This window comes from Pseudomonas inefficax, from assembly GCF_900277125.1.
Classification (GTDB): Bacteria; Pseudomonadota; Gammaproteobacteria; order Pseudomonadales; family Pseudomonadaceae; genus Aquipseudomonas; species Aquipseudomonas inefficax.
Genome location: NZ_OPYN01000123.1, coordinates 56,975 through 157,128, shown reverse-complemented (window position 1 = coordinate 157,128; position 100,154 = coordinate 56,975). Strand labels below are relative to the sequence as shown.

Here is a 100,154-nt window from a genome sequence, read left to right as displayed (position 1 = left end):
ACAGCGTGGTGGTGGTCGAGCATGACATGCGAGTGGTGGCGCAGAGCGACTGGGTGATCGACATCGGGCCTGGGGCCGGGGATGCCGGGGGGCAGGTGGTGGTCAGCGGCACGCCGCAGGTGGTGGCCGGGTGTGCTGAAAGCCGCACTGCGCAGTTTTTGGCCAAGGCCTTGTAGCGCCTGCTCCGGCCCCTTCGCAGCACAAGGCTGCTCCTACCGGTATAGCACCAGTACCTGTAGGAGCAGCCTTGTGCTGCGAANGGGCCGGTGCAGGCTGTAGACTGTCTTTTTGCAATGGCCGCTGAAGTACAGTCTGCCCCATGGACAAATACGCCCCACGCCAGTGGCTCCCCCACGAAAAACCCAGCCTGCCGGGCTCCCCCTCCACGCCCCTGCACACGCCCGCCAAACGCCTGGCCTACGGCGTGGTCGGGCTGCTGGTGGCCATCACCGGTGGCCTGGGCAACGCGCTGGTCACCGCCAACCTTGTGTTCCTGCAAGGTGCGCTGGGCGCAACCACGGCGGAAATGGCCTGGCTGCCGGCCGCCTACGTAATGACCAATGTGTCCATCAACCTGCTGCTGGTGAAGTTCCGCCAGCAGTTCGGCCTGCGCGCGTTCACCGAGGTGTTCCTGGTGCTCTATGCCCTGGTCACCTTCGCCCACCTGCTGGTCAACGACCTCAACTCGGCCATCGCCGTACGCGCGGCCCACGGCATGGTCGGCGCCGCGCTCAGCTCGCTGGGGCTGTACTACATGATCCAGGCGTTCCCGGCGCAATGGCGGTTGAAGGCGATGGTGCTGGGCCTGGGCGCCTCGCAGCTGGCGTTGCCGCTGGCGCGGATATTTTCCGAAGACCTGCTGCAGATCGCCGAATGGCGCGGCCTGTACCTGTTCGAGCTGGGCCTGGCGCTTGCCGCTCTGGGCTGCGTGCTGATGCTCAAGCTGCCCCCCGGTGACCGCTTCAAGACCTTCGAGCCGCTGGACTTCCTCACCTTCTCGCTGATGGCCAGCGGCACCGCGCTGCTTTGCGCCGTGCTGTCACTGGGGCGTATCGACTGGTGGCTGGAGGCGCCCTGGATCGGCATGGCCCTGGCGGCCTCGATCGCGCTGATCTTCAGCGGCCTGGCCATCGAGCACAACCGCCAGAACCCGTTGCTGATGACCCGCTGGCTGGGTAGCGGCGCGATCATTCGCCTGGCCCTGTGCGTGGTGCTGATCCGCATGGTCACCTCGGAGCAGTCCACCGGGGCGGTCGGCTTCCTGCAGGCGCTGAACCTGGGCAGCGAACAGATGCGCACGCTGTACGCGGTCATGCTGCTGGGCGCGGTGGCCGGCCTGGCCAGCAGTGCCCTCACCATCAACCCCAACCATCTGGTGATCCCGCTGTTGATCTCGCTGCTGGCCATGGCCACAGGCGCCTTCATGGACAGCAGTTCGAGCAACCTCACCCGCCCGGCGCAGATGTACCTCAGCCAGTTCCTGCTGGCGTTCGGCAGCACCTTCTTCCTCGGCCCGTCCATGGCCCTTGGCATCAGCCATGTGCGCGCCAACCCGCGCAACCTGGTGAGTTTCTCGGTGCTGTTCGGCATCTGCAACAACCTCGGCGGCCTGATTGGCGCGGCGCTGCTGGGCACCTTCCAGACCTGGCGGGAAAAATTCCACTCCAGCCACCTGATGGACCGCCTCAGCTACCTGGAACCGTTGGTCACGGCCCGCGTGCAAAGTGGCGGTGCCGGCTACGGCGGCATCATTGCCGACCCAGCCCTGCGCAGCGAAGCCGGCATGCGCCTGCTGGCCAGTGCCGCCACCCGCGAGGCGAATATCATGGCCTACAACGATGTGTTCGTGCTGATCGGCAGCATCGCTATCCTGACCATGGTCTGGATCTGCATCCGTAGCACCTGGCTCTGGCACACCAAGCGCCGGGCCGTTTCCCCTGAATCCAACCCCGGCGCGCCCACCCGATGACCGACGACACCCGCACCACGACCACCACTGCCATCGCCGAAACCCCGGAAGGCGCCACGCCGCCCAGCGAGCCGACCAGCCCGGTGCGCTCGCGGCGGGTGCGTATCCTGTCTTCGATCAGCTTTGCCTGCGTAGCCCTGGCCGGCATCCTGCTGGTGCTGTATGCCTGGCGCCTGCCGCCATTCGGCAGTGCCATCGAAAGCACCGAGAACGCTCTGGTGCGTGGCCAGGTGACCATCATCGGGCCGCAGCTGAGCGGCTATATCGTCGATGTGCCGGTGCATGACTTCCAGTTCGTCAAGGCCGGCGACCTGCTGGTGCAACTGGACGACCGCATCTACAAGCAACGTCTGGCCCAGGCCATCGCCCAGCTGCAGCAACAACAGGCGGCCCTGGCCAACAACCTGCAACAGCGTAAAAGTGCCGAAGCCACCATTGCCCAGCGCCAGGCCGCCATTGGCGATGCCACTGCCCAGGCAGCCAAGGCCAGGGCCGACCTCAGCCGCAACCAGGCGCTAGTCAGCGATGGCTCGGTGTCGCGCCGCGACCTGGACCTGGCCCGAGCCAGCGAAGCCGCAGCGGTCGCCAGCCTGGCCCAGGCCAAGGCGGCGCTGGAAATCGCCCGCCAGGACCGCGAAACCGTAGTGGTCAACCGGGCCGCGCTGGAGGCCTCGGTGGAAAACGCCAAGGCCGCCGTGGAGCTGGCCCGCATCGACCTCGACAACACCCGCGTCACCGCCCCGCGCGACGGCCAGCTGGGGCAGATCGGCACGCGCCTTGGGGCCTATGTCAATTCTGGTGCGCAGTTGATGGCGCTGGTGCCCGACACCCTGTGGGTGATCGCCAACATGAAAGAAACCCAGATGGCGAATGTGCGCATTGGCCAACCGACAAGTTTCACCGTGGATGCGCTGAACCACCTGAAGCTGCATGGGCACGTGCAGCAGATCTCGCCGGCCACCGGCTCGGAGTTCGCCTTGCTGCAGGCGGACAATGCGACTGGCAACTTCGTCAAGATTGCCCAGCGCATACCGGTGCGGATCACCGTGGATGCCGGGCAGCCAGAGGCCAAGCACTTGCGGCCGGGGATGTCGGTGGTGGTCAGTATTGATACGCGCAGCCAGGATTGATGTTGATGCCACTGGCCTCTTCGCGGGTAAACCCGCTCCCACAGGTTCAGCACAGGTCTTGAAAACTGTGCATGCCTGTGGGAGCGGGTTCACCCGCGAAGAGGCCAACGAAGCACATGCAGAGATGCCGTCGTGCCATGATTGCGCCGCTCTAGCCCGTAGGTTCTAATCGCGCACGACCCGTTTGCCTATGCCACTCAAGGAAGTGTCACCATGTACAGGAAGATCGTGCCGCTGGCGCTGTTGGCAACCCTGGCCGGTTGCTCGAACAGCGAGGACATCAGCGAGGCCAGTTTCCAGAAGGCCGCCCAGGCCTACCTCGATACCCAGTACCCGCACTGCTTCGTCATCAGTTCATTCCCTACCAGAACCCAGGACTTCGACCTCCATGGCACCAACAAGGCGTTGCATGCCCTGGCCCAGGTAGGTGTGGTCAGCGAAAAGGAGATCTCGCGTACCGAAGTGCCCGCCCGCCTGTGGCAAGCGGCACGCACGGACATCTATTACGCCTATGACCTCACCGACGAAGGCCGAAAGTATTACAAGGCAGATAACGGGCTGTGCTTCGGCAAGGCTCAGGTCACCGCGATCGAGCAGTTCAGTGAGCCGAGCGAGGTGACCGGGCAGAAGATTTCGAATGTCACCTATGCCTACAGGATCACCGGGTTGCCGGCTTGGGCTGGGGATGACGGGGTCAAGGCCAGCATTGCCGAACTGGGCAAGGCGGTGGCCAGCAATGACACGCCGCTCAAGGAAACCCGGGCGATGGTGCTGACCAGCCAAGGGTGGCGGTTGCAGGAGAAATAGCCGTTTGCTGTACCGGCCTCTTCGCGGGCTCGCCCGCTCCCACAGGTGCACCACTGGTTTTGAGAGCTGCGCTGTACCTGTGGGAGCGGGCATGCCCGCGAAGAGGCCGGTACAAGCGGCTTACATCCACCAGGCCAGCACCACCGGCAACCAGGCAAACGACAGCACCGTGGANCACATCACCAGGTTCGCCACTTGCTCCGGCTCGCGGTTGGCGCGCACCGCCATCAGGTAGTTGAACACCGCCACCGGCATCGCCGACTGCACCACCAGCACCGCACGCTCCAGGCTGGCCATGCCCAGCGCCTCCCCCACCGCCCAGCCCACGGCAGCACCCAGGCCAATGCGCAAACCGCCCAGCAGCATGCCGCTGCCCACATGGCGCAGGCGAATGCTGGCCAGCGACACGCCCAGTGTCAGCAACATCAGCGGGATGGTCATGCCGCCCAGCAGGTCTGCCGTATTGGCCAGCCAGCGCGGCAACTCGAAATCGAAAAAGATGATCGGCATGGCGCCGGCCAGGCTGATCACGATGGGGTTGCGCAGCAGTGCCTTGAACGAAGCCGCAGTACCGGAAATGGCCATGCCAAGGGTGAACTGCACGATCGACAGGGTCAGGAAGAACGCCACCGCCAGGGCCAGGCCGTGCTCACCAAAGGCATACAGGCTGATCGGCAAGCCCATGTTGCCGGTGTTGGGGAACATGAACGCCGGCAGCAGCACACGCCAGTGCAGGCCCGAGGCGCGGCACACCAGCAAGCCGGCCAGGGCCATGCCCAGGGTGCACAGCAGGCAAGCCATGGCCATGCTGGTGAAGGCATTCGGGTCCAGCTCGGTGCGGCTGAGCGTGGACAGCACCAGCGACGGGGTGCCGACGGTCATCACCACCCGGGCGATGAATTCGGTGGGGTAGTCCAGGCCCTTGCGGGCCCAGGCATAGCCGATGCCAGCGACGATGAAAACCGGGGCCAAGACGGCGAACAGCGAAGCGAACATGGTGGCCTTCCTTGGAGGTGGGCCCCGCATTATGCCGCAGACTTCGGGATTGCCGGGGGCTGCTTTGCAGCCCAATCGCCGGCAAGCCAGCTCCCATAGGGGCCAGCGCTACTTCAGGCTTGGCACGTTACCTGTGGGAGCTGGCTTGCCGGCGATTGGGCCGCATAGCGGCCCCTTGGATGTCTGCCACAGACGCATTCGTGCCGCCCACAGACTGCGGCGTCTCGTCGCACACCCAGGCCCCTTGGGCAAAACCGCGCAAGCCCGTAGAATCGCGCTTCCTTTTCGCCCGTCGCCTTGAACGGTGGCAACCGGCAGCGTCGCATCCAGCCCAGGCACATCGTGCAGCCCCTCGGCCCCGTTCGGGTCGAGCCGGCGTGCGCGTCCGAAAAGGCGCTCATTCCGCTCATCCAACTAGAGGTACATATGTCTCCGCGTTTGCTGGCCATGGCGCTGGCGCCCCTGCTCGGGCTGTTCATCATTGCCTTGGGCAACGGCTTCATGTCTTCCCTTACCACGCTGCGCCTGGGCGCTGCCGGCGAGTCGGCCACCACCATCGGTGTGGTCTCCTCGACCTACTTCATCGGCCTGACCCTGGGTGCCATCTTCAACGACCGGTTGATCCTGCGCATCGGCCATATCCGCGCCTACACCAGCTTCGCCTCGCTGATCGCCGTGACCATCCTGCTGCAAGGCCTGTTCTACGACGTCACCTGGTGGTCGCTGCTGCGCCTGATCAACGGCTGGGCGGCGGTGGGCGTGTTCCTGGTGATCGAAAGCTGGCTGTTGCTAGCCGGTGACGCCAAGATCCGCGGCCGCCTGCTGGCGCTGTACATGATCGCCTTCTATGGCGCCGGGGTCATCGCCCAGGCCGGCCTTGGCGAAATCACCCACATGGGTGACACCGCACCGTTCATGCTGGCCGGCGTGCTCGCCGCCCTGTCGGTGCTGCCCATCGTGATCCTGCCACGGGTGTCACCGCTGCTGGATCAGGTCGAACCGCTCAAGCCGCGCCAGTTGCTGGGCGTGGCGCCGTCGGGCCTGGTTGGCTGCTTCGGATCAGGTGTGGCCATTGCCGGCATCTATGCCCTGCTGCCGCTGTACCTGCAGCGCATCGGTCTGGATGTGGGCGAGGTCGGCAACATGATGGCCTGGGTGATTCTGGGGGCCATGCTGCTGCAATATCCGGTCGGGCGCTGGTCCGACCGCAAGGACCGCCAGGATGTGCTGATCGCCCTGGCCGCGCTGTGCGTGCTGCTGTCGCTGGTCACGGTATTCCTGCCGTCGGACTCGATCCTGCTGCCGGCGATGCTGTTCCTGCTGGGGGGTGGCGTGTTCACCCTGTACCCGGTGGCGGTCAGCCATGCGGCCGACCGGGCGCCATCGGATGCACTGGTGCCAATGATCCAGGGCCTGCTGCTGATCAACTCGCTGGGTTCGGCCATGGCGCCGGTGGCGATTTCGCCGATGATGACCGAGTTTGGCGAGGCCGGGTTGTTCTGGGCCTTTGCCGTGGTCAATCTGGCCATGGTGTGCTTCTTCATGTGGCGCCGTGGCAAGCGCCCGGCGGCAGAGCACCCAGCGCCGTTCACCGCTTCNACCACCTTCTCGCCGACCGGTGCCGAGCTGCGGGTGACCGAAGACCTGATGCATGCGGCGCAGGAGCACCCACCGCTGGAGCCTGTAGAGGCTGCTGCGCCAGCGCAGGCGCAGCGTTCAGAATCGCATTGACTCCGGGGGCTGCCTTGCAGCCCTTTCCGACCGGTCCGGCGCCCCGGCAAGGCCGCTCCCACAGGAGCCCCATCAGCTAAAGGAATGCACCAACCTGTGGGAGCGGGCGCGCCCGCGAACACCGGCGTAGCCGGTGCCATGCACCGTGTTGGATTCTTCGCGGGTAAACCCGCTCCCACAGAGTCTCCCGTCAGCTGAAGGAATGCGCCATACCTGTGGGAGCGGGCGCGCCCGCGAACACCGGCGTAGCCGGTGCCATGCACCGTGTTGGATTCTTCGCGGGTAAACCCGCTCCCACAGAGTCTCCCATCAGCTGAAGGAATGCACCAACCTGTGGGAGCGGGCGCGCCCGCGAACACCGGCGCAGCCGGTGCCATCCACCGCGTTGCCTGCTTCGCGGGCATGCCCACTCCCACAGAGACCCCCACCGGCTGAAGGAATGCGCCATACCTGTGGGAGCGGGCGCGCCCGCGAACACCGGCGCAGCCGGTGCCATCCACCGCGTTGCCTGCTTCGCGGGCATGCCCGCTCCCACAGAGTCCCCCGTCAGCTGAAGGAATGCGCCGTACCTGTGGGAGCGGCTTTAGCCGCGAACACCGGCGTAGCCGGTGCCATCCACCGCGTCGCCTGCTTCGCGGGCATGCCCGCTCCCACAGGGACCCCGCAGGCTTGTGAACCTGGCGTCAGCCATTCACCAGGTTGGCCGGGCGCTCGCCGGCCAGCGCACTGAGCAGGTTGTCCACCGCACAGCGCGCCATGGCCTGGCGGGTTTCTTCGGTCGCAGAGCCGATATGCGGGGTCGCCACCACGTTGTCCAGTTGCAACAACGGCGACTGCGCCGACAACGGCTCCTGCGCGAATACATCCAAGCCGGCGCCGCGTATGCGTCGGGCACGCAAAGCTTCGATCAGCGCCGGCTCATCCACCACGCGCCCGCGGGAAATGTTCACCAGGATTGCCTGTGGTTTCATCAGCGCCAGCTCCCGCGCGCCGATCAGGCCTTCGGTGCTGGCACTGAGCGGCACGGTCAGGCAAACGAAATCTGCCTGCTGCAACAGCTCGTCCAGGCTGCATTGACGCGCAGCATGGCGCGCCTCCACCTCAGGCTTGGCACGCTGGCTGTGATACAGCACACGCATGCCGAAGCCAGCCGCGGCGCGCCGGGCCAGGGCCTCGCCGATGCGGCCCATGCCGACGATGCCCAGTGTCTTGCCGTGCACATCGCTGCCGAAATGCGCCGGGCCAAGGTTGGCCTGCCAGTGGCCGTCTCGCACCCAGTTCGCCAGTTCCACAACCCGCCTGGCGGTAGCCAGGATCAAGGCAAAGCCGGTATCGGCGGTGGTTTCGGTCAGCACATCCGGCGTGTTGGTCAACATCACGCCCCGCCGGCTGAGTTCGGCGATGTCNTAGTTGTCCACCCCGACCGAAACGCTGGACACCACTTCAAGCTGTGGCGCCAGGTCGAGCAGGCTGGCGTCCAGGCGCAGGCTGGCTCCCAGCAGCCCGTGCGCACCGGGCAAAGCATCGCGCAGGCGCGCCAGGCCATCGGGCCCGGAGGTATCCACCCAGGTCACCTCGACGCGNTCTTGCAGGCGCGCCATCAAGTCGTCGGACAGGCGTTTGTACAGCACGATTCGCTTCTTCATTGCGCAGGTTCCTAATGGTTCATGGCCAGACGCGAGTTGCCGCGCTTGGCCCGGCCAGATGTCTGGGAAGTATTGAGTGCGGCGGTAAGCGCCACTGCAGTCAGCAACGCACCACACATGAACAGGTAGGAGGCACCGGGCCCGCCCGTGACGCCATTGAGGTAGCCCACCAGCCATGAGCCACCGAACGAGCCCAGCGCACCCATGCTGTTGATCAGCGCCATGGCACCGCCCGCGACGTTGGCCGGCAGGATCTCGGGCACGATCGCGAAGAACGGGCCATAGGGTGCGTACATGCAGGCGCCGGCAACCACCAGCAACGCGTACGACAGCCAGAAGTGCTCGCTGCCCAGGGCGTAGGAGCCATAGAACGCGACGGCGGCGATCAACAGTGGCGGCCAGACGAAGCGCTTGCGCTTCTGCAGCCGGTCAGACGCCCACGACACACCGACCATGCCCAGCACCGCCGCCAGGTAAGGGACCGACGACAGCCAGCCGGCCTGCACGATATCGAGGTTGGCCGCCTGCTTGAGAATCGACGGCAACCACAGCACGAAGCCATACACACCAATGCTCCAGCAGAAGTACTGCAGCGAAAGGATGATCACCTGCGGCGAACGGAACGCCTCGCGGTAGTTCTTCACCGGCTTTATGCCTTGCTGCTCGGCAGCCAGCGCCTGCTCCAGGGCGGCTTTTTCCTGCTCGCTCAACCAGTTCACCTGGGCCGGGCGGTCATCCACCAGGCGCCACCAGAAGAACGCCCAGATGACGGCGGGCAGGCCTTCGATGATGAACATCCAGCGCCAGTCGTAATGCTTGACGAGATAGCCCGACACCACCGACATCCACAGGATGGTCACCGGGTTGCCGAGGATCAGGAAGGTATTGGCGCGCGAACGTTCGGCGCGGGTGAACCAGTGGCACAGGTACACCAGCATGGCCGGCATCACCGCCGCCTCCACCACCCCGAGCAGGAAGCGGATGCCGATCAGCATGTAGACGTTGCTGACCACGCCGGTAAGCGTGGCAAGGCCACCCCAGAGGATCAGGCAGACAAAGATCAGCTTCTTCACGCTGCGCTTTTCGGCGTAGATGGCGCCGGGCACCTGGAAGAAGAAGTAACCAAGAAAGAACAGTGCCCCCAGCAGCGAAGACAGTGCGGGGGTGATATGCAGGTCTTCAGCCATGCCGGAAGCGGCGGCGAACCCGTAGTTGGCGCGGTCCAGGTACGCCAGGCTATAGGTGAAGAACACGATCGGGATGATGTACCACCAGCGGCGAGGTGCCAGGCTTTGGCTTTGCATGGTTCGTTTCTCCTGAGCTTGTTGTTTTTGTTGCAACAGGTGTTTCGGGTCAAGTGATCACGCGCTTCTGCGCAGGTCGTGGGCTTGCAGCTCATGGCGCAGCGGAAGCCCTTCCATGTCGCCACGCGACTGCACGGCGCGGCTGCCGCACCAGTTGCCACGCGCCACTGCCTCGGCTACCGGGTGGCCCTCCAGCAGCGCACTGAGCACACCGACGGCAAAGGCATCGCCTGCGCCAACGGTGTCTACCACCCGGCTGACCGGTACTGGTGCCACCTGGCCCTCGCCCTTGGCGCTGCGGAAGTAGGCACCGGCGTCGCCCAGCTTGATCACCACCAGTTCCACCCCTTGGTCGAGGTAGAACGCGGCGATGTCTGCCGGGGTGTGCTGGCCGGTCAGCAGGCGGCCCTCTTCCAGGCCAGGCAGAACCCAGTCGGCCTTGGCCGCCAGGGCATTGACTTCGCGCACCATGCTGCTTTGGTCAGGCCACAGCGAGGGGCGCAGGTTGGGGTCGAACGAGATGCTGCGCCCGGCGGCACGCATGGCATCCATCAACGCATGGGAGAGCGCCCGGCAGCCCTCCGACAGCGCCGGCGGGATGCCGGTGGCGTGCAAATGGCGGGCTTGCACAAAGCCCGGGCGCAGCAGCGCCGGCGACAGCTGGCTGGCTGCCGAACCACGGCGGAAGTACTCCACCGCCGGGTCGCTGCCGTCATCGCAGCGGGCCTTGAGCTGGAAGCCGGTGGGGTAGCTGGCATCCACCTCGACACCGGAGCAGTCCAGGCCTTCGCGGCGCAGGCTGTCGAGCACGAAACGGCCCAGCGAATCGTCGCCCACCCGGCTCAGCCAGCGGACCTTGAAGCCCAGCCGCGCCAGGCCGATGGCCACGTTGCTGTCGGCGCCGGCAATGCGCTTGCCGAACTGGCCGACACTGGCCAGGTCGCCGGCCTGCTCGGCGACGAACATGGCCATGGTCTCGCCGAAACACAACACGTCATGCTCATGCATGGCTCAGCTCCTCACTCGATACGCCCTGCCCCAGCGCCGCCAGGTCGCGCACCTGGTCGCGGGTCAGCGCCAGCAGATCGTCGCTCACCAACGGGTACTCGACAGCACGCGCCACGCCGGGGGTGAACTCGGCCATCAGCTCAGCCCATTCCTGCAGGTCCGCGGTCGCTGGCGGGATGGCGACCAGGCGGCCATCGGGCCGGCGCTGCACTGCCTTGCAATGCACATAGCGCACCCAGCGGCCAAGCTGGCGTGCGGCGTGCCGGGCAGGCTCGCCCTGCCACTGCCAGTTACCGATGTCGAAGGTCATGCCCAGGGTCAGCCCGAGCTCGTCGGCGCGCTGGAAAAACTGCTGCAGGGGTTCAATTCGCCCACCTTGGGTGGTCTGGTCGTTCTCCACCAGCAACAACGGCCCGTGCACCGGCAACAGCGTCGCCAAGGCCGCGACGTCACAGCCTGCGTGGTAGTGGCCCAGGGAAACCTTGAGCGCTACCGCGCCAAGGGCTCGGGCGGTTTGCAGTTTGTGCGCCAATTGCGGGTCAGGCACGCCCTGTACGGTCCACAGTTCGAGGGGCGTGGAATACAGGCACTCCAGGCCCTGTGCGGCAATGGCGGCAGCCAGCGCTGCAGTGTCCGGTGCCTGGGTGAACAGCTCTTCGCGCAGTTCAACACGGGTGACGCCGGCGGCAGCCAGCAGGCCAAGGAAGTGCTCCTGGCCACGCTGCCGGACAAAGTCGGCGCCGTAGCTGGAGAGACTGATGGAAACGGGGTTCGAGTGCATTGTTATTGTCCTTGTGAAACCGGTTTCATTTTTGCTGATAACAGGCAGGCAGGGAGGTGCCTGCCTGTGATTACTGTGGCTGGGTTGAACCTCGGATGATCAGCTCGGCCTTGAAGTCGATGCGCCGGGCCGCCCCGCTGTCGCCGCGCAGGCGGCCAAGCAGGCTCTCGAATGCTGCCACGCCGATTCGCTCGGTGGGCTGGGCCAGTGCAGTGATGCCACTGCCGACCAAGGGGTACCAGTCGAGGTCGTCGAGGGCGATCAGCCCGACGTCCGCGAACAGATTGCACCCTGTCTGGTGCAGGGCCCGGCTGACGGCCAGGGTGGCGACACCGTTGAAGGTGAAGATGGCCTGCGGGCCATGACCCCTGCCGGCGAGGAACGAAGCCAGCTGGTCATCCAGCCCGGGGCCGATTTCCAGCACCTGCTGGCGCATGCCATGGCGACGGCTGACCGACGTGCCGAACGCCTGTACCCGCTCCAGGCGCGAGCTGGTGCCATCAAGCGGCTCGGTGACCGCCATGATGTCGCGGTAGCCTTGCGCCTGCAGGTGGTCCAGGGCCTGCTCGACCGCGTCGGCATTGTCCAGGCCCACCAGGTCGACATTCAGTTCGGGCAACTGGCGGTCGACCAGCACCATGGGAATGTCGCGCTGCAGGTGGAGCAATTCGCCGGGGTGATGGCCAAGCGTGTTCACGATCAGCCCTTCGACGTTGTAGGACTGCAGGGCCACCAGGTGGTGACGCTCCTGCTCGTCGTCGCGGTTGGTGTTGCACACCACCAGGCTGTAGCCGTGCTGGCGGCAGGCAGTTTCCACGCCATGCATCACGGCCACTGAATAGGGGTTGAGGATATCGGCCACCAGCATGCCGATCAGGCGCGTCTGGCCGCGCTTCAGGCCACGGGCCATCTGGTTGGGGCGGTAACCGAGGCGCTCGATGACCTCTTCCAGGCGCTTGGCGGTGGCTTCGGCGAGCAACTGGCGATCACCCCCGATGTAACGGGAGACGGTGGCCTTGGAAACGCCAGCGACACGCGCTACTTCGCTGATGGTGACCCGTTCGCGGGCATGGGCAGGCGCGTCGGTCATGGGCTGTCCTTATGATTGTTGTGATAGCGATGAAACCGGTTTCAATACAGCAAAATCGCAAGGGTTCGTCAACATGCCGTTGGTCGGGAGTACGAAATTCATGCGTAGTAAATGCGATAAGAATACGCTTTAACTAGCTGATACATATAGACAAGTAAACGCGAAACCCTGTGGGAGCGGGTTCACCGGCGAATGCGATGGTGAATGTGCCGACGCATTCGCGGGTAAACCCGCTCCCACATTGGATTGGGGGTGCAGCCAGAGGGATGGAGTTAACGGAGGGCTTTCACATCACCGGCGGTGACGGCATCCCTTGGTTACCCCAACTGGTGTGAATGAAGTTCACCACCTCGGCAACCTCCTGATAAGAATACGTTTTAACTAACTGATAAATATAGAAAGTAAACGCGAAACACTGTGGGAGCGGGTTCACCCGCGAATGCGATGTTGAATGTGCCGACGCATTCGCGGGTAAACCCGCTCCCACAGTGGATTGGGGGTGCAGACAGAGGGATGCAGTTAACGGAGGGATTTCACGTCACTGGCAGTAACGGCGCTGCCCTGATTACCCCAACTGGTGCGAATGAAGTTCACCACCTCGGCAACCTCCTGGTCACTCAGGCGCCAGCCGAACGCCGGCATGGTGAAGTTCGACGGCGCTGTGTGCGTCGCCGGCACCGTGCCCCCCGCCAACACCACATGGATCAGCGATGTGGCATCCGCCGTCTGCACCACCGGATTGCCGGCCAGGGCCGGGAACACGCGGGTATAGCCCTGGCCATCGGTACGGTGGCAGGCTGCGCAGTTGTCGATGTACACCGCCGCCCCGGGTTTGCTGTCGTCGCCCTTCCACAGGGCATCCGCCACCTGTTTGTCGTACACGTGCGGCCGGTCGTCAGGGTTGCTTGGCGGCAGCGTCTTCAAATAGCGGGCGATAGCAGTCAGGTCGGCATCGCTCAGGTGTTGCATGCTGTGCTCGACCACGTCGCTCATGCCACCGAACACGGCGCTGCGGTCGCTACGGCCAGTCTTGAGAAACTGCACCAACTGCTCTTCGCTCCAGCTACCCAGGCCGTCCTTGTGGTCGCCACGCAGATTCTTGGCAATCCAGCCTTCCAGCGGTGCACTGCCAGCCAGGAACTGCTCGCCATCCTGTGGGCTCAGTGCCTTTTCCTGCATGGTCAGCGCCCGCGGCGTATGGCACGCACCACAGTGCCCCAGGCCCTCGACTAGGTAGGCACCGCGGTTGACCACCGGGTCGGCCGCTGCGGATGCCTGCCAGGGCTTGGCCTCAGGCGCGAACAAGCCGCGCCAGATCGCCAGCGGCCAGCGCATGCTCAGTGGCCAGGGGATGTCGCTGGCCTTGTTCGGCTGCTCGACCGGTTCCACGCCCTTCATGAAGTAGGCATACAGCGCCTGCATGTCCTGCTCGCTGACGCGCGCATAGGACGGGTATGGCATGGCGGGATACAGGGTGCTGCCGTCCTTGCCGATGCCCTTGCGCACCGCCTGGTCGAAGTCTTCGAAGCTGTACTGGCCGATGCCACTGGCCGCCGGGGTGATGTTGGTTGAGTACACCGTGCCGATCGGTGTTTCCATCGGCAGCCCACCGGCGAACGGCTTGCCGCCTTTGGCGGTATGGCAGGCGACGCAGTCGCCGGCGCGGGCCAGGTACTCGCCCTGGTGCACCTGCGCATCGTCATTCGGTGCTGCCTGGGCAGCCACGCTGGCACCCAGCAGGGTTGCGATCAACATTGTCTTCATGCGCATCGCTCCTCAAGCCTGAACCAGCGGACCAGGGTTTTTCAGGTACTGCTCGCGGATGGCGCGGGCCGACCAGTAGGTCAGCGCAGCCACCAGCCCGGTCGGGTTGTAACCCAGCCCCTGAGGGAACGCCGAAGCCCCCGGAACGAACACGTTGTGCACGTCCCAGCTTTGCAGGTAGCGGTTCAACGCACTGGTTTTCGGGTCGGTGCCCATGATCGCGCCGCCGTTCAGATGGGTGGTCTGGTAGCTGGCGGTGTTGAAGTGGTCCTTGACCTTCTTGCCCAGCACGGCAATGGCCTTGGGGTTCATCGCCTGGGCGATCTTGCTGAGCTTGTCGACCATGAACTGGTTCATCCTGATGTCGTTTTCCTGCCAGTCGAAGGTCATGCGCAGCAGCGGCTGGCCGTAGGCGTCGCGGTAGGTCGGGTCGAGGTCCAGGTAGTTGCCGCGGTAGGACTGGTGAGCGCCGTGGGCGTCCATAGACACTTGGTGGGTGTAGTAGTCGGCGGTGGCCTTCTTCCAGGCGCTGCCCCAGGCCGGTGTGCCCGGCGGGGTCGCGCCACCGGCAATCGGCCGCGTGCCGGCCTGGTTCACCCACATCGGCGAACCGCCGACGAAACCGTGGGGGCCATGGTCGAAGTTGTCGGCGTTGAAGTCATCGATGGCAATACCGTTGCCACCGGCGCCGATGAAGTTGTTGGTGTAGGTGTCCTTGTCGAAGAACGCCTTGACCGTGCCCATGTTCTGGTAGGCGAAGTTACGCCCCACCACGCCTTCGTTCTTGATGGGGTCGTAGGGTTTGCCGATGCCGGACAGCAGCATCAGGCGCACGTTGTTGAACTGGAACGCCGCCAGGATCACCAGGTCCGCCGGCTGCTCCACTTCCCGCCCCTGGGCGTCGATGTAGGTCACCCCGGTGGCCTTGCGCTTGCTGTCATCCAGGTTCACCCGCAGCACATGGGCGTTGGGCCGCAATTCGAAGTTCGGCACCTGGCGCAGCGCCGGCAGGATGTTCACGTTGGGCGAGGCCTTGGAGTACATGTAGCACACGTAGCCACTGCAGAAGCCGCAGAAGTTGCACGGCCCCATCTGCGCCCCGTAGGGGTTGGTGTACGCGTCGGAGGTGTTGGCCGACGGCAAGTTGTAGGGCTTGTAGCCCAGGCTGGCCGCCGCCTTTTCGAACAGCCTGGCCGACACGACGTTTTTCTGCGAAGGCAGCGGGAACGGGCTGGAGCGGTCTGGTGCATAGGGGTTGCCGCCCTTCCCTTCGCCAACGAGCTGGCCGTTGACGGTCCACGCCTGGCCAGAGGTACCGAATACCTTTTCGGCGAAGTCGAAATGCGGTTCCAGTTCTTCGTAGCTGACCCCGAAGTCCTGGATAGTCATGTCTTCAGGGATGAACTTGCGCCCGTAGCGTTCTTCGTAGTGGCTGCGCATGCGCAGCTCCATCGGGTCCACCCGGAAGTGCACGCCAGACCAGTGCAGGCCTGCGCCACCTACACCTTTGCCCGGCAGGAAGGCACCGAGCTGGCGATTGGGCAGTGCCACATCGTTCATGCCATGGCGGATGGTGACGGTTTCCTTCGACACATCGACGAACAGCTTCTTGCGCACGCTGTAGGTCAGCTCGTCGATCACCTGCGGGTAGCTGCCTTCCGGGTAGGTGTCCTGCATCGGCCCCCGCTCCAGGGCCACTACCTGCAGCCCGGCTTCGGTCAGTTCCTTGGCCATGATCGCCCCGGCCCAGCCAAAACCCACGATTACCGCGTCCACTTTCTTCATCACGGTCGCCATGCCTCAGGCCCTCTCGCCACGGATCGAAACAGCCGGGAACGGGTAAGGCTCGTTGCGCTCGACCCAGTCCATGAAATCGGCGCGGGCGCCGGGGAAGCCGATCTGGGTCCAGCCGACCATGCCTTTGTTGCCGCCGTGGATTGGGTCGCAGAAGAACCCTTCACGGGTGTTCTGCACCAGCAAGCTGAAGAACACCTTGGCCGGCACGGTGTCGAAAACCAGCTCTCCAGACTCGACCTTGCTGAGAACGTGGTCCCGGGTAGCGCTATCTTGCGCAGCAAAAACTTGCCCGGAATTGGCCTTGCACCAGCCGTCCACGGCGGCGATGCCCAGGCGGTAGATCTGTTGCGGGCTGAGTTGCAGTTGGTAACCCAGTTCGGGCGCGGCGTCGGCCTTGAACGGGCCTTGCATGTACCACTGCGCGCCAGTTGCGTAGGGGGTGTTCATCTGCCGGTCGATGAATTCGGCAGCGCCGGCTTCAAGTGCGCCAGGGCCAAGCTCGTCGGCCGGGATGATGCGCGAGACGGCTGCCTGCACGAAAGCCCACTCCTCGGCAGTGAAGAATGTCGGCTGGTAGTTGCCCGCTGGTGGCGTTGCCGGCACTTTGGGTTCGTGTTGCGGGGCCGCAAGCAGCTGACCGGCGCCCACGCCAAACCCCGTGCTGGCCACGGTGACCACAGGGATCAAGGTCAAGGTCTTGCGCAGAAAGTCCCTGCGCGGGTTGTCTGGGGCATGCTCAGGCATTGCGAATCCTCATCGGCTGTGTGCGGCCTTGAAAAGCGCCATCTGGTTTTCAATATGGGGGGTGGTCTTGATGGGCCATCAAGAAAACAGCCGGATAATCTAGCGTGTTCAGAAATGTTTTGAAACCGGTTTCATGTCTGAACTGCAAGGGTGGCCGGCCGTTGTGCCCGGCCTGTGGCCTTGGCTGGCTACATGGGCATCCCCAAGCAAGGCCGCGCCCCAGGGCTGCGCTCACAGAAGTGCGATGATTGGGTAGCTACGACCCTCCCCAGTCCCCAACCTTGGGGCACGGCGCCCAACGGCGAATACCTGCCAAAGCCTTCGCAATAGAATTGGATCCCTTGCCCTGCAAGGGCTACAGCATGTTTTTCCCTGGTTTGGCACGCCTATTGCCGATCTCCTGCCAGACGCCCCAAGTCCATGGGCCCGTTTGCAGGAGGAAATGACTCATGCACCGACCGATTCCCCACCCGCTGGCAGTGGCGATTTTCGCCGGCATGCTCCAGCTCCCGGCGCAGGCTGCCTTGAACGCTGTCGACCCTGGCGCCTATGTTCCCGCCAACGGCGGGTTCCCCGCCTGGTACCAGGACAGCCATGGTCGTACCCTCGACCTGTGCCTGACCAAGGCCGTCAGCTCGCGGGTGCCTGGCGCGCCCGGCGCACCTTCGTACATGTGCACGCTGCTGCCCACCCCCGGCGTGTTCGACGATACCCAACCCATCGTCTTCCCTACCAACTTCCCTGACGAGGCGTTCTGGTTCACCGCCGATGCCGCCATCGTCGACGCCACCCGCGGCATCGACCTCACCTACGTCAGCGCGATCGAAGCGGCCTTTGCCGCTGAAGAACCGGTCGAAGGCGACCAGGTCAGCTTCGCCCGGGTGCGTATCCGGGTCGATGTACCAACCGCCGGCACCTACGTGGTCACTCACCCATACGGCGTTGAAGTGTTCGATGTGCCTGCAGGCGGGCGCCGGGCGATCAACATGACCCGCGACATTGGCATTGCCGGCGCTGGCGACTTCACTGGCGCCCTGAAAGGCGATGTCGGGCCATTCCTGCGCAGCGTCAACGGCCCCTACACCGAAGGCAGCGAGCGCTTCATCGGCGACCCGAACCTGGAAGAACGGGTGACCGGCAGCCCGTTCAATACCAACTACGTACGCATCGAAGGCCCCGGTGGCATCGACCTGCGCACCGAGCTGTTCGCGGTCTCGGGCAAGCTATCCGAAGTGGCCCTGCCAACCCCGCTGATGCCGCAACGCAGTACCTACTCGCGGCATACCGAGAACGGCGACCTGCACGCGCAGCAGGACATCTTCGCGATGGCCCCACCGCCACCAGCCAGCGTCACCCTGACCAGCCAGACACCCAACCTGAACCTCACCGAAGCCAACGGTACCGGTGCCTGGTACGCCCAGTCGGTGCTCGACCCGGCCGCCGGGTCGATCCTGACGCTGACCGCCGACAACAGCGTGGCGATACCCACCAGCAGCCTGACCACCGCCAACGTGCCGTTGACCGACCTGGTCACCATCACCCAGGCCCAGTACCGCCTGTCCACCGGCGAGCTGACCCTGGTGGCCAGCACCAGCGACGAGACCACGCCGCCAGTGCTCACCGCACATACCGGCAACGGCGCGCTGATCGGCAACCTGAGCGGCACTGGCGCCGTGAAGACGCTGAGCACCAGCCTGTCGCCCATCCCGCCGGCCAAGGTGCAGGTCACCAGTACCAACGGCGGTAGCGACACCGAAGACGTGGTGCTGGTGCCATGAACAGACAAAGGCTCAGCCTTCAAGGAGGCAGCATGAACACTTGGTCGCGCCGTGCGCTGTTGGCCGCCGGTTTCTCCCTTACCGTTACCAGCGCCGCGTTTGCCGCGCTGTCCGATGTCGACCCGGGGCCCTACACCTTCGCCACCGGTGGCTATCCGATGTGGTACAAGGACAGCCTCGACCAGTCCCTGGAGCTGTGCCAGTCCCGTGCCACCAGTACACGTGCGCCGGGCGCACCAGGGGCACCAGCCTACATGTGTACCTTGCTGCCCGAGCCCGGCATCTATGACGATGCCCTGCCGCTGGTGTTCCCGGACAACTGGCCGCCCGAGATGTTCTGGTTCCTGGCTGAAACCGACATCCCACAGGTGGGCAACAGTGGCTATGAGCTGGAGGTCTATGTAGCCGGGGTGGAGGCAGCTTTCGCCGCCGAAAACCCGGTCGATGGTGACCAGCAAAGCTTCGCCCGGATCCGTATCCGTGCTTCGGTCCCAAGCACCGGTACCTACACCATCACCCACCCTTACGGGGTGGAGACGGTCAACGTCACTACGCCAGGCCGACGGGCAATCAACATCACACGCGACATCGGCATCGGCGCACCGGGCAACTTCCGCGGCGCGCTGGCGGGGGCGATCGGCCCCTGGCTGAGAGGTGTTGGTGGGCCTTATACCGCGGTCAACCCCGATACCGGCACCATCGAAACCTACATCGGCGACCCCAATATCACCGAAGCGGTGACCGGCAGCCCCTTCAACACCAACTTCGTGCGCATCCAAGGCCCCGCTGGCACCATCCAGACCAACACCTTCACCGTTTCCGGCAAGGTACTGGACCAACGTGCCCAGACCCCGGTCAGCCTGGAACGCGCCACCTACTCGCGCAACGCCACCGGCACCCGTACCGAGGTGTTCGCCAAGGCGCCCAGCGCAGCCAGCTTGTGCATGCGCAATGGCATCGCCCTGGTCGGCACCCCGCCTTCGCCGTGCCAGTACACCCTCACCGCCGACAACAACGGGCTGTTCTTCCACCAGCAGCTCAGCCAGGAAGCACCGCCTGCGGTGGTGGTGGTCACCGCCAGCGACAACGCCGGCGGAACTCAGCCGACCGCGCTGTCGAGCAAGCTCACCGACGTGGTCAAGGTCAGCACCGCACGCTACGACTGGGCCAACAAGCGCCTGCTGATCGAGGCCAGTTCCAGTGACGAGGTAGCGATCCCCGACCTGCTCGCCCAGGGCTATGGTCGCCTGTCCAAGGCGGGTACGCTGCAGAGCCTGACCGTCAACGACGTGCCGCAGCCACCGGCCACCATCACGGTCAAATCGGCACGTGGCGGCAGCGATGTCGAACCGGTGGTCGTGGTCGGCAACGCGCCGGTCGAGGCGGCCAACCAGCCACCGCTGGCCCAGGCCGATATCGGCAGCACCAGCGTCGGCATCCCGATCACCCTCAACCTGCTGCAGAACGACAGCGACCCGGATGGCAACGTGCCGCTGACCATCAGCGACCTGACCCAGCCCGGTACCGGTCTTGGCGGCGTGGTGATGAACGGCACCACATCGGTCACCTACACCCCGCCAGCCGGGGCCACGCAACCCGTGGTGGCCACCTTCAGTTACCGGGCGGTGGACGCCAAGGGCCTGAAGTCGGAACCGGCCACGGTCACCGTCAACGTGGCACCTAACCGGGCCCCAACCGCCAACCCGGAAACCGTTGCCACCCTGGGCGTGCCATTGACCATCAACGTGCTGGCCAACGACACCGATCCGGAAGGCAACCTGCCGCTGACTGTCCCCGCTGCCTCGCTCACCCAGCCAGCTGCCGGCCGGGGCACCGTCAGCACCGACGGCACCACGGTGACTTACACCCCACCGGCCACGGTGACCTCGGCCTTCACCACCACCTTCACCTACCAGGCTCGTGACTCGCTGGGGGCCCTGTCCAACTCCGGCACGGTCACCGTCAACGTGTCGCCACGGCCTGCCGCCGAAACCTTCGCGGTCACGGCTGCCACGGTCACGGCACGCTCCAACAACCGTTACAACTGGGACCTCAGCGGCACCTCGTCGGTCACCACCGGCAACACCATCACCGTGCGGGTAACCACCACTACCGGCGTGCAGACCCTTGGCACTGCCACGGTAGCGCTGACCGGCCGCTGGCGACTGGCGGTGAGCAATAGCACCACGATCATCCCGACTGCGGCACCGACGGCGACGATCACCAGCAGCCAGGGCACCACACGCACCGTCAACGTAACCGTGCAGTAAAGGCCGGAGGTTGCAATGAAACGCCTGTATTCCCTGCTGCTCGGCCTGGCCCTGGTGGGCCAGGCCTGCTGGGCCGAGGACCTGCTGGACAATGCCGACCTCGCGCCCGGCAACGACCTCGGCGAACCGGTGATCATCCGCCTGCTGCCGGCGGGCGCCGGCCAGGCTGCGGTGGTCGAGCAGCAAGGCGCGGGCAACCGCGCCGCCCTCGACCAGAACGGCCAGGCCCTGCTGGGCCGCATCGTCCAGGCCGGTGGCGCGCAAGAAGCGTACATCTTGCAGGAAGGTAGTGACCTGATGGCCATCATCAGCCAACAGGGAAATGGCAACACCGCGTCAATCCGCCAGACCGGCAGCAGCAACAGCGCGGCCATCGAGCAGATCGGCAACGACAACAGCGCCAGCATCGTGCAGGCGGGCACAGGCCTCACCAGCTCCGTGACCCAGGCCGGCAATGGCCAGCACGTTCAGATCACCCAATACCGATAGACCTGGAGGCACCCCCATGTACAAGCTCGCTCCGTTAAGTGCCGCCATCGTCCTGGCCCTTGCAGGTCAGGCCATGGCTGCTGACAGCACCTCGTCGCAGACCCAGGACGGCAAGGAAAACATCGCCGAGGTCAGCCAGTCCCTGGCGCCATTCGCCTCGGCCACACAGACCCAGACCGGCAAGGGCAACAACCACCTTGCGGTGCAATCGGAGAGCACCAGCGATATCCAGCAGAGCGCCAACGGCCAGTACAACGCAGGCTACGCCGACCAACTGTTCGAGAACGGCAGCCAGATCACCCAGCACGCCGGCGGCAGCTACAACGATGCCTTCGCCAGCCAGTCGCTGGGCCTGGGCAACCAAGCGCTGCAAACCCAGCAAGGCGCCGAAAACGCCTCGACCGTGTGGCAGGACAGCCAGGAAGGCAGCAAGGCCACCACCTGGCAATCCGGCCAGCGCAACGAAGCCTTCATCGAGCAGACCTTTGGTGGCAGCAACAACCGCAGCAGCATCAACCAGGTCGGCCAGGACAACTACGCCGCCGCCGAGCACCTGAACTACGTCGATGGCGATATCCAGGTCTACCAGGAGGGCAAGGGTAACTGGGCGTATGGCGACCAGCGCGACGGCACTGGCGGCACCATCGGCATTGGCCAGTACGGTGGCGGCAACTCGGTGGAAGTGTGGCAGGACAACCAGACCGCCAGCCAGGCATCGGTGACCCAGTCCGGCCAGCTGAACGAAGGCTATATCGACCAGAGCTTCGGCACCAACAACACGGTCAGCCTGTCGCAACAGGGCACGGCCAACGCCAGCTGGTCGGACCAGTTCGAAACCAACAACTCGACCACCACCATCACCCAGACCGGTAGCAACAACCTGCATTTCACCTACCAGAACGGTGAAAACCTCAACCTGACCATCAACACCAAGGGCAACGGCAACAGCGTCACCGCCAGCAACTGGAAAGGCGCCAAGATGGGCGGCCAGTTCGGTACCAACCAGAACGCCACCATCAACCAGAACGGCAACGGCAATGGCGTCAACCTGACCCAGAACGGTGACAACCAGCTGGCCACGCTGACCCAGAAAGGCACCGGCAACCAGATGGAGACCAAGCAGGCCGACATGAACAACGAGCTGTACTTCGAGCAGAACGGCACTGACAACATCCTGATTGCCGACCAGCGTGGCACCGAAAACTATGCCTATGGCAACAGCCAGGGCAACGGCAACGTCATCAACCTGGACCAGTCCGGCTACAGCAACCAGAGCTACACCAACCAGCTGTACGGCGGCGGCAACGAAGCCAACATCAAGCAGGTTGACAGCTACAACATCGCCTACGTGACCCAGGGAGGCCAGGGCAACAAGGCGTATGTCGACCAGAGCGGTGTCACCCAGACCGCAACCATTACCCAGCTGGGCAGCGCGAACGTGGCCACTGTGACCCAGCAATAGATCGCTCCCCCCTTGAACCGCGGTGCTCCTCTCCCTGGTGCCGCGGTTCCTTTTTATTCCTGTCAGAACGGCGTTTTCTTGCCGACCTGTTCGCGGGCACGCCCGCTCCCACAGGTATTCCACCGCCATCAAAGCCTGCGCCAACCCTGTGGGAGCGGGCATGCCCGCGAATAGGCCAAACCTGCCAAGCGCATTACAATGGTGCCCATCCAAGCCGATACCCAATTCCATGATCCAGTCCGACCTCGACCTGTTCGGCCCCCAGCCGCAACGCCTGGCCAGCCACACCGTGCTGCTGCCCGGTTTCGCCCTGGCCGAGATCGAGGCCCTGCTCGATGCCCTGCGCCCGGTGCTGCGTGCTGCGCCGTTCCGGCACATGCATACCCCGGGTGGCCTGCGCATGGCGGTAGGGCTGACCAACTGCGGCACGCTGGGTTGGGTCAGTGATGAACACGGCTACCGCTACAGCCCCTGCGACCCGCTCAGCGGCAAACCCTGGCCCGCCCTGCCCCCGGTGTTGCTCCAGCTGGCCGCCCGCGCCGCTGCCATGGCCGGGTTCGACGGTTTCGTGCCGGATGCCTGCCTGGTCAACCACTACCTGCCGGGCACCCGCCTGAGCCTGCACCAGGACCGTGACGAGCACGACTTCGGCCAGCCGATCGTGTCGGTTTCGCTGGGCTTGCCGGCGGTGTTCCTGTTCGGTGGGTTGCAGCGCGCCGACAAGACCCAGCGCATCCCGCTGAACCATGGCGATGTGCTGGTCTGGGGCGGCGAAGACCGCTTGCGCTTTCACGGCGTGCTCCCGATCAAGCCTGGCGTGCATCCGCGCCTGGGTGAACGGCGGATCAACCTGACCTTGCGCAAGGCCGGTGGCTGAACCGGACCAACGGCCGGTCACCCGGCGCAAAAAAAGATGAACGCGCATGAAACGCGTTGAACATCTTGGCCAGGCAAGCTTCAAACGATAAGCCACGCCTTCTTCAGCCTGGAGCTCGCCATGCCCTGCCAGCCCTGTTTCCTGACCCCTCACAGCGGAGCCGCGCGCCGATGAAAATGCCCTGCCGCGCGCCCAATGCCTCAGTACAACTCGATTACGTACGCGATACCCTGTTCGGCCCGGTGGCACAAAGCGTGGAGTGCCAGTGCCAGCTCGCGGCCCTCAACCTGCAAGGCCGCCCAGGCCTGCGCCTGCACATTTGCCCGCCGCTGCCCGACAAGGTTGACCGTGCCCACAGCGTGGCCTTCGTCTGGGACGGGCGCAGCTACCACGGTGTGGTCCGCGACCAAGGCAAATGCGGTGATGGCGGCCTGAATCTGCTGCTGGAACTGCTGTAAGACGATCAACGGCGATCAACTCGGCTGAACCCGCACGGCGCGGCATGCCTCCATAGCAAAAGGGCCCACACCTGCCGGAAAACGGAGAACGCCAATGAACAGCCCGTTGCTCAAGCTCTTCACTCACCCCGCCGACGCCTGGCTGGAAATTCGCCGGGCCGAGGAAGACCACCCGCAGCAATATCTGCCGCGCCTGCTGGCCTTGGCCTTGATCCCCGCGGTGTGCCTGTTCGTCGGCACCACCACCTTTGGCTGGAGCCTGGCGGCCGAGGAACGCGTACGCCTGAGCATGGCCAGCGCAGCGCAGCTGGCGGGCCTGCTGTATGCCACAACGGTCGTCGGGGTGATGTTGATGGGCATGATGATCCGCTGGATGTCGCGCGGTTTCGATGCACAGCCCAGCCTCAACCAGTGCATCGGTTTTGCCGCCTACTGCGCCACGCCATGGTTCTTTGCCGGGGTGGTCGGCCTGCTGCCGATCCGCTGGCTGGCGCTGGCGGCCCTGCTGGCAGCCTCGGCGTATGCCAGCGTGTTGCTGTATGGCGGGTTGCAGACTTTCCTGAGACTGAAGAAGGAACAGGCCATGCTGTTCGCAACCTGCGTGTGGGGAGTGGGGTTACTGCTGCTGGTGACCATCCTGGTGGCGATGATCCTGTTCTGGTTCAACGGCCTGATGCCGGAATATGTGCGCCCGGCCAGCCTGGGCTGACCGGGGCGCGGCAGACGCCTCAGGCGATCGCCTTTAGTGGCGCCGGGTGGCTGTCACGCAGCGCATGCAGCTGCCCCACCAGGTTGACCAGGTCGCGGCAACTATTGAGGCTTTGCAGGGGGACCCCGCTCAAGGTCACGCCCTCATCGAGACTCTGGCCCTGACCCAGGCGGATGGTCAGGTTGGCGCCGTCCGTGCAGCTGACTTCACAACGGTCGGGCAGGCAGGCCTGCTCGATCATCTGCCGCATTTCTAGCATCGAAACTCCTATCAACGACATGGTACGACCCTCTCTTTGGGATGGCCTGTTGTGTGAGTACGCCTTTGTCGGGCGAGGCGCCAATTGATATTGCGCATGCCGGGGCAGGCATCCATGCGCCTGGGCAATGAGCATGCAGCGAATCCTCTAGCACCTTAGTGGAAGATTGCCTTGGCAGGCCGCGCGTTCGAACGCACTGGCAGACTTAGCGACGAGCGGTCCCGGCAGGCCCCAGCGATGCCCAAAGATGCTGCGCCGCATAGGCCCGCCACGGTCGCCAGGCCAGGGCGCGTTGCGCCAGTTGGGCGTCGTCGCCTTCCAGCAGGCGCAGCGCCTTGATCAGCGCCACATCGCCCAGCGGCAAGGCGTCGGCCGCGCCGGCCTGGCGCAACGCCAGGTAATGCGCGCTCCACGGGCCGATACCTTTGAGCTGGCACAGGTTGCGCAGCAGTTCATCCAGCACTTGCCCGCGGCGGAGCAACCCCGGCTCGGCGAGCAATGCATTGGCCAGCGTACCCAGTGTGGCGGCGCGCGCCCGCGGCATGCCCATGCCAACGAACTGCGCAGCTGCCAATACCGGTAACGCCGGGAACACGTGGCTCAGGCCCGGTGCGGGCAAACGCAAGGGCACGCCATGGCGTTGCACCAGGCGGCCGGCCAGGGTCATGGCCCCGGCCACACTCACCTGCTGGCCCAGCACTGTGCGCATGGCCTGCTCGCAAGCGTCCCAGCCTTGCGGCACGCGCAGGCCGGGGCGTTCCTGTAGCAGGCGGGCCATCAGCGGATCGCGGGACAGTTCGGCAGTGATGCGCGCGGGGTCGGCATCGAGGTCGAAGAACCGCCTCAGCCTTGCGATCAGGCCGGGCAGCGCGCGGGCCGGGACGCCTTCGAGGCAGACCCGCAGGTACTGGTTGCCCGAAGGGCTAGCGTGCAAGACGCCGTGGCGGCCAGCAGTTACCAGGGTACGGTGGTAGGTGCCGTCGAGGCAGGTCTCGATGCCGGGGATGCAGCGGGCAGCGAGGAAGGCCATGGTCGAAGGCCAGTGGTAAGGGGCATGGTAGCGTAGCCACAGGATGTGGCGGCCGGGGGTGGGCAATGATCGGCGCACGGCGTGCAGGGCTGTAAGCTTGGGCATGGCCGCATCATGCCAGCAAATGTAATGCCTGTACCGGCCCTATCGCCGGCAAGCCATTCAAGCAACCAGGATCAATGCGCCGCTCCGTCCTGCGTATCCTGCATCTGCCCGAACCGCCCGGCATGGAAGTCGTCGAACGACTCGGCAATTTCTGCCTGGCTGTTCATCACGAACGGGCCATAACCCACGATCGGCTCGTCGATCGGTTCACCGCTGAGCAGCAGCAGGCTGGCGCCTTCCAGCGCTTCGACGGCAACATCCTCACCGGCGCGGTCAAGCAGAACCAGGCTGGATGGGCCGGCGTCGCGTTCGCCGTTGATCCGCACGTTGCCGCGCAAAACCACCAGCGCCGCATTGCGCCCGGCGGCAACCGGCAACTGCAAGGCTGCACCGGCATTCAGGCGCAGGTCCCAGACATCCATGGCGGTAAAAGTCCGCGCCGGCCCCGTATGCCCACGATAGTCACCTGCAATCACTCGCAGGCTGCCGCGCTCGCCATCCAGCGCCACCACCGGGATGTCCTCGGCCAGCAGCGTCTGGTAGCCAGCCGCTGCGCGCTTGTCCCGGGCCGGCAGGTTGACCCACAGCTGCACCATCTCCAAGGTACCGCCAGTGCGGGCGAAGCCTGGGGAATGGAACTCTTCATGGATGATGCCATTGGCAGCAGTCATCCACTGCACGTCACCTGGGCCGATCAAGCCGCCAGCGCCGGTGGAGTCACGGTGCTCCAGTTCGCCCTGGTAAACGATGGTCACGGTTTCGAAACCGCGGTGCGGATGCTGGCCAACGCCACGCCGCGCACTGGTGGGGGTGAAGTCGTGAGGGCCGGCATAGTCCAGCAGCAGGAACGGGCTGATCTTGCTGGCCAGGTTGTCGTAGGTAAACAGGCTGCGCACCGGAAACCCATCACCTACCCAGTGGGCGTGAGGGCTGCGGTGAATACCCAGAATCGTTTTCATGAGAAGGCTCCTCTCTTGGTTGAGATAACCTTATCAATGATGCCAATCAGGCGGTAGCAGGCTTGTTTGGCATTCATCGTTCCACTCATGGAACAGTCAGCCTTGCAAGAAACCGAGCACCTGTTCGGCAGCCATGACCGGGTCTTCCTGCATGAAACAATGCCCGCCGGCGACCTGCCTGCCGCTGACATGAGGGTTGAGCGCCGCCAGGCGGTTCACCGAATGGGGCACGAAGGGGTAAGTGTGCTCGCCATAAAGCACCCGCGTGGGCGTGCGGATCGCCGCCAGGCTCGCCCACATGCGTTTGGGAAACGAACTGAAGATTTCCACTTCGCGGCTGGGCCGGCACTTGAGCACCACCGCTTCGCCACAGTCGCCGATGGCATGCTCTACGTAGGCCCGCAACGCCTCATCGGTCCAGCCCTTGAAGATACCCCGCCCATGCAGCGAGGCCAGGGCTGCCTCGCGGTCGGGCCAGTGGCTGCGACGGGTGGCAGCCTTGCGCGCCAGCGCATGACGCTGGTGCAGGCCGACCAGGGCCGCCACGCCCATCACACCCAGCATGCGCCGGCTGAACAGTACCGGGTCAAGCAGCACGGCACGCGTGAACAGTTGCGGTTCACTGGCCAGGATCAGGCCGGTGAGCACGCCACCGAAGCTGTGCCCGACGGCAAAGCGCGGCACGTCGCCATACTCGCCTCGCCCGGCTGCGAAAGCGTCCACTGCCAGCGCAGCGGTCCGGTTCCAGCCACGAAACACGCCGCCATGGTCGCTGTCACCATGGCCCTGGACGTCACTGAGCCACAGGTCGAAATATTCGCCCAGACGCATCAGCAATGGCTGGTAGGCCAGGCAGCAGAAGCCGTTGCCGTGCAGAAAATGCAGCAGCGGCTTGCCACTGGCCGGGGTGCGCCAGCCCCGCAGGGTGAAGCCTTCGGCGCATTCGTGGGACCAGGGGATCAACTGCATCGGCTTACTGTACTCGCGGGGTCAGGAAAATGCCGATTCTACAAACAGCAGCGGGTACAGTGAAATCACCAGCAACAGGGCCATCAGGACATTGAACAGCATCAGCCAGCGCGGGTTCTGCAACAGGTTGCGCAGGGCACTGCCAAACATCACCCACACCCCGACGCTCGGCAGGTTGACCAGGGCGAACAAGGCGGCAATGACAATGACGTTGGTCACATAGCCTTGCGCCGGCGTGTAGGTGGTGATTGCCCCCACTGCCATCACCCAGGCCTTGGGGTTGACCCACTGGAATGCCGCCGCGCCCCAGAAGCCCAGCGGTTTGCGGGCACTGGACGAAGCAGTGCCGACCGGCCCGGAGGTGGCGATTTTCCAGGCCAGGTACAGCAGGTAGGCGGCGCCGGTGTAGCGCAATACCGTGTACAGCATCGGCCAGGCCTTGAACACCTCCCCCAGGCCCAAGCCAACGGCCAGCACCATGACCATGAAACCGACGCTGATACCCATGGCATGGGGAATGGAGCGGCGCACGCCGAAGTTGACACCCGAGGCCAACAGCATGGTGTTGTTGGGGCCAGGAGTGATGGAAGACACGAAGGCGAACAGCACGAAGGCGGTCAGCAGGTCGGCAGAGGCAAGCATGGCAGGCATTCCACTTTCGTTATGGGTGCTGTCACACTAACGGAGTCCCCTCCTCTACAACCGGTACAGTTTTACTAAATTGTGTAGATACACCTCGCTGTACCGCTACCCCCAGACCAAGGAAGCCGTCACCATGAGCCTCACCATTCGCCCTGCCGTTCGCAACGATGCCGAGCAGATCCTGGCCTTCATCACCGAACTGGCCGAGTACGAACGCGCCCGCCACGAGGTAATCGCCAGCGTTGCCGATATCGAGCACAGCCTTTTCGGCGAGGGCAGCACCGTGCACAGCCTGATTTGCGAACGCGATGGCCAGGCAATCGGCTTTGCCGTGTATTTCTACAGCTACTCGACCTGGCTAGGCCGCAACGGTATCTACCTGGAAGACCTGTACATCACTCCTGAGCAACGCGGCGACGGCGCCGGCCGGCAGTTGCTGCAGCACATTGCCCGCGAGGCGGTGGCGAACAAGTGTGGTCGGCTGGAATGGAGCGTGCTGGACTGGAACGAGCCGGCGATCGGCTTTTACCAGAAGCTGGGTGCCGAGCCGCAGGATGAGTGGGTGCGTTACCGGCTGGATGGGGACAAGCTGGCGGCGTTTGCCCGGGGCTGACCGGGAGAGCTTTGCGTCCGCTTCACAATCCCTGTGGGAGCGGCCTTGTGTCGCGAAAGGGCTGCAAAGCAGCCCCAGCAATTTCAACTGTCGCGCATCAATCCTGGGGCCGCTTTGCGGCCCTTTCGCGACACAAGGCCGCTCCCACAAGTACAGCGACAACCTCGAGAGCAACGCTGTACCTGTGTAGGCTTTAGCCGCGAACACCGGCACCCGAGGCGCCGGCAAACTCGATTCTGGCAATTGACGGCAGCCCCGCCCCATGCTCTCCTTATGCCTCACGTTCAGGTGCCCCCAATGGGGGTGAAACGGGAAACCGGTGCGTCGCAGGCCCTCCAGCTGGGCCGGACAAGGCCGGTGCTGCCCCCGCAACGGTAAGCGAGCGAAGCGTCTGTACCACTGTGCCCGATCACCCGGCATGGGAAGGTGACGCCTTCCAGGAGCCTGGCTCCTCCTCGCAAGCCCGGAGACCGGCCTGGCGTTCATGAACACCCCGCGGTGGGCGGGCGCTGTTGCATTCCCCTGGGCTGCCACGCTCGGGGCTGCCGCGCTTGCCCGTTGCCCACAAAAAGCAGAGGAACGCGTCATGCCCGTCACCAGCGCCAAGCAACACAGCATTACTACCCCCGTTACCCTCAGCCAGCGTGTCGTCATCGCCGTCGGCGCCAGCCTGCTGGGCTTGTGCCTGGTGTACTTCGCTGGCTTCTCGCACATCGAGGCCGTGCACAATGCCGCCCACGACACCCGCCACAGCGCCGCCTTCCCCTGCCACTGAGTACGCCCGATGATCACACGCATTGCCCGTACCGCGGGCTTCAGCGGGTTGCTGGCGGCCTTGCTGCTGACCTTGCTGCAAAGCTTCTGGGTCGCCCCGCTGATTCTCGAGGCAGAAACCTACGAATCCGCAGCCCCGGTCGGCCAGCACGAGCATGCCGGCGAAGTGGCAGCCCATGAACACAGCCCCGAAGCCTGGTCGCCGGAAGATGGCTGGCAGCGGGTGCTATCCACCACCGGCGGCAACCTTGTAGTCGCGGTCGGCTTCGCCCTGATCCTCACCGCCCTGTACAGCCTGCGCGAACCCAAGCGTGCCGGCACCGGTGCACTGTGGGGCCTGGCCGGCTTCGCTGTGTTCTGCCTGGCCCCGACCCTGGGCCTGCCGCCGGAACTGCCAGGTACTGCCGCCGCCGACCTGGGGCAACGCCAGGCGTGGTGGGTCGGCACCGCCAGCGCCACCGCGCTGGGCCTCGCCCTGCTGGTGTTCGCCCGCCACTGGTTGCTCAAGGCGCTGGGCGCCGTGCTGCTGGTCATTCCCCATGTGATCGGTGCGCCGCAACCCGAGGTGCACGAAAGCCTGGCCCCCGCAGCGTTGGAAACCCAGTTCAAAGTGGCCTCCTGGCTGACCAACGCTGCCTTCTGGCTGGCCCTGGGCCTGCTCAGCGCCTGGCTGTTCCGGCGCTCCAGCCAGGCCTGATGCCTGCCTTTTACGCTGGCTTCGGCTGCCGCCGAGGTTGCCCGGCGGATACGCTGGAAACATTGCTACGCCAGGCCCTGGCCAACCAGGGCCTGGCGTTGGCCGACCTGCAAGGCATCGCCAGCATCAGCCTGAAGGCCGACGAACCCGGTTTGCAGCAATTGGCTGAGCGCCTCGACCTGCCCTTGGTACTGTACGATACCGCGCAGTTGCAACCTTACGAACCCCAGCTCAGCCACCGCTCCGCCACGGCCCATGCTCACAGCGGCTGCTGGGGTGTGGCAGAGAGTGCGGCACTGGCCCTGGCCTGCCAGCGGGCTGGCACTGCCAGGTTGCTGCTGAAACGCCAGGTACTGGGCCCGGCTACCCTCGCCCTGGCCTGTTGAACGCTTCCTCCCCCCTCTTTCTCGCAAGGACTTTCCATGACGGTCTACTTCATCGGCGCCGGCCCCGGCGACCCGGAACTGATCACGGTCAAGGGCCAACGGCTGATCCGCCAGTGCCCGGTGATCATCTATGCCGGTTCGCTGGTGCCGGCCGCCGTGCTCGAGGGGCACCAGGCCGAGACCGTGATCAACAGCGCCGAACTGCACCTGGAACAGATCATTGCCGCCATGCGCAGCGCGCATGAACGAGGCCAGGATGTGGCCCGGGTACACAGTGGCGACCCCAGCCTGTACGGCGCCATCGGCGAGCAGATCCGCCACCTGCAGGCGCTGGGCATCGATTACCAGATCATCCCCGGGGTCACCGCCACGGCGGCCAGCGCCGCCCTGCTCGGCTGCGAACTGACCCTGCCCCAGGTAGCGCAGACCGTCATCCTCACCCGCTACGGCGACAGTTCGCCGATGCCGCCCGGCGAGCAACTGGGCGAGCTGGCGCGCCACGGCAGCACCCTGGCGATTCACCTGGGGGTCAAGCACCTGTCGCGAATCGTCGAAGAGCTGTTGCCGCACTATGGCGCGCACTGCCCGGTGGCGGTGGTGCATCGCGCCACCTGGCCAGACCAGGACTGGGTGCGCGGTACCCTCGGCGATATCGTCGAACGCGTCGCGGCCAAGGACTTCCGGCGCACGGCGCTAATCCTGGTGGGCCATGTGCTGGGCGACACACCGTTTGCCGAGTCGGCGTTGTACCGCGCCGGGCACGCCCACCTGTATCGCCCTGGCGACTGAGCATTGCCAGGTTCGCTGCGGGCGTAGCAGACTCCGGTTTCCCGCCTGCAAACAGGAGTCACGCCCATGCTGGACCTACGCCCAAACTGCGAGTGCTGCGATACCGACCTGCCGGGCGACAGCCCCGATGCGCTGATCTGCTCCTTTGAATGCACTTTTTGCCGCACTTGTGCCGAAACCCGTTTCCACGGCCGCTGCCCGAACTGCACCGGCCAGCTGGTAGCACGCCCGACACGGGTCGGCCAGGCGTTGGCCAACAACCCCGCCTCGACCCAGCGCGTGAACAAATCGCACTCCGCCTGCGCATAAGCTAATTCACAAAACAGACATTGTCGCTTTGCCAGGGCGATGTCTTCCCGTTTTTTGTAGGATTTTTCAACAATAAGCACAGAGACTTTCAACACTTATATACTCGGCATTACCAAATTCCGGGAATGGTCGTATCTTGCAGCGCTTCCGATAACCCCACTTGCAGACGTATTCCTGAGTGATCCAGGAAGCGGACCACATCCTGACAGGAGTTTCTTCATGACTACCGTGCTGATCGTCGATGACCATCCAATCGTGCGACTTTCCTTGAAAATGTTGCTCGAAAACGAGCGCTTCGAGGTCGTCGGCCAACTCGGCAATGGCAGCGAGGTGGCTCAGGTGGCCCGTGAGCTGCGACCGGATGTGGTGATTCTCGACATCGGCCTGCCCGGCCTGGATGGCATGGAAGTGATCAAGCGCCTGCAATGCCTGGAGTCGCCCCCCAAGATCATGGTGTTGACCGGCCAGGCCTCCGACCTGTACGTGCGGCGCTGCCTGGATGCCGGTATCGGCGGTTTCGTCACCAAGGGAGAAGACCTCGACGCGGTGGTGTTTGCCATGAAGGCCCTGGTCAAGGGCTACTCGACCTTCCCGCAGATGTCGGTCAACAGCAACTCGCTGGGAAGCGAGCAAGATCGCCTGGGCAACCTGTCCAACCGGGAAATGGAAGTACTGCGGCGCCTGGCGCGCGGCGAGAACAACAAGAATATCGGCATCTGCATGAACCTCAGCGCCAAGACCATCAGCACCTACCGGGGCCGCATCATGGAAAAGCTCAAGACCGAATCGCTGGTTGAAATGGTCGACCTGGCCAAGCGCAACAACGTCTAGTGGCGATGAAGCGCCTGCTGGCAAGCGCCCTCCTGGCCATCGGCCTGGCCAATTCCTGCGCGTTGGCCGATAGCGAACCCCGCCAACTGCTCGCCCGCTCGGTCAGTGCGGCCGCACCGCTGACGCTATCCAACGAAGACCGGCAATGGCTACAGCGGCGCCAACACTTGGTGCTGGGCAGTTCGCGCCCGGACTACCCTCCGTTGGAAATCAATGTCAGCCAGCGCGACTACGAAGGCCTCAGCGCCGATTACGCGGGCATCATTGCCGAACAGCTAGGCATCAGCATCGAAGTGCGACGTTTCGACAGCCGCCACGAAGCCATCGCTGCGCTACGCGACGGCCATATCGACCTGCTCGGCAGCTCCAATGCCTTCGAGGCGGCGGATGCCCAGCTCAGCCTCAGTGCGAGCTACGCCGACGATCTGCCGGTCATCGTCACCCGCGAGGGGCGCAGCTTGAAGAACACCCCCGACCTCGCCGGCCTGCGCCTGGCCATGGTCGATCATTACCTGCCGGCCAGCAGCGTGCGCAGCCTGTACCCGAAGGCGCAATTGAGCCTGTATCGCTCGACCCTGGCCGGGCTGGCTGCCGTCGAACTGGGCGAGGCAGACGCCTACCTGGGCGACGCCATCAGTACCGACTTCGCGATTGGCAAGAGTTACCAGGGCACACTGAAGATCGACCACTTCTGTCAGGTTGCCCCCGGCACGTTCGCCTTTGCCATGGCCAGCGACAACCCGCGCCTGCAACAGTTGGTCGACAAGGCGCTGGCGCGTATCAGCGAAAGCGAACGCCTGAATATCCTGCGCCGCTGGAGCAGTGGCAACACCAGCCTGCTGCTGCAGCGCCACCTCACCGCGCTGACCGCCGAAGAAGAAGCCTGGATCGCCGCCAACCCCAGCGTCAGCGTGCTGGTCAACACTTCACTGGCACCGCTTACCTTCAACGACACCCAGCACCGTCCCAGCGGCATCACCCTCGAGTTGCTCAAGCAGATCTCGTTGCGCACCGGGCTGCATTTCAAGCCGGTCGAAAGCCCGTCGGCGCAAGCAATGATCGAGCGCCTGGCGCGTGGCGATGCGCAGATGATCGGCGCATTGGGCTATAGCGCGGACCGTTCGAAAAAAATGCGCTATACCCGCCCTTACCTGGTCAGCCCACGGGTGCTGGTCACCCGGGGCGACAATGCATCACCGGCGCAAGCCATGCAGCTGGATGGCCAGCGCATCGCCGTGGTGCGCGGCTCGCCGCAACGGGCCGTGCTGCAACAACGCTACCCGCAGGCCAAAATGGTCGAAGTGGACAACCCGCTCGGCCTGATGGAAGCCGTGGCCAACGGTGCCGCCGACGTCGCCCTGAGCAGCCACATCAATGCCGCCTACTACATCAGCCATGTGTTCAAGGACCGCCTGCGCATTGCCAGCGTGCTCGACGACGACCCGGCCATCGCCGCCTTCGCCGTGGCCGCGGACCAGCCGCAGTTGCAGGCAATCCTCGACAAGGCGCTGCTGAGCATCCCACCCGAAGAGCTGGACCAGTTGATCAACCGCTGGCGCACCACCACCCTGGTCAGTGACAGCCCCTGGCGCGACTACCGTACCCTGGCCTTGCAGGTACTGGTGCTGTCGGCCTTGTTGCTGGCCGGGGTGGTGTTCTGGAACAGCTACCTGCGCAAGCTGATCAACCAGCGCACCGAAGCCCAGCATGCCCTGCAAGCGCAGCTGGCGCTTAGCCGCGGCCTGCTCGAGCAGTTGCGCCAGGCCAAGGACGACGCCGAACAGGCCAGCCAGACCAAAAGCACCTTCCTGGCCACCATGAGCCATGAAATCCGAACCCCGATGAATGCCGTGATCGGCCTGCTGGAATTGGCCCTGGAAGACAGCCGCAGCGGCCGCTGCGACACCCAGACCTTGCAGACCGCCCACGATTCGGCGATCGGCCTGCTTGAGCTGATTGGCGACATTCTCGACATTTCCCGTATCGAATCCGGGCACATCACCCTGCAGCCCGTGCCCACCAACCTGGTCGAACTGCTACGCGCCACCGTGCGTGTGTTCGAAGGCAACGCACGGGCCAAAGGCCTGCACTTGCACAGCGAGCTGCCAACTTCGCCGGTCTGGGTGCTGGCTGATCCGCTGCGGCTCAAGCAGGTCTTGTCCAACCTGATCAGCAACGCCATCAAGTTCACCGAGCGCGGTGAAGTCCAGGCCAGCCTGCTGCTGCCCTCGCCCAGCGACACTGGCAACCTGGCAGTGGAACTGACTGTGCGAGACACCGGCATCGGCATCAGCCCTGCCGACCAGGCGCGGCTGTTCAACGCCTTCGTCCAGGCCGACGGCCCCCGGGCACGCCAGGGCGCCGGCCTGGGCCTGGTCATCAGCCGCACCCTCGCCGAATTGATGGGCGGTACCTTGAGCTTGCAGAGCGTCGAAGGGGTTGGCACCAAGGTGCAGGTAAGCCTGCAACTGCCCGCCTGCTCAACACCGGAACAGGCCGAACAGCACGACCCGGTGCTGGAGAACAGCAGCGGCCCGCTGAACATACTGGTAGTCGACGACTACCCCGCCAACCTGCTGCTACTGGAGCGGCAACTGCATAGCCTGGGGCATCGGGTTACGCTGGCAGAGAACGGGGAAATCGCACTGGCACGCTGGCAGGCCGCGCGCTTCGACCTGGTGATCACCGACTGCAGCATGCCGGTCATGGACGGCCACGAACTGACCCGCCGCATCCGCAGCCTGGAGGGCGAACGCGGCCTGGCGGCATGCCACATTCTCGGCGTCACCGCCAACGCCCAGGCCGAGGAGCGTGCCCGCTGCCTGGCCAGTGGCATGGACGAATGCCTGTTCAAACCGATTGGCCTGCGTACGCTCAAGACCCACCTTCCCCACGCTAACCCCCGGCAACAGCCGCCAGCGCGGCGCGCCAGCGGGTTCAACCTGGGCGAGTTGCGCCACCTGACCCAGGACGATGAACAACTGACTCGACATTTGCTGGAACAGTTGTCCCAAAGCGTCAGCGAAGACCTGGAGACCTTGCGTGCATTGGCGGCAGACGCCCCGGACGAGGCGGTGCGTGCCCTGGCTCACCGGATCAAGGGCGGTGCGAAGATGCTCAAGGTACGCACACTGGTCAAAGATTGCGAAGCCATCGAACAGGCCCACGAGCAAGGCCTGCCGACGGTTGACCTGCGCCTGCAATTGCAGGCCAGCCTGGAGACCCTGCTGGACGAGTTGGGCGATGCGCTCAATGCAATTGCAGCGTCGAACTGATCTGGCTGATGGCGTTTACCACGTGCCGTGAACCCTGCTGAATTTCCATGATCACCGTGCCAGCCTCGTTGGCCAGCGCCACACCATGGCCGGTACGCTTCAGGCTCGACTGCATGCTGGCCACGGCCAGCAGCGACAGGTCGTGGTTCTGTCGCACCACATCGACGATCTCCAGGGTGGCCTTGCTGGTTCGCGCCGCCAGGTTGCGCACCTCGTCGGCCACAACGGCAAAACCGCGCCCGTGCTCGCCAGCGCGGGCCGCCTCGATGGCCGCGTTCAAAGCCAGCAGGTTGGTCTGATCGGCTATGCCACGGATGGTCAGCACGATCTGCCCAATCACATCCGACTGCTTGCTCACCGCATCGATGCTGCGTGCCGCGTCGTTGAGCTCATGGGAAATCTGCTCGATCACCTGTACCGCCTGCTGTACCACCTCGGTGCCCTTGCGCGCGCAGGCATCGGTCTGCACCGAACTGGCATGGGCGGCATCGGCAGCGCTTTGCTGGGTGCTGACCTGGCGGGTGATGTCGCTGGCGAACTTCACTACCTTGTACAAGCGGCCCTTGCTGTCGAAGATCGGGTTGTAGGAAGCCTCCAGATAGACCGTCCGGCCATGTTTGTCGACGCGCTCGAAACGGTGTGAATGGTATTCGCCACGGTTGAGCGAAGCCCAGAATTCGCGGTAGTCGGCTGATTCGCGCTCATGCGCCAGGCAGAACAGCCCGTGATGACGGCCGACCACCTCGTCCAGGCGATAGCCCATGGTGTCGAGGAAGTTCTGGTTGGCCTTGATCACCCGGCCTTGCGGGGTGAATTCGATCACCGCCATGGAGCGGCTGATGGCCTTGAGCAGGCTTTCGCTCTCGTGCTCCTCCATCACCCGCTGGCTGATGTCGGATGCCACCTTGATAACACTGGTGACCTGGCGCTGTTCGTCCATTACCGGCATGTAGCTGGCTTCCAGCCAGACCTCGCGGCCGGCCTTGTCGATGCGCTCGAAGGTACCGCTGATGGCTTTGCCCTGCCCCAGTTCATGCCACAGTTGCTGGTATTCGGCGCTTTTCGCGTAGCCCGGGTCGCAGAACAGCCGATGGTGCTTGCCGCGCAACTCCTCGGCGCTGTAGCCCATGGCCTGGCAGAAGCGCTCATTGGCATCGAGGATCGTGCCGTCGGGGGTGAACTCGATCATTGCCATGGAGCGGCTGATCGCCGCCAGCTTGGCCTGCAAGCTGGCCAAGGCCTGATGACTGCGCTGGATTTCGACCAGATCGGACTTGCGGTGGAAATCGAACATGACGCCCGGCTCCTGTATGCGCGGTGTCCTGAGCATAGATCGCCTGGCGTAAGTCGTGGTTTGTGTGGCGCCTGTTAGATCGAGCGCCGCCCGCGCGGCGCTCGGCCTCGAAACCACCGCACCCGCTCAAGACAAACTCAGGAACTCTCCCGCACCATCAACTCGAAGCCCAGGTCCTGCTGCGCATTCGGTACCCGCTTGCCATCGAGCAACGCCAGCAGCGCCTGCGCGGCACCGCGCCCTACGGCGGCCCGAGGCGTGCGAATCGAGGTCAGCCGCGGCACCATGTGCGCCGAAGCCGGAAGGTCGTTGAAACCGACCATCGCCACCTGCCGAGGCACCTCCACCCCTTGGCGGAGTGCCTGCAGCACCGCGCCCTGGGCCAGGTCGTCGTTGCAGAAGAAGATACCGTCCACATCCGGCGCCTGCTGCAACAGCTGGCTGAACAACGCGCTGCCCAAGGCAATCGAAGAAGGCTCCGGCGCCAGCACTTCCAGCTCGGCCGCCTGCAAGCCGGCTTCGGCCAACGCCTGGCGGAACCCTTCGGCACGCTGCATCACCCGAGGGTCGAGCTGGGCGGCAATGAACGCCAGGCGCTTGCGCCCCCGCTCGATCAGGTGGCGGGCCGCGGCGCGCCCGGCCTGCTGCTGCGAGAAGCCGACCGACAACGCCCCGGCCTCGCCATTCAGTTCCATCATGTGCACACAGGGTACGCCACTGGCCGCCAGCATCTGCCGCGATGCCTCGCTGCGCTCGAAACCGGTCAACAGCATGCCGCAGGGCTGGTAGGCCAGGTAATTGCGGATGAGGTTCTCTTCTTCGGCAAGATCGTAGTGATAGTTGCCAATCAGCACCTCGAGCCCGCGTGGGCGCATGACCTCATGAATGGCTTCCAGGGTATCGATGAACAACTGGTTGGACAGCGACGGGATCAATACCACCACCGACTGGCTGCGCGCCGACGCCAGGGCGCGAGCTGCCGGGTTGGCCACATAGCCGAGGCTGGCCGCGGCAGCAACGACCTTTTCCACCAGCGCCGGCGCAACCGTGCTGACCCCGCGCAAGGCGCGCGAGGCGGTAATCGGGGAAACCCCGGAAAGCCTGGCGACTTCTGCCAGGGTGGGACGACCTGTGGTACGGGAGCCGGTGCGAGACATGAATGTTGTAATTTTACTACTTGCAAGGAAAGGGAACGGCCACTAAGGTAGCGCTGTCTCAGGACGCAGGCAATGTAATCTTTGGTAGCAGCCACCGCGCGCTCGCCGCCAAGCGTCCATACTGCGTAAGGACAAGATCAATAACACAGGGGAGGAAGCTGTTCGTCGACGACGAGACAGCGCTATCTCCCCCGCAGGAGGTACTGATGAATTCTCCCCTGTCCGCCATCGTGGTGATGGGCGTGGCCGGATGCGGCAAAAGCTGCATCGGCGCTGCCATCGCCGCCCGAAGCGGCGGTCGCCTGATCGAAGGCGACGCTTTCCACCCTGCCGAAAACATCCGCAAGATGAGCGCTGGCATCCCCCTGGACGACAGCGACCGTGCCGGCTGGCTGGTGCGTCTTGGTGAGGAGCTGCAAGCCACGACCCAGGCCGGGGAGCGTCCAATCCTGACCTGTTCGGCCCTCAAGCGCCGCTATCGCGACTCCCTGCGCGGTGCCATGCCCGGGCTGGTGTTCGTATTCCTCGAGCTGTCACCCGCCGAGGCGGAAAAACGCGTGCTGGCCCGCCCCGGGCATTTCATGCCGGCGAGCCTCATCGACAGCCAGTTCGCTGCCCTGGAGCCGCCACACGGCGAACCCCTGACTATCGCGCTTGACGCCACCAAGCCCATCGAAGCGCTTGCTGATGAGGTGGACCGCTGGCTAAAGGGCCGCGGTGAGCCGGGCCTGGCACAAACCGCCTGACCCCGGCGGCTTTCCCGGCTCACCCAAGACAGCGCTACCCTGCCCCGCAAGCGCAAGCAAAGTTGCAAAAAAGCTACGCCAAAACAACGATAAGACCGAGGCCTTCAAACCATGTTCGGACTGGCTACTGATACCTTCCTGCTGCTCGACGCGCTGGTTACCATCGTCGGGCTGATCCTGCTGATCACCCATTTCAAAGTCCACCCCTTCGTCGCCCTGACCATCGCGGCCGGCTTCCTTGGCCTGACCTCCGGCATGCCGGTGGCCAAGGTCATGAAGTCGTTCCAGGACGGTTTCGGCGGCGTTCTGGGCTTCGTCGGCATCGTGCTCGCCCTGGGCACCATGCTTGGCAAGCTGATGGCCGACTCCGGAGGGGCCGACCAGATCGCGCAAACGCTCATTCGAGCCTTCGGCAAGAAGAACGTGCACTGGGCGATGATGTTCGCCGCCTTCCTGGTCGGTATCCCGCTGTTCTTCGAGATCGGCTTCGTGCTGCTGATTCCGCTGGTGTTCATCGTCGCCCGGCGCTCGGGCGTGTCGCTGATCAAGATCGGCATTCCGCTGCTGGCCGGCCTGTCGGTGGTGCACGGCCTGGTGCCCCCGCACCCGGGCCCGCTGCTGGCGATCGGCATCTTCCATGCCGACATCGGCAAGACCATTTTCTATGGCCTGATCGTGGCGCTGCCTACCGCCATCATCGCCGGTCCGCTGTTCGGTAATTTCATTTCCCGCTACATCCCGGGCAACCCGTCCCAGGAGCTGATGGACCAGATCGCCAAGGAGTCCGACCAGGGCAATTTGCCGAGCTTCACCATCACCCTGGTCACCGTGCTGCTGCCGGTGGTGCTGATGCTGCTGAAAACCTTCGCCGACGTGGTACTGCCGGCCGAGCATATCGTGCGCCAGTGGATGGACCTGATCGGCCACCCCATCACCGCCTTGCTCGCTGCCCTGCTGCTGGCCTTCTACACCTTTGGCTCGGCCCGTGGCTTCAACCGCCAGCAGATCATGAAGATGCTCGACCAGAGCCTGGCACCAACTGCGGCGATCGTGCTGATCGTGGGTGCAGGTGGCGGCTTCAAGCAGATGCTGGTAGACACCGGTGTGGGCAACGTGATCGGGCAGATGGCCGTGCAAGCGGAGATTTCGCCCATCATGCTGGCCTGGCTGGTCGCCGCGGTAATCCGCATCGCCACCGGCTCCGCCACGGTTGCCACCATCACCGGCGCGGGCATCGTGGCACCGGTGATCGACCTGGTGCCGGGGGTCAACCGTGAACTGCTGGTACTGGCCACCGGCGCCGGTTCGTTGATCCTGTCCCATGTCAACGACGCCGGCTTCTGGCTGGTGAAGCAGTACTTCAACATGACCGTGGCGGAAACGTTCAAGACCTGGAGCATGATGGAGACCATCCTGTCGATCGTCGGCATCATCTTCATCATGTTGCTGTCGCTGGTGGTGTAACCGTTGATCGGGGTAATGGCACCTTGAAGCTTCGGGCAGGGCCGAAGGGAAGTATCAGCCCTGCCCGAAGCAAAGGAGTCTGCCATGCCCCGTTCAAGCATCCTGCTGATTGCCCTGCTCGCCGCGCCATTTGCCATGGCTGCCGGCACCGGCCCCACCTACCCCGACGACCCGCACAACCCGGCGCCCAAGCCGGGCGCGGACAGTACCCTCAACCCGATCGAAAAGCCCATGCCGCGGGACACCGACCCGCGCATACAAGGCAACGACCCGGACAGCCCGCCAGCTGAACAGAATGACAACCGGGATTTGCCGGGGATGGATGGCAGTGGTTCGGAAGGTACCGGGCGGCAGGGGGCAGCCGATAATCAGCGTTGATCAACGATCCTGAATGTTTCGCGGACCTGTGGATACAACTGTCTTGCTCAAACTCCAAAAGTTGCCGCAATCCCTGTGGGAGCGGCCCTGTGTCGCGAAAGGGCTGCAAAGCAGCCCCAGCAATTCCAACTGTTGCGCATCAATCTCGGGGCCGCGTTGCGGCCCTTTCGCGACACAAGGCCGCTCCCACAGGGATCGCGCCAGCCTTTAGAAATTGAGTAAGACAGTTGCTCCCACAGGGGCCTGTACGGCCCCTTTACCTGATGCTACCACTGGCGCTTGTCCGGCCGGGTCAGCCCCAGCTTCTCGATCCGGTAGCGCAGCATGTCCCGCGACAGCCCGAGCATGCGCGCCGACTTGGTCACGTTCCAGTCCGTGCGATCCAGGGTCTTGCATACCAGGTCGCGCTCCATGTCCGGCAGGCTGGTGCCGGGCTCGGGTTCGTGCCGGGGCATTTCGAACACTGCAGGCGCCGCCTGCTGCACAAGCGGCTCGTCGATCAGGGTCATGCACAGATTGAGCTGGTGCGCCTGCACCACCTCGTTCGGTGCCAGCAGCACGGTCTGCTCCAGCATGTTGCGCAGTTCGCGCACATTGCCTGGCCAGCTGTAACCGAGCATCAGGTTTTCCGCCTCGGCGGAAAAGCGCAGGTTCGGCTTGCCGTAACGCCGGCCATGATGAGCCAGGAAATGCCGCGCCAACAGCAGCACGTCCTGCCCGCGGGCATACAGGCGCGGTACCTTCAAGGCAATGATGCGCAAGCGGAAGAACAGGTCGCGGCGGAACTTGCCCTGCTGCACCATCTGCTCCAGGTTGCAGTTGGTAGCACTGATCACCCGCAGGTCGACCTTGCGCTCCTTTACCGCGCCGATCCGGCGGATACTGCGGTCCTCCAGCAACTTGAGCAGCTTGGCCTGCAGCACCAGGTCCATCTCGCCAATCTCGTCGAGGAACAAGGTGCCGCCATCGGCAGCCTCCACCAGGCCCACCCGGCGCTCCTTGGCATCGGTAAAGGCACCTTTCTCGTGGCCGAACAGCTCGGCCTCCAGCAGGTTGGCCGGGATCGAGGCGCAGTTGAATTCGATGAACGGCCCCTTGCTACGCGAACCATCGAAATGCAGGGCGCGGGCGACCAGCTCCTTGCCGGTACCGGTCTCGCCTTCGATCAGCACCGGTGGTAGGTCGTCACTGGCCATGCGCCGCTCGGCATCCAGCACCTGGCGCAGGGTGTGCTTGAGCGTGAGCATGGTCGGTGATTCGCCGATCAACGCCTGCAACCCGGACTTCTGCGCCTCGCGCTCCTGGTAGAACGACAACGTGCGCTCCATGCGTTCGGCAGCCAGTGCCTTGTCCAGGGTCAGCTTGAGCTCGGCCAGCACCACCGGTTTGGTCAGGTAATGGAAGGCGCCTTCCTTCATTGCCTGCACGGCATCTTCCACATTGCCGTAGCCGGTCATCATGATCACTTTCAGGTCCGGCACCTGCGCCACCAAGGTACGCAGCAGGTCATGCCCGCTCATGCCCGGCAGCGAGTTGTCGGTCAGCACCGCATCGGGCTGGCCCCGCTTGATCTGCTCCAGCGCCAGCTCCGCACTGTGGCACACGGTGACCTCGAAGCCCTTGAGGCCAAGGTAGGTGCGAATGTTGTCGGCGAGAATTTCATCATCCTCGACTACCAGGATGCTGTGCTCCATGGTCCCCTCCCGCTGCGATATTGAATGTGAGGCTGACGCGGGTTCCTTCCTCTTCGCGGCTGCTCAGGCTGACCGAGCCGCCAAAACGCTCCATGATGCGTTTCACCAGGGCAAGGCCTACGCCGAGGCCGCCCTGCTTGGTGGTGTAGAACGGCTTGAACACCATCCGTTCCTGTTGTTGGCTCATGCCCTTGCCGGTATCGCTGAGGACGAACTCGGCACGCTGCCCATCCTGCACATTGACCTGGGCGCGCAGCATGCCGCCTTCGGGCATGGCTTCCAGGGCATTGGAGAACAGGGTATTGAGAATCTGCGTGAGCTGTAGGGGCTGGCTGGCCACCCATTGTGACCCGGGGCCTTCGTAGCAAAAGCGTACACCGTTGCGTTCGATCTGCTGGGCGAAGGCCAGATGGGTGTCCTCGATGGCGGTCACCAAGTCCACGGCCTCGGCTTCGTCACTGCTCGGGCGCAGCGACACCAGCAGGTCACGCACCCAGCGCGACATGCGGTCGACCTGGCTGATGATGTCGGTGATGTTCTTCTGCGCTGCGGGGTTGGCGATTTCCTGGGCCAGTTCGGCGCTGGAGCGAATGTTCGCCAGCGGGTTGCGCAAGCTATGCGCCACCGCCGAAGACATCTCGCCCAGGGCCACATAGGTTTCACTGGCCACCAGCCGGTCCTGCTGCAGGTGCAGCAGCTGCGCCGCGCGGCGCACGATCCAGAACAGGCCGAAGTAGACCAGCGCCCCGCCTACCAGGGTCGATGCCCAGATCAACACATAGCCGCGCTGGATGCGCCGAACCAGATCCTGCGGTTCCTTGTAGATTTCCACCATGGCCAGCACCTGCTCGCCCTGGCTGTCGAACAGCGGGATGTAGTTCTCGATGAACAGGTAGCGCGGTTCACGCTGGAACTTCTGCTCTTCGCGGTCATCCTCGGCCTGGTGGTAGCTGGCCGACACTGCCTTGCGCGAGCGGAAGGCGCGGTCGAGGTCGCCATCGGCCTCGATGCGCTTGCCGATCAGCTCCGGGTTGGTCGACCAGACAATGGTTCGGTCACGTGCATAGACGTTGGCCAGCAAGGTGTCGGGCAGGTGGTCGACATGGTCGAGGAACTCGACCCGGGTCGATTCAGCCAGCTCCGGGGTGAACTGCAAGTGCTGCTGGTCCAGCCGCGGGTCAAGCAACTCGCCCATGGTGGTGCCCGGTGGCAATTGGGAATGGCGCACTTCGGCCTGGGCCATGGCCTGGATGAACTGGGCGGTGAGCATGGCATCGCGCTCGACGCTGTCGCGCACCACGAAACGCGTCGACACATAACCCAGCCCGCCCGCCACCGAGGCGATGATCAGCAGGCTGATAACCGAAAACCAGCGCAGCAGATTGAATTCGCGCAATGGCACCGCCGCACCGCTGGCGCTGGTACTGGCCTTGTCGGGAACCTCATTATCCAGCATCTGCATTGCGTGCTTCCCGCGCAGGACGTCCGTTCAGAAATGCCTCGAGGCGACGAACAGTAGCCAATTGATAGCACTCCACCCGTGCAGCCGCAGCTGCCATTGGTCGTGTGTTGCGCTCCATCTGCCACACTGCAAGAACCCTACCAGCCAGTTTGACTATCTAAATAATCGTTATAAATCATGGCTTTACTGAACTTTTCTAAATCGGTATGGAGGTTAATTCCCCATAGTTGGGGATTTTCACCCAAAAAAGACAAAATCCTTTATAAACAAAATCTTATACAAGCTTTCTTATGTCAAATAGCATCATTTGACCAGCCGGAAACTCAGCGAAACCCTGGTGCCATGGCCTTCACTGCTACTAAGCCGCACGCCGCCACCGAAGCGTTCCATGATGCGTTTCACCAACACCAGGCCCACACCCAGCCCACCCTGCTTGGTGGTGAAGAAAGGCCGGAAGGCCATGCGCTGCTGCTCTTCGTTCATGCCTTTGCCGTTGTCGGACAGGCGCAGGGTCAGGTTACGCCGGTCGTGACGCACCACCTCGACACGCAACCGCCCCCCGTGCTCCATCGACTCCAGGGCGTTGGCGATCAGGCTGCTGAAAATCTGCCGCAGTAACACCGGGTGCCCCAGCACCTGAACCGCCGGTACAGGTTGCAGGTCCAGGCTCACTCCACCGCGCGCCAGCGGCACCGCGTAGGTCTGCAGGCTTTCCTGCAATGCCAGCGGCAAATCCACCGCCACTGCCTCATCGTTGAGCGGGCGCAACGACTGCAACATCTGCCGGATCCACTGCGACATGCGGTCGACCTGGCTGATGATATCGTTGACATTGCGCTGCGCCGGGCCATCGTCGAATGCCTGGGCCAGCTCGGCACTGGAACGGATGCTGGCCAGTGGGTTGCGCAGGCTGTGGGCCACCGCCGAAGACACCTCACCCAATGCCACGTAGGTTTCATTGCTGATCAGTCGCTTCTGCTGCACCGACAGCAGGCGCGCGGCGCGGTGCATGATGCCGTACAGGCCGACATAGACCAGCCCGGCGCCGACGGTGATCGCCAGCCAGATCAGGATCAGGCCATGCTCGATGCGCACGATCAGGTCATGGGGCTCCTTGTAGATCTCGACCATCGCCGTGACCTGCTCGCCATCGGCATCGAACAGTGGAATGTAGTTCTCGATGAACAACTGCTCGGGTGGGATGACGAACTTCTGTTCGGCGCGGGCCTGCTCGAAGTTGTGGTAGCTGGCCGAGACTCGCATCTTGTACTCGAAGGCCTGCTCCAGGTCGTCATCACCTTCGATCAGCTTGCCGACCAGTGCGGGGTTGCTGGACCAGATCACCGTACGGTCCGGGGCATAGATGTTGGCCAGCAGCATGTCGGGCAGGTGGGCGATGTGGTCGAGAAACTCGCCACGCGCCCTGCGCCGGGCGTCCGGGTCGACGTCGAGCAGGTTGGCGCGGTCGACGCGCGGGTCAAGCAGTTCACCCATGGTGCGCACATTGGGGATCGACACATGGCGCACTTCGGCATCGGCGATGGAGGTTATGAATTGTGCGGTGAGCAAGGCATCGCGTTCGATGCTTTCGTCGATGATGAAACGGCTGGAAATCAACCCCAGCCCTACCGCTACCGAGAGGATGATGGCCAGGCTGACCCAGGCGTACCAGCGCAGCAGGTTGAACGGCTTGCGTGGGGTGGCCAGTTCGTTACCGGCGGGTACGTCAATAGCGTCGGAACGAGGGGCGATGTCCATGACGGACTCCACAACTGGGCACCTTCAGAAGGTTATAGCCCAGAGTTGGGGAAACCATTGGGTCGGCTTGGTGGCATCCGCCGAAGGGTATGGTTTCTGTCATTGCGGTGAATGTACCTGCCTTGCAAAAATCCAAATGCCCCCACGATCCCTGTGGGAGCGGGTTTACCCGCGAACACCGGCGCAGCCGGTGCCATCCACCGCGTCGCATTCTTCGCGGGTAAACCCGCTCCCACAGCGACCGCGCCAGCATTTAAAGGCAGTTATAAAGGCTAATCCCCCACCAACCCCTGCAACCTGCGGTATTCGCGCAGCACATTGGGAACGTAGCGCCGAGTCTCGGCGAATGGCGGTACCGCGCCACGGCGTAACACCGCATCCGGGCCAGCGTTGTAGGCCGCCACGGCCAGAGTGATGTCATTGTCGAACAAGTCGAGCATGCGCTTGAGGTAGCGGGCCCCGCCCTGCACGTTGTCTTCCGGGTCCAGGCGGTTTTCCACGCCCATCTCGCGGGCGGTATCCGGCATCAATTGCATCAGCCCCACCGCGCCCGCCGGCGAACGGGCCTTGGGGTTGTAGCCGGACTCGGCCTTGATCACCGCATGCAGCAACGCCGGGGGGACGTCATGGGTACGCGCCGCGGCGGCGACCAGCTTGGCATAGGGGCGGCCGGTGATCAGCTGCGCGTTGGCCGGGCCGGCCTGGGCCTTCGGCTCGCTGATCACCGTTTCATAGAGGCGCCCCGGTCGATGGACGTTGGTCAGTATGTAGCTGCCCTTGGCGTCGATGGAAATGTACACATCGGCCTGGGCAGCACCTGCCACCAGCCAGATCAAACCGAGAATGAGTCCACGCATGTCGGTCGCCTCTTCGTGGTACCCCCGATGTTGGGGGATATACCCCGGAAAACCCGAGGTCGATGACCACGACGCAAGCACTGTGCCGCTTTGCATGCCGCATGATGCAAGGCGCCAGCGCAGGCGTGCACGGCTGTTGCATGGGGCTTGCCAAAAGCTTGTCTCCATGCAGCGGAGGGCTTCACCATGCAGCGCAGAACCAACCCCCAACGTGGCTTCACCCTGCTCGAACTCCTGGTAGTCCTGGTGGTGCTCGGCCTGTTGGCCGGGATCGTCGCGCCCAAGTACTTCAGCCAGCTCGGCCGCTCCGAGGCCAAAGTGGCGCGGGCGCAGATAGAGGGCCTGAGCAAGGCGCTGGACCTGTACCGCCTGGAAGTCGGCCACTACCCCAGCAGCGAGCAAGGCCTGCAGGCCCTGGTGGTCGCCCCCAGTGGCGAAGCGCGCTGGACTGGCCCGTACCTGCAGAAGGCCGTGCCGCAGGACCCGTGGGGCCGCGCGTACATTTACCGGCAACCTGGCGAAAACGGCGGCGAGTACGACCTGCTGTCGATGGGCAAGGATGGCCAGCCCGGTGGCGACGGGGAAAACGCCGAAATCACCAGTTGGCAGTAGGGAGAACGGCCATGCGCTACAGCCTCAAGGCCCTGGGCAGGCAGGGTGTGGTGCAGTTGCAGATCGACGCCGAGGACGCCGACCAGGCTCGCCGCCAGGCCGAGGACCAGGGCCTGCGCGTACTCACCCTGCGTGGCCACGGCGGCGTCTTGCGCGGCATGGCCTGGCGCCGTGAAGCAAGCTTTGACCTGGTGCTGTTCAGCCAGGAACTTTCGACCCTGCTCAACGCCGGCCTGCCGCTGATCGACGCACTGGAAAGCCTGGCCGAAAAGGCCCCCGCTGCCGCAACGCGCAAAGTGCTCGGCGAACTGGTCCGCCAACTGTACGAAGGCCGCTCGCTGTCCCAGGCCCTGGGCCAGCAGCCACGGGTGTTCCCGCCACTGTACGTAGCGCTGGTGCAATCCAGCGAGCGAACCGGCGCGCTGGGCGACGCCCTCGCCCGCTACATCAGCTACCGCCAGCGCCTGGACCTGGTACGGCAGAAGCTGGTGGGCGCCTCGGTGTACCCGTTGCTGCTGTTGTTGGTGGGCGGTGGCGTGGTGCTGTTCCTGCTTGGCTACGTGGTGCCGCGTTTCAGCCAGGTATTCGAGGGCATGGGCACCGAGTTGCCCTGGCTGTCTCGGCTGCTGATGCAGATCGGCTTGTTCCTGCATGCCCAGCAATTGCCGCTGGCGCTGGGCGCCGTCGGCGTGGTCACGACGCTGTGGCTGCTGCGTCGCCAGCCACGGGTGCGGCGCTGGGCAGCGTGCCAGTTGCGGCGCCTGCCTGCACTGCACCAACGCCTGATGATGTACGAACTGGCGCGCTTCTACCGCTCGCTGGGCATCCTGCTGCAAGGCGGCATCCCCATCCTCACCGCCATGGGCATGGCCCGCGGCCTGCTCGGCAGCGCGGCGGCCCAAGGCCTGGAACACGCCAGCCAGCGGGTCGGCGAAGGGCTGCCGCTGTCCGACGCGCTGGAAGCGGGGCAACTGGTCACACCGGTATCTTTGCGCCTGCTGCGGGCCGGCGAGCAGTCCGGCAACCTGGGCGAGATGCTGGAGCGCTGCGCCGACTTCCATGACCAGGAAATCGGCCGCTGGGTGGAATGGTTCGTCAAGCTGTTCGAACCACTGCTGATGACCTTCATCGGCCTGCTGATCGGCCTGATCGTGATCCTGATGTACATGCCGATCTTCGAACTGGCCTCGAGCATTCACTGAGTAGCCACTGCAGGACCAAGCGCGCCGCTGTCACGGAACTGCATACGACTTGTTGAATCAGCAGGGTTCCTGTGGGAGCGGCTTCAGCCGCGAACACCGGCGCAGCCGGTGCCATGCACCGCGCTGGATTCTTCGCGGCTGAAGCCGCTCCCACAGGGTAAGCGGATCGCTTGCGAACATGCCCAAAATCGATGACTGATCCTCACATATCATTCATCGTGATAATAACCTTCGGCCCGTTCGATTCGTGCATCACGCGCAAGACACTCACACTCCGCCCACTACTAATACATTGGCGGAGTTCTCCATGGAACAATCACTCAAACCCTTGCGCTTCCCCCTCGCTGCCCTGGCAGTGGTGGTGATCAGCGCTTGCGGTCGAACCCCCGACGCGGTGCAGGCTCCCGCCGCGCCGAAGGTCAGTGTGGCCAAGGTGATCGAGCAACCGATCAACGAATGGGACGAGTTCACCGGCCGCCTCGAAGCCCCGGAAACCGTCGAGGTACGCCCACGGGTGTCCGGCCAGATCGATCTGGTGGCCTTCACTGAAGGCGCCCAGGTCAAGAAAGGCGATCTGCTGTTCCAGATCGACCCTCGCCCGTTCCAGGCAGAGGTCCGCCGCCTCGAAGCCCAGCTACAGCAAGCCAAGGCCACCGCCATCCGCAGCGCCAACGAAGCCCGCCGTGGCGAACGCCTGCGTGACAGCAATGCCATTTCCGCAGAGCTGGCCGAATCGCGCAGCAGCGCCGCCGCCGAAGCCCGCGCCGGGGTCGACGCGATCCAGGCGCAGCTCGACCTGGCACGCCTGAACCTCAGCTTCACCCGTGTCACCGCGCCCATCAGCGGCCGCGTCAGCCGCGCCCAGTTCACCGCCGGCAACATCGTCACCGCCGATGTCACGCCGCTGACCAGCGTGGTCTCCACCGACAAGGTGTACGCCTACTTCGACGCCGACGAGCGCGTGTACCTCAAGTACACCCAGCTGGCCCGCGAAGGCCAGCGTGGCCAGAGCACCCCGGTGTACCTGGGCCTGACCAACGAAACCGGCAACCCGCACCTGGGCCAGATGAACTTCGTCGACAACCAGGTCAACCCGCGTACCGGCACCATCCGTGGCCGTGCGGTGTTCGACAACAGCGATGGCCAGTTCACCCCAGGCCTGTACGCACGCCTGAAGCTGGTAGGCAGCGCCCAGTACCAGGCCGTGCTGATCAACGACGAAGCCGTGGGCACCGACCTTGGCAAGAAGTTCGTGCTGGTCATGGACAAGGACAACAAGGCCGCCTACCGCGCTGTCGAGCTGGGGCCGAAGCTGGAAGGCCTGCGCATCGTGCGCAGCGGCCTGGGCAAGGACGACCGCATCGTGGTCAAGGGCCTGCAGCGCGTGCGCCCTGGCTCACCGGTCACCCCGCAAGAGACACCGATGGCCAGCGAGCAGACCCTCGCCGCCCTCGCCCAGCAGCGCCAGGCCCTGGAGGCCAGCAACCCGGCGCCAAAGGTGGCGGGCAACAACGTGAAAGTCGCCAGCGCCCAGGCGCCACGCGGTTAAGGGACCACACCGATGAACTTCTCGAAATTCTTCATTACCCGGCCGATCTTCGCCGCGGTGCTGTCGCTGGTGCTGCTGATCGCGGGTTCGATCTCGCTGTTCCAGCTGCCGATCAGCGAATACCCCGAAGTGGTGCCACCCACCGTGGTGGTGCGCGCCAACTTCCCCGGCGCCAACCCCAAGGTCATCGGCGAAACCGTCGCCGCGCCATTGGAGCAGGCGATTACCGGCGTGGAGAACATGCTCTACATGTCCTCCCAGTCCACCGCTGATGGCAAGCTGACGCTGACCATCACCTTCGCCCTGGGCACCGACCTGGACAATGCCCAGGTGCAGGTGCAGAACCGCGTCACCCGTACCCAGCCCAAGCTGCCAGAGGAAGTGACCCGCATCGGTATCACCGTCGACAAGGCCTCGCCCGACCTGACCATGGTCGTGCACCTGACCTCGCCGGACAACCGCTACGACATGCTCTACCTGTCCAACTACGCCATCCTCAACATCAAGGACGAGCTGGCGCGCCTGGGCGGCGTGGGCGATGTGCAGCTGTTCGGCATGGGCGACTACTCGCTGCGCGTGTGGCTGGACCCGAACAAGACCGCTTCGCGCAACCTCACCGCCAGTGATGTGGTGGCTGCGATCCGCGAGCAGAACCGCCAGGTGGCCGCCGGCCAGCTGGGCGCCCCACCCGCCCCGGGTTCGACCAGCTTCCAGCTGTCGATCAACACCCAGGGCCGCCTGGTCAACGAGGAAGAGTTCGAGAACATCATCATCCGCGCCGGTGCCGATGGCGAAATCACCCGCCTGAAGGACATCGCCCGGGTCGAACTCGGTTCCAGCCAGTACGCCCTGCGTTCGCTGCTGAACAACCAGCCGGCAGTGGCCATCCCGATCTTCCAGCGCCCAGGCTCCAACGCCATCGAGATCTCCGACGAAGTGCGGGCGAAGATGGCCGAGCTGAAGAAGGACTTCCCCGAGGGCATGGACTACAGCATCGTCTATGACCCGACCGTGTTCGTCCGTGGTTCCATCGAAGCCGTGGTGCACACCCTGTTCGAAGCGCTGGTGCTGGTCGTGCTGGTCGTCATCCTGTTCCTGCAGACCTGGCGTGCCTCGATCATCCCGCTGATGGCCGTGCCGGTATCGTTGATCGGTACCTTTGCGGTAATGCACCTGTTCGGCTTCTCGCTCAACGCGCTGTCCTTGTTCGGCCTGGTCCTGGCCATCGGTATCGTGGTGGACGACGCCATCGTTGTGGTAGAGAACGTCGAACGTAATATCGGGCTTGGCCTGAAACCGCTGGAAGCCACGCAAAAGGCCATGAGCGAAGTCACCGGGCCGATCATCGCCACCGCGCTGGTGCTGTGCGCCGTGTTCGTACCTGCTGCGTTCATTTCCGGCCTGACCGGGCAGTTCTACAAGCAGTTCGCCCTGACCATCGCCATTTCCACGGTGATCTCGGCGTTCAACTCGCTGACCCTGTCGCCGGCCCTGGCTGCCGTGCTGCTGAAGGACCACCACGCGCCCAAGGACCGTTTCTCGCGGTTCCTGGAAAAACTGCTGGGCAGCTGGCTGTTCGCACCGTTCAACCGCTTCTTCGACCGCGCCAGCCACGGCTATGTCGGCGGTGTGCGCCGGGTCATCCGCTCCAGCGGTATCGCGCTGTTCGTGTATGCCGGCCTGATGGGCCTGACCTACCTGGGCTTCTCGTCCACCCCGACCGGTTTCGTGCCGGCCCAGGACAAGCAGTACCTGGTAGCCTTCGCCCAGCTGCCTGACGCCGCCAGCCTCGACCGTACCGAGGCAGTCATCAAGCGCATGAGCGAAATTGCCCTGAAGCAGCCTGGCGTGGCCGACTCGGTGGCCTTCCCTGGCCTGTCGATCAACGGTTTCACCAACAGCCCTAACAGCGGCATCGTGTTCACCCCGCTCAAGCCTTTCGACGAGCGCAAGGACCCGAGCCAGTCGGCTGCAGCCATTGCTGCCGCGCTCAATGCCCAGTTCGCCGACATCCAGGACGCCTACATCGCGATCTTCCCGCCACCGCCGGTACAAGGCCTGGGCACCATCGGCGGCTTCCGCCTGCAGATCGAAGACCGTGGCAACCTGGGCTACGAAGCGCTGTACAAGGAAACCCAGAACATCATCGCCAAGAGCCACAACGTGCCGGAACTGGCGGGCCTGTTCACCAGCTACCAGGTCAACGTGCCGCAGGTCGATGCCGCCATCGACCGGGAAAAGGCCAAGACCCACGGTGTGGCGATCACCGACATCTTCGACACCCTGCAGGTCTACCTGGGCTCTCTGTACACCAACGACTTCAACCGCTTTGGCCGTACCTACCAGGTCAATGTCCAGGCCGAGCAGCAGTTCCGCCTCGATGCCGAGCAGATCGGCCAGTTGAAGGTGCGCAACAACCTCGGCGAGATGATCCCGCTGGCGACCTTCCTCAAGGTCAGCGACACCTCCGGGCCTGACCGTGTGATGCACTACAACGGCTTCATCACCGCCGAAATCAACGGCGCCGCTGCCCCAGGCTACAGCTCCGGCCAGGCCGAGGCAGCGATCGAGAAGCTGCTGAAAGAGGAATTGCCCAACGGCATGACCTTCGAGTGGACCGACCTGACCTACCAGCAGATCCTCTCGGGTAACACTGCACTGTTCGTCTTCCCGCTGTGCGTGCTGCTGGCCTTCCTGGTGCTTGCGGCCCAGTACGAAAGCTGGAGCCTGCCGCTGGCGGTGATCCTGATCGTACCGATGACCCTGCTGTCGGCCATCACCGGGGTGATCGTGTCGGGGGGTGACAACAACATCTTCACCCAGATCGGCCTGATCGTACTGGTGGGCCTGGCGTGCAAGAACGCGATCCTGATCGTCGAGTTCGCCAAGGACGAACAAGCCAAGGGGCTCGACCCGCTGGCTGCGGTACTGGAAGCCTGCCGCTTGCGTCTGCGGCCGATCCTGATGACCTCGATCGCCTTCATCATGGGTGTGGTTCCACTGGTGTTCAGCTCCGGTGCAGGTTCTGAAATGCGCCATGCCATGGGTGTGGCGGTGTTCTCGGGGATGATCGGTGTGACCGTGTTCGGCCTGTTCCTGACCCCGGTGTTCTTCTTCCTGATTCGCCGTTTCGTCGAGCGTCGCCAGGCCCGCAAGGCCGAACGCGCCCACTCGCTGGAGAACCATGCATGAACCTGCTCAAACCCTTGACCCCGAGCCTGCTGGCGCTGGCCCTGGCGGCCTGCGCGGTAGGCCCGGACTACCAGGCGCCGGCCACCGAGCCCGCGCAACTGGCCAGCGATGTACAGGCCAAGGCTTACGACCGTAGCCGTTTCGAAGGCCTGTGGTGGAAGCAGTTCGACGACCCAGTGCTGAACCAGCTGGTGCAGGCTTCGCTGGACGGCAACCGTGACCTGCGCGTGGCCTTTGCCCGCCTGAAGTCGGCCCGCTCGATCCGTGAAGATGCCGAGAACGACCAGTTCCCGGTGGTCACCAGCCGCGCCAGCAGCGACATCGGCAAGGGCCAGGTCCCCGGCCAGACCACGCAACGGGTTAACAGCGAGCGCTACGACCTGGGCCTGGACATGGCCTGGGAACTTGACCTGTTCGGCCGCATCCAGCGCCAGATCGAAGCCAGCGAGGCCCAGGAAGCGGTAGCCGCAGCTGACCTGCAACAGCTGCAGGTCAGCCTGATCGCCGAGCTGGTCGATGCCTACGGCCAGCTGCGCGGCGCGCAGTTGCGCGAGAAGATCGCCCTGGCCAACCTCAAGACCCAGCAGGAATCGCGGGCCATCACCGAAACCCTGCGCGATGCCGGCGTGGGCAACGACCTTGACGTGGTGCGGGCCGACGCGCGCCTGGCCGGGGTCGAAGCCACCGTACCGCAACTGCAGGCGGAACAGGCGCGGGCCCGGCATCGCATCGCCACTCTGCTCGGCCAGCGCCCCGAGGCGCTCAGCGTCGACCTGTCGCCCAAGGCCCTGCCGGCCATCGCCAAGGCGCTACCGGTGGGAGACCCGGGAGAACTGCTGCGCCGCCGCCCGGACATCCGTAGCGCCGAACGCCAACTGGCGGCTGCCACCGCCAACGTTGGCGTGGCAACCGCCGACCTGTTCCCGCGCGTCAGCCTCAGCGGCTTCCTCGGCTTTACTGCCGCCCGTGGCTCGCAGATAGGCTCCTCGGCAGCCAATGCCTGGGCGTTGGGCCCGAGCATCACCTGGGCCGCCTTCGACCTGGGCAGCGTGCGCGCCCGCCTGCGCGGTGCCAAGGCCGATGCCGAAGGGGCACTGGCCAACTATGAACAGCAGGTGTTGCTGGCCCTGGAAGAATCGGCCAACGCCTTCAGCGACTACGACAAGACCCAGCAGCGGCTGTTGTCGCTGATGCGCCAGAGCGACGCCAGCCGCAAGGCGGCGGAACTGGCCTCGATTCGTTATCGCGAGGGTACGGTGGACTACCTGGTGCTGCTCGATGCCGAACGTGAGCGGCTGAGCGCTGAAGATGCCCAGGCCCAGGGTGAAGTCGAGCTGTACCGCGGCATCGTCTCCATCTACAAGGCCCTGGGCGGCGGCTGGCAACCGGAGACTGTAGCCAGCGCGCGCTGATACGCCCGTTTCAACGACTCCTTTGGTTGGCTCCTCCCCCAACCGTTTGCCCCGCAGGCCTTGGTCCGCGGGGCTTTTTTATGCTGATTGTGGGTGCAGGGTGCATGCCTCTGAATCTTCAGCGCCTGTGAGATCGAGCGCCGCCCGCGCGGCGCTCGATTTGTGCCCCCCCAAAAAAACCGAGCCAGGCACCTGTCAGCCCTCACTCGGTTGCATTTACCCCCCAGCTAGCCCAAGCTCTGCCCTTCCCGCCGCCACGGATCGTCCGATGCCCAGACGCAACCGCTACCTGATCGCCCTGCTGCTGTTGATCCTGGTATCGGCCCTGTTCGGCTACCTGTGGCGCGACACTCCACCAGCCCCGCCAACCCTCCCGCCCCACAGCTACGCCAAGGCCCTGCGCCAGGCTCATGAGGGCCAGCCCGGCGCTGCACGGCTGCTGTACCAACAATTGCAGCGCACGGATCTGCCGCCCATCCGCCGGGCGGCCTTGTATGCCGAACTGCCCAACTACCCTTCGCCCCAGGCATTGAAACTCGCCCGCCAGGACCTCGAGCATGCCGACCCGCTGGTGCGCCGCGCAGCCATTGCCGGTATCCGCCGCCTGCTGCCAGCGGCGCAGCGCAGCCTGGTGCTAGGCCCACTGCTGGACGACGACGAACAAAGCGTGCGCTTCGCCGCAGTAGATGCCCTGCTCGGCCTTGCCCCGGATGACATCGGCCTGTATTTCGGCCCGCTACAGGTCGCCCTGGAGCAATACCAGCAGGCCCTGGAGCAACAACCCGAAGACGCCGACGCCCAGGTCCACCTGGCGCGCCTGTACCTGCACGAAAACGACTACACCCTGGCCGCCACCGCCCTGCAACGTGCCCTGACGGTAGCACCAGGCAACCTCGACGCACTGGCGACCCAGGTACGCCTGCTGGAACGCCAGGGCCACCACGATGCCTCGCGTCAGGTACTGGGCAAAGCCCTGGCGCTGAGCCCCGACTCGGCTTTTCTGCAGCACGAACTGGGGCTCTGGCTGAACCGTCACGAACAGCGCGAGTACGCACTGCTGGCCTTGTCCCGCGCCGTCGAACTGGACCCGGACAACGCCGACTATCGCTATACACTTGCGGTAACCCTGCATGAGCTGGAACAAGTCGACGCCGCGCAAAAGCAACTGGAAACCGTGCTCAGCCGTCAGCCGGCCAATCGCCGGGCGCGGGTGCTGCTGATCCAGTACTGGAAGGAAACCGGCCAATTGCAGAACGTACAGGTGCTGCTGGCCGAGCTGGAGCGGCAGAACCCGGACGACCCCGTCCTGCAACAGGGCCTGTAGGCAATGTCCGAAAATTGTTGAACCCTGGGGCTATGCCCGAGGTCCAGTGGATATCGGGCTACCCTACAGGAGAGTCGTTTTGGCCAGTTCGTTGGCGCTGGACGAACGTGCATTGATCCTGGCGCCCCCGCCAATAGCCGCGGATATTGCGCGCCTGCTCGCTTGCGCGGGCATCGAAAGCCTGTGCGCGGTTGACTTGGCCAACCTGCAAGCCCGCCTGGCCGAAGGCGCGGGCCTGGCGATCATTGCCGAGCAAGTGTTCGAGCAGGGCCCAAGCGCATCGCTGCAGGCATTCATCGACCAGCAACCGTGCTGGTCGGACCTGCCCATCGTACTGCTCGGACAAGGGGACCAAACAGCCAAGGGCTCGACCAACCACCCGGTGGGCAATCTGGCCGTGCTGGTCGCACCGTTCGAAACCGCCCAGCTGCTGCACGTGACCCAGTCCGCCCTGCGCAACCGGCGCCGGCAATACCTGGCGCGCGACCAGTTGCAGACCCTGCAGCAACGCCTTGATGCCCTGGCCGCACCTCCCGGCGAAGCGCAGCAGCGCAGCGAGTTCGCCCGCCATCAGACGCGCAAGATGGAGGCTATAGGCCAACTGGCCGGTGGGGTCGCCCATGACTTCAACAACCTGCTCACCAGCATTGGCGGCAGCTTCGAGCTTATCGACCGGCGCTTGCGCCAGGGCCGCAGCGATGGCTTGGACAACGTGCTACGCATGGGCCGCGAGGCCGTGTCACGCGCAGCCCGTCTGACCCACCGTCTGCTGGCCTTCTCTTCTCGGCAATCGCTGCACAGCCAGCAGATAGACCTGCACGACCTGCTCCAGACAAAGCGCCTGACGGCTTGCCTTACCCCGGCCGTGACCCTGCAGGTGCAAATCGACAAGGGCCTGTGGTCCGTAGAAGCCGATGACCAGCAGTTGCACGAAGCCCTCGAAAACCTGCTGCTCAATGCCTGCGAAGCCATGCCCAATGGCGGCCAACTGCGCATCGAGGCAAGTAACCAGCACATCGGCGCCGGGCAATTCCCCGGCGGTGCCCTGTGCGCTGGCGACTATGTACGCCTGCGCATCATCGATGACGGCCAGGGCATGGCGCAAAGCACGCTGGAGCATGCCTTCGAGCCGTTCTTCAGCACCAAGGCGATCGGCCAGGGCATCGGCCTGGGCCTGTCGATGGTGTATGGCTTCAGCAAGCAATCCCGTGGTCACGTCACCCTGCACAGCCAGATCGGCCAGGGGACCCGGGTGGACTTGTACCTGCCGCGCCATGTCGACCAGGGCCAGGCACCGGTCAAACCCGTACAGCCCGTGCGAGGTTACCAGGGCCATCACGTGCTGGTTGTCGAGGACGACCCGCATGTACGCCACTTACTGTGCCAGGCTCTGCGCGAGGATGGCTTCGCCTGCCACAGTGCCGCCGATGCCAATGAGGGCCTGAAGGTACTGCGCTCGACCCAACCGGTGGATCTGCTGGTCAGCGATGTCGGTTTGCCCGGCATGAATGGCCGCCAGTTGGCCGAGATTGCACGCAGCCTGCGCCCACGCCTGCCGGTCTTGTTCATTACCGGCTATGCGGAAACGGCCATGGCCCGCGAGGGTTTCCTGGAGGCGGGGATGCACCTGATCTGCAAGCCCTTCGAGCTGAAGCAGTTGCAGGCCCAGGTGACCCAGATACTGGGCAAGCACTGAACCACATCACCCCTCGAGCAAACGTAGCGCCTCATCAAAAAGGTCCGCCAGCGGGAACGGCTTGTTCATCAATGCCGTGCCCGGCTGTTCGAGCAGCTGCGCATCGATCGGCTGGCCCGCATAACCGGTGATGAACAGGATCTTCTGCAGCGGCCACTGCATGCGCATGACCTTGGCCACCTGACGGCCACTGAAACCACCCGGCAAGCCGACATCGGTGACCACCAGGTCGTACGGGCCGTCATGGTGGAAGCGCTCCAGTGCACTATTGGCGTCGCCCACATCAATGACCTCGAAACCACGCTCGGTCAGGTATTCGCGCATTACCGCGCGCAAACCGAGTTCGTCATCCACCAGCAACAGGCGCTGCCCGCCGGCCATGCGCTGCGAGCGCTGCACCACCGCGGGCGCCTCAGGTACCGAATCAAGGCACCGTGGAAAAAGCATGCAGACCTTGGTGCCCTGGTTCGGCGCCGACTCGATCCAGGCGTAGCCCCCCGACTGGCCGACAAAACCATACACCATCGACAAGCCAAGGCCTGAGCCATGCCCGATCGGCTTGGTGGTGAAGAACGGTTCGAAGGCCCTGGCAATGTCCACCGGCGACATGCCATGGCCATCATCCTCCACATGCAAGGCAACGTAATCGCCTGGCGGCAGGCCACCCTCATCCGGGAACCATGTCGTCAGCCGCTGGTTGAAGCTGCGCAGCGTGACATTACCGCGTTCCAGGCACGCTTCGCGGGCATTGGCGCAAAGATTGATCAAGGCATTTTCAAGCTGGCAAACATCAAGGTTTACCGCCCACGGCGTTACATCCAGCTGCCAGTGCAAACGCATCTCCGCGCCCAGCGTGCTCCGCAGCAGTGGTTCGCTCAGGCGCAATTGCCGGTTGAAGTCCAGCGGCCTGGGCGCCAATGGTTGATGACGTGAAAACGCCAGCAAGCGATGGGTCAGCTCCATGGCACGCTGCACCGAATCATGCGCCACCTCGACATAGGCCTCTACCCGCTCCAGCCGGCCTTCCTGCAGGCGCCGTTGCAGCAACTCGAGGCTGCCGCCGATGCCGGACAACAAGTTGTTCAGCTCATGCCCAATGCCCCCGGCCAACTGGCCAACCAACTCCAGGCGTTCGTTGTTGCGCATCAGGGCTTCGGATTGACGAGCGGCCTCCTCACGTTCCTCGGTAATGTCCCGGCCTACGGCAGTCAGCAGGCTGCCATCGAACCGTGCACTCCAGCGAAAACAGTGGTAATGGCCATCGAGGTGGCGCAGGCGCGTCTCTATCTGCTCGGCATTGCGGTATTGCAGGCACCCGGAAATTGCCACCTGAACCTCGGCGCGATCCGCCGGATGTACCAAGTCCAGCACCGGTATGCCCCGTATCTGCTCCTCGGCCCAACCCAGAGTACGGTACAAGGCGGGGTTGGCGGCATGCACCTTCAGCTCGGGTGTAACCGTGATCATCGCATCACGCGACAACTGCCAGAACTGCTCGCGCTCTACCTGGTGTCGCTCGACCTGCCGCTCGAAGCCTTGCGCCTGCTCACGCCAGTGGCGGTGCGCCTCGACGCTGGCCGTGGTCTCGATCACCGCGTGCAGAAACCCTGCCACGTTGCCCAACTCATCGTGCAACGGTGTGAAGCCGAACGCACACCACAACGGCTCCCCGCCCTCGCCGCTGACAATACGCAGTGGTGGGTCCTCGACAAAGCTGGAGTGCCCATCGAGCGCCTTGAAAACCCAGGGGCCCATCGCCGGCCATACATCGCTCCACAGCGCATCGAAGGCCATGCCCAATGCGTCCGGGGCAACCGGCCGCAATGCCCGGTAGCCTTCATTGTGGACCACGCACAGGTCTGGCCCCCAGACCACGGCGCACGGTAACGGTGACAAGTGCATCACGTCGACGGCAATGCGCAGCGAGGCCGACCAGCGCGGCAGCGGCCCGAGCGATGTGCTGCCCCAATCGAACCGAACAATCCGTTCGCCCATGAGGTCGACGGGTGCCGGCACAGGCGGCTGCAGGATGATCTTCGACGCAGGCTCGGGCGGCGTACCATTTGCGACCACTATCGTGACTCCAGCATGGTTCAGGGAAAGTACGGGCGCCCCGTGGATGTGATTCACGTTAGCACAACACACGCCACGCAATATGGCGTACTGGCACCTGAGAGCTATGCTCATTAGGTTTTCCCTCGGGCCAGGGAGCAACGGCCCATTCAGGTTGCCGACGGGAGCGTGGTCATGAGCAAGAAAATGCTGGTGGTGCTGACCAACACAGCCAAGTATCCGTCCCTCAAGCGGGCGACCGGGTTGTGGCTGGGGGAAGCCGTGCACTTTGTCGAACAAGTCGAAAAAGCCGGTCACTCGGTCGATTACGTCAGCCCGCTGGGTGGCTACGTGCCTGTCGACCCGCATAGCCTGCAGATGGCCCCCGACCTGGATTGGCAGTGGTATGACGACAAGCGCTTCATGGCCCGCCTGGGCAACACCTCGAGCCCTGGCCAGGTGAAGGCGAAGGCAGAAGAGTACAGCGTCATCTACTACACCGGTGGGCACGGCGTAATGTATGACTTTCCCGACAACCAGCCGCTGCAAGAGCTGGCCCGTCGGATCTACGAGCACAAGGGCATAGTCGCAGCGGTCTGCCATGGCGTTGTCGGCCTGCTGAACATCAAGCTCAGCGACAACAGCCTGTTGCTCAAGGGCCGTCAGGTGACCGGCTTCTCCAATACCGAGGAGAAGTTAGCCGAGTTGGACAAGGTGGTCCCCTTCCTGACCGAAAATGAGCTGCGCGCCCGCGGCGGTACCTACAGCAAGCATGATGACCCCTGGCAGCCGTTCGTGGTGGCCGATGATCGGCTGATCACCGGGCAGAACCCGGCTTCCACGGCCCTGCTGGCCAAAAAAGTGCTCGATCGACTGAAGGAAGGCTGACAACCTGCTTCTGCTTTTCTGTAAAACCGCAACACTTTTGGCCTACAGCCGAAGCTTCATCAAGTACATAGGATCAGCGCTGACCTGTTCAACCCGAACAGCAAGGTTCAACGGAGCGGCGGTCCTATGGCAGCAATACCGAGTGTCGGCATCAACTGGCGAAAATTACTTTTGATATTGTCCATCGGCGCAATACCGGTGCTATCCGGGTTACTGATGATGGACTATCAGCTGGACAGAAAACTTGAGGAAAATGCCAAGGTTTCCGTTCAAGAGGCTGTTTTCAGCATCGATCAGGCACTGGGCCGCATGGAAGCCGATCTGGACTCGATCCTGCCATTGGCAGGCAAGCCATGTGACGAAGTGCTCGACATCCTGGAGCAAAGAGTTGCCAATAACCCGCATCTTCGCTCATTGATACTCACCCGCAACCAACAAGCGTATTGTGCGACGGATATGGACCCTTTGGCATATATCTCGGCTTTTTCCCTGTCCGGACGGCAGACGCAACTGGCGTTCGACGCACCGTCGTCGCCTAACGCGGCGATCATAAAGATCCAGAAACCAAACAGCGACCCCGGGATAATCGCAACAGCGTACGGTCGGCAGTTGCGTGACGAACTGCGTGCCTTCCAGGACGGCCTGACATTGCTGCTGGAATTCAACGACCTGTATATCTGGAGCGAGGGAGACAGCCGCGATGCACAACGCCCCTCCCAGGTCGAATTCACCGAGCAAACGGTATCCGAGAAGTATGGCTACGTGGTGATCGGTGGCTACCCCAGAGGGTACGCCGCCCAGGAGTTTCGCGTCTCCCTGCACCAAGTACTGCCTTCGCTGGTACTGGTCGGGGTGGCTAGCATGGTCATCATGTACCTGGGCCTGACCAGTTCGCGCAAGAAGAAGGGTTGATACCGCCGCCATCGAGCGTGACGGCGGTACCCTTGGTTCAGTCGGTGCTCAGCACACCACGGCGTACCTGGTCGCGCTCGATGGACTCGAACAGGGCCTTGAAGTTGCCCTCGCCAAAGCCGTCATCACCCTTGCGCTGGATGAACTCGAAGAACACCGGGCCGAGCAGGGTCTCGGAGAAGATCTGCAGCAGCAGGCGCTTGTCGTCAGACTGGGAGGCGCCATCGAGGAGGATGCCACGTGCCTGCAACTGGTCTACCGGCTCGCCGTGACCTGGCAGGCGCTCTTCGAGCATTTCGTAGTAGGTTTGCGGCGGTGCAGTCATGAAGCGCATGCCGAAGCCCTTGAGGGCGTCCCAGGTCTTGAGCAGGTCATCGGTCAGGAAGGCGACATGCTGGATGCCTTCACCGTTGAACTGCATCAGGAACTCTTCGATCTGCCCTGAGCCCTTGGACGATTCTTCGTTCAGCGGAATGCGGATCATGCCATCCGGTGCGGTCATGGCGCGCGAAGTCAGGCCGGTGTACTCACCTTTGATATCGAAATAGCGGATTTCACGGAAGTTGAACAGTTTCTCGTAGAAGCCGGCCCAGTACGACATGCGCCCGCGATAGACGTTGTGGGTAAGGTGGTCGATAATCTTCAGGCCGGCACCCACCGGGTTGCGGTCCACACCCTCGATGAACTTGAAGTCGATATCGTAGATCGAGCTGCCTTCCTCGAAACGGTCGATCAGGTACAGCGGCGCACCGCCGATGCCTTTGATCGCCGGCAGGCGCAGCTCCATCGGGCCGGTCTCGATTTCCACCGGCTGGGCGCCCAGTTCCAGGGCGCGGGCATAGGCCTCATGGGCGTTGCGCACGCGGAACGCCATGCCGCATACCGACGGGCCGTGTTCGGCGGCGAAGTAGGAGGCGATGCTCTTGGGTTCGTTGTTCAGGATCAGGTTGATGTCACCCTGCCGATACAGGTGCACATCCTTGGAACGGTGGGTAGCCACCTTGGTGAAGCCCAGCATCTGGAATACCGGCTCGAGTACGCCAGGGGTAGGCGAAGCCAGTTCGATGAACTCGAAGCCCATCAGGCCCATTGGATTGTCGAATATATCAGCCATGTTCGTGTCCTCATCTGCAGCGAAAAATTATTGATTGCGCGGGATGTGGCACGGAAACGGCGGTGAGCAAGGGATACCCCGCACGCTGCGGGCGAGGAAATCACCTATTAACAGCTTGAACCCATGGTATGTCATATGGACCCATTCTCGGCGGGCTTGATCCTCCGGTATCGAAGGACCTTATTGTTGTATTCGTAAATCGATTCTACATTGCGTAAAATGGTTTGTCGCGCTTTAGTTGCTCACGGGTTCCGACAAGCGGCTATCCTCTCGTAATCCTCCTACAGATCAGGTCAGCATGCCCCTTTCCGTAAAACGCCGCGCTCGCCTCAGCTGGCGCACCCTGTTGCCTTGGGTCGTCGGCGTGCTGCCGGTGGCGTGCGGCCTGGCCGTGATGAATTGGCAGATCGAGCGCGAAATGCAGGCCAGCAGCCAGGCCACCGCCCGCCAGGTGGTGGAGCATGTCGAGCGCATTCTCGACAACCTGTCCAGCGCTGCCAATGCCCTGCTGCCGCTTGCCGACAGCCCGTGCGACGAGGCCCAGCTCATGCTGCGCGCCCAGGTCACGCGCAACGCCTTCGTACGCTCGACCAACCTGTTCCGGCACAACGCCCTTTATTGCACCTCGCTGTTCGGCGCGTTCGACGAGCCGGTCAACCCCGGCGACTACATTGACGGCAAGCTGTGGCTGATGGACGGCAACTCGGTCACCCCCGGCCACCCGCTGCTGGTGTATCGAGCCAGCGACGGCGACCGCGGCGCAATCAGTACGGTGGATGGCGACCACCTGCTGACGGCGCTGCGCCTGATCGGCCCCGATGAAGACCTGCACATCCGCGTGGGCGATGCCTGGCTGGGCAAGGATGGCATCGTGCACAAGGGCTTGCCGCCGGCCGCGGCCAGCGCAAATGTACTGCTGGGCTCGACCCGTTACCCATTCAGCGTGCAGGGCGGCTATGGCGCCGACAGGCAGGGCCAGCTGTGGCGCAGCCACTACCCCGCCCTGTTCGCGTTGCTGCTGGTACTGGGCGCGGTAGCCGCCCTGGTGTGCCGCTGGCAGGTTCGCCGCGCCAACTCGCCGCGTGCCGAACTGCGCCGGGCGCTGGAGGCCGACGAGTTCCTGCCGTACTTCCAGCCGGTGGTGCGCAAGGGCGATTACCGCTGGGCCGGCGCCGAAGTGCTGATGCGCTGGAACCACCCGCGCGAAGGCCTGGTACGCCCCGACCTGTTCATCCCCTACGCCGAACACAGCGGGCAGATCGTTGCCATGACCCGTGCGCTGATGATGCACACTGCCCAGAACCTGGCACCCTATGCCGGGCTGCTGGAGGACGGTTTCCATATCGGCATCAACATCACTGCCGACCACTGTCGCGACTTCAGCCTGCTGGACGACTGCCGCACCTTTCTCCAGCACTTCCCGCCAGGCCGGGTGGTGCTGACCCTGGAGCTGACCGAGCGCAAGCTGATCGAAGCCACGCCGGTGACTCTGGAACTGTTCGAGAAGCTCGACGCCATGGGTGTGAAGATCGCCCTGGACGACTTCGGCACCGGCCAGTCAAGCCTCAACTACCTGCGCCAGTTCAAGGTCGATTACCTGAAGATCGACCAGAGCTTCGTTGCCATGATCGGTGGTGACGCACTGTCGCTGCACATCCTCGAGACCATCATCGAGCTGTCGGCCAAGCTGGGCCTGGGCATCGTTGCCGAGGGCGTGGAAACAGAAGCCCAGCGCGACTACCTGGCCCGTCACGAGGTGGACTTCCAGCAGGGCTACCTGTTCGCCAGGCCAATGCCGGCTGCCCAGTTTCTCGAAGCACTGGCGGCGCGCCCGGCTGCGTCGCGGTTGCCGCAAGCCGCGCCCCCTGAGATCATGCGCGGCTGATCCACCCGCTCAATTTCCTATTCGAGGCATTCGTGTCAAAAGGCATTCTTTCGTCGGTCATGGCGTCCTGTCTGTTCGCCGTGATGTACTTCTATACCTCTCTGCTCACGCCACTCGATGGCGAAGAGATCTTTGGCTGGCGCACCCTGTTGACGCTACCCTGCCTGACCCTGTTCATGCTTGTCTCGAAAGACTGGAAACGGGTGGGCGAACTGCTCGCCCGGGTAAAACGCACGCCGCTGCTGTTGCTGGGCATGCTCGGCACATCGTGGCTGATGGGCGTGCAGCTGTGGCTGTTTCTCTGGGCGCCCCTGCACGGGCGCAGCCTGGAGGTGTCGATGGGTTACTTCCTGCTGCCGCTGGCCATGGTCCTGACCGGCCGGCTGGTGTATGGCGAGCGCCTGTCACGCCTGCAGAAGGTGGCCGTGGCCTGCGCCGCGCTGGGCGTAGGCCACGAGCTGTACCAGAATGGCAGTTTCGCCTGGGAGACCCTGTTGGTAACGATCGGCTACCCGATCTATTTCGTGTTGCGCAAGCGCTGCCGCACCGACCACCTGGGCGGCCTGTGGTGCGACATGTGCCTGCTGTTGCCCTGGGCGTTGTACTTCGTGATCCAGGGCCCACTCGCTCCTGCCGACCTGCAGGCACACCCCGGGCTGTATGCGTTGATCCCGATCCTGGGGGCGATCAGCGCCTCGGCCTTGATTGCCTACGTGCTTGCCAGCCGCCTGCTGCCGTTCAGCCTGTTCGGCCTGCTCAGCTACGTCGAGCCGGTGCTGCTGGTGGGCGTGGCGCTGCTGCTTGGCGAAACCATCGGCCCGGATCAGTGGCTGACCTACCTGCCGATCTGGGCCGCGGTGCTGGTGCTGGTGATCGAGGGCTTCAAGCACCTGCTGCGTCAACGTCGCCGGTCGGTGTAAGCCGAACCTGGCGCACCCGCCGCTCCTCGACCGCCTCCACGGTCAGCGTCCAGCCATTCCAGGCCAGGCGGTCACCGACCATGGGCAAGCGGTCGAGCAGGCTCATCACCAGGCCCGCGAGGGTCTGGTAGTCCTCGGTGGCGCGGGCGCTGAAGCCGGTACGGGCCTGCACCTGGCTCAGGTTCAATGCACCGCTGACCACAAAACCTTCACCTTCCTGGACGATGCCCGGGCCTTCGACCTCGCTGGCATCCGGCAACTCGCCGGCAATCGACTCGAGGATATCGGTCATGGTCAGCAGGCCGGTGAAGTCACCGAATTCGTTGACCACGAAGGCGATGTGCGTCGACTGGCTTCGCATCTGCTCCAGGGCATTGAGGATGCTGAAGCTTTCCAGCAGGTTCAGCGGTACCCGGGCCATGCCTTCCAGATCAGGCTGGCTACCCGACAGCAGCTCCTTGAGCAGCTCCTTCTTGTGCACGAAGCCCAGTGGCTCGTCCACGCGGCCGTCGCGGATCACTGGCAGGCGCGAGTACGGCGAATTGGCCAGGGCCTGTGCAATGGCGTCGGCCGGCTGCGCCAGGTCGATCACATCGACCTCGGCGCGGGCAGTCATCACCGTGCGAATCGGCCGCTCGGCCAGGTTCAGCACGCCACTGATCATCACCCGTTCACGGCGGTCGAACAGCACCTGCTCCTCACCACCTTCGACCAGGTCGGCGATTTCCTCGCCCACCTCGTCAGCCTCGACCCGGCGGCCACCCAGCAGGCGCAGCACGGCATGCGCGGTGCGCTCACGCAGCGGCCGGTGCTGCTGCAGGCTGCGCTTGCGGCGGGCACGGGCCAACTGGTTGAACAGCTCGATCAGGATCGAGAAGCCGATGGCCGCGTACAGGTAACCTTTCGGGATATGGAAGCCCAGGCCTTCGGCGGTGAGGCTGAAGCCGATCATCATCAGGAAGCCCAGGCACAGCATGATCACCGTGGGGTGGGCGTTGACGAAGCGGGTCAGCGGCTTGCTGGCAACGATCATGATGCCGATCGAGAAGATCACCGCGATCATCATTACCGACAAATGTTCGACCATGCCCACCGCGGTAATTACCGCGTCCAGCGAGAACACCGCATCGAGCACCACGATCTGCGCGACGATCGGCCAGAACGCAGCGTGGCGCACTGCGCCGCTGGCCTGGGCCACGTGGCCTTCCAGGCGTTCGTGCAGCTCCATGGTGGCCTTGAACAGCAGGAACACGCCACCGAACAGCATGATCAGGTCGCGGCCCGAGAAGCTCTTGTCGAACACCTCGAACAACGGCGCGGTCAGGGTGACCATCCACGAGATACTGGCCAACAGGCCCAGGCGCATGATCAACGCCAGGCTCAGGCCAATGACCCGCGCGCGGTCGCGCTGATGCGGTGGCAGCTTGTCGGCGAGAATGGCGATGAACACCAGGTTGTCGATACCCAGTACCAGCTCGAGGACGATAAGCGTCAGCAGGCCCAGCCAGGCCGTGGGGTCGGCTAGCCATTCCATTAGCGGGTACTCACGAGGGCAGCGTCACGAGGACGGAAGAAGGAAGGCCTTGAAGGCCGGGGACTGGGGGGCTCCGCGAAGGTGCTCATATAGACCTTGATAGCAAATTGGGAGAACGATCCTACAAGCACAGCAGCTTTCCGTAACAGCGCAAAACTATTACAAAACCTGTAACAACGCCTCTAGAGCCACGCCTCCACCTGTGGGAGCGGCCTTGCGTCGCGAAAGGGCTGCGCAGCAGCCCCTGGGATTGCAGCATCTCTGCAAATCGCTGGGGCCGCTCTGCGGCCCTTTCGCGACGCAAGGCCGCTCCCACAGAAAGGCATAAGGCCGATATGGGTACTTTCCTTCAATACCGCAGGCTGTCGATACCCCAGCATGGAGGTCACCTTCACCCAAACGGATCATCCTCATGAGCCTGTCTCTATCCATGGCCGCTTTCGCACTGGCGGCTTCGATCTCCCCCGGCCCGGTCAACATCGTCGCGCTGGGCAGCGGTGCCCGCCATGGCCTGCGTGCGAGCCTTGCGCATGTGGCTGGCGCCACGCTGGGTTTCTGCCTGTTGCTGGTGCTGGTCGGGCTGGGCCTGCACCAGTTGTTGCTGCGCTGGCCTTTGCTTGGCCTGCTGTTGCACTGGGGCGGCGTGGCGTTCCTGCTGTACATGGCAAGGAAGCTGGCCAGCGATGACGGTCAGCTGGTTGCTACACATCACTCCCAGGCCCCCTCGGCCTGGCACGGCGCGGCGATGCAATGGCTCAACCCCAAGGCATGGCTGGCAGCGGTGGCCGGGGTGGGTGCCTACACCGGCGGTGAGCAGCAGTTGCTGTGGCTGTTTGCCTGGATCTACGGACCGATCTGCTTCATTTCGGTGGCCAGCTGGGCGTGGGCCGGAAGCGTGATTCGCCAGTACCTGGGCAACCCACGGCACATGCGCCTGCTGAATCGGTGCTTGGCGCTGCTGCTCGTGGGCAGTGCGGTTTATCTGGTTATTCAAGGCTAGCTGCACCGGCCCTGTCGCCGGCAAGCCAGCTCCCACCCGACCACACTGGCCTCAAGCCATGTGCAAATACCTGTAGGAGCGGCCTTGTGTCGCGATGGGCCGCGCAGCGGCCCCGACAACCTTTGCTGCGAAGCTGAAACCCTAGGGCCGCTTCGCGCCCCATCGCGACACAAGGCCGCTCCTACAAGGGCCAGTGCTGGCTTGAAGAGATATCCAAGACAGTTGCTCCCACCCCGACCGCGTTGCCCCTAAGACCTGTGCAGTACCTGGGAGCAACTGTCTTACTCAATTTCTAAAGGCTGGCGCGATCCCTGTGGGAGCTGGCTTGCCGGCGATGGGCCATCACAGCCAATATGGCCACTCAGCCAAGTGCATTGCGGTAATGCCCCGGTGTCGTCGCCAGGTGCCGCTTGAAGGCCCGCTGCAGGTGCGCCTGGTCGGCAAACCCGGCCTCCTGCGCCACCTCGGCAATTGCCCGGCCCTGGCGCAGTTGCGCCCTGGCCAGCTGCACGCGCTGGTCGAGCAGGTAGCCATGCGGCGTCAGTCCGAAGCGTTGGCGGAACGCGCGAATCAGGTAGGAACGCGACAGCCCGCATGCGGCGCAGATGTCGTCCAGGCTCAGCGGGTCGCCACGATGGGCGCGTATGAACGCTGCCGCCGCATCCAGCCGCGGGTTGCCATCGTCGTTCACGCTGGCATTACCGCCAAGCAACCCCGGCAATGCAGCAAACAGCGCCGCCAGGCGCCCTTCCCGGTCTGGCACGCTGGCGTCAAACAGGTCGGCAAAGACCTGCAACAGGCCCTGGTACAACACCGGCGAGCTGCTCCAGGCCTGGGCCGGCAAGGTAAATCCCAGCGCCTGCAACCAGGGCATATCGACGAACAACATGAGGTAGGACCAAGGCTCCCCGTCGATGGGATTGCAGGCATGCACCACACCCGGGTTCATCAGTACCGTGGAACCAGCCGTCACCTCGATGCACCGGTCACCGTACAGGTAGGAGCTGCGCCCTCCCGTTATCACCCCGATGGAAAAGCTCTCGTGGGAATGCGCGGCGTAGCACACCTGGCGCCCGTCCCCTACCCGCCGGGCTTCGACGAAAGGCAACGCCGGGTCGCGCCAGAACCGTGATACCTCGATCATTCCTCACCCCCTAGCCACTGTCCTGCGCCTGGATAGTACACGCCTATCGCCCTGACAGGCCTCAATATACCCAAGTCGCGTTATCCCATTACCACTTGGCTTTAGCGGAATAGCGTTTGATGCCTTCTTTGCATGAAAGGAGCATCGACATGACGGCCAAAAACCCCCATCAACCCTTGCTCGAGGCGCAGCTGCCGCACTGGGCCCGCCAGGCAGCCCCCGACCAGTGGGCCGCGTTGAAGCAAACCCAGACCGCCCCATGGCAGACGCAGGACTGGTTTGCCAATGCAGCTCCCGACCTGCGCCAGGCGGTGCATGCCAGCCAGGCGCGCCTGATACATTCGCAAGCGGCCTTGGCCCGCGCGCTCAAAGGGCTGAAACAGATCACCGAGTTCGCAGAACCATTGCTGCAGGGCGCTATTGCCGCACAAGGCGTTCACGCGCCGTTGCGCTCTACCGAGCTGCTGCGGGTCGAACGCGACTGGCACTGGATTGGCCTGCGTTACCTGTACCGCCATCGTCGCGACAACCTGCTACAGGCCGCCCTGCAGAACTTCGCCGACGATGAGGTCTTCACTCCCGAAAGTGCCATTGCCCCGAGCCACAGCATTCAGGTAACAGCGGTCCAAGTACAAGGCTCGGCCCCACTTGGCATGCAAGTACCGGTGGCGCACTTTGCGCTGACATCGGAGCGCTACCAGGTTGACCGACTGCCACTTGCCCCGGCCACCTTTGCCACAATGTGCCGCGACCTGGACCTGGGTAGCGCTTACCAGGCCCACCTGGAACAGCACTTCGCCCGACCCGTTACCCGAGCCCTGGCCATCAGGGTGCAGCAAGACCGCCTGCGCCTTGCGGCCGACCTTGCCTATCTGCGGCACCTGCTTGACGGCAGCACGCGCGATCAGGTCGAACAGTTGTTGCAGGGTGGTGCGGTGAGATGCTGGCAGCTGGCGCTGTTCGGCACGCCCCTGTACGAAGTCATGCTGATCGATGCCGGCAGTGGGGCGCTGGCGCTGTACTTGCCCGGCCATGACCCGGCCCTGCGCCAATGCAACAACCTGGACGCGGTACACGATACACTGGCGACCTTGCTGCTGGAGCCCGATGCCCGCCAGGCCTTCATGGCCTACATCAGGCAGGACGAGCGCACGCATTTTCTCGACCTGCTTCGGCAAAACCTCGACGTCACAGGCAACACTGCCTATGACCGCCCTTGGCAGCGCGCAGCGCATGCCGACCTGCGCCCCACGCGCGTGGCCATCACGGCCGAGCCTTTCGGCCACTACCAGGACCTGCACCTGGCGCGCCTCAAGCATGAAGCCAGCCTGCTGGCAGTGCCGACAGCGGCGGCCGATGCCGATGCACGGGCCAGGCGCCTGGAGGAATGGGAAAGCCTTGGCCTGGATGCGCTCAATATCGCCGCGTTCTTCATTCCAGGTGCAGGCACCCTGATGCTGGCCGTCACCGCCTGCCAACTGCTCGGCGAGGCCTTCGAAGGCTACGAAGCCTGGCATGAAGGCGACCGTCACCTGGCGCTACGCCACTTGGAGGCGGTAGGCCTGAACCTGGCCCTTGTCGGTGGCTTCGTGGCAGCGGGCAAGTTGGTACCCAAGCTGTTCAACAGCCCGTTGATGGAAAACCTGCAGCAAGTACGCAGCAACGACGGCCGCTACAGGCTCTGGAATGAAGACCTCACCCCCTACCGCAGTGCCGTCACACTGCCCGAAAACCTGCAGCCCAATGCACTTGGCCAGTACCTGTACGAGGGCCGGCACTTCATCCGCATGGACGGCCAACTCTTCGAGCAACGCTTCGACAGCCATTTGCAGCAATGGCGGGCCATTCACCCCGAGGTGCCCGATGCCTGGCAGCCACCGCTGGCGCACAACAGCCAAGGCGCCTGGCGTGGTCAGCATGAGCAGCCCGGCCAGTGGCCATTCGCGAAGCTGGTACGCCGTCTTGGCCAGCCATATGCCACGTACACCCCAGAACAGCTGACGCAGGCCGGCCGCCTCTGTGGCGTCGACGCCGCGCGCTTGCGCCGAGTGCACCTGGAGGGCCAGCCAACGCCGCCGCTGTTGCTCGATGCCCTGCAGCGCATGGCGGCGCAGGCCGAGGTAGAGGCGTTGGCCGAGAAGGCCCCGCCGGGCCTGTTCGAGCGGCTCTACAACGGCAGCGAGCCCACCACTCCGTCGACCCGGAAACTGCTCGATGCCTATCCACGGCTTTCCCCTGCCCTGGCCAAGCGTTTGCTGGCACCGTTGGGCGAAGCCGAATCGCTCGCCTGGCAACAGTACGGACAGCTGCCCACGCAAGTTCGCCAGTTGCTGGAGCAAGTGCATGGCGAGCTGCCCCTGGTACGCGCGCTGGAAGGCGTGCTTCAGCCTGCCCGGGCCAGCAGTGACAGCGAACGCCTGCTGTTCAGCGCACTGGATGCGATGCCCGACTGGCCTGGGGACGTGCGCCTGGAGCTGCGCGGCGCCAGCCCTGAAGGCCCGCGGCTGGAGCAGGTCGGCAGCGACCACGCCACCACCCTGCGTCGGGTGATCAAATCGGTCGAAGGCTATGAGGTCGACCTAGGCGAGCGCCCTGCACCTGCGCTGCGGGATCCGGACCTCTGTCGCGCCATAGAGCAGGCACTGTCACGCTCGCACCGCGACATGCTGGGTATCACGACCGCCGATGGCAGTTCGCTACGCCAGCACGTACTGGATTGGGTCGACAAGCACAGGGAGACATTGGCCCAGCGGCTCTGGGGGCAGCGAACGGCACTGCGCAAGCCCTTGGGAGGCTTGCGCGGCGGGCGGCCGCTGGCCCCCGAACCGCCTCAGCCGCGCCTGGCAGGCTCGCTGGCCGGAGCCTATCGCCGCTTGTTCCCGGACGCCACCGATCAGGAGTTCGAAAACTGGCTGGGCAACGATGAGGACAACCCCAACGCCGATGACATTCGCTCACCCACACAGCGGCTGCACGACCTGCAGCAGCGTCTGGATACTTTGCGCCGCGACCTGCATGAATGGGCCAGGCCCGATCCCCAGCACCCTCACCAGCGGCACCTGGCCATCCGCCCCATCATCAACGCCTGGCGGCGGCTGTCGACCATAGCGCTTGAAGGGGGTGGCCGCCTGCACAGCCTGGACCTGTCTGGCCTGGAACTGGACAACCAGGCCCTGGCCAGCCTGGCCTTGCCAGACGACTTCACCCATGTGCAGCACTTGTCACTCAGCTACAACCGCTCGCTAAGCCAGTTGCCGGCCGAGTTCCACGAACGCTTCCCCAACCTCAATCGCTTGCTGCTGACCGACTGCCGGTTCGACACCGTGCCCCATCTGGGCAACCCTGAGCAGCTCGCCTGGCTGGACCTGGAAGGCAACCGCATTACCTGGAGTGCCCAGGCCCAGCAGGCACTGAACCGCTGCCCCGGGCTTGTGGTGCTGGACCTTTCGGGCAACCCGCTGCTGCAGGCCCCGGACCTGCGTGGGCTGGCCTACCTGAGGACGCTGTTCCTGAACGACTGTGCGCTTAGCGAATTGCCACAAGGCCTGAGCCAGATGGTCGAGCCCAACATTGTGGATATCGGCGAAAACCAGCTGCTGCGGTTGCCAGACGGTTTCAACGTACCACGGCCAGTCGCAAACGCCCTGCGCCTGGAAAGCGAATGGCTGGGCGCACCTGTGCTTGCGCAGATCGAGGCCTACAACACCGTGCATCAGGTGGACCTGTTGGTGTGCGAAGGCGACTACCTGGAATTCTTCGAACAGACCGGCCCGGCCGAAATGGCCGTGTGGCAGCGATTGCCACTGCAATATCGGCGCGACCTCAGGCCGTTGCTTGAACTTGAACCGTTCGTCTCCCACCCACGGCAAGCGCGCGCCGAATTCTGGCGGCGCCTGGCTCTGATCGACGCAGACCCCGCCCTGCGTCAGCAATGGTTGACACACCCACCGTACGACCTGTTCAACCTCCCGCTTTGACAGCCCTTGGGTGCCTGCCTGCGCAACAGGGCAGGCATTCGTGCCCATGTTAAGCCAGACTGGTGTTTTTCCGGCAGCCGGTGCATGCTCAAAGCTGAAGCGATTCACCTGGCTCGAAACCCGCCCAGCAATGTGAGGTGCAGTACCCATGGACCGTCTGCTCGATTCACTCTTCCCCAGCGCCGAGAACATCCCGGAAACCTGGCGCCTGGGAGCCCCCCTGGAACAACGCGACTATCTGGTGAACGGCGAGCTGAGGCGCTGGGATGGCCCCTTGGCCACGGTGCGCAGCCCGGTCTGGCTCAAGGAAGGCAACGATGAGCACCAGGTGGTGCTGGGCAGCGCCCCGCTGCTCGATGCCGACACCGCGCTCACCGCCCTCGATGCCGCCGTGCAAGCCTACGACAAAGGCCGCGGCGCCTGGCCGAACATGCGCGTGGCCGAGCGCATCCAGCACGTCGAGACCTTCCTGGCGCGCATGCGTGAGCAGCGCCAGGCCGTGGTCAAGCTGCTGATGTGGGAAATCGGCAAGAACCTCAAGGATTCGGAAAAGGAATTCGACCGCACCTGCGACTACATCGTCGACACCATCAATGCCCTCAAGGACCTCGACCGCCGCTCCAGCCGCTTCGAGCTGGAACAGGGCACGCTGGGCCAGATCCGCCGTGCACCGCTGGGCGTGGCGCTGTGCATGGGTCCATACAACTACCCGCTGAACGAAACCTTCACCACGCTGATCCCGGCGCTGATCATGGGCAACACCGTGGTGTTCAAGCCGGCCAAGTTCGGTGTGCTGCTGATTCGGCCGTTGCTCGAAGCCTTCCGTGACAGCTTCCCGCCGGGGGTGATCAACGTCATCTACGGCCGCGGCCGGGAAACAGTGAGCGCGCTGATGGCCAGCGGCAAAATCGATGTGTTCGCCTTCATCGGCACGCACAAGGCCGCCAGCGACCTGAAAAAACTGCACCCGCGCCCGCACCGGCTGCGCGCCGCGCTGGGGCTGGATGCCAAGAACCCGGGCATCGTGCTGCCCCAGGTGGACCTCGACAACGCCGTCGAAGAGGCAGTCACCGGTGCGCTGTCGTTCAATGGCCAGCGCTGCACGGCGCTGAAGATCCTGTTCGTCCACGAGGACGTGGTCGATGCCTTCCTCGACAAGTTCCAGCGCAAGCTGGCCGCGCTCAAGCCTGGCATGCCCTGGGAACCAGGCGTGGCGCTGACACCGTTGCCCGAGCCCGGCAAGGTCGACTACCTCGACGGCCTGCTCGCCGACGCCACCGCCAAGGGCGCACGCGTGCTCAACGAAGGCGGCGGGCACAGCCGCGGCTCATTCTTCTACCCGGCCGTGCTGTACCCGGTGAAGAGTGACATGCGCGTCTACCACGAGGAACAGTTCGGCCCGCTGGTACCGGTAGTGCCCTACCGCGACCTGCAAACGGTGATCGACTATGTACTGGACTCCGACTACGGCCAGCAATTGAGCCTGTTCGGCAATGACCCGGCGACCATCGGCAGCCTGGTCGACATCTTTGCCAACCAGGTCGGGCGCATCAACATTAACGCGCAATGCCAGCGCGGCCCCGACACCTACCCGTTCAACGGCCGCAAGAACAGCGCAGAAGGCACCCTGTCGGTACACGACGCCCTGCGTGTGTTCTCGATCCGCACGTTGGTCGCCACGCGCTTCCAGGAGGCCAACAAGGAACTGATCAGCGAGATCATTCGCAACCGGCAGTCGAGCTTCCTGACCACCGACTACATCTTCTGACCACCGCGTTTATAGAGAATCGATCTATAGCCCCTGTCGATTTTCCATCCGCGCAAACGACTCTAAGCAACAGGGCGCCAACCGGCGCCCACTTCCAAGGAGAGTCGAACATGGCAGCCAAACCCATCCCCGAAGGCCAGCACAGCATCACGCCCTACCTGGCCATCAACGACGCCGCCAAGGCTATCGAGTTCTACAAGAAGGCCTTCTCCGCCATCGAGATGTTCCGCCTTGACGCCCCGGGCGGCCGCGTCGGCCACGCCGAGCTGAAGATCGGCGATTCGTCGCTGATGCTGGGCGACCCCTGCGACATGGAAGGCGGTCTCACCGCCAGCCAGAAGCTCAACGGCGCAGGCGTAGGGCTGCACCTGTATGTCGAGGACTGCGACAAGGTCTATGCCCAGGCCTTGGCGGCCGGCGCCACCGAGTTGCATGCGGTGACAGATCAGTTCTACGGCGACCGTAGCGGCACCCTGAAAGACCCGTTCGGCAATATCTGGTTCGTTTCCACCCACAAGGAGGACCTGACCCCCGACGAAATTCGCGCCCGCGCGGCGAAGATGTTCGGTGGCACTGCCCAGTAAGTTGAAAGCGGCGCGACTTTGCTTGAAGCTTGGGGCTCGTAGCTGGGAGCTGCTTCATGCGAATCATCGACAAAACCGCCGCACAGGTCCGTAGCCTGACCCCTGCAGAAGAGGAGCTGCTGGTCGGCTTTGCCACCGGCAGCCTCGCCGGCCCGCGCCTGCTGCAGGCCAACCAGTTACTGATGAAGGTGCGCAACGCCAACCAGTGGCTGGCCTGCGACTGCCGCAACGATGCCTTGCCGGTGCTCAATGTCACCCTCAACGGCAACACCGGCACGCTGTTTCTCAAGAACAATCCGGGTACCGCCGAACATGCGCCCGGCTGCCCGTTCACCAAGGACGAGCGGGAAGCGGCCGAGCGCGAGAACGACCCCGCGCCACCTGCTGCCTGGCTACCGCCCGACACACCATTGCGCCTGATCGGCGATTTTCGCAGCGGCACCGCCGGTGCTGGTGGTGATGGCAGCGAGCGGCGCGACCAACAGCGCCTGCTGTCACTGTTGCTGACCTGGATCGAGACCAGCGGCCTGAACCTGTATGCCACGCACCTGAAAAAGGACCTGACCGGGCAGTTTGCCGAGTTGCGCAGCGTGGCCAGCCGCTATCCGCTGCTGGAACGGGTGCCCGCCAGCAACTACCTGGAAACCCGCCTGGACATGAAGCACATGATGATGCTCAAGTCCCGACTGCGCGAAGCCACGGTGTTCGGCAACCACCGCCGGCACGGCCTGCTGCTGGACTGCGTGGACCAGATAAAAGGGCGCAAGCTGTTCAACAACCGCAGTGAAGACGGCTTCGACTTCCAGGGGCACCATCTATATTGGGGTGGCAACCGCACCGCCGGGCCATTGCTGGCCTTGGCACTGTACTCGCCGACCAGTGCCGGCAGCCATTTCTACGAGTTGATCCATGTGGCCAGCGTTCCGGTGCTGTCCCGCGCTCATCTGTTCCCGGTGTATCGCGACGAGGAACGCGAACCGCTCAAGGCCCTGGTATCGCTGGTCGACTGGATGGCCGGCAAAGGCGTGAAAGTGCAGATGCGCCGCCCGGTGATTGGCGGCCAGGTAATGGATGAATTGGTGATGACCTCTGACCAGGACCGAGTGCTGTCGATATCGTTGCTGGACCAGCCGATCGGCCCTGAACCGGATACCGAGAACTTCAAGCGCTACGCCGACTTCAAGAGCCTGGAAACCTTCCGCAAGTTCGTCGCCGGGTTCTTCATGCGCGAGCGCTGAGCCCCCTCTACCGGCACACACAAAACCTTGTAGGAGCGGCCTTGTGTCGCGATGGGGCGCGAAGCGGCCCCAGGTTTTCAGCTTCGCAGCAAAGATTGCCGGGGCCGCTGCGCGGCCCATCGCGACACAAGGCCGCTCCTACAAGGGCCAGTGCTGGCTTGAAGAGATATCCAAGACAGTTGCTCCCACCTGGACCGCATCAACCTCAAGCCATGCGCCGACCCTGTGGGAGCGGGCGTGCCCGCGAAGAGGCCCGTACAGGCTGCACGAGGTTGGCGTATCAACCAAGGAACAGCTTGTACGCCGGGTTGTCGGTCTCATCCCAGTACCGGTACCCCATCTCATCCAGCGCCAATGGCAACCCCGCCAGCTCGTCCCCAGGCACCTCCAGCGCCGCGAACACCCGTGCCTCTGCCGCACCATGGTTGCGGTAATGGAACAGGCTGATGTTCCAGCGCTTGCCCAACCGCTCCAAAAAGCCCAGCAAGGCCCCCGGGCGCTCGGGGAATTCGAAGCGCAGCACCCGTTCGTCAGCCCCGGGCGCGGCATGGCCGCCGACGGTATGGCGCACATGCAGCTTGGCCAGTTCGTTGTCGGTCAGGTCCAGCACGTTGTAGCCCTGCTCGCGCAGGCTGGCCAACAACTGGTCGCGTGGGTCGTGCAGCGGGTGTGTCTGCACCCCAACGAACAGTCGCGCCTCCTTGCCAGGGTAATAGCGATAGTTGAATTCGGTGATCTGCCGCTTGCCCAGGGCCTGGCAGAAGGCGCGGAAGCTGCCCGGTTGCTCCGGGATGGTGACTGCGATGATCGCCTCGCGCTGCTCGCCCAGTTCGGCACGTTCGGCCACATGGCGCAGGCGGTCGAAATTGACGTTGGCCCCGGAGTCGATGGCCACCAGGGTCTGCCCCTGCATGCCGTCGCGCGCCACGTACTTCTTGATCCCCGCCACGGCCAGGGCGCCGGACGGCTCGGTGATCGAGCGGGTGTCGTCATAGATGTCCTTGATCGCCGCGCACAACTCGTCGCTGCTCACGGTCACCACTTCGTCAACGAAGTGCCGGCACAGCTCGAAGCAATGGGCGCCGATCTGCGCCACCGCCACACCATCGGCGAAGGTGCCGACCTGCGGCAGGATCACCCGCTCACCGGCTGCCATGGCAGCCTGCAGGCAGTTGGAGTCCTCTGGCTCGACACCGATCACCTTCACCTCAGGGCGCAGGTACTTCACATAGGCGGCGATGCCAGCGATCAACCCACCGCCACCCACCGGCACGAAGATGGCGTCCAGCGCACCCGGGCGCTGGCGCAGGATCTCCATGGCCACGGTGCCCTGCCCGGCGATCACATCCGGGTCGTCGAACGGTGGCACGAAGGTGGCACCTTCGCTTTCGGCCAGTTTCAGCGCGTGGGCCAAGGCATGGGGGAAACTCTCGCCGTGCAACACTACATGGCCACCGCGCGAACGTACTCCTTCCACCTTCAGCGACGGCGTGGTGGTAGGCATGACGATGGTAGCCTTCATGCCCAGGTGCGATGCCGCCAGGGCCACACCCTGGGCATGGTTGCCTGCGGAGGCAGTGATCACCCCGCGCTCGCGCTGCACGGTACTCAGCCGTGACAGGCGAGTGTACGCACCGCGGATCTTGAACGAGAAGGTAGGCTGCAGGTCTTCGCGCTTGAGCAACACCTGGTTGCCCAGGCTGGCAGACAACGCAGGCGCAGTTTGCAAGGGCGTTTCAATGGCCAGGTCGTACACCGGGGCGGCAAGAATGCGCCGCACCTGTTCCGACAGCAGTTGCTGGGGGGTGACGGTAGAACGAGGGCTGACGAAGCTGGTCATCGATGACTCCTTGGCTGTATTCACATTGCCCAGGAGTCAGAGAGAAGAAACCCGCCTCCAGGGCGGGTTCGGTGCACGTACGCGCTAGCCCGCCAAGCTGATAATGGCGGTAATAATAATGGCGTTGACGTGCTGGAAAGTGTTCATGGGTAGCAACTTAGCCGCTAGTGCGACACAAAGTCAACACTTCGCCTGCTGCGCCGAAAGCGGCACGTCGAACACCTTGTCAAAGCCCCACTGGAAGACAAACGCGTAAACGAAGAAGAACACGAACAACGCCAGGTTGGTCAGCAACGCCGCCCACAGGCTGACGTCCAGCCAGTACGCCACCAGCGGCAGCAGTATCAGCACCAGCCCGCCCTCGAAGCCCAGCGCATGCAGCAGGCGCCGCAGGAACGTGCGCTCACGCCGGTGCTGGCGCGCTTCCCAGCGTTCGAACACCCAGTTGTAGGCCATGTTCCAGCTCATCGCGATGCCCGACATCAGCACCGACAGCACGGTCGACTGCGCCATCCCGGCACCGAACGCCAACTCCAGCGCGGGCGCCACGCAGGCGACAGCGATGGCTTCGTAAAGAATGGCCTGGACGATCTTGCGTGCCTTGCCTTGCATGTTCAGCTCCCTGGGTAAACGACCTGTAAAGCTACAAGAAGTGGCCCACAAGAAAAAGCCTGAAATTTGGACAACCCCGCGTTCGGCTGCTTGTATCTATCCAGTACAAACGGCGACAAGTCGTACAACTTCGTCCAGGGAATCGAACGAGGATATAGACGATGGCCTACCCCTTCCTGCCGGTGACCGCCACATGAGCCTGGCATTCATCGATTTTCTCACCTATGTGCTGTTCGGCCTGAAGATCCTGGCGATCGTCCTGGCTTCGCTGATGTTCCTGCTGGGCCTGGATGACCTGTTCATCGACCTCTGCTACTGGGGCCGCAAACTGATCCGGCGCTTTCGCATCTACGACAAGTACGAAAAAGCCGACGAAAAACGCCTGTTCGAGGTACCGGAGAAACCCCTGGCCATCATGGTCCCGGCCTGGAACGAAGTAGGCGTGGTCGGTGAGATGGCGCGCCTGGCAGCCTCGACCATCGATTACGAGAACTACCAGATCTTCGTCGGCACCTACCCCAACGACCCACAAACCCAGGCCGACGTCGACGCGGTGTGCCTGCACTACCCCAACGTGCACAAGGTGGTCTGCGCCCGCCCCGGCCCCACCAGCAAGGCCGACTGCCTGAACAACATCATCGACGCGCTGCTGCGCTTCCAGCAGGACGCCGGCATCCAGTTCGCAGGTTTCATCCTGCACGATGCCGAAGACGTGATCTCGCCCATGGAACTGCGCCTGTTCAACTACCTGCTGCCGAACAAGGACATGATCCAGATCCCGGTGTACCCCTACGCACCGGAATGGAAAGGCTTCACGGCAGGCCACTATGTCGACGAGTTCGCCGAAAACCACGGTAAGGACGTGATAGTGCGCGAGGCCCTGACCGGTCAGGTGCCCAGCGCCGGGGTCGGCACCTGCTTCAGCCGCCGCGCCATCAGCGCGCTGCTCGAGGACGGCGACGGCATCGCCTTCGACGTACAGAGCCTCACCGAAGACTACGACATCGGCTTCCGCCTGAAGCAGAAGGGCATGAAGTGCATTTTCGCCCGCTACTCCATCACCGACCCGGCGCTGACCCTGAAGCAGGAATGGCGCCCGGGCATGAGCCGCGAATTCTCCCAGGTGATCTGCGTGCGCGAGCATTTCCCGCGCGACTGGCAGCATGCCATCCGGCAGAAGTCGCGGTGGATCGTAGGCATCGTGTTCCAGGGCACCAGCAACCTCGGCTGGAGCCGCAAGGGCGCACTCAACTACTTCCTCTGGCGTGACCGCCGCGGCCTGTTCGCCTACCTGCTGAGTTTCCTGGTCAACCTGTTGCTGCTGGTATTGCTGGCCATGTGGCTGGTCACGGTGATTGCGCCAGAGTCGTGGCGCTTCATGTCGATCCTCAGCGACAGCTGGCTGTTGACTACCTTGCTGTGGCTGAACGGGCTGATGCTGTTCAACCGCCTGTTCCAGCGCGCCTGGTTCGTCACCCGCTTCTATGGCATCGGCGAAGGGCTGCTATCGGCACCGCGGATGATGTGGAGCAACTTCGTCAACTTCTTCGCCAACCTGCGTGCACTGCGCCAGGTGATGGAAATGGGTGACTCGCGGCGCGTGGCCTGGGACAAGACCACCCACGAATTCCCCGCCATCGCCGCCCCCGCCCGCACACCGCTGGGCCAGCGCCTGGTGGCCAAGGGCCTGATCAGCGACGAACAGCTGCAACAGGCGATCACCAGCCCGGTACGCCGGCGCCTGGGCCGCGAGCTACTGCTGCGCGGTTGGCTGAACAGCGAACAGCTGGTCGCCACCCTGGCCGAGCAACTGGACCTGCCGTGGGCACCATTGAACCCGTTCAAGCTCGACCCGCAGCTGATCGCCAAACTGCCGCGCAAGCTGGCGACGCACTACGGCGTACTGCCGGTGGGCGAAGATGGCGACACCCTGGTACTGGCCAGCGAAAGCCCGGTCAGCCAGGTGTCGCTCGGGGTAATCAGTCGCCACCTGAAGCGCCCGGTCAGCGCCCGCCTGGCGCCCCAGGGCCGGGTGACCCTGGGCCTGCGCTACCACTACCCAAGCCCCTGGCAGAAGCCGGAAACCCGCGACATGCTGGCCATCCTCGAACGCCATCAGGACGACGAAGCGCTGCTGGAACGGGTCAGCCACCACCAGGTAATGCTCGGTGCCCTGCTGCAGGTGCGCGGCATGGTCCCGGTCACTTTGTTCAACCAGGCGCTGATCGACTTCGATCCGGAACACCAGAGCCTTGGCGAGCACCTGATCGCCCGCGGCATCATTACCGAGCAGGTGCTGCAGCAGGCCCTGATCGAACAGGCCAGCGAACAGCAGGCCGCCTTTGACCTGATCCGGGAGGTGGCATGAAGCCGCGCTTTTCCCTCACTTTCACTGGCCTGTTGCTGTGCTCCGCCGCCCTGCCCTGCGCCGCTTCGGCGCCGATGACCGACTTTCAGCGGTTCACCAGCTACCCGTTCATGGAACGCAGCTACCGCGAAGCGAAGAAGGACAACTGGCCCGAGGTCGAACGCCTGACCCGCCACGTGCTGGGCCGGGTGCCGAACAACGACGAAGCCCGTGCACTGCTGGTGGAGGCACTGGCTCACCAGCGCCGCTACAAAGAGGCCGAAGCCGTTGCCGAACAGTTGGGCGACAGCCCCGAATACGCCAACGCCCTGCTTGAACTACGCCTGGCCTGGATCGAACAGGACCCGCCGCCGGCCAGCCAGGTGGAACTGTGGCTGGCCAACAGCGACGGCACCCACCGGGTGCGCCTGTGGCAGGCCTACAGCCTGAGCCTGGCCAAGTTCGGCGGCGCCGCCAAGGCGCTGGACTGGCTCAACCAACTGCCGCCACAGGGGGATGGCCAAGTGCTGCGCCTGGCCCGGGCCAACTTCGCCGAGCAACTGCGCAACTGGAAGGAAACCATCGAACAGCTGCAGCCCCTGGCCGACCAAGGCCAATTGCCCGCGCAAGACTGGCAACGCCTGGCCAATGCCTACATCCAACAGGTGGATGAACAAGGGCTGAACGCGCTGCTGCCCAGCGCCCCTTCCCCTGAAGCAGCCAACCAGGCCCGCCTGGCCATGGCCAACCGCGCCATCGCCGTCGGCCACAACCAACAGGCCAAGCGCTGGCTGCAAGCATTGCCGGATGAGCAGTTGAACCAGCCCGACCAGCGCCAGCAACTGTGGGAACTGGCCCGCCAAGGCGACGACGCGCCGCTGGTACAGCGCCTGAGCAACGAACTGCAACGGCCCTGCCTGGAAACCGTCGACTGGCTGTCGCGTCGCGACCCAGAGCTGGCGCGCGAGCAGTTCAAAGGCTGCACCGCCAGCACCGACCCCAGGGCCTACGCCGTGCTCAAGCAACGCCTGTACGGCGACCCGCCCCAGCCGCCGCAACCACGCACCGCTGGCGAATGGGAGCAACGCTATCGGCAGAGCGGCGATATGGCCGCACTGGAGCAAGCCACCTTCCTGCTCACGCAACAGGGCCATGGCGAACACGCCCGGCAACTGCTGGAGCAGGCCTACGACCGCCACCAGGGCCGCCTTGCACCTTCACTGCTGCAGCGCCTCGGCAACCTGTATGCGCGTAACGACGGGCCGCTGGACAGCCGCCGCATGCTCGGCCTGATGCCCCGAGTCGATGCCAGTACCCGCGCCCAGCTACTTGGCCGCCTGGCCGAGGCTGGCCAATGCGATGCCGTGCGCCAGGCCGTACCGGCCACCCCGAGCGAGCCTGGCCAGTACCGCGCCCTCGGCCGTTGCGCCATGCCCGACCAGCCAGGCGCAGCGGTGGTCTACTACCAGGCTGCCGAGCGCCTGGGCGACAGCGGCAGTCGCTTGCCCCTGGCCTATGCCCTGGAAGCCGCAGGCGACTCCGAAGCGGCCCTGCCCATCTGGCGCACCCAGCCGGACAGCGCCTGGACCGACAATGCCCGCCTTACCGCCGCCCGTGGCGCGCTGAACGCCGGCGACGCACAAGCGGCCCGGCGCTACTGGGACGCCGCCGCGCACGACAGCGCCGACAACTGGGCCCTGGGTGCCGCCATCGCCCAGCGCCAAGGCGATTACCAGGCGGCGCTGGGCTTCCAGCGCCAGGCCCTGGCGCACAACCCGCGGGCCGACCATTACTACGCCGCCTCCAGCACCGCGCAACTGGCTGGCGACAGCGCCCAGAGCAGCACCTGGCTGGCTGAAGCCGTGCGCCTGGCTCCCGACCAGCCACGCTACCGCGCCGACTACGGCATGCGCCTGGCCGGCTCGACGGACAAGGCCCAGCGCCGCCAGTCGATCCCCTACCTGGAGCGCGCCACCCGCGACTTCCCCGAGGACTACCGCCTCGGCGAAACCCTGGCCCTGCGCTACGACGAAGCCGAAGACAGCGCTTCGGCGCGCCGCGAACTGCGCCGCATTCTCGATGTGGAGCAGGACCTGGTTGACGGCGACGACGAATACGGCAGCCTGGAAGCCCGCAAGTACCGCCAGCGCCGCGCCCACGAAACACTGTCACGGCGCGACACCATCACCCTGGCCAGCACCTGGTCACCGGCCGGCACCTCGACCAACGACAAGTTCCTCGACAATGGCCAGCGCAGCGGCACTTCGCGCCGCGCGCAATCGCAGAACGTGCAACTGGCCATGTGGGACCATGCCCTGGGCGAAGAGCCCAGCCGCAACGGCAGCACCCTGTCGGTTTATGGCCGCGTGCTGTTCGGTGGCCAAAGCCGCACCGACTATGCGCAAAGCATGGGTACGGGCGTCGGCCTGCGCTACAAGCCATTCGGCCAGGCCAACCTCAACCTGTATGCCGAGCTGTACCACCAGCGCCAGATCGACGACGAACACTACCGCGGGCTGAGCCTGGGCCAGCTGCTGAGCCCGGCCAAGGTCGGCGGCAACTGGGGCGACCTGCGTCACCACGCCGAATCGAGCAACGACCTGCTGTTGCGTGCCACCGCCTCGTTCCTCGACCAGGGTGACTGGCGCAACGACTGGCGGGTCGATGAAGACGACTGGAACGAGCGCTTCCTCTACCTCGACGCCGCCTGGTGGACCCGTGCCGGCGACCACGCCTGGCTGTCGCGCTACCAGCAGGGCCACGCCTGGAAGCTGCCGGGCAGCTCGCCGCAAACCATCATGCCTTATGGCTTTGTCGAGTTTTCCAGCCAGGATCCGAGCAACGACTGGCGCCAGGACGCCCGGGCCGGGGTTGGTGTGCGCTGGCAATGGTGGTTCGATGACGACCGCTACAACGCCTACCGCGGTTCGCTGAAAGTGCGTGCCGAATACCAGCAATCGCTGGGCGGCAATCTATACGAGCGCGCCAACGGCGTGCTGGTCGGTGCGGAGATGACCTTCTGATGCGTACGTTCCTGGCCCTCTGCCTGCTTGCCCTGTGGCTGCCAGCCAGCGCCGACCAGCGCCTGTTCTACCAACCCCTGAACCGCGACGCCAATGTCACCCCCGCTCAGTGGCAGCAACTGTGGCGCGCCACCGTGGCCCAGGGCGGCAAGACCCTGATCGTGCAGTGGAGCGCCTACGGCGACAGCGATTTCGGCGGTGCCCAGGGCTGGCTGGCCGACAGCCTGCGCAGCGCGCGTGCCCAGGGCCTGCAACTGGTGCTGGGGCTGTATATGGACCCAGCCTATTACCAGCGTCTCGACGAACTCGATGGTGAAGGCCTGAACAGTTACTGGAAGGCGCAGTTGGGGCGCTCGCTCAGCCAGTACCGGCAACTGCGCCAGGCGTGGCAGTTGCCGGTGGACGGCTGGTATCTGCCCCTGGAGCTGGACGATCATCATTTTCGCGAGGCCGAGCGCCGTGATGCCCTGCACAGCCAGTTGCAGGCCTTCAACCGGCAACTGGACAAGCCTTTGCACATCAGTGCCTTCAGCGCCGGAAAACTCTCACCGCGGGCCAATGCCGCATGGCTGGATCAACTGGCCGGGTTGGGCTTGACTGTGTGGTGGCAGGATGGCGCCGGGACCGGGCGCTTGCCCGCGCTGGTGCGCCAGGGGTACGAACAGGCCTTGCCGTGCCGGGTGGGCGTGGTGCGCGAGGCGTTCCGCCAGGTGAGCGCGCCAGGGCAGGCGTTTCGGGCTGAGCCTGCCCAACCGAAGCTGGGCGGCGGGTGCCATGCCGAGGCGGTGTTCGACCTGCGTTACCGGCCCTGGGCCCAGGGTGTTCTGCCCAAGAATTGAGTCTCCAGGCCTGGCCTCTTCGCAGCACAAGGCTGCTCCTACAGGAGAAATGCGTCACCTGTAGGAGCAGCCTTGTGCTGCGAAAGGGCCAGGCCTGGTAAAGCAGTACGCCCAGGAGCCCACCGATGTTCAAGACCATCGAAACCCACGTGCGCAAGCAGGTCGCCCCCGCCGCCCTGCGCGCCGAATTCCGCCAGCACGAATTCGAGACCATGCGCCCGTTCTGCCTGCTGGTATTCTGCCTCAGCATCCTGATCTGGCTGGTCTTCGACCTGATCGTAAGCTTCCTCGGTGGCCAGGGTTTCACCTGGTTGTCCTATCTGTTCATCACCCTGCTCGGTAGCCTCACCGTGGTGCTGCGGTTCACCCGGCGCAGCCATCACTTCGATGTGCTCAACCTGCTGTTCATCACCGCCATCACCTTGGGCATGCGCCTGGTGATCGAAGGCATCCCGGTAGCCCTGCGCCCGGTATGGCTGGTGCTCGGGGTCTCCACCGTGCTGTATGCCGTGTCGGTGCTACCGGTGCGGCGTTGGTCGTTCTTCTGCGCCATGGCCATCACCTGGGTGGTGCTCAACCCGTTCTACCACACCCGTATCGGGCCGGACGAACTCGAGGGCGCCATGCTGATCAGCTATGCGGTGTTCCTCAGCGGCCTGGTCATCTACAGCTACCTGCAGATGCGCAAGGCCAAGCTGCACAACTTCTACCTGTCCAAGGTGCTGCTGGACCAGGCCTATGTCGATGCCCTGACCGAAATTCCCAACCGCCGCTCGTTCATGGTGCAGGCCGACCGCCAACTGCGTCTGGCCACCGCCGAGCAGTACCTGGCGATGATCGACATCGACAACTTCAAACGGGTGAATGACCGTTTCGGCCATGACGTGGGCGATGAAGTGCTCAAGCGCGTGGCCCTGCATATCAAGGCGAGCATGGCCGATTACGCGTTTGCCCGCCTGGGCGGTGAGGAATTCGCGATCTTTTTCCAGGGGCTGGACCAGCAAGGCGCCGAGCAACGGGTGGCGGCGCTGTGCCAACGGGTGCGCGAAGACGTTGGCGAGCACCCGGTGACCGTCAGCATCGGCCTGGCCCGGGTGGGCCAGGGCGACAGCCTGACCACGGCGCTGGTGCGTGCCGACCAGGCGTTGTACGCGGCCAAGCACAGTGGCAAGGACCGGTTTGTGCTGTGGTCAGCCCGGCTGGCAGACCAGGGTTAGCAGGCCCGGCCTCTTCGCGGGCTCGCCCGCTCCCACAGGTGCTGCGCAGTGTTTGAGATCTGTGTGGTACCTGTGGAGGACCAGGGTTAGCAGGCCCGGCCCTTTCGCGGGTGAACCCGCTCCCACAGGTTCTCTACAGTGTTTGAAATCTGTGCGGTCCTTGTGGGAGCGGGTTCACCCGCGAAAGGGCCGGTGCAGGCAATCCATCAACCGGCAGGCAAGCGAATGCGGAACTGCGCCCCACCCAGCGCTGACTGCGCCACGGTCAAGGTGCCCCCCTGCCCCTCGATCGCCCGCCGACTGATCGCCAAGCCCAGGCCAAACCCGCCGGTATTGCGGTCACGGCTACGGTCCAGGCGGTAGAACGGCTGGAAAATCCGCTCGCGCTCCTCCACCGGAATACCAATCCCGTCATCCTCCACCGTCAACAGGCAAGCGCCATCGTCCTCCAGGCGCAAGCGCAGCAACAGGCTCTCGTCGCAGTAACGCATGGCATTGCGCACCAGGTTCTGCACCGCCCGTGCCGTCAGCCGTGGGTCCAGTACAAAACGCGGCAAATCCCCCTCGGCGCGCACCTCCCACTGGATACCCCGGCCATCGAGTTCCTCGGCAAAGCCGCCGAGTACGCTGTCGACCAGCTCCAGCAACGACACCTCGACCCGCTCGCGTGCCTGGTCGGCGTTGTACAACCGGCTGTAGGACAACAGCTCCAGCACCAGCTCATCCAGCTCACGCACATGCCCCACCAGCTCCAGCAAGCGCTTGCGGCTGGCCGGCGGTACCTCGTCGAACAGCAGCACCAGGCCGAAATCCAGGCGGGTCAGCGGCGTGCGCAACTCATGCGACACCGCATTGAGCAGCTCGCGCTGCTGGTTGACATGGCGCTCCAGGTCACTGGCCATGGTGTCGAACACCCCGGCCAGCTCACCGATGTTGGAGTGCGGCGAGATGTGCGTACGCTCAGACATCTGCCCTTGGCCAAGTCGCCGGGCGGTCTCCTTCAGGCGCTCCAGGTCGCGCCAGTGCGGCCATACCCACAGCAGCAGGCAACCGAGCATGGCTGCACCGATCAGTACGGTCACGCCCCACGACAGCACGTTGATATCCAGCGGGTCTGGTGGTGAGTGCAGGCGCACCAGCCATTCCCTGTCCAGCGGCGCCAGCACGGTCTCGTAGTAGCCCCATTCGGCGATGCGCACGGCGTACAGGCCATGCTCCAGGCGCGCCTGCTCGTCCTCGCTCAGGTCGGCCTGGTCCATGCGCAGCAGCTGCAGTTCCAGCGGCGCGAAATCACTGGCCAGCTCTTGCTCGACCGCCGGCCACTGCTCGCGCGGGGCCTGGCGGAACTGGCGCACGATCAGCGACTGCACGCCCTTGGCCTGGTCCAGGTTGTAGGCCATGAAGCGGTCCTGGAACAGGCCGACGATGGTGTCAGGGATGAACAACAGCGCACCGGCATAGGCAACGATGATCACCAGGTACAGCCGCACCAGAATCTTCAGCATGGCCGGTCAGCACTCCCACTCGACGCGGCTGAACAGGTAGCCCTTGCCCCACACGGTCTTGATCTTGCGCGCTTCGCCGGCGTTATCGTCGAACTTGCGCCGCAGCTTGGAGATGGCCACATCCACCGAGCGGTCGGTACCGTTGAATTCGATACCGCGCAGTTGCTGCAGGATGCGGTCGCGGTTCAGCACCTCGCCGGCATTGCGCGCCAGTACCACCAGCAGGTTGTACTCGCCGCTGGACAGCTCCACTTCTTCGCCGCGCCAGCTCACGGTGCGCTCGGCCAGGTCGATGCGCAGGCCACCGATCAGGATCAGGTCGTTGTCCAGGCGCGGCTCGTTGACGCTGCTGCGGCGCAGCAAGGTGCGCACGCGGGCCAGCAGCACACGCGGCTCGCAGGGTTTGGTCACGTAGTCATCGGCGCCCATTTCCAGGCCCAGGACCTGGTCGTGGCTGTCGTCGCGGGCAGTCAGCATCAGGATCGGCAGGCCCTGCGACTCCTGGCGTAGCAGGCGGCACAGTTGCAGGCCATCGATACCCGGCAGCATCAGGTCAAGGATGACAAGGTCGGGCTTTTGCCGGCGGTACTCGTCCAGCACATGATCGCCACGGGCGATCACCTGGACATGGAAGTCGTTGCGTTGCAGGTAGCTGGCGATCAGCTCGGACAGGGCGCTGTCGTCTTCGACCAGGAAAATATTCGGCATAGGCGCTTGGGAATCTGGATTGGGGTAGGCCTCACTGGCCTCTTCGCGGGTAAACCCGCTCCCACAGGGACTGCACAGCTTCCAGATGCTGTGCGGTCCCTGTGGGAGCGGGTTTACCCGCGAAGAGGCCGGTACAGGTACACGCAGAATATAGAACCCTACAGGTCGAGAGGATTGTTCTTAACACTTTTTCACACTCGTCCTACAGGTATTAACAGCCACCCAAGGAACGCCTGCCGTAGCATACCGGGGTCATCATCGGAAGATCCGTATGCCTACTACCCTCCCCCCACGCCTGCGCCCATTGGCGCTTCTGGCGTTCCTGGGCCTGTCCCTGGCCGGCTGCAACGACAGCGCCGAACAGGAAGAACAGGCTCCCACCCCGCAAGTGCGGGTAGAAACCCTGCAGTTGCAGCCACTGGCCATCAGCAGTGAGCTCAGCGGCCGCATCCTGGCGCCGCGCACCGCCGAAGTGCGCGCGCGGGTCGCGGGCGTGGTGCTCAAGCGGGTGTACCGTGAAGGCAGCGACGTCAGGCAGGGCGATGTGCTGTTCCTGATCGACCCGGCGCCGTTCAAGGCCGACCACGACAGCGCCCGCGCCACCTTGGCCAAGGCCGAGGCCACCCTGTACCAGGCACGCCTGCAGGAGCAGCGCTACCGCGAGCTGGTCGACGACAAGGCCGTCAGCCGCCAGGAATACGACAACGCGAAGGCCAGCTACCTGCAGGCCGATGCCGCAGTGGCCGAGGCCAGGGCCGCGCTGGAGCGCGCCCGCCTCAACCTCGGCTACGCCACCGTGACCGCGCCGATTTCCGGCCGTATCGGCCGCGCCCAGGTCACCGAAGGTGCGCTGGTCGGGCAGAACGAGACCACGCCACTGGCGACCATCCAGCAGCTGGACCCGATCCACGCCGATGTCACCCAGTCCACCCGCGAGCTCAACGCCCTGCGCCGCGCCCTGCGTGCCGGCGAACTGCAGCAGGTCGGCGACGGCCAGGCCCGGGCCACGCTGATCCAGGACGATGGCAGCACCTACCCGCTGCCAGGCAAACTGCTGTTCTCCGACATCAGCGTCGACCCCAGCACCAACCAGATCACCCTGCGCAGCGAGTTCCCCAACCCGGACCTCGACCTGCTGCCCGGCAGCTACGTGCGCGTACGCCTGGAACAGGCCGTGCAGCCCAAGGGCCTGAGCGTGCCGCAGCGTGCCATCCTGCGCGACAGCGCCGGCGTACCCAAGGTGCTGGTGGTCGATGCGCAGGCCCGGGTCAGCGACCGCCAGGTAGTCCTGGGCAGCGCCCAGGGCGACCGCTGGATCGTCAGCGAAGGCCTGGCCCCCGGCGAACGGGTGGTGGTCGAGGGCCTGCAACACGTCAAGGCCGGTGACCAGGTGCAGGTCGACAACGCACCAGGGGCATCGCCCATCGCACAGCACACTGGCCAGTGAGGGCCTGATTCATGCCGCAATTCTTCATCGACCGCCCGGTATTCGCCTGGGTGGTCGCCCTGTTCATCCTGCTCGCCGGTGCCCTGGCCATCCCGCAGCTGCCGGTAGCCCAGTACCCCAACGTGGCCCCGCCGCAGGTGGAAATCTACGCCGTGTACCCGGGCGCTTCGGCGGCGACCATGGACGAGAGCGTGGTCAGCCTGATCGAGCAGGAGCTCAATGGCGCCGATAACCTGCTGTACTTCGAATCGCAGAGCAGCCTGGGCAGCGCCACCATCACCGCCACCTTCGCCCCGGGTACCAACCCGGACCTGGCCCAGGTCGACGTGCAGAACCGCCTGAAGGTGGTCGAGTCGCGCCTGCCGCGCCCGGTAACCCAGCAAGGCCTGCAGGTGGAAAAGGTCTCCACCGGCTTCTTGCTGCTGGCCACCCTCACCTCCGAAGACGGCAAGCTCGATGAAACCGCCCTGTCGGATATCCTCGCGCGCAACGTGATGGACGAAATCCGCCGCCTCAAGGGCGTCGGCAAGGCCCAGCTGTACGGTTCGGAACGCGCCATGCGCATCTGGATCGACCCGCGCAAGCTGATCGGCTTCAACCTAACACCCAACGACGTGGCCGAGGCCATCGCCGCGCAGAACGCCCAGGTGGCCCCCGGCAGCATCGGCGACCTGCCCAGCCGCGGCACCCAGGAAATCACCGCCAACGTGGTGGTCAAGGGCCAGCTGAGCACCCCCGAGGAGTTCGCCGGGATAGTCCTGCGCGCCAACCCGGACGGTTCCACGGTGACCATCGGCGATGTGGCACGGGTCGAGATCGGTGCCCAGGAGTACCAATACGGCACGCGCCTGAACGGCAAGCCGGCCACCGCCTTCAGCGTGCAGCTGTCGCCGGGCGCCAACGCCATGGAAACCGCCACCCTGGTGCGGGCGAAGATGCAGGAGCTGGCGCGCTACTTCCCGGAAGGCGTCAAGTACGACATCCCCTACGACACCTCGCCATTCGTCAAGGTGTCGATCGAACAGGTGATCAATACCCTGTTCGAAGCCATGCTGCTGGTATTCGCGGTGATGTTCCTGTTCCTGCAGAACCTGCGCTACACCCTGATCCCGACCCTGGTGGTGCCGGTGGCCCTGATGGGTACCTTCGCCGTGATGCTGGCCATGGGTTTCTCGGTCAACGTGCTGACCCTGTTCGGCATGGTGCTGGCCATCGGCATCCTGGTCGACGACGCCATCGTTGTGGTGGAAAACGTCGAGCGGATCATGGCCGAGGAAGGCCTGCCGCCCAAGGAGGCCACGCGCAAGGCCATGGGCCAGATCAGCGGCGCGATCGTCGGCATTACCCTGGTGCTGGTGGCGGTATTTCTGCCCATGGCCTTCATGCAAGGCTCGGTAGGGGTGATCTACCAGCAGTTCTCGCTGTCGATGGCAGTGTCGATCCTGTTCTCGGCGTTCCTGGCCCTCAGCCTGACCCCGGCGCTGTGTGCCACCCTGCTCAAGCCGGTAGCCAAGGGCGAGCACCACGAACGCAAGGGCTTCTTCGGCTGGTTCAACCGCCGCTTCGAAGGCATGAGCAACGGCTACCAGCGCTGGGTGATGCAGGCGCTCAAGCGCAGCGGCCGCTACCTGCTGGTATACGCGGTGCTGCTGGCGGTGCTGGGCTATGGCTTCAGCCAGCTGCCCACGGCGTTCCTGCCCACCGAAGATCAGGGTTACACCATCACCGATATCCAGCTGCCGCCGGGCGCCAGCCGCATGCGCACCGAACAGGTGGCGGCACAGATCGAGGCGCACAACGCCGAAGAGCCGGGCGTGGGTAACACTACCTTGATCCTGGGTTTCAGCTTCTCGGGCAGCGGGCAGAACGCGGCACTGGCCTTCACCACGCTCAAGGACTGGTCCGAACGCGGCGCCGACGACAGCGCCCAGTCGATTGCTGACCGCGCGACCATGGCCTTCACCCAGCTCAAGGACGCCGTGGCCTACGCCGTGCTGCCACCGCCGATCGACGGCCTTGGCGAGTCGACCGGCTTCGAGTTCCGCCTGCAGGACCGCGGCGGCATGGGCCACGCTGAGCTGATGGCCGCGCGCGACGAACTGCTGGCCAACGCCGGCAAGAGCAAGGTGCTGACCAACGTGCGCGAAGCCTCGCTGGCGGAAAGCCCGCAGGTGCAGCTGGAAATCGACCGCCGCCAGGCCAATGCCCTGGGCGTATCGTTCGCCGATATCGGCTCGGTGCTGGACGTGGCCGTGGGCTCCAGCTACGTCAACGACTTCCCCAACCAGGGCCGCATGCAACGGGTGGTGGTGCAGGCCGAAGGCGACCAGCGCAGCCAGGTCGAAGACCTGCTGCAGATCCACGTGCGCAACGACAGCGGCAAGATGGTGCCACTGGGCGCCTTCGTCCAGGCCAGGTGGGTCAGCGGCCCGGTGCAGCTGACCCGCTACAACGGCTATCCGGCGGTGTCGATTTCCGGCGAACCGGCGGCCGGCTACAGTTCGGGCGAAGCCATGGCCGAAATCGAGCGCCTGGTGGCCCAACTGCCGGCCGGTGCCGGTCTGGAATGGACTGGCCTGTCGTTGCAGGAACGGCTATCCGGCAGCCAGGCACCGATGCTGATGGCACTGTCGTTGCTGGTGGTGTTCCTGTGCCTGGCAGCGCTGTACGAAAGCTGGTCGATCCCCACTGCGGTACTGCTGGTAGTACCGCTGGGCGTGCTCGGTGCGGTGCTGGCGGTGACCCTGCGCGGCATGCCCAACGACGTGTTCTTCAAGGTTGGCCTGATCACCCTGATCGGCCTGTCGGCAAAGAATGCCATTCTGATCATCGAGTTCGCCAAGAGCCTGGTCGACCAGGGCGTCGATGCCGCCGACGCCGCCGTGCAGGCCGCGCGCCTGCGCCTGCGGCCGATCGTGATGACCTCGCTGGCGTTCATCCTGGGCGTGGTACCGCTGGCCATTGCCAGCGGCGCCAGTTCGGCCAGCCAGCAGGCAATCGGCACCGGGGTGATCGGCGGCATGCTCAGCGCCACCCTGGCGGTGGTGTTCGTGCCGGTGTTCTTCGTCGTGGTGATGCGCCTTGCCGGGCGGCGCCGGGCAGGTAATGCCGACACGCAGACCGTGACCAGCGACAGCTGACTGGACAAGCCCCGCGTGAAATGGGAGGGTTCTCGGCAATGACTGCCCGGAACCCTTTTTCATGCCTGAAGCCCTGCCCCCATGCTCCATCCTCATTCTGGCCGGTGGCCGCGGCCAGCGCATGGGCGGCCGTGACAAGGGTCTGGTCGACTGGCAGGGCGAACCGCTGGTGGCGCATGTGCAGCGCGTGGTACGGCCGCTCAGCGATGACCTGGTGATTTCCTGCAACCGAAACCAGGATGCCTACCGGGCGTATGCCGACCAGTTGGTGGGCGATGCCGAGGCGGACTACCCCGGGCCGTTGGCAGGGGTAACTGCCGGGCTCAAGGTGGCGCGGCATGAATGGGTGGTACTGCTGGCCTGCGATGCACCGCTGGTCGACCGGGGTTTGATCGAGGACCTGCTGCGGCTGGCGGTGACCAGTGACAGTGCGGCCATGGTGCGCCAGGCTGGGTACTGGCAGCCGATGTTCAGCGTGCTGCCACGCCGGGTATTGCCGGTGCTGGAGCAGGCCTGGGCGGCGGGCGAGCGGAGTTTGCAGAAGGCCTTGCTGCGCGAGGCGGTGCAGGGGCTGGAGTGTGCCGACGATGATCGCAGGTTGAGCAACTTCAACAGCCCGGAATTACTACAAGGCTGAATGCCTGGCGCGATCATTGTGGGAGCGGCCTCGCGTCGCGAAAGGGCTGCGCAGCAGCCCCAGAATTTCAGCTGTGACGCATCAATTGCTGGGGCCGCTCTGCGGCCCTTTCGCGACACAAGGCCGCTCCCACAGGTTCTTCACTGCCCTTGAGGCCTGTGCAGTACCTGTGGGAGCGGGTTTACCCGCGAAGAGGCCAGCACAGGCGACACATCACCCGGCAGACAGCTCCTCGACACTGATCTCGCGCATGCGGAACTTCTGCACCTTGCCGGTCACCGTCATCGGGAACTCATCGACAAAGCGGAAGTACCGGGGCACCTTGAAGTGCGCGATCCGTGCCTTCGCCCAATCGCGCAGTTCCTCCGCACTGGCCGTATGCCCCGGATGCAACCGCACCCAGGCCACGATCTCTTCGCCGTACTTGCTGCACGGCACGCCAATCACCTGCACATCAGCTACCGCCGGGTGGGTGAAGAAGAACTCCTCCAGCTCGCGCGGGTAGATGTTCTCGCCGCCGCGAATGATCATGTCCTTGCTGCGCCCGACAATACGCACATAGCCCTGCTCGTCCATCACCGCCAGGTCGCCGGTGTGCATCCAGCCTTCCTCATCGATGCTTTCGGCCGTGGCCTTGGGGTTGTTCCAGTAGCCCAGCATCACGCTGTAACCCCGGGTGCACAGCTCGCCGATCTCGCCACGCGGCAGGGTGTTGCCGTCGGCATCGATCACCTTGTTCTCCAGCCGCGGCTGGGTGCGCCCGACGCTGGTCACGCGGCGCTCCAGGTCGTCGCTGGCACCGGTCTGCAGCGACACCGGGCTGGTTTCGGTCATGCCATAGGCAATCTGCACCTCGGCCATGTGCATCTCGCCGATCACCCGGCGCATCACTTCGATCGGGCAGGTTGCGCCGGCCATGATCCCGGTGCGCAGGCTCGACAGGTCGAACTCGCCACGCTGGGGGTGGTCCAGCTCGGCGATGAACATGGTTGGCACGCCATACAACGCAGTGGCCTTTTCTTCCGCCACGGCGCGCAGGGTGGCCAGCGGGTCGAAGGCGTCGTTGGGGTAGATCAGGGTGCTGCCGTGGGTCATGCAGCCGAGGTTGGCCATGACCATGCCAAAGCAGTGGTACAGCGGCACCGGCACCACCAGCCGGTCATGCTCGGTCAAGCCCAGGCTTTCACCGACCATGTAGCCGTTGTTGAGGATGTTGCTGTGGCTAAGGGTGGCGCCTTTCGGGAAACCAGTGGTGCCCGAGGTGTACTGGATATTGATCGGGTCGTCGCAGTGCAACTGCGCCTGGCGCTCGGCAAGGGCTTCGCGGCTGACGGCCGCGGCACGGGCCTGCAGGTCGTGCCAGGCAAGAAAGCCCGGCGGAGGCGCGACGGCCAGGCTGACCACACCACGCAGTTCAGGGAAGCGTTCGCAGATCAGGGCGCCCGGCTGGCCAGCGGCCAGGCCCGGGACCAGGCCCAGCAGCATGGCGTGGTAGTCGGAGGTCTTGAACGCGTCGGCACAGATCACCCAGCGGCAGCCGGACTGGCCGAGGGCGTAGTCCAGTTCGCTGGAGCGGTAGGCTGGGTTGATGTTGACCAGGATCGCGCCCACCTTGGCGCTGGCGAACTGGGTGATGCACCACTCTGCGCAGTTGGGCGCCCAGATGCCGAGGCGATCACCGGGCTGCACGCCCAGGGCCATCAGCGCACGGGCATGCTGGTCGACGGCTTCGGCCAGTTGCTGCCAGGTGTAGCGCAGGGCCTGGTGGCGGACTACCAGGGCTTCGCGGTCAGGGAAGCGGGCGACGGTGGTGTCGAAGGCGTCGCCGATGCACTGGGTAAGCAGGGGTTTGTCCTGGTTGCCCTGGGAGTAGCTTGGCTGGGGCATGGGCGGTCTCTTGTTGTTCTTGTGCTGTCTGTACCGGCCTCTTCGCGGGCTCGCCCGCTCCCACAGGTACCACACAGGTTTCAAGGCCTATGCTTTCCCTGTGGGAGCGGGCAAGCCCGCGAAGAAGCCAGCACCGGTTTAACGGATGAACACCTGCGGCGTGGTGGTGGACATGTCACCACCCGGCAACTTGATGTTCTTCACCTTCTCCAGCGTATCCGGGTTGAACACCGCCAGGTCGTTGAAGGTGCCGCCCAGGTACAACTTGTCGCCCTTCTTGTCGAAGGCCACGCAGTAGTAAGTGTGGTCCAGATTCGCCGCCTTGATCAGCTTGCGCTGTTTCAGGTCGTACTTGGCCAGGCGGTTGAGCACGCCGTAGATCTGGTTCGGGTCTTTTGGCGAACGCAGCCCGGTGAAGTACAGCTCGGTCAGGTCGGCAAATTCCTGGGTGTGGGTCTTGCCGGTCTTCAGGTCGACGCTCAGGTAGCCATACAGCAGATCGGCAGTCGCCGGGTCCTGCTTGTCATCCTTGAACCTGGCAATGGTGTACAGCATCGAGAACTCGTGGCGCGCGCTCTGGTGCGGCCAGAAGTACAGCACGTCCGGGGCGCTGTAGCCTTTGCGGTTCCAGTTGCGCAGCGGCAAGGCCACCGTGTACTTGCCGGTGTTCACATCCATCTTGTAGATGTCCGGCCCGGCGACGTACAGGCTGCCATCGTCCGCAGCACGCATCAGGTACACCTGGCGCGGCATCGGGAAGGTGCGCACCGGCTTGGCCTCCAGGCCATCGGCGGTGCTGAACACTTCCAGCCGCGGTGGCTTGACCACGTAGTGGTCGTTCAGGCGCTGGGTCGGGTTGACCGTGGCATACACTTCCTTGCCGTCCGGGCTGATGGCGAACGAGTACATCGACCGGCCCACCTCACCCGGCACACTGGACAGGTTGGCGTGGAAGGTGTTCTTGCAGGTGTCCAGGTCGATGCCGTAGATATCGCCGTAGTGGTTGTTGAGTACGTAGGCGGTGCGGTTGTCCGGCGCCATCATCGCGGTGCCTGGGCCGAACTTGTCCGGCATCGCGCAGCTCTTGTACACCGAGTCACTGGCCACATCGACCACATGCAGGTTGTTCGGGTAGTTGGTCACGATCATGTATTCGTGGCCAGCCTTCAGCGCCGGCCCGGTGTCGGCGGCCTGTACCAGCCCGGCACAGGCCGTGGCGGCGATGGTGAGCGCGAGTGACGCGCAGCGTCCAGCTTTCATGCGGTTTCCCCTTGTCATTCTTGTTGGGCCGGTCACTTGTCTTTCGGGAACACAGTGCCGAGGTTGCGCCAGTCTTCAGCAGAGTTGCTCGCCTGGGCGTTCCAGTCCTGGTAGGTGCTCATCATGTCCGGCACCTGGGCCGGCCACCAGCAAGGGTCGGAGCAGCCATACAGGTCGGCCTCCATCGGCTGGCACAGCGAGCTCACGCCACCAAAGGCGTCCACTTCCCAGCCCGGGTCGGTGGTAGCGGTGCAGCCCGCCACTGCGCTCATGGCCATGACTTCTTCGACGCGGTCTTCGGCGGCGGCCTGCTCGAGGATGCGCGCCTTGTTGTTCAGGGGCTTCAAGTGCTTCATGTCAGTGCGCCTTCCGCGGGGTGATGTAGCGATCGATGAAGGCCGGGTTGGCGGCCATGATGCGGCTGTAGACTTCGATGCCGAAGTCGACCCAGTCGCGCATCAGTTCGCAATAGTGGTAGGTCGGGTGCTGCGGGTCGCCATAGCGGGCATAGCTTTCGTGGTAGCAGCCGCCGGAGCACAGGTTGCGGATGCGGCAGCTCTCGCAGCCGGTGTTGCTGCGGTCCAGGCGCTGCGACAGGAAGTCATTGAGCTGTGCCTGCTTCACGCCCTGGTGCACGTTGCCGAAGGTCGGCAGGCTGGAGCCGGTGAAGCGGTGGCACAGGTTCAGCTCGCCCTCATGGTCCACGGCCAGCATCTTCAACCCGGCGCCGCACGGTAGGGCCTTCTTGTGGCCTTCGTGAATGTCGGTGATCAGCTGGTGCAGGTTGGAGAAGCCGATGTTGCGGTGCTCCAGCGCCGCCTCCAGGTAGCGCCGGCCCAGCGCCTTCATGTTGGCGAACACCTGCACCAGTTCTTCGCCGGTGAGGTTGAAGTTGGCCATGTCACCGGAGGTGACCGGGGCAAAGCCGACTTCAGCGAAGCCCAGTTCATTGAACAGGTGGTTCCAGATGGTCTCGACGTCGGTGATGCCACGGGTCAGCGTGACCCGCGCGCCCACCGGGCGGCTGTGGTAGCGCGACAGCAGCATGTCGACCTTGCGCCGTACCACGTCATAGGTGCCCTGCCCGCCCACGGTGATGCGGTTGCGGTCGTGCACGGTCTTGGGGCCGTCGATGCTGATCGACAGGCCGAAGCGGTGGGCGTTGAGCCAGTCGACGATCTCTTCGGTAAGCAAGGTGGCATTGGTGGTCATGATGAACTCCACCTGCTTGCCGGCCTCGGCGAAGCGCCGCTCGCAGTAGGCGACCATGTGCTCGATCAGTGGCCGATTGGACAGCGGCTCGCCACCAAAGAACACCACGCTGTAACGCTGCTCGTCGGGCGACTCCTTGAGCAGCATCTCCACCGAAGCCTCGGCGGTGGCGGTACTCATCTTCTTGCCTGCGGACGGTTTGTCCAGGTCTTCCTTGTAGCAGTAGGTGCAGCTGAGGTTACAGCCGGTGTTGACGTTCAGCACCACGGTGTTCAGTGCCGTGCGTTCGACCTGCTTGAGGGCGATTTCCGGGGTCAGCGGCGAGCCGTCGCTGACCAGTTCCAGCGCGATCAGCTCGCGCAGGGTGTCCTGGATATCGCTGCCGGCAAACTGCTGGCCAAGGCGCTGCATCAGCTCCTCGGCCGAGCAGCCTTGCTGGCGCAGGGTGTCGATGATGCCGCCGGTCACCGCGTCGGCGGTGAACAGCGAACTGCTGGGGATATGGAACAGCATGCGGTCGGCGTCGACCTGCACTTCATGCAGGTTGCGTTCGACCAGGTTCAGTAGCGCGCCCATGGCGACCTCCCGATAATCGATGCGTTGGAAAACCGTAAGCCACCTGCCGTTACGGCAGCGGCGGGTTGTTCCAGCGCTGTACGGTGACGATCATGTGCCCTTCGCCCGTCTGGCCACCGTCGGCCAGGGTGGCGATGACCTTCAGGTTGCCGGCGTTGTTGGTCATCATCTTGCGCTCGGGGTTGGGGCCAGCACCGCCTGGCACGAACACACCATCGGCCTGCATCTTGCCGGCGAACTTGACGTCTTCGTCCTCGACCGCGCGCTCGTTGAACGGCTCGACCTTCCAGCTGGCCGGCAGGTAGCCGATGCGCAGCGGCTGGCCATTGGCGTCCTTGCCCCAGGCTTCGGCCTCGAAGCGGCCCTGCACCTTGGGCACCGAGGCGCCGTTTTCGCCGATGCGGGCGATGGAGAACGCCGGCACCACTTTCACTTCCTCGACCTTGTCGTACACCGCCAGGTTGACGCCCTTGAGCGCACCTACCGCGACCTCGCGTTGCCCAGGCTTGGCATCGGCCGCGGCGCGGGCCTTCACCCGTACCAGGGTCGGGGTCTGCTCCAGCACCTCGGTCACTTCCACGCCAGCGCCCAGGTCCGGTTTGCCGGACAGGCCGCTGCCGACCAAGGTGATCTCGCTTTCGCC

Annotated in this window: 77 protein-coding genes, 2 pseudogenes and 1 riboswitch (1 of these 80 cut by a window edge); of the genes and pseudogenes, 45 read left to right on the top strand and 34 right to left on the bottom strand. The window is 64.4% G+C overall.

The window, feature by feature from the left end; genetic code table 11:
* Positions 1-319: 319 nt before the first annotated feature.
* From JV551A3_RS15020 to JV551A3_RS15010, 3 genes are all read left to right on the top strand, one after another.
* Complete coding sequence (locus JV551A3_RS15020) at positions 320-1,969, top strand: MFS transporter (RefSeq protein WP_133972284.1); 1,650 nt, start codon at positions 320-322, stop codon at positions 1,967-1,969.
* The gene (locus JV551A3_RS15015; RefSeq protein WP_133972282.1) at positions 1,966-3,099 is read left to right on the top strand and encodes an HlyD family secretion protein; all 1,134 of its coding nucleotides are present in this window, start codon (positions 1,966-1,968) and stop codon (positions 3,097-3,099) included. The genes JV551A3_RS15020 and JV551A3_RS15015 overlap by 4 nt, the downstream gene beginning before the upstream one ends.
* A gap of 213 nt (positions 3,100-3,312) precedes the next feature.
* Entirely contained in the window at positions 3,313-3,906 is a 594-nt protein-coding gene (locus JV551A3_RS15010; protein WP_133972280.1) for a hypothetical protein, read from the top strand.
* Positions 3,907-4,026: 120 nt separating this feature from the next.
* Here the strand turns inward: JV551A3_RS15010 and JV551A3_RS15000 are convergent, their stop codons facing one another.
* Positions 4,027-4,902 carry an AEC family transporter gene (locus tag JV551A3_RS15000; protein WP_133978854.1) on the bottom strand — a complete coding sequence of 292 codons (876 nt, stop codon included), beginning with the start codon at positions 4,900-4,902 and terminating at the stop codon, positions 4,027-4,029.
* Between the two features lie 426 nt (positions 4,903-5,328).
* Here JV551A3_RS15000 and JV551A3_RS14995 point away from each other — a divergent pair, with 426 nt between their 5' ends.
* The gene (locus JV551A3_RS14995; protein ID WP_133978852.1) at positions 5,329-6,633 is read left to right on the top strand and encodes an MFS transporter; all 1,305 of its coding nucleotides are present in this window, start codon (positions 5,329-5,331) and stop codon (positions 6,631-6,633) included.
* Positions 6,634-7,316: 683 nt separating this feature from the next.
* On the opposite strand, the gene JV551A3_RS14985 is transcribed toward JV551A3_RS14995, so the two are convergent.
* From JV551A3_RS14985 to JV551A3_RS14945, 8 genes are all read right to left on the bottom strand, one after another.
* Positions 7,317-8,279 (bottom strand): 2-hydroxyacid dehydrogenase, encoded by a 963-nt coding sequence (locus JV551A3_RS14985; protein ID WP_133978848.1) that lies wholly within the window; start codon positions 8,277-8,279, stop codon positions 7,317-7,319.
* Positions 8,280-8,290: 11 nt separating this feature from the next.
* Positions 8,291-9,583, bottom strand: coding sequence for an MFS transporter (locus JV551A3_RS14980; protein WP_133972272.1), 1,293 nt, complete (start codon positions 9,581-9,583; stop codon positions 8,291-8,293).
* Between the two features lie 57 nt (positions 9,584-9,640).
* Positions 9,641-10,591 (bottom strand): sugar kinase, encoded by a 951-nt coding sequence (locus JV551A3_RS14975; protein ID WP_133972270.1) that lies wholly within the window; start codon positions 10,589-10,591, stop codon positions 9,641-9,643.
* Positions 10,584-11,372: a TIM barrel protein gene (locus JV551A3_RS14970; RefSeq protein WP_133972268.1), complete on the bottom strand. Its 789-nt coding sequence runs from the start codon at positions 11,370-11,372 to the stop codon at positions 10,584-10,586. The genes JV551A3_RS14975 and JV551A3_RS14970 overlap by 8 nt, the downstream gene beginning before the upstream one ends.
* A gap of 70 nt (positions 11,373-11,442) precedes the next feature.
* Positions 11,443-12,462 (bottom strand): transcriptional regulator PtxS, encoded by a 1,020-nt coding sequence (ptxS, locus tag JV551A3_RS14965; RefSeq protein ID WP_133972266.1) that lies wholly within the window; start codon positions 12,460-12,462, stop codon positions 11,443-11,445.
* A gap of 519 nt (positions 12,463-12,981) precedes the next feature.
* The gene (locus tag JV551A3_RS14955; protein ID WP_133972262.1) at positions 12,982-14,226 is read right to left on the bottom strand and encodes a cytochrome c; all 1,245 of its coding nucleotides are present in this window, start codon (positions 14,224-14,226) and stop codon (positions 12,982-12,984) included.
* 12 nt (positions 14,227-14,238) lie between these two features.
* Positions 14,239-16,023 carry a GMC family oxidoreductase gene (locus JV551A3_RS14950; RefSeq protein ID WP_133972260.1) on the bottom strand — a complete coding sequence of 595 codons (1,785 nt, stop codon included), beginning with the start codon at positions 16,021-16,023 and terminating at the stop codon, positions 14,239-14,241.
* Positions 16,024-16,026: 3 nt separating this feature from the next.
* Complete coding sequence (locus tag JV551A3_RS14945) at positions 16,027-16,767, bottom strand: gluconate 2-dehydrogenase subunit 3 family protein (protein ID WP_133972258.1); 741 nt, start codon at positions 16,765-16,767, stop codon at positions 16,027-16,029.
* 449 nt (positions 16,768-17,216) lie between these two features.
* Between JV551A3_RS14945 and JV551A3_RS14940 the strand changes: the two genes are divergently transcribed.
* From JV551A3_RS14940 to JV551A3_RS14910, 7 genes are all read left to right on the top strand, one after another.
* Complete coding sequence (locus JV551A3_RS14940) at positions 17,217-18,545, top strand: hypothetical protein (protein ID WP_133972256.1); 1,329 nt, start codon at positions 17,217-17,219, stop codon at positions 18,543-18,545.
* Positions 18,546-18,577: 32 nt separating this feature from the next.
* Positions 18,578-20,815: an Ig-like domain-containing protein gene (locus tag JV551A3_RS14935; protein WP_133972246.1), complete on the top strand. Its 2,238-nt coding sequence runs from the start codon at positions 18,578-18,580 to the stop codon at positions 20,813-20,815.
* Between the two features lie 15 nt (positions 20,816-20,830).
* On the top strand, positions 20,831-21,304 hold the full coding sequence (locus JV551A3_RS14930; RefSeq protein WP_133972244.1) for a curlin: 474 nt from the start codon (positions 20,831-20,833) through the stop codon (positions 21,302-21,304).
* A 16-nt stretch (positions 21,305-21,320) separates the two neighbouring features.
* A complete protein-coding gene (locus tag JV551A3_RS14925) occupies positions 21,321-22,766 on the top strand; it encodes a curlin (protein ID WP_133972242.1) in 1,446 nt (481 codons plus the stop codon).
* A gap of 229 nt (positions 22,767-22,995) precedes the next feature.
* Positions 22,996-23,643 (top strand): DNA oxidative demethylase AlkB, encoded by a 648-nt coding sequence (alkB, locus tag JV551A3_RS14920; protein ID WP_133972240.1) that lies wholly within the window; start codon positions 22,996-22,998, stop codon positions 23,641-23,643.
* A gap of 170 nt (positions 23,644-23,813) precedes the next feature.
* A complete protein-coding gene (locus JV551A3_RS14915) occupies positions 23,814-24,101 on the top strand; it encodes a hypothetical protein (RefSeq protein ID WP_085624798.1) in 288 nt (95 codons plus the stop codon).
* Positions 24,102-24,195: 94 nt separating this feature from the next.
* Complete coding sequence (locus tag JV551A3_RS14910) at positions 24,196-24,810, top strand: Yip1 family protein (protein WP_112252455.1); 615 nt, start codon at positions 24,196-24,198, stop codon at positions 24,808-24,810.
* Between the two features lie 19 nt (positions 24,811-24,829).
* Here the strand turns inward: JV551A3_RS14910 and JV551A3_RS14905 are convergent, their stop codons facing one another.
* The 5 genes from JV551A3_RS14905 to JV551A3_RS14885 all read right to left on the bottom strand — a co-directional run bounded on the left by JV551A3_RS14905 (position 24,830) and on the right by JV551A3_RS14885 (position 28,783).
* The gene (locus JV551A3_RS14905) at positions 24,830-25,090 is read right to left on the bottom strand and encodes a DUF1652 domain-containing protein (RefSeq protein WP_085692506.1); all 261 of its coding nucleotides are present in this window, start codon (positions 25,088-25,090) and stop codon (positions 24,830-24,832) included.
* Positions 25,091-25,274: 184 nt separating this feature from the next.
* On the bottom strand, positions 25,275-26,204 hold the full coding sequence (locus tag JV551A3_RS14900) for a DNA-3-methyladenine glycosylase family protein (RefSeq protein WP_133972238.1): 930 nt from the start codon (positions 26,202-26,204) through the stop codon (positions 25,275-25,277).
* A gap of 71 nt (positions 26,205-26,275) precedes the next feature.
* The gene (locus JV551A3_RS14895; protein ID WP_133972236.1) at positions 26,276-27,163 is read right to left on the bottom strand and encodes a pirin family protein; all 888 of its coding nucleotides are present in this window, start codon (positions 27,161-27,163) and stop codon (positions 26,276-26,278) included.
* 96 nt (positions 27,164-27,259) lie between these two features.
* Positions 27,260-28,132, bottom strand: a complete 873-nt coding sequence (locus JV551A3_RS14890; protein ID WP_133972234.1) for an alpha/beta fold hydrolase — start codon at positions 28,130-28,132, stop codon at positions 27,260-27,262.
* A 21-nt stretch (positions 28,133-28,153) separates the two neighbouring features.
* On the bottom strand, positions 28,154-28,783 hold the full coding sequence (locus tag JV551A3_RS14885; protein ID WP_177421292.1) for a LysE family translocator: 630 nt from the start codon (positions 28,781-28,783) through the stop codon (positions 28,154-28,156).
* A gap of 124 nt (positions 28,784-28,907) precedes the next feature.
* On the opposite strand from JV551A3_RS14885, the gene JV551A3_RS14880 reads away from it, so the two are divergent.
* From JV551A3_RS14880 to JV551A3_RS14840, 8 genes are all read left to right on the top strand, one after another.
* Positions 28,908-29,387: a GNAT family N-acetyltransferase gene (locus JV551A3_RS14880; RefSeq protein WP_133972232.1), complete on the top strand. Its 480-nt coding sequence runs from the start codon at positions 28,908-28,910 to the stop codon at positions 29,385-29,387.
* Between the two features lie 269 nt (positions 29,388-29,656).
* Positions 29,657-29,880: riboswitch (cobalamin riboswitch) on the top strand.
* A gap of 93 nt (positions 29,881-29,973) precedes the next feature.
* The gene (locus tag JV551A3_RS14870) at positions 29,974-30,162 is read left to right on the top strand and encodes a CbtB domain-containing protein (protein WP_025339304.1); all 189 of its coding nucleotides are present in this window, start codon (positions 29,974-29,976) and stop codon (positions 30,160-30,162) included.
* Between the two features lie 9 nt (positions 30,163-30,171).
* Entirely contained in the window at positions 30,172-30,858 is a 687-nt protein-coding gene (locus tag JV551A3_RS14865; protein WP_133972228.1) for a CbtA family protein, read from the top strand.
* Positions 30,858-31,244: a cobalamin biosynthesis protein gene (locus tag JV551A3_RS14860; RefSeq protein ID WP_133972226.1), complete on the top strand. Its 387-nt coding sequence runs from the start codon at positions 30,858-30,860 to the stop codon at positions 31,242-31,244. Before JV551A3_RS14865 ends, JV551A3_RS14860 begins: the two co-directional genes overlap by 1 nt.
* Before the next feature lie 36 nt (positions 31,245-31,280).
* Complete coding sequence (gene cobM, locus JV551A3_RS14855; RefSeq protein ID WP_133972224.1) at positions 31,281-32,033, top strand: precorrin-4 C(11)-methyltransferase; 753 nt, start codon at positions 31,281-31,283, stop codon at positions 32,031-32,033.
* A 66-nt stretch (positions 32,034-32,099) separates the two neighbouring features.
* Positions 32,100-32,342, top strand: coding sequence for a DUF1272 domain-containing protein (locus JV551A3_RS14850; RefSeq protein ID WP_133972222.1), 243 nt, complete (start codon positions 32,100-32,102; stop codon positions 32,340-32,342).
* 219 nt (positions 32,343-32,561) lie between these two features.
* Complete coding sequence (locus JV551A3_RS14845) at positions 32,562-33,173, top strand: response regulator transcription factor (protein WP_133972220.1); 612 nt, start codon at positions 32,562-32,564, stop codon at positions 33,171-33,173.
* A 5-nt stretch (positions 33,174-33,178) separates the two neighbouring features.
* Entirely contained in the window at positions 33,179-36,448 is a 3,270-nt protein-coding gene (locus JV551A3_RS14840) for a transporter substrate-binding domain-containing protein (protein WP_133972218.1), read from the top strand.
* Here JV551A3_RS14840 and JV551A3_RS31420 read toward each other — a convergent pair.
* From JV551A3_RS31420 to gntR, 3 genes and pseudogenes are all read right to left on the bottom strand, one after another.
* Positions 36,423-36,848 (bottom strand): annotated as a pseudogene (locus JV551A3_RS31420) (methyl-accepting chemotaxis protein); the annotation flags it as partial. The gene JV551A3_RS14840 and the pseudogene JV551A3_RS31420 sit on opposite strands and share 26 nt — an antisense overlap.
* A 111-nt stretch (positions 36,849-36,959) precedes the next feature.
* Positions 36,960-37,643, bottom strand: a pseudogene (locus JV551A3_RS31415) (PAS domain-containing protein); the annotation flags it as partial.
* Positions 37,644-37,879: 236 nt separating this feature from the next.
* Complete coding sequence (gntR, locus tag JV551A3_RS14830) at positions 37,880-38,899, bottom strand: HTH-type transcriptional regulator GntR (protein ID WP_112252466.1); 1,020 nt, start codon at positions 38,897-38,899, stop codon at positions 37,880-37,882.
* A 206-nt stretch (positions 38,900-39,105) separates the two neighbouring features.
* Between gntR and JV551A3_RS14825 the strand changes: the two genes are divergently transcribed.
* The 3 genes from JV551A3_RS14825 to JV551A3_RS14815 all read left to right on the top strand — a co-directional run bounded on the left by JV551A3_RS14825 (position 39,106) and on the right by JV551A3_RS14815 (position 41,487).
* Complete coding sequence (locus JV551A3_RS14825) at positions 39,106-39,645, top strand: gluconokinase (RefSeq protein WP_112252467.1); 540 nt, start codon at positions 39,106-39,108, stop codon at positions 39,643-39,645.
* Positions 39,646-39,756: 111 nt separating this feature from the next.
* Complete coding sequence (locus JV551A3_RS14820; RefSeq protein ID WP_133972214.1) at positions 39,757-41,109, top strand: GntP family permease; 1,353 nt, start codon at positions 39,757-39,759, stop codon at positions 41,107-41,109.
* A gap of 84 nt (positions 41,110-41,193) precedes the next feature.
* The gene (locus JV551A3_RS14815; RefSeq protein ID WP_133972212.1) at positions 41,194-41,487 is read left to right on the top strand and encodes a hypothetical protein; all 294 of its coding nucleotides are present in this window, start codon (positions 41,194-41,196) and stop codon (positions 41,485-41,487) included.
* A gap of 266 nt (positions 41,488-41,753) precedes the next feature.
* On the opposite strand, the gene JV551A3_RS14810 is transcribed toward JV551A3_RS14815, so the two are convergent.
* From JV551A3_RS14810 to JV551A3_RS14790, 4 genes are all read right to left on the bottom strand, one after another.
* A complete protein-coding gene (locus tag JV551A3_RS14810; RefSeq protein WP_133972210.1) occupies positions 41,754-43,181 on the bottom strand; it encodes a sigma-54-dependent transcriptional regulator in 1,428 nt (475 codons plus the stop codon).
* Positions 43,150-44,643: a sensor histidine kinase gene (locus JV551A3_RS14805; RefSeq protein WP_133972208.1), complete on the bottom strand. Its 1,494-nt coding sequence runs from the start codon at positions 44,641-44,643 to the stop codon at positions 43,150-43,152. Before JV551A3_RS14805 ends, JV551A3_RS14810 begins: the two co-directional genes overlap by 32 nt.
* A gap of 303 nt (positions 44,644-44,946) precedes the next feature.
* Positions 44,947-46,401: a sensor histidine kinase gene (locus JV551A3_RS14800; protein ID WP_133972206.1), complete on the bottom strand. Its 1,455-nt coding sequence runs from the start codon at positions 46,399-46,401 to the stop codon at positions 44,947-44,949.
* A gap of 272 nt (positions 46,402-46,673) precedes the next feature.
* On the bottom strand, positions 46,674-47,258 hold the full coding sequence (locus JV551A3_RS14790; protein ID WP_112252474.1) for a lytic transglycosylase domain-containing protein: 585 nt from the start codon (positions 47,256-47,258) through the stop codon (positions 46,674-46,676).
* Between the two features lie 186 nt (positions 47,259-47,444).
* On the opposite strand from JV551A3_RS14790, the gene gspG reads away from it, so the two are divergent.
* From gspG to JV551A3_RS14755, 7 genes are all read left to right on the top strand, one after another.
* Positions 47,445-47,870 carry a type II secretion system major pseudopilin GspG gene (gspG, locus tag JV551A3_RS14785; protein ID WP_112252475.1) on the top strand — a complete coding sequence of 142 codons (426 nt, stop codon included), beginning with the start codon at positions 47,445-47,447 and terminating at the stop codon, positions 47,868-47,870.
* Positions 47,871-47,881: 11 nt separating this feature from the next.
* On the top strand, positions 47,882-49,072 hold the full coding sequence (locus JV551A3_RS14780) for a type II secretion system F family protein (RefSeq protein ID WP_133972204.1): 1,191 nt from the start codon (positions 47,882-47,884) through the stop codon (positions 49,070-49,072).
* 307 nt (positions 49,073-49,379) lie between these two features.
* Positions 49,380-50,621, top strand: coding sequence for a multidrug efflux RND transporter periplasmic adaptor subunit MexE (gene mexE / locus JV551A3_RS14775; protein WP_112252477.1), 1,242 nt, complete (start codon positions 49,380-49,382; stop codon positions 50,619-50,621).
* 12 nt (positions 50,622-50,633) lie between these two features.
* Entirely contained in the window at positions 50,634-53,813 is a 3,180-nt protein-coding gene (locus JV551A3_RS14770; protein ID WP_133972201.1) for an efflux RND transporter permease subunit, read from the top strand.
* Positions 53,810-55,225 carry an efflux transporter outer membrane subunit gene (locus JV551A3_RS14765; RefSeq protein WP_112252479.1) on the top strand — a complete coding sequence of 472 codons (1,416 nt, stop codon included), beginning with the start codon at positions 53,810-53,812 and terminating at the stop codon, positions 55,223-55,225. Before JV551A3_RS14770 ends, JV551A3_RS14765 begins: the two co-directional genes overlap by 4 nt.
* Before the next feature lie 268 nt (positions 55,226-55,493).
* A complete protein-coding gene (locus tag JV551A3_RS14760) occupies positions 55,494-56,549 on the top strand; it encodes a tetratricopeptide repeat protein (RefSeq protein WP_133972199.1) in 1,056 nt (351 codons plus the stop codon).
* Positions 56,550-56,628: 79 nt separating this feature from the next.
* Positions 56,629-58,245 (top strand): response regulator, encoded by a 1,617-nt coding sequence (locus JV551A3_RS14755; protein WP_133972197.1) that lies wholly within the window; start codon positions 56,629-56,631, stop codon positions 58,243-58,245.
* A gap of 6 nt (positions 58,246-58,251) precedes the next feature.
* Here JV551A3_RS14755 and JV551A3_RS14750 read toward each other — a convergent pair whose 3' ends face one another.
* Positions 58,252-60,318, bottom strand: coding sequence for an ATP-binding protein (locus tag JV551A3_RS14750; protein WP_235874580.1), 2,067 nt, complete (start codon positions 60,316-60,318; stop codon positions 58,252-58,254).
* Positions 60,319-60,492: 174 nt separating this feature from the next.
* Between JV551A3_RS14750 and JV551A3_RS14745 the strand changes: the two genes are divergently transcribed.
* Positions 60,493-61,185, top strand: a complete 693-nt coding sequence (locus JV551A3_RS14745) for a type 1 glutamine amidotransferase domain-containing protein (protein ID WP_133972193.1) — start codon at positions 60,493-60,495, stop codon at positions 61,183-61,185.
* Positions 61,186-61,311: 126 nt separating this feature from the next.
* Complete coding sequence (locus JV551A3_RS14740) at positions 61,312-62,097, top strand: CSS-motif domain-containing protein (protein ID WP_235874579.1); 786 nt, start codon at positions 61,312-61,314, stop codon at positions 62,095-62,097.
* A gap of 37 nt (positions 62,098-62,134) precedes the next feature.
* Here JV551A3_RS14740 and hppD read toward each other — a convergent pair whose 3' ends face one another.
* A complete protein-coding gene (gene hppD / locus JV551A3_RS14735) occupies positions 62,135-63,211 on the bottom strand; it encodes a 4-hydroxyphenylpyruvate dioxygenase (protein ID WP_133972191.1) in 1,077 nt (358 codons plus the stop codon).
* Between the two features lie 298 nt (positions 63,212-63,509).
* On the opposite strand from hppD, the gene JV551A3_RS14730 reads away from it, so the two are divergent.
* Both JV551A3_RS14730 and rarD read left to right on the top strand, forming a co-directional pair.
* Complete coding sequence (locus JV551A3_RS14730) at positions 63,510-65,096, top strand: EAL domain-containing protein (protein ID WP_133972189.1); 1,587 nt, start codon at positions 63,510-63,512, stop codon at positions 65,094-65,096.
* 32 nt (positions 65,097-65,128) lie between these two features.
* Positions 65,129-66,016, top strand: a complete 888-nt coding sequence (gene rarD, locus JV551A3_RS14725; protein WP_133972188.1) for an EamA family transporter RarD — start codon at positions 65,129-65,131, stop codon at positions 66,014-66,016.
* On the opposite strand, the gene JV551A3_RS14720 is transcribed toward rarD, so the two are convergent.
* Positions 65,979-67,550 (bottom strand): TerC family protein, encoded by a 1,572-nt coding sequence (locus JV551A3_RS14720; protein ID WP_133972186.1) that lies wholly within the window; start codon positions 67,548-67,550, stop codon positions 65,979-65,981. The genes rarD and JV551A3_RS14720 overlap by 38 nt on opposite strands.
* A gap of 412 nt (positions 67,551-67,962) precedes the next feature.
* Here JV551A3_RS14720 and JV551A3_RS14715 point away from each other — a divergent pair, with 412 nt between their 5' ends.
* On the top strand, positions 67,963-68,550 hold the full coding sequence (locus JV551A3_RS14715) for a LysE family translocator (protein ID WP_133972182.1): 588 nt from the start codon (positions 67,963-67,965) through the stop codon (positions 68,548-68,550).
* A gap of 361 nt (positions 68,551-68,911) precedes the next feature.
* Here JV551A3_RS14715 and JV551A3_RS14710 read toward each other — a convergent pair whose 3' ends face one another.
* On the bottom strand, positions 68,912-69,694 hold the full coding sequence (locus tag JV551A3_RS14710) for an AraC family transcriptional regulator (protein ID WP_133972180.1): 783 nt from the start codon (positions 69,692-69,694) through the stop codon (positions 68,912-68,914).
* Between the two features lie 149 nt (positions 69,695-69,843).
* On the opposite strand from JV551A3_RS14710, the gene JV551A3_RS14705 reads away from it, so the two are divergent.
* The 4 genes from JV551A3_RS14705 to JV551A3_RS14690 all read left to right on the top strand — a co-directional run bounded on the left by JV551A3_RS14705 (position 69,844) and on the right by JV551A3_RS14690 (position 77,261).
* A complete protein-coding gene (locus tag JV551A3_RS14705; RefSeq protein ID WP_133972178.1) occupies positions 69,844-73,671 on the top strand; it encodes a leucine-rich repeat domain-containing protein in 3,828 nt (1,275 codons plus the stop codon).
* A gap of 148 nt (positions 73,672-73,819) precedes the next feature.
* Positions 73,820-75,439, top strand: a complete 1,620-nt coding sequence (locus JV551A3_RS14700) for an NADP-dependent glyceraldehyde-3-phosphate dehydrogenase (protein ID WP_133972176.1) — start codon at positions 73,820-73,822, stop codon at positions 75,437-75,439.
* A gap of 110 nt (positions 75,440-75,549) precedes the next feature.
* Positions 75,550-76,023 carry a VOC family protein gene (locus JV551A3_RS14695; protein ID WP_133972174.1) on the top strand — a complete coding sequence of 158 codons (474 nt, stop codon included), beginning with the start codon at positions 75,550-75,552 and terminating at the stop codon, positions 76,021-76,023.
* 56 nt (positions 76,024-76,079) lie between these two features.
* On the top strand, positions 76,080-77,261 hold the full coding sequence (locus JV551A3_RS14690) for a hypothetical protein (protein WP_133978846.1): 1,182 nt from the start codon (positions 76,080-76,082) through the stop codon (positions 77,259-77,261).
* A gap of 280 nt (positions 77,262-77,541) precedes the next feature.
* Here JV551A3_RS14690 and ilvA read toward each other — a convergent pair whose 3' ends face one another.
* Together ilvA and JV551A3_RS14680 are read right to left on the bottom strand one after the other, a co-directional pair.
* Positions 77,542-79,101, bottom strand: a complete 1,560-nt coding sequence (gene ilvA, locus JV551A3_RS14685; protein ID WP_133972170.1) for a threonine ammonia-lyase, biosynthetic — start codon at positions 79,099-79,101, stop codon at positions 77,542-77,544.
* Between the two features lie 180 nt (positions 79,102-79,281).
* Entirely contained in the window at positions 79,282-79,713 is a 432-nt protein-coding gene (locus JV551A3_RS14680; RefSeq protein ID WP_003259966.1) for a PACE efflux transporter, read from the bottom strand.
* Between the two features lie 193 nt (positions 79,714-79,906).
* On the opposite strand from JV551A3_RS14680, the gene nfrB reads away from it, so the two are divergent.
* The 4 genes from nfrB to JV551A3_RS14660 all read left to right on the top strand — a co-directional run bounded on the left by nfrB (position 79,907) and on the right by JV551A3_RS14660 (position 87,139).
* A complete protein-coding gene (gene nfrB, locus JV551A3_RS14675; RefSeq protein WP_133972168.1) occupies positions 79,907-82,081 on the top strand; it encodes a cyclic di-3',5'-guanylate-activated glycosyltransferase NfrB in 2,175 nt (724 codons plus the stop codon).
* Positions 82,078-85,083, top strand: coding sequence for a phage receptor (locus JV551A3_RS14670; protein WP_133972166.1), 3,006 nt, complete (start codon positions 82,078-82,080; stop codon positions 85,081-85,083). Before nfrB ends, JV551A3_RS14670 begins: the two co-directional genes overlap by 4 nt.
* The gene (locus JV551A3_RS14665) at positions 85,083-85,922 is read left to right on the top strand and encodes a DUF4434 family protein (protein ID WP_133972164.1); all 840 of its coding nucleotides are present in this window, start codon (positions 85,083-85,085) and stop codon (positions 85,920-85,922) included. Before JV551A3_RS14670 ends, JV551A3_RS14665 begins: the two co-directional genes overlap by 1 nt.
* Before the next feature lie 125 nt (positions 85,923-86,047).
* Positions 86,048-87,139 carry a GGDEF domain-containing protein gene (locus JV551A3_RS14660; RefSeq protein WP_133972162.1) on the top strand — a complete coding sequence of 364 codons (1,092 nt, stop codon included), beginning with the start codon at positions 86,048-86,050 and terminating at the stop codon, positions 87,137-87,139.
* A gap of 206 nt (positions 87,140-87,345) precedes the next feature.
* Here the strand turns inward: JV551A3_RS14660 and JV551A3_RS14650 are convergent, their stop codons facing one another.
* Positions 87,346-88,644, bottom strand: coding sequence for an ATP-binding protein (locus tag JV551A3_RS14650; RefSeq protein ID WP_133972160.1), 1,299 nt, complete (start codon positions 88,642-88,644; stop codon positions 87,346-87,348).
* 6 nt (positions 88,645-88,650) lie between these two features.
* Positions 88,651-89,352 carry a response regulator gene (locus JV551A3_RS14645; RefSeq protein WP_003259958.1) on the bottom strand — a complete coding sequence of 234 codons (702 nt, stop codon included), beginning with the start codon at positions 89,350-89,352 and terminating at the stop codon, positions 88,651-88,653.
* 271 nt (positions 89,353-89,623) lie between these two features.
* Here JV551A3_RS14645 and JV551A3_RS14640 point away from each other — a divergent pair, with 271 nt between their 5' ends.
* From JV551A3_RS14640 to mobA, 3 genes are all read left to right on the top strand, one after another.
* Complete coding sequence (locus JV551A3_RS14640) at positions 89,624-90,799, top strand: efflux RND transporter periplasmic adaptor subunit (protein WP_133972158.1); 1,176 nt, start codon at positions 89,624-89,626, stop codon at positions 90,797-90,799.
* Positions 90,800-90,810: 11 nt separating this feature from the next.
* Positions 90,811-93,939, top strand: a complete 3,129-nt coding sequence (locus JV551A3_RS14635) for an efflux RND transporter permease subunit (protein WP_133972156.1) — start codon at positions 90,811-90,813, stop codon at positions 93,937-93,939.
* 61 nt (positions 93,940-94,000) lie between these two features.
* Entirely contained in the window at positions 94,001-94,576 is a 576-nt protein-coding gene (gene mobA / locus JV551A3_RS14630; RefSeq protein WP_133972154.1) for a molybdenum cofactor guanylyltransferase MobA, read from the top strand.
* 213 nt (positions 94,577-94,789) lie between these two features.
* Here the strand turns inward: mobA and JV551A3_RS14625 are convergent, their stop codons facing one another.
* The 5 genes from JV551A3_RS14625 to peaA all read right to left on the bottom strand — a co-directional run.
* Entirely contained in the window at positions 94,790-96,463 is a 1,674-nt protein-coding gene (locus JV551A3_RS14625; RefSeq protein WP_133972152.1) for a fatty acid CoA ligase family protein, read from the bottom strand.
* A 138-nt stretch (positions 96,464-96,601) separates the two neighbouring features.
* The gene (gene peaD, locus JV551A3_RS14620; protein ID WP_133972150.1) at positions 96,602-97,723 is read right to left on the bottom strand and encodes a quinohemoprotein amine dehydrogenase subunit beta; all 1,122 of its coding nucleotides are present in this window, start codon (positions 97,721-97,723) and stop codon (positions 96,602-96,604) included.
* Positions 97,724-97,755: 32 nt separating this feature from the next.
* Entirely contained in the window at positions 97,756-98,079 is a 324-nt protein-coding gene (gene qhpC, locus JV551A3_RS14615; RefSeq protein ID WP_004375838.1) for a quinohemoprotein amine dehydrogenase subunit gamma, read from the bottom strand.
* A 1-nt stretch (position 98,080) separates the two neighbouring features.
* The gene (peaB, locus tag JV551A3_RS14610) at positions 98,081-99,511 is read right to left on the bottom strand and encodes a quinohemoprotein amine dehydrogenase maturation protein (protein ID WP_133972148.1); all 1,431 of its coding nucleotides are present in this window, start codon (positions 99,509-99,511) and stop codon (positions 98,081-98,083) included.
* A gap of 49 nt (positions 99,512-99,560) precedes the next feature.
* A protein-coding gene (gene peaA, locus JV551A3_RS14605; RefSeq protein ID WP_133972146.1) for a quinohemoprotein amine dehydrogenase subunit alpha crosses the window boundary here: on the bottom strand, positions 99,561-100,154 show its 3' portion. Its footprint extends 972 nt past the window's final position; only the last 594 of its 1,566 coding nucleotides appear in the window; its start codon lies beyond the right edge, outside the window; its stop codon occupies positions 99,561-99,563.

Coding starts and splice junctions, on each gene's coding strand:
- JV551A3_RS15020 (WP_133972284.1), top strand. CDS start 320: ATGGACAAATACGCCCCACGCCAGTGGCTCCCCCACGAAAAACCCAGC.
- JV551A3_RS15015 (WP_133972282.1), top strand. CDS start 1,966: ATGACCGACGACACCCGCACCACGACCACCACTGCCATCGCCGAAACC.
- JV551A3_RS15010 (WP_133972280.1), top strand. CDS start 3,313: ATGTACAGGAAGATCGTGCCGCTGGCGCTGTTGGCAACCCTGGCCGGT.
- JV551A3_RS14980 (WP_133972272.1), bottom strand. CDS start 9,583: ATGCAAAGCCAAAGCCTGGCACCTCGCCGCTGGTGGTACATCATCCCG.
- JV551A3_RS14975 (WP_133972270.1), bottom strand. CDS start 10,591: ATGCATGAGCATGACGTGTTGTGTTTCGGCGAGACCATGGCCATGTTC.
- JV551A3_RS14970 (WP_133972268.1), bottom strand. CDS start 11,372: ATGCACTCGAACCCCGTTTCCATCAGTCTCTCCAGCTACGGCGCCGAC.
- ptxS (WP_133972266.1), bottom strand. CDS start 12,462: ATGACCGACGCGCCTGCCCATGCCCGCGAACGGGTCACCATCAGCGAA.
- JV551A3_RS14955 (WP_133972262.1), bottom strand. CDS start 14,226: ATGAAGACAATGTTGATCGCAACCCTGCTGGGTGCCAGCGTGGCTGCC.
- JV551A3_RS14950 (WP_133972260.1), bottom strand. CDS start 16,023: ATGGCGACCGTGATGAAGAAAGTGGACGCGGTAATCGTGGGTTTTGGC.
- JV551A3_RS14945 (WP_133972258.1), bottom strand. CDS start 16,767: ATGCCTGAGCATGCCCCAGACAACCCGCGCAGGGACTTTCTGCGCAAG.
- JV551A3_RS14940 (WP_133972256.1), top strand. CDS start 17,217: ATGCACCGACCGATTCCCCACCCGCTGGCAGTGGCGATTTTCGCCGGC.
- JV551A3_RS14935 (WP_133972246.1), top strand. CDS start 18,578: ATGAACACTTGGTCGCGCCGTGCGCTGTTGGCCGCCGGTTTCTCCCTT.
- JV551A3_RS14930 (WP_133972244.1), top strand. CDS start 20,831: ATGAAACGCCTGTATTCCCTGCTGCTCGGCCTGGCCCTGGTGGGCCAG.
- JV551A3_RS14925 (WP_133972242.1), top strand. CDS start 21,321: ATGTACAAGCTCGCTCCGTTAAGTGCCGCCATCGTCCTGGCCCTTGCA.
- alkB (WP_133972240.1), top strand. CDS start 22,996: ATGATCCAGTCCGACCTCGACCTGTTCGGCCCCCAGCCGCAACGCCTG.
- JV551A3_RS14915 (WP_085624798.1), top strand. CDS start 23,814: ATGAAAATGCCCTGCCGCGCGCCCAATGCCTCAGTACAACTCGATTAC.
- JV551A3_RS14910 (WP_112252455.1), top strand. CDS start 24,196: ATGAACAGCCCGTTGCTCAAGCTCTTCACTCACCCCGCCGACGCCTGG.
- JV551A3_RS14905 (WP_085692506.1), bottom strand. CDS start 25,090: ATGTCGTTGATAGGAGTTTCGATGCTAGAAATGCGGCAGATGATCGAG.
- JV551A3_RS14900 (WP_133972238.1), bottom strand. CDS start 26,204: ATGCCCAAGCTTACAGCCCTGCACGCCGTGCGCCGATCATTGCCCACC.
- JV551A3_RS14895 (WP_133972236.1), bottom strand. CDS start 27,163: ATGAAAACGATTCTGGGTATTCACCGCAGCCCTCACGCCCACTGGGTA.
- JV551A3_RS14890 (WP_133972234.1), bottom strand. CDS start 28,132: ATGCAGTTGATCCCCTGGTCCCACGAATGCGCCGAAGGCTTCACCCTG.
- JV551A3_RS14885 (WP_177421292.1), bottom strand. CDS start 28,783: ATGCCTGCCATGCTTGCCTCTGCCGACCTGCTGACCGCCTTCGTGCTG.
- JV551A3_RS14880 (WP_133972232.1), top strand. CDS start 28,908: ATGAGCCTCACCATTCGCCCTGCCGTTCGCAACGATGCCGAGCAGATC.
- JV551A3_RS14870 (WP_025339304.1), top strand. CDS start 29,974: ATGCCCGTCACCAGCGCCAAGCAACACAGCATTACTACCCCCGTTACC.
- JV551A3_RS14865 (WP_133972228.1), top strand. CDS start 30,172: ATGATCACACGCATTGCCCGTACCGCGGGCTTCAGCGGGTTGCTGGCG.
- JV551A3_RS14860 (WP_133972226.1), top strand. CDS start 30,858: ATGCCTGCCTTTTACGCTGGCTTCGGCTGCCGCCGAGGTTGCCCGGCG.
- cobM (WP_133972224.1), top strand. CDS start 31,281: ATGACGGTCTACTTCATCGGCGCCGGCCCCGGCGACCCGGAACTGATC.
- JV551A3_RS14850 (WP_133972222.1), top strand. CDS start 32,100: ATGCTGGACCTACGCCCAAACTGCGAGTGCTGCGATACCGACCTGCCG.
- JV551A3_RS14845 (WP_133972220.1), top strand. CDS start 32,562: ATGACTACCGTGCTGATCGTCGATGACCATCCAATCGTGCGACTTTCC.
- JV551A3_RS14840 (WP_133972218.1), top strand. CDS start 33,179: ATGAAGCGCCTGCTGGCAAGCGCCCTCCTGGCCATCGGCCTGGCCAAT.
- gntR (WP_112252466.1), bottom strand. CDS start 38,899: ATGTCTCGCACCGGCTCCCGTACCACAGGTCGTCCCACCCTGGCAGAA.
- JV551A3_RS14825 (WP_112252467.1), top strand. CDS start 39,106: ATGAATTCTCCCCTGTCCGCCATCGTGGTGATGGGCGTGGCCGGATGC.
- JV551A3_RS14820 (WP_133972214.1), top strand. CDS start 39,757: ATGTTCGGACTGGCTACTGATACCTTCCTGCTGCTCGACGCGCTGGTT.
- JV551A3_RS14815 (WP_133972212.1), top strand. CDS start 41,194: ATGCCCCGTTCAAGCATCCTGCTGATTGCCCTGCTCGCCGCGCCATTT.
- JV551A3_RS14810 (WP_133972210.1), bottom strand. CDS start 43,181: ATGGAGCACAGCATCCTGGTAGTCGAGGATGATGAAATTCTCGCCGAC.
- JV551A3_RS14805 (WP_133972208.1), bottom strand. CDS start 44,643: ATGCAGATGCTGGATAATGAGGTTCCCGACAAGGCCAGTACCAGCGCC.
- JV551A3_RS14800 (WP_133972206.1), bottom strand. CDS start 46,401: ATGGACATCGCCCCTCGTTCCGACGCTATTGACGTACCCGCCGGTAAC.
- JV551A3_RS14790 (WP_112252474.1), bottom strand. CDS start 47,258: ATGCGTGGACTCATTCTCGGTTTGATCTGGCTGGTGGCAGGTGCTGCC.
- gspG (WP_112252475.1), top strand. CDS start 47,445: ATGCAGCGCAGAACCAACCCCCAACGTGGCTTCACCCTGCTCGAACTC.
- JV551A3_RS14780 (WP_133972204.1), top strand. CDS start 47,882: ATGCGCTACAGCCTCAAGGCCCTGGGCAGGCAGGGTGTGGTGCAGTTG.
- mexE (WP_112252477.1), top strand. CDS start 49,380: ATGGAACAATCACTCAAACCCTTGCGCTTCCCCCTCGCTGCCCTGGCA.
- JV551A3_RS14770 (WP_133972201.1), top strand. CDS start 50,634: ATGAACTTCTCGAAATTCTTCATTACCCGGCCGATCTTCGCCGCGGTG.
- JV551A3_RS14765 (WP_112252479.1), top strand. CDS start 53,810: ATGAACCTGCTCAAACCCTTGACCCCGAGCCTGCTGGCGCTGGCCCTG.
- JV551A3_RS14760 (WP_133972199.1), top strand. CDS start 55,494: ATGCCCAGACGCAACCGCTACCTGATCGCCCTGCTGCTGTTGATCCTG.
- JV551A3_RS14745 (WP_133972193.1), top strand. CDS start 60,493: ATGAGCAAGAAAATGCTGGTGGTGCTGACCAACACAGCCAAGTATCCG.
- JV551A3_RS14740 (WP_235874579.1), top strand. CDS start 61,312: ATGGCAGCAATACCGAGTGTCGGCATCAACTGGCGAAAATTACTTTTG.
- hppD (WP_133972191.1), bottom strand. CDS start 63,211: ATGGCTGATATATTCGACAATCCAATGGGCCTGATGGGCTTCGAGTTC.
- JV551A3_RS14730 (WP_133972189.1), top strand. CDS start 63,510: ATGCCCCTTTCCGTAAAACGCCGCGCTCGCCTCAGCTGGCGCACCCTG.
- JV551A3_RS14720 (WP_133972186.1), bottom strand. CDS start 67,550: ATGGAATGGCTAGCCGACCCCACGGCCTGGCTGGGCCTGCTGACGCTT.
- JV551A3_RS14715 (WP_133972182.1), top strand. CDS start 67,963: ATGAGCCTGTCTCTATCCATGGCCGCTTTCGCACTGGCGGCTTCGATC.
- JV551A3_RS14710 (WP_133972180.1), bottom strand. CDS start 69,694: ATGATCGAGGTATCACGGTTCTGGCGCGACCCGGCGTTGCCTTTCGTC.
- JV551A3_RS14705 (WP_133972178.1), top strand. CDS start 69,844: ATGACGGCCAAAAACCCCCATCAACCCTTGCTCGAGGCGCAGCTGCCG.
- JV551A3_RS14700 (WP_133972176.1), top strand. CDS start 73,820: ATGGACCGTCTGCTCGATTCACTCTTCCCCAGCGCCGAGAACATCCCG.
- JV551A3_RS14695 (WP_133972174.1), top strand. CDS start 75,550: ATGGCAGCCAAACCCATCCCCGAAGGCCAGCACAGCATCACGCCCTAC.
- JV551A3_RS14690 (WP_133978846.1), top strand. CDS start 76,080: ATGCGAATCATCGACAAAACCGCCGCACAGGTCCGTAGCCTGACCCCT.
- ilvA (WP_133972170.1), bottom strand. CDS start 79,101: ATGACCAGCTTCGTCAGCCCTCGTTCTACCGTCACCCCCCAGCAACTG.
- JV551A3_RS14680 (WP_003259966.1), bottom strand. CDS start 79,713: ATGCAAGGCAAGGCACGCAAGATCGTCCAGGCCATTCTTTACGAAGCC.
- nfrB (WP_133972168.1), top strand. CDS start 79,907: ATGAGCCTGGCATTCATCGATTTTCTCACCTATGTGCTGTTCGGCCTG.
- JV551A3_RS14670 (WP_133972166.1), top strand. CDS start 82,078: ATGAAGCCGCGCTTTTCCCTCACTTTCACTGGCCTGTTGCTGTGCTCC.
- JV551A3_RS14665 (WP_133972164.1), top strand. CDS start 85,083: ATGCGTACGTTCCTGGCCCTCTGCCTGCTTGCCCTGTGGCTGCCAGCC.
- JV551A3_RS14660 (WP_133972162.1), top strand. CDS start 86,048: ATGTTCAAGACCATCGAAACCCACGTGCGCAAGCAGGTCGCCCCCGCC.
- JV551A3_RS14650 (WP_133972160.1), bottom strand. CDS start 88,644: ATGCTGAAGATTCTGGTGCGGCTGTACCTGGTGATCATCGTTGCCTAT.
- JV551A3_RS14645 (WP_003259958.1), bottom strand. CDS start 89,352: ATGCCGAATATTTTCCTGGTCGAAGACGACAGCGCCCTGTCCGAGCTG.
- JV551A3_RS14640 (WP_133972158.1), top strand. CDS start 89,624: ATGCCTACTACCCTCCCCCCACGCCTGCGCCCATTGGCGCTTCTGGCG.
- JV551A3_RS14635 (WP_133972156.1), top strand. CDS start 90,811: ATGCCGCAATTCTTCATCGACCGCCCGGTATTCGCCTGGGTGGTCGCC.
- mobA (WP_133972154.1), top strand. CDS start 94,001: ATGCCTGAAGCCCTGCCCCCATGCTCCATCCTCATTCTGGCCGGTGGC.
- JV551A3_RS14625 (WP_133972152.1), bottom strand. CDS start 96,463: ATGCCCCAGCCAAGCTACTCCCAGGGCAACCAGGACAAACCCCTGCTT.
- peaD (WP_133972150.1), bottom strand. CDS start 97,723: ATGAAAGCTGGACGCTGCGCGTCACTCGCGCTCACCATCGCCGCCACG.
- qhpC (WP_004375838.1), bottom strand. CDS start 98,079: ATGAAGCACTTGAAGCCCCTGAACAACAAGGCGCGCATCCTCGAGCAG.
- peaB (WP_133972148.1), bottom strand. CDS start 99,511: ATGGGCGCGCTACTGAACCTGGTCGAACGCAACCTGCATGAAGTGCAG.